Source organism: Kushneria sp. Sum13, assembly GCF_052692355.1.
Genome location: NZ_CP199847.1, coordinates 3,607,286 through 3,710,928, shown reverse-complemented (window position 1 = coordinate 3,710,928; position 103,643 = coordinate 3,607,286). Strand labels below are relative to the sequence as shown.

The 103,643-nt window shown below is 61.3% G+C and carries 89 protein-coding genes and 1 pseudogene; 50 read left to right on the top strand and 40 right to left on the bottom strand.

The features are described 5' to 3' along the window. Positions 1-5 precede the first annotated feature (5 nt). The 10 genes from ACUN8C_RS17085 to ACUN8C_RS17040 all read left to right on the top strand — a co-directional run bounded on the left by ACUN8C_RS17085 (position 6) and on the right by ACUN8C_RS17040 (position 12,154). A complete protein-coding gene (locus tag ACUN8C_RS17085; RefSeq protein ID WP_445620349.1) occupies positions 6-542 on the top strand; it encodes a F0F1 ATP synthase subunit delta in 537 nt (178 codons plus the stop codon). Positions 543-558: 16 nt separating this feature from the next. Continuing rightward, a complete protein-coding gene (gene atpA / locus ACUN8C_RS17080; protein WP_108841203.1) occupies positions 559-2,103 on the top strand; it encodes a F0F1 ATP synthase subunit alpha in 1,545 nt (514 codons plus the stop codon). Positions 2,104-2,161: 58 nt separating this feature from the next. Then, positions 2,162-3,049 carry a F0F1 ATP synthase subunit gamma gene (atpG, locus tag ACUN8C_RS17075; protein ID WP_445620348.1) on the top strand — a complete coding sequence of 296 codons (888 nt, stop codon included), beginning with the start codon at positions 2,162-2,164 and terminating at the stop codon, positions 3,047-3,049. Between the two features lie 44 nt (positions 3,050-3,093). After that, positions 3,094-4,467, top strand: coding sequence for a F0F1 ATP synthase subunit beta (gene atpD / locus ACUN8C_RS17070; protein WP_108841205.1), 1,374 nt, complete (start codon positions 3,094-3,096; stop codon positions 4,465-4,467). A 12-nt stretch (positions 4,468-4,479) separates the two neighbouring features. After that, positions 4,480-4,905: a F0F1 ATP synthase subunit epsilon gene (locus tag ACUN8C_RS17065; protein ID WP_108841206.1), complete on the top strand. Its 426-nt coding sequence runs from the start codon at positions 4,480-4,482 to the stop codon at positions 4,903-4,905. Positions 4,906-5,131: 226 nt separating this feature from the next. Further along, the gene (gene glmU, locus ACUN8C_RS17060; RefSeq protein WP_445620347.1) at positions 5,132-6,493 is read left to right on the top strand and encodes a bifunctional UDP-N-acetylglucosamine diphosphorylase/glucosamine-1-phosphate N-acetyltransferase GlmU; all 1,362 of its coding nucleotides are present in this window, start codon (positions 5,132-5,134) and stop codon (positions 6,491-6,493) included. A 228-nt stretch (positions 6,494-6,721) separates the two neighbouring features. Next, a complete protein-coding gene (locus ACUN8C_RS17055; protein WP_445620346.1) occupies positions 6,722-7,492 on the top strand; it encodes a DeoR/GlpR family DNA-binding transcription regulator in 771 nt (256 codons plus the stop codon). Positions 7,493-7,564: 72 nt separating this feature from the next. After that, entirely contained in the window at positions 7,565-9,400 is a 1,836-nt protein-coding gene (gene glmS, locus ACUN8C_RS17050; RefSeq protein WP_445620345.1) for a glutamine--fructose-6-phosphate transaminase (isomerizing), read from the top strand. A 334-nt stretch (positions 9,401-9,734) separates the two neighbouring features. Next, complete coding sequence (locus tag ACUN8C_RS17045; RefSeq protein WP_445620344.1) at positions 9,735-10,097, top strand: hypothetical protein; 363 nt, start codon at positions 9,735-9,737, stop codon at positions 10,095-10,097. An 11-nt stretch (positions 10,098-10,108) separates the two neighbouring features. Continuing rightward, a complete protein-coding gene (locus ACUN8C_RS17040; protein WP_445620343.1) occupies positions 10,109-12,154 on the top strand; it encodes a pyrroloquinoline quinone-dependent dehydrogenase in 2,046 nt (681 codons plus the stop codon). 155 nt (positions 12,155-12,309) lie between these two features. On the opposite strand, the gene ACUN8C_RS17035 is transcribed toward ACUN8C_RS17040, so the two are convergent. Continuing rightward, complete coding sequence (locus tag ACUN8C_RS17035; RefSeq protein ID WP_445620342.1) at positions 12,310-14,409, bottom strand: AsmA family protein; 2,100 nt, start codon at positions 14,407-14,409, stop codon at positions 12,310-12,312. 90 nt (positions 14,410-14,499) lie between these two features. Between ACUN8C_RS17035 and pdxY the strand changes: the two genes are divergently transcribed. The 5 genes from pdxY to ACUN8C_RS17010 all read left to right on the top strand — a co-directional run bounded on the left by pdxY (position 14,500) and on the right by ACUN8C_RS17010 (position 19,945). Beyond that, the gene (gene pdxY, locus ACUN8C_RS17030) at positions 14,500-15,378 is read left to right on the top strand and encodes a pyridoxal kinase PdxY (RefSeq protein ID WP_445620341.1); all 879 of its coding nucleotides are present in this window, start codon (positions 14,500-14,502) and stop codon (positions 15,376-15,378) included. A 2-nt stretch (positions 15,379-15,380) separates the two neighbouring features. Continuing rightward, on the top strand, positions 15,381-16,241 hold the full coding sequence (locus tag ACUN8C_RS17025; RefSeq protein ID WP_445620340.1) for a DUF72 domain-containing protein: 861 nt from the start codon (positions 15,381-15,383) through the stop codon (positions 16,239-16,241). A gap of 188 nt (positions 16,242-16,429) precedes the next feature. Next, complete coding sequence (locus ACUN8C_RS17020; protein WP_445620339.1) at positions 16,430-17,782, top strand: sodium-dependent transporter; 1,353 nt, start codon at positions 16,430-16,432, stop codon at positions 17,780-17,782. Between the two features lie 472 nt (positions 17,783-18,254). Then, positions 18,255-19,022: a motility protein A gene (locus ACUN8C_RS17015; protein ID WP_243409126.1), complete on the top strand. Its 768-nt coding sequence runs from the start codon at positions 18,255-18,257 to the stop codon at positions 19,020-19,022. Beyond that, positions 19,022-19,945, top strand: a complete 924-nt coding sequence (locus ACUN8C_RS17010; RefSeq protein ID WP_445620338.1) for an OmpA/MotB family protein — start codon at positions 19,022-19,024, stop codon at positions 19,943-19,945. Before ACUN8C_RS17015 ends, ACUN8C_RS17010 begins: the two co-directional genes overlap by 1 nt. An 85-nt stretch (positions 19,946-20,030) precedes the next feature. On the opposite strand, the gene ACUN8C_RS17005 is transcribed toward ACUN8C_RS17010, so the two are convergent. Continuing rightward, complete coding sequence (locus tag ACUN8C_RS17005; RefSeq protein WP_445620337.1) at positions 20,031-20,249, bottom strand: PA3496 family putative envelope integrity protein; 219 nt, start codon at positions 20,247-20,249, stop codon at positions 20,031-20,033. A gap of 176 nt (positions 20,250-20,425) precedes the next feature. Between ACUN8C_RS17005 and ACUN8C_RS17000 the strand changes: the two genes are divergently transcribed. The 5 genes from ACUN8C_RS17000 to ACUN8C_RS16980 all read left to right on the top strand — a co-directional run bounded on the left by ACUN8C_RS17000 (position 20,426) and on the right by ACUN8C_RS16980 (position 26,534). Beyond that, the gene (locus tag ACUN8C_RS17000; RefSeq protein WP_445620336.1) at positions 20,426-21,337 is read left to right on the top strand and encodes an SIS domain-containing protein; all 912 of its coding nucleotides are present in this window, start codon (positions 20,426-20,428) and stop codon (positions 21,335-21,337) included. A 125-nt stretch (positions 21,338-21,462) separates the two neighbouring features. Next, on the top strand, positions 21,463-23,661 hold the full coding sequence (gene uvrD, locus ACUN8C_RS16995; protein ID WP_445620335.1) for a DNA helicase II: 2,199 nt from the start codon (positions 21,463-21,465) through the stop codon (positions 23,659-23,661). A gap of 164 nt (positions 23,662-23,825) precedes the next feature. Beyond that, positions 23,826-24,551, top strand: coding sequence for a phosphate signaling complex protein PhoU (gene phoU, locus ACUN8C_RS16990; RefSeq protein ID WP_445620334.1), 726 nt, complete (start codon positions 23,826-23,828; stop codon positions 24,549-24,551). A 115-nt stretch (positions 24,552-24,666) separates the two neighbouring features. After that, positions 24,667-25,395 (top strand): sulfate transporter CysZ, encoded by a 729-nt coding sequence (gene cysZ / locus ACUN8C_RS16985; protein WP_086900431.1) that lies wholly within the window; start codon positions 24,667-24,669, stop codon positions 25,393-25,395. Between the two features lie 167 nt (positions 25,396-25,562). After that, entirely contained in the window at positions 25,563-26,534 is a 972-nt protein-coding gene (locus ACUN8C_RS16980; RefSeq protein WP_445620333.1) for an N-acetylmuramoyl-L-alanine amidase, read from the top strand. A 55-nt stretch (positions 26,535-26,589) separates the two neighbouring features. Here ACUN8C_RS16980 and phoR read toward each other — a convergent pair whose 3' ends face one another. From phoR to ACUN8C_RS16960, 4 genes are all read right to left on the bottom strand, one after another. Then, positions 26,590-27,888 carry a phosphate regulon sensor histidine kinase PhoR gene (gene phoR / locus ACUN8C_RS16975; RefSeq protein WP_445620332.1) on the bottom strand — a complete coding sequence of 433 codons (1,299 nt, stop codon included), beginning with the start codon at positions 27,886-27,888 and terminating at the stop codon, positions 26,590-26,592. Between the two features lie 6 nt (positions 27,889-27,894). After that, positions 27,895-28,578 carry a phosphate regulon transcriptional regulator PhoB gene (gene phoB, locus ACUN8C_RS16970; protein WP_445620331.1) on the bottom strand — a complete coding sequence of 228 codons (684 nt, stop codon included), beginning with the start codon at positions 28,576-28,578 and terminating at the stop codon, positions 27,895-27,897. A 156-nt stretch (positions 28,579-28,734) separates the two neighbouring features. Then, positions 28,735-29,601, bottom strand: a complete 867-nt coding sequence (gene ubiA, locus ACUN8C_RS16965) for a 4-hydroxybenzoate octaprenyltransferase (RefSeq protein ID WP_445620330.1) — start codon at positions 29,599-29,601, stop codon at positions 28,735-28,737. 52 nt (positions 29,602-29,653) lie between these two features. Beyond that, complete coding sequence (locus ACUN8C_RS16960) at positions 29,654-30,250, bottom strand: chorismate--pyruvate lyase family protein (protein WP_445620329.1); 597 nt, start codon at positions 30,248-30,250, stop codon at positions 29,654-29,656. Between the two features lie 250 nt (positions 30,251-30,500). Here ACUN8C_RS16960 and ACUN8C_RS16955 point away from each other — a divergent pair, with 250 nt between their 5' ends. Then, positions 30,501-30,824, top strand: a complete 324-nt coding sequence (locus ACUN8C_RS16955; RefSeq protein ID WP_189516418.1) for an HU family DNA-binding protein — start codon at positions 30,501-30,503, stop codon at positions 30,822-30,824. Between the two features lie 63 nt (positions 30,825-30,887). Here ACUN8C_RS16955 and trpA read toward each other — a convergent pair whose 3' ends face one another. Then, entirely contained in the window at positions 30,888-31,709 is an 822-nt protein-coding gene (gene trpA / locus ACUN8C_RS16950; protein ID WP_445620328.1) for a tryptophan synthase subunit alpha, read from the bottom strand. Then, positions 31,709-33,037 carry a tryptophan synthase subunit beta gene (gene trpB, locus ACUN8C_RS16945; RefSeq protein ID WP_445620327.1) on the bottom strand — a complete coding sequence of 443 codons (1,329 nt, stop codon included), beginning with the start codon at positions 33,035-33,037 and terminating at the stop codon, positions 31,709-31,711. Before trpB ends, trpA begins: the two co-directional genes overlap by 1 nt. Positions 33,038-33,194: 157 nt before the next feature. Here trpB and ACUN8C_RS16940 point away from each other — a divergent pair, with 157 nt between their 5' ends. The 3 genes from ACUN8C_RS16940 to ACUN8C_RS16930 all read left to right on the top strand — a co-directional run bounded on the left by ACUN8C_RS16940 (position 33,195) and on the right by ACUN8C_RS16930 (position 35,684). After that, the gene (locus tag ACUN8C_RS16940) at positions 33,195-34,094 is read left to right on the top strand and encodes a LysR family transcriptional regulator (protein ID WP_445620326.1); all 900 of its coding nucleotides are present in this window, start codon (positions 33,195-33,197) and stop codon (positions 34,092-34,094) included. A 129-nt stretch (positions 34,095-34,223) separates the two neighbouring features. Next, positions 34,224-35,057: a helix-turn-helix domain-containing protein gene (locus ACUN8C_RS16935; RefSeq protein ID WP_445620325.1), complete on the top strand. Its 834-nt coding sequence runs from the start codon at positions 34,224-34,226 to the stop codon at positions 35,055-35,057. 15 nt (positions 35,058-35,072) lie between these two features. Then, positions 35,073-35,684 (top strand): LysE family translocator, encoded by a 612-nt coding sequence (locus ACUN8C_RS16930; RefSeq protein WP_445620324.1) that lies wholly within the window; start codon positions 35,073-35,075, stop codon positions 35,682-35,684. Between the two features lie 18 nt (positions 35,685-35,702). On the opposite strand, the gene nanR is transcribed toward ACUN8C_RS16930, so the two are convergent. After that, positions 35,703-36,422, bottom strand: a complete 720-nt coding sequence (gene nanR / locus ACUN8C_RS16925) for a transcriptional regulator NanR (protein ID WP_445620323.1) — start codon at positions 36,420-36,422, stop codon at positions 35,703-35,705. 27 nt (positions 36,423-36,449) lie between these two features. After that, entirely contained in the window at positions 36,450-37,472 is a 1,023-nt protein-coding gene (locus tag ACUN8C_RS16920; protein ID WP_445620322.1) for a Gfo/Idh/MocA family protein, read from the bottom strand. Positions 37,473-37,646: 174 nt separating this feature from the next. Here ACUN8C_RS16920 and ACUN8C_RS16915 point away from each other — a divergent pair, with 174 nt between their 5' ends. The 5 genes from ACUN8C_RS16915 (at position 37,647) to ACUN8C_RS16895 (ending at position 42,733) form a co-directional block, all read left to right on the top strand. Then, the gene (locus tag ACUN8C_RS16915; protein WP_445620321.1) at positions 37,647-38,360 is read left to right on the top strand and encodes a hypothetical protein; all 714 of its coding nucleotides are present in this window, start codon (positions 37,647-37,649) and stop codon (positions 38,358-38,360) included. Then, positions 38,347-39,522, top strand: coding sequence for a hypothetical protein (locus ACUN8C_RS16910; RefSeq protein WP_445620320.1), 1,176 nt, complete (start codon positions 38,347-38,349; stop codon positions 39,520-39,522). Before ACUN8C_RS16915 ends, ACUN8C_RS16910 begins: the two co-directional genes overlap by 14 nt. A gap of 171 nt (positions 39,523-39,693) precedes the next feature. Continuing rightward, positions 39,694-41,046, top strand: a complete 1,353-nt coding sequence (locus ACUN8C_RS16905; RefSeq protein WP_445620319.1) for an MFS transporter — start codon at positions 39,694-39,696, stop codon at positions 41,044-41,046. Between the two features lie 21 nt (positions 41,047-41,067). Beyond that, positions 41,068-41,868, top strand: coding sequence for a sugar phosphate isomerase/epimerase family protein (locus ACUN8C_RS16900; protein WP_445620318.1), 801 nt, complete (start codon positions 41,068-41,070; stop codon positions 41,866-41,868). Continuing rightward, complete coding sequence (locus ACUN8C_RS16895; RefSeq protein ID WP_445620317.1) at positions 41,861-42,733, top strand: phosphogluconate dehydrogenase C-terminal domain-containing protein; 873 nt, start codon at positions 41,861-41,863, stop codon at positions 42,731-42,733. Before ACUN8C_RS16900 ends, ACUN8C_RS16895 begins: the two co-directional genes overlap by 8 nt. A 145-nt stretch (positions 42,734-42,878) precedes the next feature. On the opposite strand, the gene ACUN8C_RS16890 is transcribed toward ACUN8C_RS16895, so the two are convergent. From ACUN8C_RS16890 to ACUN8C_RS16875, 4 genes are all read right to left on the bottom strand, one after another. Next, positions 42,879-43,721 (bottom strand): oxygenase MpaB family protein, encoded by an 843-nt coding sequence (locus ACUN8C_RS16890; RefSeq protein WP_445620316.1) that lies wholly within the window; start codon positions 43,719-43,721, stop codon positions 42,879-42,881. Between the two features lie 357 nt (positions 43,722-44,078). After that, positions 44,079-46,676 (bottom strand): WG repeat-containing protein, encoded by a 2,598-nt coding sequence (locus ACUN8C_RS16885; RefSeq protein ID WP_445620315.1) that lies wholly within the window; start codon positions 46,674-46,676, stop codon positions 44,079-44,081. Positions 46,677-46,724: 48 nt separating this feature from the next. Next, the gene (gene recG, locus ACUN8C_RS16880) at positions 46,725-48,848 is read right to left on the bottom strand and encodes an ATP-dependent DNA helicase RecG (protein WP_445620314.1); all 2,124 of its coding nucleotides are present in this window, start codon (positions 48,846-48,848) and stop codon (positions 46,725-46,727) included. Then, positions 48,845-49,762: a hydrogen peroxide-inducible genes activator gene (locus ACUN8C_RS16875; protein WP_108841241.1), complete on the bottom strand. Its 918-nt coding sequence runs from the start codon at positions 49,760-49,762 to the stop codon at positions 48,845-48,847. Before ACUN8C_RS16875 ends, recG begins: the two co-directional genes overlap by 4 nt. 111 nt (positions 49,763-49,873) lie before the next feature. Between ACUN8C_RS16875 and ACUN8C_RS16870 the strand changes: the two genes are divergently transcribed. Then, on the top strand, positions 49,874-50,749 hold the full coding sequence (locus ACUN8C_RS16870; protein WP_445620313.1) for an SDR family oxidoreductase: 876 nt from the start codon (positions 49,874-49,876) through the stop codon (positions 50,747-50,749). A 117-nt stretch (positions 50,750-50,866) separates the two neighbouring features. Here the strand turns inward: ACUN8C_RS16870 and ACUN8C_RS16865 are convergent, their stop codons facing one another. The 9 genes from ACUN8C_RS16865 to ACUN8C_RS16825 form a co-directional block, all read right to left on the bottom strand. Continuing rightward, complete coding sequence (locus ACUN8C_RS16865) at positions 50,867-51,256, bottom strand: RidA family protein (RefSeq protein WP_445620312.1); 390 nt, start codon at positions 51,254-51,256, stop codon at positions 50,867-50,869. Between the two features lie 81 nt (positions 51,257-51,337). Next, positions 51,338-53,464 (bottom strand): RelA/SpoT family protein, encoded by a 2,127-nt coding sequence (locus tag ACUN8C_RS16860; RefSeq protein WP_445620311.1) that lies wholly within the window; start codon positions 53,462-53,464, stop codon positions 51,338-51,340. 24 nt (positions 53,465-53,488) lie between these two features. Next, positions 53,489-53,740 (bottom strand): DNA-directed RNA polymerase subunit omega, encoded by a 252-nt coding sequence (rpoZ, locus tag ACUN8C_RS16855; RefSeq protein ID WP_445620310.1) that lies wholly within the window; start codon positions 53,738-53,740, stop codon positions 53,489-53,491. Between the two features lie 91 nt (positions 53,741-53,831). Further along, positions 53,832-54,464, bottom strand: a complete 633-nt coding sequence (gmk, locus tag ACUN8C_RS16850) for a guanylate kinase (protein ID WP_445620309.1) — start codon at positions 54,462-54,464, stop codon at positions 53,832-53,834. A gap of 94 nt (positions 54,465-54,558) precedes the next feature. After that, positions 54,559-55,215 (bottom strand): glutaredoxin 2, encoded by a 657-nt coding sequence (grxB, locus tag ACUN8C_RS16845; protein WP_445620308.1) that lies wholly within the window; start codon positions 55,213-55,215, stop codon positions 54,559-54,561. Positions 55,216-55,305: 90 nt separating this feature from the next. After that, positions 55,306-57,405, bottom strand: a complete 2,100-nt coding sequence (locus ACUN8C_RS16840) for a TonB-dependent siderophore receptor (protein ID WP_445620307.1) — start codon at positions 57,403-57,405, stop codon at positions 55,306-55,308. A gap of 81 nt (positions 57,406-57,486) precedes the next feature. Beyond that, positions 57,487-58,641 (bottom strand): ABC transporter substrate-binding protein, encoded by a 1,155-nt coding sequence (locus tag ACUN8C_RS16835; RefSeq protein ID WP_445620306.1) that lies wholly within the window; start codon positions 58,639-58,641, stop codon positions 57,487-57,489. A 145-nt stretch (positions 58,642-58,786) separates the two neighbouring features. After that, entirely contained in the window at positions 58,787-59,524 is a 738-nt protein-coding gene (locus ACUN8C_RS16830) for a glutathione S-transferase (protein WP_445620305.1), read from the bottom strand. Between the two features lie 122 nt (positions 59,525-59,646). After that, a complete protein-coding gene (locus tag ACUN8C_RS16825) occupies positions 59,647-61,038 on the bottom strand; it encodes an aminotransferase-like domain-containing protein (protein ID WP_445620304.1) in 1,392 nt (463 codons plus the stop codon). A 113-nt stretch (positions 61,039-61,151) separates the two neighbouring features. Here ACUN8C_RS16825 and ACUN8C_RS16820 point away from each other — a divergent pair, with 113 nt between their 5' ends. Further along, positions 61,152-61,751 (top strand): LysE family translocator, encoded by a 600-nt coding sequence (locus ACUN8C_RS16820; protein WP_445621880.1) that lies wholly within the window; start codon positions 61,152-61,154, stop codon positions 61,749-61,751. Positions 61,752-61,787: 36 nt separating this feature from the next. Beyond that, entirely contained in the window at positions 61,788-62,357 is a 570-nt protein-coding gene (locus tag ACUN8C_RS16815; RefSeq protein ID WP_445620303.1) for a GNAT family N-acetyltransferase, read from the top strand. A 111-nt stretch (positions 62,358-62,468) separates the two neighbouring features. On the opposite strand, the gene ACUN8C_RS16810 is transcribed toward ACUN8C_RS16815, so the two are convergent. The 4 genes from ACUN8C_RS16810 to narH are packed head-to-tail and all read right to left on the bottom strand — an operon-like array spanning position 62,469 to position 66,278. After that, on the bottom strand, positions 62,469-63,284 hold the full coding sequence (locus ACUN8C_RS16810) for a peptidylprolyl isomerase (protein WP_445620302.1): 816 nt from the start codon (positions 63,282-63,284) through the stop codon (positions 62,469-62,471). 12 nt (positions 63,285-63,296) lie between these two features. Further along, the gene (gene narI / locus ACUN8C_RS16805) at positions 63,297-63,974 is read right to left on the bottom strand and encodes a respiratory nitrate reductase subunit gamma (protein ID WP_108841986.1); all 678 of its coding nucleotides are present in this window, start codon (positions 63,972-63,974) and stop codon (positions 63,297-63,299) included. Further along, on the bottom strand, positions 63,974-64,708 hold the full coding sequence (gene narJ, locus ACUN8C_RS16800) for a nitrate reductase molybdenum cofactor assembly chaperone (protein ID WP_445620301.1): 735 nt from the start codon (positions 64,706-64,708) through the stop codon (positions 63,974-63,976). Before narJ ends, narI begins: the two co-directional genes overlap by 1 nt. Next, positions 64,701-66,278, bottom strand: coding sequence for a nitrate reductase subunit beta (gene narH / locus ACUN8C_RS16795; protein ID WP_445620300.1), 1,578 nt, complete (start codon positions 66,276-66,278; stop codon positions 64,701-64,703). The genes narJ and narH overlap by 8 nt, the downstream gene beginning before the upstream one ends. 384 nt (positions 66,279-66,662) lie before the next feature. Between narH and ACUN8C_RS16790 the strand changes: the two genes are divergently transcribed. Next, positions 66,663-68,438 (top strand): hypothetical protein, encoded by a 1,776-nt coding sequence (locus tag ACUN8C_RS16790; RefSeq protein WP_445620299.1) that lies wholly within the window; start codon positions 66,663-66,665, stop codon positions 68,436-68,438. 102 nt (positions 68,439-68,540) lie between these two features. Here ACUN8C_RS16790 and ACUN8C_RS16785 read toward each other — a convergent pair whose 3' ends face one another. From ACUN8C_RS16785 to ACUN8C_RS16775, 3 genes are all read right to left on the bottom strand, one after another. Further along, complete coding sequence (locus tag ACUN8C_RS16785) at positions 68,541-69,218, bottom strand: RES family NAD+ phosphorylase (RefSeq protein WP_445620298.1); 678 nt, start codon at positions 69,216-69,218, stop codon at positions 68,541-68,543. After that, a complete protein-coding gene (locus tag ACUN8C_RS16780; protein WP_445620297.1) occupies positions 69,215-69,616 on the bottom strand; it encodes an MbcA/ParS/Xre antitoxin family protein in 402 nt (133 codons plus the stop codon). Before ACUN8C_RS16780 ends, ACUN8C_RS16785 begins: the two co-directional genes overlap by 4 nt. 96 nt (positions 69,617-69,712) lie before the next feature. Next, complete coding sequence (locus ACUN8C_RS16775; protein ID WP_445620296.1) at positions 69,713-70,933, bottom strand: MFS transporter; 1,221 nt, start codon at positions 70,931-70,933, stop codon at positions 69,713-69,715. Between the two features lie 177 nt (positions 70,934-71,110). Between ACUN8C_RS16775 and ACUN8C_RS16770 the strand changes: the two genes are divergently transcribed. After that, positions 71,111-71,728 carry a TetR/AcrR family transcriptional regulator gene (locus ACUN8C_RS16770; protein WP_445620295.1) on the top strand — a complete coding sequence of 206 codons (618 nt, stop codon included), beginning with the start codon at positions 71,111-71,113 and terminating at the stop codon, positions 71,726-71,728. 192 nt (positions 71,729-71,920) lie between these two features. Here the strand turns inward: ACUN8C_RS16770 and ACUN8C_RS16765 are convergent, their stop codons facing one another. The 3 genes from ACUN8C_RS16765 to ACUN8C_RS16755 all read right to left on the bottom strand — a co-directional run bounded on the left by ACUN8C_RS16765 (position 71,921) and on the right by ACUN8C_RS16755 (position 75,400). Continuing rightward, entirely contained in the window at positions 71,921-72,310 is a 390-nt protein-coding gene (locus tag ACUN8C_RS16765) for a hypothetical protein (RefSeq protein WP_445620294.1), read from the bottom strand. Between the two features lie 100 nt (positions 72,311-72,410). Beyond that, a complete protein-coding gene (locus ACUN8C_RS16760; protein WP_445620293.1) occupies positions 72,411-73,307 on the bottom strand; it encodes an alpha/beta hydrolase in 897 nt (298 codons plus the stop codon). A gap of 29 nt (positions 73,308-73,336) precedes the next feature. After that, a complete protein-coding gene (locus ACUN8C_RS16755) occupies positions 73,337-75,400 on the bottom strand; it encodes a TonB-dependent receptor family protein (RefSeq protein ID WP_445620292.1) in 2,064 nt (687 codons plus the stop codon). Positions 75,401-75,689: 289 nt separating this feature from the next. Between ACUN8C_RS16755 and ACUN8C_RS16750 the strand changes: the two genes are divergently transcribed. Both ACUN8C_RS16750 and ACUN8C_RS16745 read left to right on the top strand, forming a co-directional pair. Continuing rightward, positions 75,690-76,214 carry a TetR/AcrR family transcriptional regulator gene (locus tag ACUN8C_RS16750; RefSeq protein WP_445620291.1) on the top strand — a complete coding sequence of 175 codons (525 nt, stop codon included), beginning with the start codon at positions 75,690-75,692 and terminating at the stop codon, positions 76,212-76,214. Continuing rightward, the gene (locus ACUN8C_RS16745; protein ID WP_445620290.1) at positions 76,211-77,344 is read left to right on the top strand and encodes an MFS transporter; all 1,134 of its coding nucleotides are present in this window, start codon (positions 76,211-76,213) and stop codon (positions 77,342-77,344) included. The genes ACUN8C_RS16750 and ACUN8C_RS16745 overlap by 4 nt, the downstream gene beginning before the upstream one ends. An 8-nt stretch (positions 77,345-77,352) precedes the next feature. Here ACUN8C_RS16745 and ACUN8C_RS16740 read toward each other — a convergent pair whose 3' ends face one another. Beyond that, positions 77,353-77,709, bottom strand: coding sequence for a DUF488 domain-containing protein (locus ACUN8C_RS16740; RefSeq protein WP_445620289.1), 357 nt, complete (start codon positions 77,707-77,709; stop codon positions 77,353-77,355). Positions 77,710-77,909: 200 nt separating this feature from the next. Between ACUN8C_RS16740 and ACUN8C_RS16735 the strand changes: the two genes are divergently transcribed. Genes ACUN8C_RS16735 through ACUN8C_RS16720 form a run of 4 tightly spaced genes read left to right on the top strand, consistent with a single transcriptional unit; the run spans position 77,910 to position 82,901 of the window. Further along, positions 77,910-78,746, top strand: coding sequence for an ATP-binding cassette domain-containing protein (locus ACUN8C_RS16735; RefSeq protein ID WP_445620288.1), 837 nt, complete (start codon positions 77,910-77,912; stop codon positions 78,744-78,746). Continuing rightward, on the top strand, positions 78,734-79,591 hold the full coding sequence (locus ACUN8C_RS16730) for an ABC transporter ATP-binding protein (RefSeq protein WP_445620287.1): 858 nt from the start codon (positions 78,734-78,736) through the stop codon (positions 79,589-79,591). Before ACUN8C_RS16735 ends, ACUN8C_RS16730 begins: the two co-directional genes overlap by 13 nt. 24 nt (positions 79,592-79,615) lie before the next feature. Then, the gene (locus ACUN8C_RS16725; protein WP_445620286.1) at positions 79,616-81,130 is read left to right on the top strand and encodes an ABC transporter substrate-binding protein; all 1,515 of its coding nucleotides are present in this window, start codon (positions 79,616-79,618) and stop codon (positions 81,128-81,130) included. A gap of 10 nt (positions 81,131-81,140) precedes the next feature. Beyond that, positions 81,141-82,901: an ABC transporter permease subunit gene (locus ACUN8C_RS16720; RefSeq protein WP_445620285.1), complete on the top strand. Its 1,761-nt coding sequence runs from the start codon at positions 81,141-81,143 to the stop codon at positions 82,899-82,901. A gap of 98 nt (positions 82,902-82,999) precedes the next feature. Here ACUN8C_RS16720 and ACUN8C_RS16715 read toward each other — a convergent pair whose 3' ends face one another. Both ACUN8C_RS16715 and ACUN8C_RS16710 read right to left on the bottom strand, forming a co-directional pair. Continuing rightward, positions 83,000-86,782, bottom strand: a complete 3,783-nt coding sequence (locus ACUN8C_RS16715; protein ID WP_445620284.1) for a nitrate reductase subunit alpha — start codon at positions 86,780-86,782, stop codon at positions 83,000-83,002. A 22-nt stretch (positions 86,783-86,804) separates the two neighbouring features. Beyond that, on the bottom strand, positions 86,805-89,489 hold the full coding sequence (locus tag ACUN8C_RS16710; protein WP_445620283.1) for a nitrate/nitrite transporter: 2,685 nt from the start codon (positions 89,487-89,489) through the stop codon (positions 86,805-86,807). 222 nt (positions 89,490-89,711) lie between these two features. On the opposite strand from ACUN8C_RS16710, the gene ACUN8C_RS16705 reads away from it, so the two are divergent. The 4 genes and pseudogenes from ACUN8C_RS16705 to ACUN8C_RS16690 all read left to right on the top strand — a co-directional run bounded on the left by ACUN8C_RS16705 (position 89,712) and on the right by ACUN8C_RS16690 (position 93,648). After that, positions 89,712-91,427 (top strand): histidine kinase, encoded by a 1,716-nt coding sequence (locus ACUN8C_RS16705; protein WP_445620282.1) that lies wholly within the window; start codon positions 89,712-89,714, stop codon positions 91,425-91,427. Next, positions 91,424-92,107, top strand: a complete 684-nt coding sequence (narL, locus tag ACUN8C_RS16700) for a two-component system response regulator NarL (protein WP_299257523.1) — start codon at positions 91,424-91,426, stop codon at positions 92,105-92,107. The genes ACUN8C_RS16705 and narL overlap by 4 nt, the downstream gene beginning before the upstream one ends. A 71-nt stretch (positions 92,108-92,178) precedes the next feature. Then, the gene (locus ACUN8C_RS16695) at positions 92,179-92,745 is read left to right on the top strand and encodes a peptidylprolyl isomerase (protein ID WP_445620281.1); all 567 of its coding nucleotides are present in this window, start codon (positions 92,179-92,181) and stop codon (positions 92,743-92,745) included. A gap of 135 nt (positions 92,746-92,880) precedes the next feature. Beyond that, a pseudogene (locus ACUN8C_RS16690) lies at positions 92,881-93,648 on the top strand (SDR family oxidoreductase). 38 nt (positions 93,649-93,686) lie between these two features. Here ACUN8C_RS16690 and hmpA read toward each other — a convergent pair. Continuing rightward, positions 93,687-94,865: an NO-inducible flavohemoprotein gene (gene hmpA / locus ACUN8C_RS16685; protein ID WP_445620280.1), complete on the bottom strand. Its 1,179-nt coding sequence runs from the start codon at positions 94,863-94,865 to the stop codon at positions 93,687-93,689. Between the two features lie 233 nt (positions 94,866-95,098). On the opposite strand from hmpA, the gene norR reads away from it, so the two are divergent. Then, positions 95,099-96,661 carry a nitric oxide reductase transcriptional regulator NorR gene (gene norR / locus ACUN8C_RS16680; protein WP_445620279.1) on the top strand — a complete coding sequence of 521 codons (1,563 nt, stop codon included), beginning with the start codon at positions 95,099-95,101 and terminating at the stop codon, positions 96,659-96,661. Between the two features lie 135 nt (positions 96,662-96,796). On the opposite strand, the gene ACUN8C_RS16675 is transcribed toward norR, so the two are convergent. The 3 genes from ACUN8C_RS16675 to ACUN8C_RS16665 all read right to left on the bottom strand — a co-directional run bounded on the left by ACUN8C_RS16675 (position 96,797) and on the right by ACUN8C_RS16665 (position 98,793). Then, entirely contained in the window at positions 96,797-97,225 is a 429-nt protein-coding gene (locus tag ACUN8C_RS16675; RefSeq protein ID WP_445620278.1) for an organic hydroperoxide resistance protein, read from the bottom strand. Positions 97,226-97,290: 65 nt separating this feature from the next. Next, positions 97,291-97,752 carry a MarR family winged helix-turn-helix transcriptional regulator gene (locus ACUN8C_RS16670; protein WP_445620277.1) on the bottom strand — a complete coding sequence of 154 codons (462 nt, stop codon included), beginning with the start codon at positions 97,750-97,752 and terminating at the stop codon, positions 97,291-97,293. A gap of 207 nt (positions 97,753-97,959) precedes the next feature. After that, positions 97,960-98,793: an inositol monophosphatase family protein gene (locus ACUN8C_RS16665; protein WP_445620276.1), complete on the bottom strand. Its 834-nt coding sequence runs from the start codon at positions 98,791-98,793 to the stop codon at positions 97,960-97,962. 244 nt (positions 98,794-99,037) lie between these two features. On the opposite strand from ACUN8C_RS16665, the gene ACUN8C_RS16660 reads away from it, so the two are divergent. From ACUN8C_RS16660 to ACUN8C_RS16640, 5 genes are all read left to right on the top strand, one after another. Then, entirely contained in the window at positions 99,038-100,168 is a 1,131-nt protein-coding gene (locus ACUN8C_RS16660) for an NADH:flavin oxidoreductase (protein WP_445621879.1), read from the top strand. A 78-nt stretch (positions 100,169-100,246) separates the two neighbouring features. Further along, a complete protein-coding gene (locus ACUN8C_RS16655; RefSeq protein ID WP_445620275.1) occupies positions 100,247-100,555 on the top strand; it encodes an ArsR/SmtB family transcription factor in 309 nt (102 codons plus the stop codon). A gap of 96 nt (positions 100,556-100,651) precedes the next feature. Beyond that, positions 100,652-102,145, top strand: coding sequence for a Na+/H+ antiporter family protein (locus ACUN8C_RS16650; protein ID WP_445620274.1), 1,494 nt, complete (start codon positions 100,652-100,654; stop codon positions 102,143-102,145). Positions 102,146-102,393: 248 nt separating this feature from the next. Further along, positions 102,394-102,873 (top strand): MarR family winged helix-turn-helix transcriptional regulator, encoded by a 480-nt coding sequence (locus ACUN8C_RS16645; protein ID WP_445620273.1) that lies wholly within the window; start codon positions 102,394-102,396, stop codon positions 102,871-102,873. Continuing rightward, the gene (locus ACUN8C_RS16640) at positions 102,870-103,610 is read left to right on the top strand and encodes a siderophore-interacting protein (protein WP_445620272.1); all 741 of its coding nucleotides are present in this window, start codon (positions 102,870-102,872) and stop codon (positions 103,608-103,610) included. The genes ACUN8C_RS16645 and ACUN8C_RS16640 overlap by 4 nt, the downstream gene beginning before the upstream one ends. Positions 103,611-103,643 lie beyond the last annotated feature (33 nt).

Sequence of the window (103,643 nt, the reverse complement as noted above, 5' to 3'; positions counted from 1 at the left end):
GCCACATGTCCGACCACATCACGCAGGCACGTCCCTATGCAAGGGCCGCTTTTGAGCTGGCCAGAGAAGACAGCGCGCTGGACGCCTGGTCAGCGATGCTGGCCGAGGCAGCGCGTCTGACCGGTGACGAGCGCATTGAAAGACTGCTCGTTGACCCGCAGCGTACGCCGAGCGACAAGGGGCAGGTATTTGTCGAACTGCTTGACGAACTGCTCCCTGAACGTGGCGCCAATTTCCTGATGGTGCTGGCACGACAGCAGCGTTTGCCGGCTCTGGCATCGCTGAGTGATCTGTTCGAGGCTGAGCGCGCTGAATTTGAAAAGCGTGTCAGCGTAGAGATCACCTCGGCCTTTGCGCTGGACGAGGCACAAAAAGACAAGCTCGCACAGGCGCTCAAGCGGCGTCTGAATCGCGAAATCACGATCACCACTTCTGTGGATGAGACGCTGCTGGGCGGCGTTGTCATTCGTGCCGGCGATACCGTTATCGATGGATCGGCGCGTGGACGACTGGCACGGCTTTCCAGCGTCTTGAACCATTGAAGTCGAGGGACATGGCATGCAGCAACTGAATCCTTCCGAAATCAGCGACATCATCAAGGGCCGGATCGAGAACCTTGACCTTGATGCACAGGCGCGCAATGAAGGCACCATCGTCGGCGTCGCTGACGGCATCGTGCGCATCCACGGACTGGCCGATGCCATGTTCGGGGAAATGATTGAATTCCCCAATGACATCTTCGGCATGGTACTCAACCTCGAGCGCGACAGCGTCGGCGTTGTGGTACTGGGCGACTATCAGCACCTTCAGGAAGGCATGACGGGCAAGTGCACCGGCCGCATCCTGGAAGTACCGGTCGGTCGCGAACTGATTGGTCGCGTTGTTGATGCGCTGGGTAACGCCATTGATGGCAAGGGCGACATCAACACCACCGAGACGGACGCCGTTGAAAAGGTGGCGCCGGGTGTTATCTCTCGTCAGGGTGTTGATCAGCCGGTCCAGACCGGTCTCAAGTCGATCGATGCCATGGTGCCGATCGGTCGTGGTCAGCGTGAGCTGATCATCGGTGACCGTCAGATCGGCAAGTCAGCCATTGCCATCGATGCGATCATCAACCAGAAAGGCAAGGGCATCACCTGCGTCTATGTGGCCGTCGGTCAGAAGCAGTCGACCATTGCCAACGTGGTGAGAAAGCTTGAAGAGCACGGCGCGATGGAGCACACCATCATCGTTGCGGCCGGCGCTGCCGACCCCGCTGCCATGCAGTTTCTGGCGCCCTACTCCGGCTGCACCATGGGTGAATATTTCCGCGACCGCGGTGAAGACGCCCTGATCGTGTATGACGATCTGTCCAAGCAGGCCGTGGCCTATCGCCAGATCTCCCTGCTGCTGCGTCGTCCGCCGGGTCGTGAAGCCTATCCGGGTGACGTCTTCTACCTCCACTCCCGTCTGCTCGAACGTGCCTCGCGCGTGAACGCCGAATACGTGGAAAAGCTCACCAACGGTGAGGTGAAGGGCAAGACCGGTTCGCTGACGGCCCTGCCGATCATCGAGACCCAGGGCGGTGACGTCTCTGCGTTTGTTCCGACCAACGTGATTTCGATCACTGACGGTCAGATCTTTCTGGAAACCGGGCTTTTCAACTCGGGCGTTCGTCCGGCCATCAACGCAGGCCTTTCGGTCTCGCGTGTTGGCGGTGCGGCACAGACCAAGATCATCAAGAAACTGGGCGGCGGTGTGCGTCTGGCGCTGGCACAGTATCGTGAGCTGGCAGCCTTTTCGCAGTTTGCCTCCGATCTGGATGAAGCCACGCGCAAGCAGCTTGAGCACGGTCAGCGTGTGACCGAACTCATGAAGCAAAAGCAGTATTCACCGATGTCGATCGCTGAAATGGCTGTCTCGCTTTACGCTGCCAACGAGGGATATCTCTCCGACGTACCGGTCGACAAGGTGCTGAATTTCGAACGTGATCTGCTCGATTACATGCGCACCGAAAAGGGTGAGCTGATGGAGAAGATCAACAGCACCGGCGGTTACGACAACGATATTCAGCAGGGGCTGAAAAGCGGCGTTGAATCGTTCAAGTCAACGCAGAGCTATTGATGATCCGGACCCTTCGGGGTCCGGGCGCCCTGCGCTGATTGTTTAGGAGAATATCGCTATGGCAGCCGGAAAAGAGATCAAGTCCCAGATCGGGAGCATCAAGAATACCCAGAAGATCACCAGCGCCATGGAGATGGTGGCAGCATCCAAGATGCGCCGCGCTCAGGAGCGCATGGCGGCCAGTCAGCCCTATGCCAGCCAGATCCGTCGGGTAGTCAGCCATATCAGTCAGGCCAATCCGGAATATCGTCACGATTACCAGATCGAGCGTGAGGTCAAGCGCATCGGCTATATCGTGGTGACGTCGGATCGCGGACTGTGTGGTGGCCTGAACAGTAACCTGTTCCGGCGTGTACTGCGCGACGTGCGGCAATGGCGTGAAAAGGGCGTCAGCGTGGCCTTTTGCGCACTGGGGACCAAGGGCAGTGTCTTCTTTCGCAAATATGGCGGTGATCTGCTGGCAGCGACCCGCAACCTAGGGGATGCACCTGAAGCGAACGAGCTGATCGGCAGCATCAATGTCATGCTGGAAGCCTTCGACAAGGGCGAGATCGATCGACTGGATCTGGTGTACAACGAGTTCGTTAACACCATGAGCCAGAAGCCGACCGTGCGTCAGCTGTTGCCGCTGCCTGAAGAGATAGAGCAGGAATCTTCTTCAGGTGCGGAAAATGCCACCTCGAAAGGCGGCTGGGGCTATACCTACGAGCCGGACGCTCAAAGCCTGCTCGACAGGCTGCTGGTGCGCTACGTCGAGTCGCAGGTCTACCAGGCGGTGGTGGAAAACATTGCCAGCGAGCAGGCCGCTCGCATGATTGCGATGAAAAACGCCACTGATAACGCCGGTGACATCATTGATGACCTGCAGCTTCAGTACAACAAGGCGCGTCAGGCAGCCATCACCCAGGAAATTTCCGAGATTGTGGGTGGTGCCGCTGCGGTCTAGGTCGGCCCGTCGGACAGTTATTTACAGGTTCAAGAGGAATCAGGATGAGCGGACGTATCGTACAAATCATCGGTGCGGTGATTGACGTCGAGTTTGACCGCAGCGAGGTCCCCCACATTTATGAAGCCATCAATGTGGAAGAGACCGGCACCGTACTCGAAGTTCAGCAGCAGCTGGGGGATGGCATCGTGCGTGCCATCGCCATGGGCTCTACCGAAGGGCTCAAGCGCGGCATGACCGTCGCCGGCACTGGTGCACCCATTTCGGTACCGGTGGGTGAAAAGACCCTGGGCCGTATCATGAACGTGCTGGGGGAACCGATCGATGAGGCCGGCGACATCGGTGAAGACAAGCGCAGTCCGATTCACCGTGCTGCGCCGAGCTTTGCAGACCAGGCTGCCTCCAGCGAACTGCTGGAAACCGGCATCAAGGTCATCGACCTGATCTGCCCGTTTGCCAAGGGCGGCAAGGTCGGTCTGTTCGGCGGTGCCGGTGTCGGCAAGACCGTCAACATGATGGAGCTGATCCGTAACATCGCCACCGAGCACTCCGGTTATTCGGTCTTTACCGGTGTCGGCGAGCGTACGCGTGAAGGTAACGACTTCTACTATGAAATGAAGGAGTCCAACGTTCTCGACAAGGTATCGCTGGTTTACGGTCAGATGAACGAGCCGCCGGGCAACCGTCTGCGTGTGGCCCTGACCGGTCTGACGATTGCCGAGCAGTTCCGTGACGAAGGCCGTGACGTTCTGCTGTTTGTCGACAACATCTACCGCTACACGCTGGCAGGGACCGAGGTGTCGGCACTGCTGGGTCGTATGCCGTCAGCCGTAGGCTATCAGCCGACGCTGGCCGAAGAGATGGGCATGTTGCAGGAGCGCATCACCTCGACCAAGACCGGCTCGATCACGTCTGTCCAGGCCGTCTACGTCCCCGCGGATGACCTGACCGACCCGTCGCCGGCCACAACCTTCGCGCACCTGGATGCTACCGTGGTACTGGCGCGTTCCATCGCCGAGCTGGGGATTTACCCGGCCATCGATCCGCTGGACTCCACTTCGCGTCAGCTGGATCCGCTGGTCGTGGGTGAAGAGCACTACAACGTGGCTCGCGGCGTTCAGAACGTGCTGCAGCGCTACAAGGAACTCAAGGACATCATTGCCATTCTGGGCATGGATGAGCTTTCCGACGAAGACAAGCAGACCGTGTCACGAGCGCGCAAGATTCAGCGCTTTTTGTCACAGCCTTTCTTCGTGGCGGAAATCTTCACCGGCGCACCCGGCAAGTACGTGTCGCTCAAGGAAACCATCCGCGCCTTCCAGGGCATTCTCAACGGCGACTACGACCATATGCCTGAACAGGCGTTTTACATGGTCGGTACCATCGATGAAGCGATCGAGAAAGCCGAAAGCATGTAAGGAGGGGCGCTCATGGCGACCATGCAATGCAGTATCGTCAGCGCGGAGCGCAACATCTTCGCAGGCGAAGTAGAACGCGTTGTGGCGATCAGCGTGCTTGGCGAGATGGGAATTCTGCGCGGACATGAGCCGACGCTGACGGCCCTGAAGCCTGGCCCGGTCCGGATCGTTCATGAAGGCGGCGAAGAAGAAGTCTTCTACGTCTCCAGTGGCTTTCTGGAAGTGCAGCCGAACATGGTCATCGTGCTGGCCGACAGTGCCGATCGTGCCCGTGACCTGGACGCTGCCGAAGCCGAGAAGGCGCGCGATGAAGCACGTCGTGCCCTGCAGGGCAAAACGGGTGACATGGACTATCAGCAGGCGCTGGCCGAGATTGAAGCGGCGACGGCTCGACTGCGGACCCTGTCCCAGTTGCGCAATCGTCGCGGCCACCAGTAGCCTCAAGCAGGATTGTCGCATCATGGTCACAAGCCATGGATGCGTTTTGTTGGCGGCCTTCGGGCCGCCTTTTTTGTAACTGCCATGCGCATCTGGAGCAATCCGATGAAGGCATCCCCTGATACACTGTCAGCCACAGGAATGATCAGGCATGACAGAGCATGTCATCTGTTGGGTGCATGATCGGTTATCGTTTTTCATTCAGCGCGAGGGAGCGTCTTCTTTCATGTCCATTGATGTCGTGATTCTGGCTGCCGGTCAAGGCAGTCGCATGCGTTCGCAAAAGCCCAAGGTACTGCACGAACTGGCCGGCAAACCCATGGTGCGTCATGTCATCGAGTCAGCCATGAAGGCTTTCTCGTCACCTCGGCTGCATGTCGTGGTGGGACACGGTGCCGAGCAGGTACAGGATGCCCTGTCCGATTTGCCCATCAGCTTTGCCCATCAGCATGAGCAGCGCGGTACCGGCCACGCCGTGGCACAGACCCTCGAGGCACTGGGTGATGGCCCGGTGGTCGTGCTTTATGGCGATGTGCCGATGATCCAGGCGCAAACCCTGAGCGCTCTGGTGGAGCGGGTGGACGAGCAGCACATGGCATTGTTGACCGTAACCATGGCCAATCCGCACGGCTACGGGCGCATCGTGCGCAACGACCAGGGCCAGGCCGTGGCCATCGTCGAACAAAAGGATGCCACCTCCGAGCAGCTCGAGATCGGCGAGTGCAATACCGGCATTCTGGCCGCCACCGGCGATCAGCTGCGTCGCTGGCTGCCGGCACTGTCCAGCGACAATGCCCAGGGGGAATACTACCTGACCGACATCATCGCCATGGCGGCCGGTGAAGGGGTCGAAGTGGCCACGGCCGAGCCGGCGCAGGTCAGTGAAGTCCAGGGCGTCAATGACCGGGTTCAGCTGTCGGCACTGGAGCGCATTCATCAGTCCCGCGAGGCAGAGCGGCTCATGCGCGAAGGCGCAAGCCTTGCCGACCCGAAGCGGCTGGACGTGCGCGGCGAGCTGAGCGTGGGTCAGGACGTCTTCATCGACGTCGGCTGTATTTTTGAAGGACGGGTGCATCTGGGCGATGGCGTCCATGTCGGCCCTTACAGCATCATCCGTGATGCCCGTATCGGCGATGCAACGCGTATCGAGGCTCACAGCATGATCGAGGGCAGCGAAACGGCGGGCGAGAACGCCATTGGTCCCTTCGCGCGCCTGCGTCCGGGCACGCGCCTTGAAAGAAAGGCGCGCATCGGCAATTTTGTCGAAACCAAAAAGACGCATGTTGGCGAAGGCAGCAAGATCAACCATCTGAGCTATATCGGTGACGCAACGCTGGGTCAGGGCGTCAACATCGGTGCCGGTACCATCACCTGTAACTATGATGGCGTGAACAAGCACCGCACCGAGATCGGTCGCAACGTGTTCATTGGCTCCAATTCGGCGCTGGTGGCACCGGTCACGATTGGTGATGGCGCCACGGTGGCTGCCGGTTCCACCGTGACCGATACGGTCGAGGATCAGGCGCTTGCCATCGCCCGTGCTCGTCAGATCAACAAGCAGGGCTGGACTCCGCCGCATCGCCGGTAATGGTCATGAGGTGACGGGTGAACATCCTGTCGGGCGCCGCACCGTTGTGCGGCGCCCTTTTTTTGTTGCCACGATGTGCCCTTTTGTACGTATTCGACTTTAGACGCATATTTTTGTGCCAAAAGCGCTGCACTGACTTGACCCCGCTACCGTTATGGGTTTCCATCCGAAACATAAAATCTTTCATATCGAAAGCTATAGATTTCAATCCACGGATATCCTGCTTCCATGAGTCGACGTCAGACCCCTCAGCGCCGGGAGGCCATTCTTGATCTGCTGGCAGCGCGCGGTGAGGTGGCCGTCGAGACACTGGCGCGACATTTCGAGACCTCGAGTGTGACCATCCGCAAGGATCTGGCAACGCTTGAAGGCGCCGGCCATCTGATTCGTCGCCATGGGGGCGCCACCCTCGTGCCGCGCGAAGGGGATCAGGGTCGTCATCGCGTCTCCCCCGTCAAGCAGGCGCTGGCGCGGGCCGCAAGCGAGCGTATTGCGGATCATGCGCGGCTGATCATCGACAGTGGCAGTACCACCAGTGCGTTGATTCCGACGCTGGCACACCGTACCGGCATGGTCGTCATGACCAATTCACTGGGAGTGGCCGGCGCACTTCAGGCGCTGGACAATCCCCCTGCCCTGCTGATGACCGGCGGCACATGGGATCCCCATTCGGCCTCCTTTCAGGGGCAGGTGGCCGAGACCGTGCTGCGGGCCTACGACTTTGATCAGCTTTTTATCGGTGCCGATGGCATCGACCTGGCGCGGGGTACCACCACCTTCAACGAACTGACCGGCCTGTCACAGGTGATGGCCGAGGTGGCGCGCGAGGTAGTGGTGATGGCGGAGTCCGACAAGATTGGTCGGCGCATTCCCAACCTTGAACTGGGCTGGGCGCACATTGATGTATTGATTACCGACGACGGGCTGGATGACACCAGCCGTCAACAGATCCGTGACCAGGGCGTCGTGCTGATCTGTGTCAGCACGCAGGCGCCGTGATACCACCGAATGTCGGATGAATCCGGCGTCGGGGTGATATCGCAATTTTTGGCATTTCAGGAGAGACAACCTATGTGTGGCATTGTGGGCGCGGTCGCTGACCGTCAGGTGCAGAACATTTTGCTTGAGGGACTCAAGCGTCTTGAGTATCGCGGCTATGACAGCGCCGGCATGGCCGTGCTGTCGGCCGATGCTCGACTGTCACGCCAGCGGGCGGTCGGCAAGGTGGCCGCACTTGAAGAAAAGCTGCAGGCCAGCGGTCTGCGCGGTCATGTCGGCATCGCCCACACCCGCTGGGCCACCCACGGTCGTCCCACTGAAAACAATGCCCATCCCCATCAGTCCGGCGACAGCCTGGCGGTAGTACACAACGGCATCATCGAGAACTACGAAACCCTCAAGGCCGATCTTGAAGGTCAGGGCTACGTGTTTCTGTCCGAGACCGACACGGAAGTCATCGCGCATCTGATGTCGCGTGAAGTCTCGCGTCATGATGATCTGCTGTCTGCCTTCCAGCACGTGGTCGATATGCTCGACGGCGCCTACGCGCTGGCCGTGACCCATGCCGACTACCCCGACCAGATCGTGGGCGCGCGCAAGGGCAGCCCGCTGGTGGTCGGTGTTGGCATTGATGAGGCCTTTCTGGCCTCCGACCCGCTGGCACTGTTGCAGGTCACCGACCGCTTCATCTATCTGCAGGAAGGCGATGTCGCTCGCCTGACGGTCGGTGGCGGTATCGAGATCTTCAACGCCGGTCAGAGCGTTGAGCGTCCCAGCGCCATTTTTGAGCACGGTGACGGCGCCATCTCGCGCGGCGACTATCGCCACTTCATGCTCAAGGAAATCCATGAGCAGTCCCAGGTCATTGCCAATACTCTGGAAGGCCGTCTGGGCGACCGCCACGTGTTTACCCGCATTCTGGGTGCCGAAGCCGACGACCTGCTCGACCGCGTCAAGAACATCCAGATCATCGCCTGTGGTACCAGCTATCACGCCGGCATGGTGGCGCGTTACTGGCTCGAAAAGCTGGCGGGCGTGCCCACGCAGGTCGAAGTGGCCTCCGAGTATCGCTATCGTGAAGTGGTCGTGCCCGACGGTACGCTGTTTGTCACGCTGTCCCAGTCCGGTGAGACGGCCGATACGCTGGCAGCACTGCGCTACGCCTCGCAAAAGGGCGGCTATCTGGCAAGCCTTGCGATCTGCAACGTGCCCGGCAGCTCGCTGGTGCGTGAATCCGACCTGACCCTGATGACTCAGGCCGGCCCCGAAATCGGTGTGGCCTCCACCAAGGCGTTCACGACTCAGCTGGTGGCCCTGCTGCTGCTGACACTGGCCCTGCGCCATGTTCGTCAGGGTGACGATGACGTGCAGGCCCGCCTGGTGAACGCGCTGCGTGAACTGCCGCGTCTGATCACACGCGGTCTGGCACTCGACAGTGCCATCGAGACAATGTCGGCTGCCTTTGCCGAAAAGCATCATGCGCTGTTTCTGGGGCGTGGCACCATGTTCCCGATCGCGCTGGAAGGGGCGCTCAAGCTCAAGGAAATTTCCTATATCCACGCCGAAGCCTATCCGGCCGGTGAGCTCAAGCACGGTCCGCTGGCGCTGGTCGACAGTGATATGCCGGTCATCGCGGTAGCCCCCAACGACGAACTGCTGGAGAAGCTCAAGTCCAACCTGCAGGAAGTCCGTGCCCGCGGCGGTGAGCTGTTTGTCTTCGCCGATGAGCATGTCTCGATCAACGAAAGCGAAGGCGTTCATGTGCTACGCATGCCGGCCGTCGATGACGTGATTGCCCCGATCCTCTACACCCTGCCGCTGCAGCTGCTGTCCTACCACGTGGCCGTGCTCAAGGGCACCGATGTGGATCAGCCGCGCAATCTGGCCAAGAGTGTGACAGTGGAATAAAGGCTGTCCCTGCGGGGCGTCTGGCGTCCTGCTGCTGCGGGCATCGATCACGGGATCGGTGCCCGTTTTTTTGAAGAATCCCTTTCAAGAGCGCTGCCGGTGATGACAGTCCTTTGTCAGTCGCAGCGTTCTTTTTTGATTCAATTATGATTAAGTTAGTATATTTTTTTGTTATAAACGCTATCCTTGACGCTGGCTGATGCGCCTTTTGAAAAGCCATCATTCAGTGTCTGTCCATTCCCGTCCATGACCCTTGTTACTGCGCCCGCGGTAGCCGTCCCTGTCATGGCGGGCATTGGCACATAAAAATCTGTCCAAGGGAAGGGAACTCGTCATGTCTTCCATGCGATCCTCAAATCCAGGCGCCATGGTCGTGCTCATCGCTTCAGCGGTCGGTATCGCCATTGCGCTTTATGCCTATCTCACCCCACTGACCGGCGTGAACGGTACGCTTGGCGCTCTGGTGGTCATCGTGACCTGCGCCATTCTTGTTGCCCTCGGGCTCGGGCTTGCCCTGTGCCATGGGCGCGGTTTACACAACCTGCTTCGGGTCGTGGCCATCGCCTTCATTGTCGGTACTGCCTTTGCTGCCCTGCTGCTGCATCTGTGGTGGCTGGCCATTGCCATGGCCGTCGCCCTGGTCGGATTGTTGATCGATATTTTCCGCCCCTCGCCCGCTCACCGCACGACTTCATGAGGAGCCCCGATATGATGCGTCTTCGCACAGGATTCAGGCGCCTGAGTACGCTGACCGCGTTTTCTCTGGCGGCCTTCCCCACCCTGCTTCTGGCCGCCGACCAGCAGCCGTCCGAGCCTGATCAGCAGCCGGCAGCCTCTACCGAGCAGCCGGCAGCGTCTGGTGCACAGCCGGCCGCGCGCCCTAACATACCGCTGGTGCCGGACTCGCCGACCTGGAGCAGCTTCCATGGTCAGCTCAACGCGCAGAAATATAGCCCGCTGGATCAGATCAACGCCGATAACGTGGGTCAGCTCGAAAAGGTGTGGGAAGTTCACACCGGCGATATTTCCGATGGCAAGGGCGATACGCCGGCCACGGTCTGGTCGGCCACACCGGTGTTTGCCAATGACACGCTCTATATTGGCACCCCCTTTTACAAGCTGATCGCCTATGATCCCGCCACCGGCGAGGAAAAGTGGCGCTTTGATACCCAGTCTTCGAAGGAAGCGCTGACCCAGCCCGTGCTCAAGAACCGTGGCGTGGCCTACTGGGAAGCCGACAACCCGGTCGAGGGTGAGTCGTGCCAGAAGATCGTCTACATGGGCACCATGGACGCTCAGCTGTTTGCCATTGACGCTGACACCGGCAAGCCATGTCAGGGCTTTGCCGACAATGGTGTGCTCAATGTCGATCAGTGGAACACCGTTAATGCCAAGTTCCCGCTGTCGCTGTTGCAGCCGCCGACCATCGTGGGTGATCACGTCATCTTCGGCTGGGCCGGCAAGGACTGGGCCTATCAGGAAGCGCCTCCGGGCACCGTGTTCTCGGTCAATGCCCGCACCGGCGAGCGTGAGTGGGAATTTGAAGCGCTTTCGGATGAGATGCGCCGCAAAAGCGGCACCGCCAACGTCTGGACACAGATGTCGGCCGATGAACAAAACGGTCTGATCTATCTACCGGTCTCTTCGCCCTCTCCCAACTTCTGGGGCGGCAATCGCACTGAAAAGGCACCGCTGGCGACCTCGACAACGGCGCTCAACGTGGAAACCGGCGAAGTGGTCTGGTCGCGACAGTGGGTCCATCACGATATCTGGGACTATGACATCAACGCTGCGCCGACGCTGATGGACATTACCGTTGATGGCAAGGAAATCCCGGCGCTGGTGCAGGCCACCAAGATGGGCTTTCTGTTCGTGGTCAATCGCCTGACCGGCGAGGATGTCTGGCCGATCGAAGAGCGTCCGGTCCCCCAGGGAGACGGTAGCGTCGAGGGTGAAGTCTATTCACCGACCCAGCCCTTCCCGACCAAACCGGCACCGCTGCTGGATCAGTCCAAAAAGCCCAAAATCTGGGGATTGGCGGATGCTGTCGGTTTTGGTCAGTGTTCGCGCCTGTGGGATGAGCTGACCTATGAAGGCATGTACACGCCGCCCACCACTCGTGGTGAAGGGGCGCTGGCCTATCCGGACAGTGCCGGTGGCGTTCAGTGGGGGGGCGTGGCGTTTGATCCCGTCAGCCAGACCGCAATCGTTAATACCTCGCATATTGTCCAGACCGTCAAGCTCTATAACCGTGAAGACTATGAAAAGGCCGACAACGGTTCCGGCAACGAAAGCGGTTTTGCCCCGCAGGAAGGCGCGCCGTACGGCATGCGCCTGAATGTGGCGAGCAACTGGCTGGGCATGCCCTGCTGGGAGCCGCCGTTTGGCGAGATCGTGGCGATCGATATGCATACCGGTGACGTCAAGTGGCGCAAGCCGGTCGGCGCCTCGCAGCAGTTCGGCTTCTTCATGCCGGAACGCTGGGGTTCGCCCACCATTGGTGGCCCGGCCGTCACGGCGGGTGGCGTGGTCTTCATCGGTGCTTCGATGGATGCCAAGGCCCGTGCCTACTCGCTGGAGACCGGTGAAAAGCTCTGGGAAGATCAGACCCAGGCACCGGTGGTCGCCAACCCGTCCGTCTATGAATACAAGGGTCGCCAGTATGTGGCCTTTGTAGCGGGAGGCAACACCATCCTCAAGGACCAGGTCGGCGATCAGATCGCGGTCTACGCGCTGCCGGAAGACAAGCAGTAAGCGAGTACTACCTGAGCCGTTGATCACGGGGCGTCCTTTAAAGGGCGCCCCGTTTTTTTAAAGGCATGTTTTAAAAAGCCATGCCCCCGGTTAAACAGTCATGCCTTCGGGGCTCGACGGGTCTGGCGGACAGGGCGTATCGCAGTCAGCCCTGATCAGTCGGTTTTCATGCGCTGGATCAGGGCTCCGCACTGGCTTTTCTCACCGGCACTTGGCGAGATCAACGCCGCAAGGGCAGCCGCCGGCGCCGCCAGCGTGCCCAGTGCCACGGCAGCCGCGCCCCGGGCAATCAAGGGGGCAGCTTCCACGCCCGGAGAGGGGTTTTTGAACGTGCCGCTGACATAAAGCGGCGTGCGCAGGGTAAAGATGCGAAACCCCTTGCTGTCCGGTTTGATGGTCAGATCCATCTGTTCACTGGCCAGGTTCACCGCCCCTTCCACGTTGACGATGGCATTGTCTGTATCAATGGTGAACACGCGAGGGCGCACCATGCCGTCATTGAACTGCAGATCGGCCGCGGCGCAGTGAATGGCGACTTCCTCATCCCCAAAAAGCTTGCCGATCAGATAGTTGCCTACGTTGAGCCCTGCCAGCTCCATCAGGTTGCGGCTGATGCGACCCTGTTCGATCAGAAGCTGTAGTTCGCCGTCGCTGGATCCCAGCAGCGCGGCGACCGAGTTGCCTCGCCCCGAGAGTGTCGCATCCCCATTGATCTCGCCCAGCCCTTCGGTCAGATTGCTGTCACTGGGCAGGATTTGACCCAGTTGAAGTTTTCGAGCGTGCATGTCGATGCGCGCCCGCAGCGGCGATGCCTGTCCGCTCAAACGCAGCGTGGTATTAAGATGACCGCCGGCCACGCCAAAGCTCAGCGGGTCCATCAGGATCTCGCCGTTGTCCATGACCAGATGGGTATTGAGATTGCTCAGCGGCAGCGATTCACCGTGCACGATGTCACGGGCGCGAAAGCGCACGTCGGCGTCCATGGTGTTCCAGCGATCGGTATTGAACCGTGATACCGGCAGCACCCTGTCTTTGGGCTGATCGGGATTGACCGAATTGCCGGTCTCCTTGTTGTCAGCGCCCACCAGCGGGGCCAGATCGGCAAATCGGAGCTGTTTCGATACCAGCTCACCGGTCAGCTTCGGGCGCGGCGTGCCATCGGCGTAGCGCAGGCTGCCATGAATATCGCTGTCGCCGATCGTGCCATCAAAATCGCGGTACTCGTAGACGCCGCCTTCGGGGCGATCCAGCTCGGCCGTCAGACGGCCCTTCGTGGCATAGGGCGGGGTCTGGGGCAGAACCAGACCGGTCAGGGCGTAGAGATCGCCCAGATTGTCCCCGGCCACGCCGACCTGCAGGTCCAGACCGGCCAGTGTCATCGGATCGTTGAGCGTGCCGATCACATCAAGGCGGGAATTGCCCGAGGCCAGATGCACCTCCAGTGGGAAGCGTCCGCCTTCACGCAGCGCTGCCGGCCCGCCCAGGCGGCCCTTGCCATCCAGGGCGCTGCCGCGATAGGTGCCCTTGAGCTGCCAGGCAAAGCGGAAGCTGCGTTCGCCGCCGGTCGCGTTGTTTTCTGATGCGGGTGGACCATCGGCTGTTTTTTGATCATTGCTGTCCGTCTTTTGATCACTGCCGACCACCTCTTCCCAGCGCACCGGCTCGCCCAGCGTTTCAAGCGTGGCGGTGGCGTCCACATCAAGCACCTGATCAACAAGGGCGACCTGTACCCGATCCACATCGAGGCGGTCGATGGCAAACTGCCAGCCGCTGTCCTCGTTTTGATCGCTTTTGTCCTTGTCGCTGTCGGAAGCACTGGCGAGCTGCCAGTTGTTGTGGGTCTCATCGAGACGGCGCAGGGTGGCACTGGCATCACGTACGACCAGATCATGCAGCGCGATACGCTTTTGCAGCAGGGCGAACGGTCGCAGGCTGACCGCTACCTGGCCGATGCGGGCCGTGCGCGCCTCTTCGCTGCCGGCCTCTACGCTTCGCGCCTGATTCAGCTCGGGCGGGTCGCCCAGCACGATATCCTCGGCGCTGACGCGCGGCGAAAGGTGCCAGCTGTCCCATTGCCAGGACAGTCCGAGATCACCTTCAATGGCGAAGGGACGACCCAGAGTCTCGGAGACACGGTCATTGATCGTGGGTCTGAGCCAGTTCCAGCTCATCAGGGTCATCACAAGAGCCAGCAGTACCAGCAGGGCCACCAGGCCCCCCAGCGTCCAGCCGATGATGCGCATTGCACGCGACATGAGCGGTCCACCTCAACAGAATGTTATCTTTCCAAGCATAGACAGGCCCGCGCGTTCGTGGGTATTCCATGCGTATTATCGAGCGTTTTCATGACCCATATCATTTCCATTCAAAGCCACGTGGCCTATGGCTATGTTGGCAATCGCGCCGCCGTTCTGCCGCTGCAGCGTCTGGGCTGCGAGGTCACCGCCATCAATACGGTGCAGTTTTCCAACCACACCGGCTATGGCGCCTTTACCGGTGAGGTGTTTACGCCGGCGCATCTCAAGGAGGTGCTCGATGGCGTCGAGTCGCTGACCGGGCTTTGTGACGTGCAGGCCGTGCTGTCGGGCTACATGGGCGATCAGGGCATTGGCCGGGCCGTGCTTGAAAGCGTGACCCGCGTGCGCTCGGCCAGCCCCGGGGCGCTGTATTGCTGTGACCCGGTGATGGGGGATATCGGTCGCGGCTTTTTTGTGCGTGAGGATATTCCGGCCTGGATGCGCGACTGCGCCGTACCGGCGGCCGATATCATCACGCCCAATCAGTTCGAGCTGGCCTTTTTAAGCGATCAGTCCATTGCATCGCTTGATGACGTGCTGACGGCGGCAGCACGCCTGCGCGAGCAGGGCCCGAGCGTGGTGCTGGTGACCTCGCTGGATATCGATGACAGTACCCCTGACACCATCGAAATGCTGGTGGATACCGCAGTGGGCAGCTGGCGGATCGCCACGCCCCGCTTTGATTTTCCGGTGGCCCCCAACGGTGCCGGTGATTTTACTGCCGCCGTGTTTCTGGCCTGCTGCCTGCGTGATCAGGACGGAATTACCGGTGAAGGACCGGCGCGGGCGCTGGAAAGAACTGCCGAGGCCGTGCATGCCCTTTTCACCCATACCTTTGCGGCCGGCACCCGCGAGCTTGCCCTGATTCAGGCCCAGAACGAGATCGTCGCCCCCCGTCAGCGCTTTGATGCCGAACGGGTACGCTGACCATGGCGGGGACACTGCATCTGGGGCTGGCAATGTGGGCCAATGCCGAATGGCGCGGCACACTCTACGGGCGCTACGCCGAGCCGAGCGACTCGCTGCCGGACTATGCCGGCGTCTTTTCCAGCGTTGAGGGCAATACCACCTTCTACAGCGGCGCGCCGCGCGAGGACGTGGTGGCCACCTGGGCACGCCAGGCGCCCGAGCACTTTCGCTTTTGTTTCAAGCTGCCCTCCCTGCTGACCCATGACAAACGGCTGGTGGGCATCGAGGCCGAGATGGATCACTTTCTCGAGCGGCTGGCGCCACTGCATGATCGGCTGGGTCCGACCATGATTCAGCTGCCCCGGGATTTCGGCGCAGATGAATTGCCCATGCTCGAAGCCGTTTTGAAACGCTGGCCGAAGGCGCTGCCCCGTGCCGTGGAAGTGCGCCATAGTGAATTTTTCCACAAGGGGATGGCTGAGCAGTCCCTCAACCGGCTGTTGATAACTCATGAGACCGATCGGGTCATGCTGGACACGCGCGCGCTGTTTGCCACCCCGGCCGGTGACGATCTCCGGCTACAGCAGGCCCAGCGCGAGAAGCCACGTCGACCGCTGCATGTCCTGAGCACGGCGGCGCAGCCGGTGGTGCGCTTTATCGGACACTTTGATCACGAGATCAATCACGCGCGCTTCACGCCCTGGGTCGAGCAGCTGGCGCTGTGGATGGAACAGGGGAAAAGTCCTGTATTGTTTGTGCATACTCCGGATAACCGGGCAGCGCCGCTGCTGGCCCGTGAGTTCCACGGCCGGCTGTCCGAGCGTATTGCCCTGCCACCGCTGGCCGCCTTCGCCGGTGAGCGGCAGGAATCACTGTTTTAGCGCACACAGGGTGATGTTCAAAAATGCGCCTGTACAATGCACGTCATCAGGCGTTTTCGACAGGGGCCATTGAGGCACAATGGTTCAGGAAAATACCAACAACGAAGCACGGGCGTCGGTGCCGAGGCGGTTTACAGGCCTGAAACCGCACGCGCCCGCCGACTTACAGGGATACACAGGGTAGCCTCATGACCAACAAGCCCCATTCTCATGCGCAGTGGTCCTCGCGCATTGCCTTCATGCTCGCCGCGGTCGGCTCTTCCGTCGGGCTGGGCAATATCTGGAAATTCCCCTACATGACCGGGGAGAGCGGCGGCGGTGCCTTCGTTCTCGTTTATCTGGTCTGCATCCTGCTGATCGGCTTGCCCATTCTAATGAGCGAATGGCTTTTGGGCCGACTGGGACAGAAAAACCCCATTTCAACCATGAACCGCATCGCCGGGCGTCTCAAAAGGTCCCGGGCGTGGGTACTGATCGGGGTCGGCGGCATTCTGGCCGCCTGGCTGATTCTGTCATTTTACAGCGTGATCGGCGGCTGGGCGCTGGCCTATATCCGTTACAGTGCGACCGCGACCTTTACCGGTCTTGATGGCGCAAGCGTTGGTACGCTGTTTTCCGATCTGCTGGCAAGCCCGGGCACGCTGCTGGCCTGGCACAGCCTGTTCATGGTGCTGACCATTGCCATTGTGGCCGGTGGCGTGGCCGGCGGGCTCGAGCGGGCCTCCAAGATTCTCATGCCCGCGCTGGTGGTGCTGTTGGCGGTGCTGGTGGGCTACGCCGCTACGACCGGCAGCTTTGCCGAAGGGTTTGATTACCTCTTTCGGCCCGACTTTACGCGTCTGACCGGCGATGTGATTCTGGCCGCGATGGGACACGCCTTTTTCACCCTGAGTCTGGGCATGGGCATCATGATGGCCTATGGCTCCTATCTCAGTGATGACGTCAATATCGGCCGTACGGCCATGACGGTGGTCATTCTCGATACGGTGATCGCACTGGCCGCCGGCATGGCGATTTTCCCGATCGTCTTTGCCAACGGGATGGATCCGGCCTCGGGTCCGGGGCTGATCTTCCAGACCCTGCCGCTGGCCTTTGGCCACATGTCCGGCGGTGTCATCTTTGGCACCCTGTTTTTTGTGCTGCTGGTCTTCGCGGCCTGGACGTCGGCGATTTCACTGCTGGAGCCGATCGTTGAATGGCTCGAGGAGAAAACACCGCTCAACCGTCTGCAGTCGGCGCTGGTCGCTGGCGCCGCCACCTGGCTGCTGGGCATTGCCACGGTACTGTCGTTCAACGACTGGGCGGCGTTCATGCCCTTTGGCATGACCATCTTTGATCTGCTTGATTATGTGACCAGCAAGTTCATGCTGCCGCTGACCGGTCTTGCCACCATCGTGTTCGTGGGCTGGTTCATGGGACGCGACGAAGTGCGTGCCCAGCTCAACATGAGCGGCCTGGCCTTTGCCTGGTGGCGCTTCTCGGCGCGCTTTGTGGCGCCGCTCGGGGTGGCCATCGTGTTTGTCTTCGGTCTGCTGCAGTAAGGCATCCCACTGTTGTGCACGGGGCGGGCATCCTTGATGCCCGCCCTTTTTATTGGGGGGATGACTTTATTGAATCATGACGTTATCAGGGCATGACAACAGGGAGCAGCGCACGCCTGGTTGATCACAGGGATATCCACTGTCAATAAAAAATGTGGATAACTCTGTGGGAAAGGTGCACAACTCTTGTTCAAGCGAATGAATGCGCGTCAAAAATGGCGCTATTCGTGGCGTTTGACGCGAAAGTGCTCTGTCAGAATGGACCGGTCAATATCGGCAGCAGTGGCGCTGGCTGAAGGGAAACCCATCGGCCTTCGATGTCACGACGCTGCATGCACATGGATGTCCTTTCATGACCAGCAGTCAATCCGGCAGTACTGACCGTGCCTCTCAGGCCTCTTCCGGCCGCCCGGCCGGCGTTCCCGGCAATCCCTCAACCCTGATCGGCATTGTGGTCAGCATACTGTTGCTCATGGTCGTGGTGCTGTTTACCGCGCAGTCCCCCTTGAGCTTTTTCAATCTGGCCGGCCTTTTGATCGTGCTGACCGGGACGCTGGCCGCCACCATGATCAGCTACCCGATGCGCGAGATTCGCCGCGTAGTGGCGCTGGTGGGCAGTGTCTTTCGCCGTGAGCCCGATTTTATCCGTGAGGACATCGACGAGCTGGTGGCCCTGGCGCGGGAATGGATGCATGGCGATGCCCGTGCGGTAGAGCGCGCACTTGAAAATACCCGCAACCCGTTTCTGCGCACCGGCATCAGTCTGGTGATCGATAACGTGCGCGAAGAGGAGATTCTGGATCTTCTGCGCTGGCGCATCACGCGCCTGCGCGCCCGGGAGCTGGCCGAGGCGCAGATCTTTCGCACCATGGCCACCTACGCGCCGGCCTTCGGCATGCTGGGCACCCTGGTCGGGCTGATCAACATGCTGGAAGTGATTCAGAATGGCGATCTGGCCGTGATCGGCCCGCGCATGGGGGTCGCCCTGCTGTCGACCTTCTACGGCATCCTGCTGGCCAATCTGTTGTTCAGACCGATTGCGGTCAAGCTGGAGCGGCGCACCGAGGATCGACTGATCTCGATGAACATGGTGCTGGAAGGGGTCTCCATGATTTCGCGCCGCCGCCTGCCCTCCTTTATCGAGGCCACGCTCAACTCCTTTATCAGTGAGGCCCACGACGAGCTGGGCGAACGCCCCCTGTCACGCGAGTCGGAAGGTGGCGGAGGCAGCGCGTCGTGATGGAACACCGATCATCGGGATCCTCTGGACAGGCTCGCCAGGCCGCCCGCGAGCTGGTCCTGAATGTGGATCGCAGCGAGGAAAGCGATGGCTGGATGCTCAGCTATCTGGATCTTTTGACCCTGCTGCTGGTGCTGTTCGTGCTGCTGCTGGCCATGCGCGGTGTCGTGCCTCAAGAAGACGCCAGTGCGTCGACGTTGCCGGTGTCCTCAGCCACCGCCGCGGTGATGGTGTCGCCGCTGACGCTTGCGGCCATGGACCGACTCTCGCCGGTGCAGGCCGTGCCGGTCAGCACCATCGGTGTGTTTCCATGGCTTGCCGCTTCGCCGGCGCCGCCACCACCACCCTGGCAGATGCTGTCCACCCCGGCGGCCAGCGACAGTCGGACGCCGACCCGGGTCGATGTCCAGGCGGCACTGGCGGTGATGATTCCGCTGCAAAAAAGCGCCTTGCCGACAGAAGAAGAGACGCCCTCTGATGAGGTCATGGCCATGGACCATCGTCTGGCCGGTATAGAGGGCGTTCAGGTTACTCGCGAGCGTGAGCGCACCATCTTGCGCATCGAGGACCGGTTGCTCTTTCCCAGCGCCGATATCGACATCAGCGGACAGGGCAGCGTGTTGCTCGATCGACTGCTGCCGGCGCTCAAGGATTTTGACGGTGAAATTTCAGTCGAGGGGCATACCGACAGTCGAACCATTTCCAACGACCGGTTCCCATCAAACTGGGAGCTTTCCGTTGGGCGGGCCACGGCCGTGCTGCGCTACCTGAGCCGCGGCGGCGTCAAGGCCTCGCAGCTGCGGGCGATCGGCTACGGACCGACCCGGCCGCTGGCCGGCAACGACACCGAAACGGGGCGTGCCCAGAACCGTCGGGTCGAGCTGGTCCTGAGCCCTGGGGGGTCGCGCTCGGCCAGCCGGTAACTGCCTTTTTGCCGCTTTCGACCGTGACCGGCCCTGCCGGCCCTGCCGGCCACGGTCGTTTTACGCCCTCGCGAAACCACTCTGGCTAGCCAAAGTGGCGAAGGCGGTCCTCTTCCTCACTGAACTGGGCGGCAAGCCGTCGAAATTCGAAATGATCCTCGATACCGCGGCGGGCTCTCAGGGCACGCTCGGCGGCGCGCTGGCGGCGTTTCTCGCTTTCTCTGGCATCAAGATGCAGGGCGATATCGAGAATTTCGTTGCGAACGGCATTGAGTCGGGATTGATCAGCAGTCTGTTTTTGCATGAACGATGCACCCTTCGACATTGAAATGGATCAGGGACATGACACTGTGTCGACGTGACCATGAACGTGATAGTCAGCGTCGATCAGTGCTCGCACTCAGCGTATGATAGTGCTGTTGACAATTTCATGACGTACCGCAACAAAGGGCGTGCGTCAACCAGCACAGAGGATCCACCTTGAGCGTCACGCTTTTTGATGACCTGCGCGCACGGCTGCCGGCCTTTCGCCGTTCCGAACAGAAGGTGGCCCGTTTCGTGCTGCGCAACGCCGATGAAGTCATTCATTTGCCGCTGGCAGCGCTGGCGGCCCGGGTCGGGGTCAGCGAGCCCACGGTGATTCGCTTTTGTCGCGCCACGGACTGCACCGGCTATCAGGATTTCAAGCTCAAGCTGGCGCAGACACTGGCGACCGGCGAGCAGTTTTCCGAATTTTCGATGAACGAAACCGACAGCGTGGCCGAGTTCTCCCGCGGGATCTTTGATTCCACCGTGGGCACGCTTTTGGGTGTGCGCGACAGGATCGATGCCACCAGCATGACCCGCGCCATCAATGCCCTGTCGGATGCCAGCCGGGTCGAGTTCTATGGCTACGGTGCCTCGGGGGCAGTTGCCATCGATGCCCAGCACAAGTTCTTTCGCCTGCGCATTTCGACGGCCGCCTACTCTGACCCGCACATGCAGCACATGTCGGCGGTCACGCTGGGCGAGCATGATGTGGTGGTGGCCATTTCGCAGACCGGACGCTCCAGCTCACTGCTCTCGAGTGTCGATATTGCCCTGTCCCATGGGGCTACGGTCATCGGGCTGTGCCCGGCGGACTCGCCGCTGGCCGAGAAGTGCACCCTTGGGCTTTATATCGACGTGTTCGAGGACAGCGAGGTCTATCGGCCCATGAGCTCGCGCATCGCGCATCTGGTGGTGATTGATATTCTCGCCGTGGGCGTGGCCAAGACGCGCGGCCCACAGCTGGCCGAGCATCTGGTGGCAGTCAAGCGCAGCCTGGACCCGCTGCGCACGGCCCGCCCCGACCCCTTTGATCGTGCCCGTCAGGACAGTGCCCGCCACCGCGGCAAATCCGACGATCAATAAGCTTTTGGTGGTGCAGGGCGGACGCAGTGAGAAGGACCATTGGTGCCGGATATGCTAGGGTAGAGGCTTCTTTTTGATCTCTTCTCTCAGGCCCTTCCCGGCCGATTTCCTGGGTATCTGATTTCATGGACGCCTCTGCGCTACTCGATTCGCTCAATTCCGATCAGCGCGACGCGGTCGGCGCCCCGCAGGGCAACATGCTGGTGCTGGCGGGTGCCGGCTCCGGCAAGACCCGGGTGCTGGTGCATCGCATTGCCTGGCTGATGGAGGTCGATGGCCTGTCGCCCTGGTCGATTCTGGCCGTGACCTTCACCAACAAGGCCGCCCGCGAGATGCGCTCGCGGCTGGAGACGCTGTTGAAGGTCTCGCCGCGCGGCATGTGGGTCGGCACCTTTCACTCCATTGCCCATCGTCTGCTGCGCACCCACTGGCAGGATGCCGGGCTGCCCGAACATTTCCAGATCATCGACAGCGATGATCAGCTGCGGCTGGTCAAGCGGCTGCTGCGCGATCACAACATCGACGATGAGCGCTATCCACCCAAGCAGGTGCAGTACTTCATCGGCGGCTGCAAGGAAGAAGGCATGCGTCCGGGTGACATCGATGCCCACGGCGATGCCTACATGCAGCAGATGGTGGATCTCTACGAGCTCTATCACCTGGCCTGTGAGCGCGGTGGTCTGGTCGATTTCGGCGAGCTGCTGCTGCGGTCGCTGGAACTGTTGCGTGACAACCCGCGACTGTTGCAGCACTACCGCGAGCGCTTCCAGCACCTGCTGGTCGACGAGTTTCAGGACACCAACACGCTGCAGTATGCCTGGCTCAAGCTTCTGGCCGGCGATCGCGCCTGCCTGACCGCCGTGGGTGATGATGACCAGTCGATCTACGGCTGGCGCGGGGCGAAGGTCGAGAACCTGGCGCGCTTTCGTGATGAGTTTCACGACACCCGCCTGGTGCGCCTTGAGCGCAACTACCGTTCGACCAGTGCCATTCTGGAGGCGGCCAACGCGCTGATTCGTCACAACGCCGGGCGCATGGGCAAGGAGCTCTGGACCGATGTCGCAGAAGGCGAGCGCATCTCCCTCTATGGCGGTTTCAACGACCTGGACGAAGCGCGTTTTATTGTCGATACCATCAATGCTCAGGTGCGCGAGAAAAACCGTGCCCGTCGTGATATCGCCATTTTGTATCGCTCCAATGCCCAGTCGCGGGTGCTGGAGGAGGCGCTGATTCGCCAGAAGGTGCCCTATCGCATCTACGGCGGTCAGCGCTTTTATGAGCGTCTCGAGATCAAAAACGCGCTGGCCTACCTGCGCCTGATGGTGTCGCGTGACGATGATGCCTCGCTTGAGCGCGTGATCAATGTGCCGGCGCGTGGCATTGGCACCCGCAGCGTCGAGCTGCTGCGCGCCTATGCCCGCGACGAGGGAGTGTCGCTGTGGCAGGCGCTCAATGACGCGCCTTCAAAGGGCCTTTTAAAAGGCCGCGCGGCCTCGAGTGTGACCACCTTCAGCAATCTGATCGATCAGCTTGATAACGACACCGCAGGCCTGGCCCTGCATGAGATGATTGATCACGTGATCAGCCAGACCGGGCTGATCGAGCACCACCGCGCCGAGAAAGGCGAGAAGGGTCAGGCGCGGGTCGAAAACCTGGAAGAGCTGGTCAGCGCGGCGAAGGCCGCTACCCAGAGCAATCCCTTTGATCCAATGAGCGACCGTGAAGGCGACATGCTGGGCACTTTCCTGGCTGAGGCGGCGCTCAACTCCGGCGAGCACGAGGCCGATGAGTTCGAGGATGCGGTGCAGATGATGACCCTGCACTCGGCCAAGGGGCTGGAATTTCCGGTCGTGTTCGTGGCCGGTATGGAAGAGGGCCTCTTTCCGCACAAGATGTCGCTGGAAGAGCCGGGCCGCCTCGAGGAAGAGCGCAGGCTCTGCTACGTCGGGATCACGCGGGCGATGGAGAAGCTCTATCTCACCCATGCCGAATCGCGGCGCCTGCACGGCAAGGAGACCTTCCAGCGTCCGTCGCGCTTTCTGCGCGAGCTGCCGGAAAACCTGGTCGAGGAAGTGCGCCTGCGCGGGCAGATTTCGCGCCCGGTCACTTCACGCGAATCCAGCGTGCGCCAGGAACAGGTCGACGGTGGTGACGAGCTGCCAAGCCTGTCGCTGGGCCAGCGCGTCAGTCATCCGGTCTTCGGTGAAGGGGTGGTGATCAACGCCGAAGGTCAGGGCCAGCGCGCGCGCGTGCAGGTCAGTTTCGAGGAAGATGGCGACAAGTGGCTGGTGCTGGGCTTTGCCAAGCTGGTGCCGCTGGGCTGATCAGTGGCCGCCGGACTAATCAATGGCCGCCAGGCCAGGCAGGGGCCTGCGTCATGGCGGTGAGAAGGGCCGCCACGGTGTCATCAAATTGTCATTACCGTGCGCGATGCTGGTGGCAACATGGCGTTGCCAGGCAGCGCCTTTGATCCGTGAACGGAGTCTCCATGGACATTGCCAACGACCCTCACAGCCAGCACATTTCGCGTCAGTTCAATCAGGAGCTTGAGTCGTTGAAGACTCAGCTGCTGGCGATGGGGGGGCTGGTAGAGCGCCAGATCAATGAGGTCATCGCGGCCCTGCTCGAGGGCGATTTCGAAGCGGCCGAGCGCGTGCGTGATAACGACCGTGAGGTCAATGGCTTCCAGCTCGACATTGATGACGAGTGTGCCCATATTCTGGCCCGGCGCCAGCCCACGGCCTCCGATCTGCGGCTGGTGCTGGCCGTCACCCGTGCCACCTCCGATCTGGAGCGCATGGGGGATGAGGCCAACAAGATCGCCCGTCATGCCCTGAGTCTGATCGAGGAAGGGCTGACCAGCCGCGGCTTTACCGAAATTCGCCATATCAGCACCCGCGTACGGGACATGGTCCGTCAGGCCCTGACCGCCTTTGCCCGCATGGACGTGCCCCTGGCACGCGAGGTGCTGGGGGAAGACGAGATCGTCGATCAGGACTATCAGACCGCCATGCGCTCGCTGGTGACCTTCATGATGGAGGACCCGCGCTCGATCAGCTCGGTGCTCAACGTCATGTGGATCCTGCGTTCACTGGAACGCATCGGTGATCATGCCGACAATCTGGCGGAATCGGTGGTGTATCTGGTCGAGGGCGATGACATTCGCCACTCCAGCAATTCCTCGCCGTCGCCGGGCAGCACGCCAACACCCTGAGCACGACCCCTTCCTGAGCACGCCTCTTTCCTGACGCCTGCCGGCCCTCTCCGCGAGGGTCGGCGGGTATGATAATCTGCCTGCCCACCCTCTTTGATGACTGGATAATCCTTCAATGGTGTATGCCGTCTCTGCGCTGGGGCGCGGGTTTTCCATGGTGCTCTCGCCCGGGCTTCGACGTTATGTCGTGATTCCGCTGCTGGCCAATCTGGCCATTTATGCCGCGCTGTTCACGTTTGTGATCCAGCGCTTCTCCGGCTGGGTCAACTACTGGATGGCCAGCGTCCCGGGCTGGCTCGAGTGGCTTGAATGGTTGATCTGGCCGCTGGTCGTGCTGTGTCTGATCATCGTGCTGGCCTTTACCTTTACGGTCGTGGCCAACCTGATCGCCTCGCCCTTTTACGGGTTTCTGGCCGAGAACGTCGAAAAGCGCCTGTCCGGGCAGCAGGAAAGCATCGATGACCGCTCCCTCTGGCGTCAGGCCATCGACAGCTTAAAGCGCGAGCTGCAAAAGCTGGCCTGGATGGCCCCCCGCGTACTGCTGCTGCTGTTAATCGGGTTTGTGCCCGTACTGCATCTGGCGGCACCGCTGTGCTGGGCGCTGTTTTCGATCTGGAGCATGTCGATTCAGTATCTGGACTACCCCATGGACAACAACGGGGTGAGCTTTCCCGACATGAAAAAGCGCCTGAGCGCGCGCTGGTGGCCGACACTGACCTTTGGCGGCGTGGTCTCCGCCCTGATCTGGATTCCCATCGTCAATCTGCTGGTCATGCCGGCCGCGGTGGCCGCGGGCGTCATGATGTGGCGGCGTCATTACATGGCCCTGCCGGCGCCGCAATAGACCCTGTCTCGATGCAGGCAAGCGTGAACAACACTGCTATGATGCGACCCTGTCGTCGTAACATGATGTGACATGTCGCATGAAATGCCCGTCAGGGCCTGCACAGTGACTCGTGTCGTATGGCGTTTTGAAGCCCGGATCACCTCATCGTCCTGACGGAACACAACATGTCAAAATCCCTGCTCGCGGGGCTGGCGCTGGCCATGATGCTTGCCGGCTGTGCCGGTACGCCCGCACCCGCCCCGACGCCCATGGTCGATACCGACGCCATCGACCGTATCTTCAGTAATGTCCCGGTCATCGATGATCCTGCTCCGGCCCGGCGTTATGGCCCGGCACAGGGCGCTGCACTCGAGCGCCGCAGCGGCTATCGGGTGGATCACTCGGTGTCATCAAAGGGACAGAATCAGCGCATCCGGTTTCTGGTGCTGCACTATACCGGTGGCGATGACGCCGCCGCCTTCAGAGCGCTGACCGGGGGCAACGTCAGCGCCCATTATCTCGTCACGGCCTCGCCCGGTGAGTATCAGAATCAGCCGGTCGCGATGCAGCTGGTTGACGAGGACAAGCGGGCCTGGCACGCCGGCGTGAGCAGCTGGGGAGATCGCGTCAATCTCAACGATACCTCCATTGGCATCGAGATCGTCAATCGCGGCCACTACACCTCACCCGACGGCATGGTCTGGGACCCCTACTCCCGTGCCCAGATCGAGCTGGTCACGGCGCTGGCCCGCGACATCGTCGACCGCTACCACATCGCCCCGGAAAACGTACTGGGACACAGTGACATTGCCCCGGGTCGCAAGGTGGATCCGGGCCCGTTCTTTCCCTGGCAGCGTCTTTATGAGGCCGGAGTCGGCGCCTGGCCCGAGCGTCATGTCGTGACGCGCTATCAGCGCGAGCTTAGCGCTTCCCCCTTGTCCATGGCGCAGCTGCAGCGCGCGCTGGGTCTCTGGGGATATCCGGTGAGCGTCACCGGCACGTATGACGAGCCGACCCGCAAAGCGCTGGGTGCCTTTCAGATGCACTTTCGACCGGCCGATACGCACGGCAATGTTGATGTGGAAAGTCAGGCCATTCTGTTGGCACTGCTCGAGCGCTATCACGGTCTGACCGATGTCCGCGCCGTGCGTCAGTAACGCGTGATGCCCGCGGCTGTTGATGGCTGCGGCTGTTGATGACCACGCCCGTGCGTCAGTCCGTCATTCTTTCCAGACGGGTGACGGGAAAGATACAGCGAAAGCAGGCGCCCTCGCCGGGCCGGCTTTCGATATCGAGCCGGGCGTCGTGGCGCAGCAGCACGTGCTTGACGATGGCCAGTCCCAGCCCGGTGCCGCCGCTGGCCACCGAACGGCTCTTGTCGACCCGGTAGAAGCGCTCTGTCAGTCGCGGCAGATGTTCGGGGGCAATGCCCTCGCCGTCATCGATGACCTCGACAGCGGCACCGCCCTTGTCCCATCGGCGATAGACGAGGGTGATATGACAGCCGGGTGATGTGTAGCGCACGGCGTTATAGATCAGATTGGACAGGGCGCTTCGAAGCTCTTCGACATCGCCATAAAGCCGCCGGGTCTCCTCGAGCCGACAGGTGATCTCGTGGCTGCCGCCAGACAGCTCCTGGCCGTCCTCGGCAATCTGTTCGCACAGCGCGGCCATGTCGATCGAGCGCTCGTTGCGGTGACGCTCGCTGGTTTCCAGCCGCGACAGGGTCAGCAGGTCCTCGACCAGATGCTGCATGCGCACGGTCTGTTCCTGCATCCGACTCAGGCCGCGCTGATAGGCGACAGGGAGAGCGCCATCGTTGTCCTGCCAGGTCTCGACATAGCCGGTCAGCACCGTCAGTGGGGTGCGCAGTTCATGCGAGACGTTGGCCACGAAATCGCGTCGCGTCTGCTCCAGACGCTGCAGCCGGGTGACATCGCGAATGATCAAAAGGCGTTCGTCATCGCCAAAGCGGGTGATCTGGCACGACAGGGTGCGCGCCTCGTTGGTGGGCGCACCGATCGTGATCGGCTCGCTGTAATCCATTTTGCGAAAGTAGCGGATAAAGGCAGGATCGCGCAGGTAGTTGGTCAGGTGATGGCCGCGGTCGTGGCGACTGTCCAGTCCGACCAGGCGCTCGGCGGCGCTGTTCCACCAGTCCAGACAGCCGCGTGAATCGAGCATGACCACCCCTTCGCTCATCGACTCGGCTGATTCCTGAACGCGCTTTAACACCGAGCGCAGGCGATTTTGCAGATGCTGCTGGCCCTTTTGATAGCGATAGAGGCGGTCAAAAAGATCACCCCACACCCCTTCGCCGTCGGGCGGGCGCTGATCCACCGGCGCTTCCAGCCAGCGGTAGAGGCGTTTGAGGTGTCGAAGGGTAAAGGCGAGATGGATCCCCAGACCCAGGGCGATGCCCCACCCGGGATAGCCCAGCAGGGTGCCCAGAATGCCGAAGCAGGCGACCAGATAGGACAGCCGCCAGAGTTCATTGAGCCAGTAATGCATGCCCGACTACCGCGACGAGAAGCGGTAGCCGGTACCACGAACGGTCTGCACCAGATGCTGATGAGCGTCCCCCAGCACCTTTCGCAGTCGGCGGATATGCACATCCACCGTACGCTCCTCGACATAGACATTGCCGCCCCAGACCTGATCGAGCAGCTGGGTACGGGTATAGGCGCGCTCCTGATGGGTCATGAAAAACTGAAGCAGGCGATATTCGGTCGGCCCGATCTCAAGGGCCCGGCCATCGACGCTGACGCGATGGCTGACGGGGTCAAGCAGCAGCCCGTCTACCTCGACGTTCTCCTCGACGCCGGCCGGCGTGGTACGACGCAACACGGCCTTGAGGCGGGCAATCAGCTCGCGCGGGGAAAAGGGCTTGGTGATGTAGTCATCGGCGCCGCTTTCCAGACCCTGCACCTTGTTGTCTTCCTCGCAGCGCGCGGTCAACAGCACGATCGGGATGTCGCGGGTGATGGGTTCACGCTTGAGCCGTCGGGCCAGATCGATCCCGCTGACGCCGGGCAGCATCCAGTCCAGTAAAATCAGATCGGGACGTTCATCGACGACCAGCTCATGGGCGGTTCTGGCATCCTCGGCCTCGAGAATGCGAAAGTCCGCCATCTCGAGTGCCATGGCAATCATTTCGCGAATCGGCGCTTCGTCGTCGACGATTAAAACGGTTCTGGACATGAATGGCTTCCCCTGCCGGATAGCGATGGCGACTGCCGGGACGATGCGCGCAACGGCATTCGGCCACAGGCTTCGTCATGTGATCGTCATTCAAACGTCTTCATGTGACAACTTTATGACACCCTCGCCTGGCATAACGCCATCACTTTCGAAACATCAGGCCTGCCAGGTCGCCAGCGCGATACCGGCAAACAGCAGCACGCCCACCCAGTGATTGTTCAAAAAGGCCTGAAAGCAGCCCTCTCGGGTGCGCGTGCGACAAAGGCGTTGCTGGTGGACAAACACGGCGGCGATGGCAATCAGTGCTGCCCAGTAGAAGCCATCAAGTCCTGCAAGGCTGCCCACCACGGCCAGCAACAGCAGCATCAACACCTGCAGTGCGCCCTGAATGATCAGATCCATGCGGCCGAACAGCACGGCGGTCGACTTGATGCCGATTTTCAGATCATCGTCACGATCAACCATCGCATACCAGGTGTCATAGACCAGCGTCCAGACGATATTGGCGAAAAAGAGCCACCATGCCACGGCCGGGACATGGCCCTGCTCGGCGCCGAAGGCCATCGGAATGCTCCAGCCAAAGGCCGCCCCCAGCACCACCTGCGGCAGGTGGGTATAGCGCTTCATGAACGGATAGCTGGCGGCCAGCGCCGCGGCCCCGAACGACAGCATGATGGTAAAGGCATTGGTGAAGCACACCAGTACGAAGGCAATCGCCAGCAGGACACCAAACAGGATCAATGCCTCGCGCGCGCTGATGCGCCCGGTCGCCAGCGGTCGATCATGGGTGCGTTTGACGTGGGCATCGAAGTGACGATCGGCGTAGTCATTGATCACGCATCCCGCCGCCCGCATGACGTAGACCCCGGCAATGAAGATGATCAGGTTATGACGCGTGGGCAGGCCATCACCGGCCAGCCACAGCGCGGCCAGCGTCGGCCACATCAAAAGCCAGGTGCCGATGGGGCGATCAAGCCTGGTCAGGCGCATGAAGTCGGGGAGTCGAGCGAGGGGCGACGGCATCGTCGGGGCTCCAGTCAGCGTAAAACGAGAAGGTCAGCGTGAAAATATGAGTCTACCCGAAATGACGCGGCGTCGAGCCCTTCACGTGTGATGGTCGCTGACACCGGGTAAAGCGCTCGTGCACGAAATACTCCTGTACCAGCAGCGGCGCTCGCCCGACGCCCAGGGCAAACAGCGAGCGCCGCCCCCACGTTACGGGCAGGGCCAGAAATCCGGGAGCGGCCCGGATCATCTCGAGACTGGAACGCTGCACGATGGCCTTGCGCGGTGCGCGGGCGCTTCTGGCAAAAAGCTGATGCCCGAGGGCCTGGGTGCCAAGCCCGGTCATCCAGGGCGGGCAGGCCTTGAGCGCCATGACAGAACGTGCGGCCACCAGCACCTCGCCTTCGGCTTCCAGCGTGACTTCCCGTCGCCAGACCCGCTGCCCGGCCTTCTGGCCCAACGCCACCAGTTCGTCATGGCGGCCGCGCCCCGGCCCCTGCGCATGCAGACGCACCGTGATGGGCGCTCCCGCCCAATGGGCCAGCCGGGCCGTAAGCGAGTCACGCGAGTCCATCAGGGTTCTGAGCGGGTCTTCAAGATGGACACCGGAAAGCGCCACCGGCTGCCAGTGTGCAAAAGAGGGAGAAAACCGGGGAAATTCGGGCATGGGTGAAACATCCGAAAGGGGGCCATCGGGTATCTTTTTGTACCCGGAGGGTAAAAATATCATCCATTAGGCCCGATAAACGCCACAAAGTGCCATTTTGTGCAGTTTTGGCTGGCGTGAAGCAGGGAGGCGTTGCTAGTCTAGGCCGGTCGAACAGTGTTCGCCCTGCAAGGCCGGCCTCATGGCGCTGGTGCAGGGCAGTGAGCGACCCTTCGCGCACCCTCTTGCAGTGTGCGAATTCGATATAACAATGGGCGGCACCAAAAATCGCCATGTTATTGCCCAACCAGGAGGCGTTATGCGCAAACCAGAACTCGCCGCGGCCATTGCCGAGCAGGCGGATCTTTCAAAGGACAAGGCAGGTCAGGTACTCAACGTCGTACTCGACGAGATTACCCGCAGTGTTGCCAAGGGCGAAGATGTCACCCTGATCGGGTTTGGTACCTTCACCGTACGTGAGCGCGCCGCGCGTACCGGCAAGAACCCGCAGACCGGCAAGGAAATCCAGATTCCTGCCAGCAAGAACGTTGCGTTCAAGGCCGGCAAGGGTCTCAAGGACGCCGTTTCCAAGTAATCCCTTCAAAAGGGTTACGGCGTTGATATCACCGGCTGCCCCAGGGCAGCCGGTGTTGTTTTATCAGGCCGTGGCCAGACGCGCGGCCCTGACGCCGCGGGCCAGTTCACGCACCAGCGCATGAACGTCCCGGGTGCCGGCATCATCACTGTCGGCCTGCTCGATACACTGGATCAGCGCCGAGCCCACGACCACGGCATCGGCAAAACGACCGATGGCGGCCGCCTGTTCGGCGCTTCGAATGCCAAAGCCCACGGCAATCGGCAGGTCGGTATGGGCGCGAATGCGGGTAATCGAGCGCTCGACGCTTTCCGGCGTGGGCGCGGCAGCCCCGGTAACGCCGGCCACCGAGACGTAATAGATAAAGCCCGAGGTGTTTTCCAGCACCCGAGGCAGACGCTTGTCATCGGTCGTTGGCGTGGCCAGACGAATGAAGTCGATGCCGGCCCGCGCTGCCGGCAGACACAGTTCCCCGTCGTGCTCCGGCGGCAGATCGACCACGATCAGCCCGTCGATGCCGGCCTCACCGGCATCCTTCAAAAAGGCCTCGACGCCGTAGCGGTAGATGGGGTTGTAGTAGCCCATCAATACGATCGGCGTGTCCTGATCCTCGCGACGAAACTCGCGCACCATCTCGAGCGTTTTCTGCTGGGTGTGCTGACCCTTGAGCGCGCGCAGGGCGGCCTTCTGGATCGATGGGCCATCGGCCATCGGATCGGTGAACGGCATGCCCAGCTCAATGATGTCGGCGCCGGCACCCGGCAGGCCCTTGAGCGTGTCGAGCGAGGCCTGATAGTTCGGGTCGCCGGCCATGGTAAAGGTAACCAGTGCCGCACGGTCTTCTGCCTTCAAGGCCTCGAGGCGGCGAGTAATACGTGTGGCCATTATTCGGTCTCCCCGGTTTTTTTCGCCACGTCATGCGGCGGCTGCATGTCATCTATCCGGCCGGGTTCGGCGGCCTCAACCGTGGTGTTCGGCAGTTTTTCAGTGTCGCCGTGCTGCTCGAGCCAGTTGGCAACGCTTGCCATGTCCTTGTCGCCCCGTCCGCTCATGTTGAGCACGATCAGATGATCCTCGGGCAGGTCCGGGGCGATCTTTCTCAGATGCGCCAGCGAATGCGCTGATTCCAGCGCCGGAATAATGCCCTCCAGCTCGCAGCAGAGCTTGAAGGCCTGAATCGCCTCGTAATCGGTGATCGAGACGTACTCGACGCGCTTTTGGGTATGCAGCCAGGCGTGCTCGGGGCCGATGCCCGGATAGTCCAGACCCGCCGAGACCGAGTGAGCATCGGTGATCTGACCGTCAACGCTTTGCAGCAAAAAGGTGCGATTGCCGTGCAGCACGCCCGGCTCGCCGCCGTTGAGGCTTGCCGCATGCTCGCCGGTCTCGATGCCATGGCCGGCCGCTTCTACCCCGATCATGCGCACGCTTTCGTCATCGAGCATCGGATGGAAAAGGCCCATGGCGTTGGAACCGCCGCCGATGCAGGCCATCAGCGTGTCCGGCAGGCGCCCTTCCTTCTCCAGAATCTGCTCCCGGGTTTCCCGTCCGATCACGGACTGGAAATCACGTACCATCGCCGGATAGGGATGCGGCCCTGCCACGGTGCCGATCAGATAGAAGGTGGAGTCGACGTTGGTGACCCAGTCACGCAGCGCCTCGTTCATGGCGTCCTTGAGCGTGCCGGTGCCGGATTCAACCGGGATGACCTCGGCGCCCAGAAGCTTCATGCGAAAGACGTTGGGCTGCTGGCGCTCGATGTCGGTGGCGCCCATGTAGACCACGCATTCCATGCCAAAGCGTGCCGCTACCGTGGCGGTGGCCACGCCGTGCATGCCCGCACCGGTCTCGGCGATGATGCGCTTTTTGCCCATCTTGCGTGCCAGCAGGATCTGACCGATGCAGTTGTTGATCTTGTGCGCGCCGGTGTGGTTCAAATCCTCGCGCTTGAAGTAGATCTTCGCCCCGCCCAGATGTTCGGTCAGGCGCTCGGCGTAATACAGCGGCGTGGCGCGACCGATATAGTCGCGCTGGTAGCCCTCGAGCTCGCGGCGGAAGGCCTCATCGGTGCGTGACCACTCCCAGGCCTCCTCGAGTTCGAGAATCAGGGGCATCAGGGTTTCGGCCACGAAACGGCCGCCGAAATCGCCGTAGAAGCCGTTGGCGTCCGGGCCCCTTGAGAAGCGTGTGATGGAATCAGTAGCAGACGACATGGTGATCTCCCTGTCTGTCACAAAGGTCGGTCATGAAAGCCCGAGCTCGTAAAATGGGTATCGATGCGAACATCGATGATGCCCCTATCGTGACAGCTCCGGGCGCGGTATAACATCGATAAATTTGCCATAACCGTTGAGAAAAACTCACATCACCATGTCGGATTCACTGCCTCCCCTTAACGCTCTGAAAGCCTTTGAAGCCGCTGCACGTCTGGGCAGTGTTACGGCCGCCGCCCAGGAGCTGAGCGTTACCCACGGCGCCGTCAGTCGCCAGATTCGTGCGCTGGAGGCACACCTTGAGACCTCCCTTTTTGAGCGTGCCGGGCGCGGGCTGGTGCTGACCCGCCATGGTCACCAGCTCCACGCCGGTGTCAGCGAGGCCTTTGCCACGCTGCGTTCGAGCTGTCGTGCCCTGAGCCGCGAGATCGAAGGGGCGCCCTTTACGCTGGCCTGCCCGGGCAGCCTGCTGGCGCGCTGGTTGATTCCGCGGCTGGACCGGCTGCATCGCGAGCTGCCCGCACTCAGGCTCAACGTGCTGGCCAGTGACGGCGAGCCCGACCCCAGGCGCGGCGACATCAGCGCGGCGCTGGCCTTTATTGCCCCGCCCTGGCCTTCTGATATTCAGGTGATCGAGATCGCCGCCGAGCGTATCGGCGCGGTGGCAGCGCCCGACATTGCCAAACGCCTGACCCAGCGCCCGTTCGAGGCGCTGTTCGAGGAAACCATTCTGGAGACCACCTCGCGTCTTCAGGCCTGGCCACAGTGGGCGCAGGCCTGCGGGCTCGATGAGGCGGCGCTGGCCGGGGCACGCCAGACCGGCCAGCGCTTTGAGCATCTCTACTATCTGCTGGAGGCGGCGCTGGCGGGCCTGGGGGTGGCCATCGCGCCGCGGCTGGTGATCGAGGGCGATCTGCAAAGCGGTCGGCTGGTGGCGCCCTGGGGGTTTGTCGACACCGATGCACGGCTCTGTCTGCTGCTGGGGCGCGGTACGTCACATCAAAGCGGTGAGCAGCTGGCAGCGTGGCTGCGCCATGAGCTGACGGCGCCGGCATGAGCGTGCGATGTCATTGAGCAATAACGTTCAAGCCTTGTGAGGTCGATACCCTTTAAGCTTCGAGTCTGACGCTTCGAGTCTGACGTTTTGGGACTGACGTTTTGAGAGTGACGCCCCGGGAGAGCCACCATGAGCCGCGCGTTCGAGTTTCAGTTTTCCAGTAGTCGACATGTACCGACGCTCAAGGTCCTCAGTGCCTCGATCGAGGATTTTCGCTACGACCGCCATGCGCATACGGAGTATGCCTTCGGCGTGACGCTGGCCGGGCGACAGGATTTTTTCAGCGCCGGCGCCTATCACCGTAACCCGCCGGGCAGCGTCATCTTTTTCAATCCCGAGCAGCCCCATGACGGCGAGTCCGGCGGCGCCCACCGGCTGGATTACGTCATGGCCTATATGGCCCCCGAGGCACTGGCAACGCTGTTTGCCGAGGCCGCTGGCAACGAGCACGCCGGCAGGCTTTTAAGCCCTCATACCCTGATCACGGACCCGGTGTTGCGCGATGCCATTCTGGCGCTGGCGCGGCTGGTCCGGGAAGGCATTGGCAGTCGGATCGATCAGGAGCATCTGCTCCAGCAGATTGCCGTGCGAATGGTGCAGCGTGCCGGGCGCTATCAGCCGTCGTTGCCTGCCAGCGGGCGGCCTGATCGCCTGTTGATGCTCGCCTGCGACTACATTCGTGCCCATCTTGATCAGGAGCTGTCGCTGGAGCGCATCAGTGCGGCCGCGAACCTGTCCCGCTACCACTTCCTGCGCCTTTTCCGGGCCCGGTTCGGCATGACCCCCCATCAGTACGTGATCAGCTGTCGCATCGATGCCGCGCGCGGCGCGCTGGAAGCGGGTGTCACGCCCGGCGAGGTGGCCCTGCGCTACGGATTTGCCGATCACAGCCACTTCAATCGGCGCTTCAAACGCATCCACGGCGTCACGCCCTTTCAATACCAGCAAAGCCTCGCCCACTGATTCGGAATTCCCCTCATGCTTGCGATCATCGTTTATGCCCTGGGCATCATGTATTCGCCCGGGCCCGTGAATCTGCTCGGCCTCAACATGGGTCTGCATGGTCAGGCCCGGCGTGCCATCGGCTATTACCTGGGCGTGGGGCTGGCCATGCTGCTGCTTTTTCTGCTGTTCGGACTCGCCGGCGCGGCCTGGGTTAAACCCGGCGTGCTGGCCCTGTTCGGCGCGCTGGGCTGCGGCTATATCCTCTACCTTGCCGTTAAAATGGCGCGTTCCAGCATCGACCCCAACGCACCTGGTAAAGCGCCGCGCGCGATGACCTTCCGCGATGGTCTGCTCATGCAGCTGGGCAATCCCAAGGGCGTGGTGGCCACGCTGCCGATCGCGGCGCTGCAGTTTCCGGCTGCCGGCATTCACGGTGTGGGGCTGGTCGTCTGGTCGCTTGGACTTGCCGCACTCGCTGTGGGCGCGCCGAGCAGCTATGCCGCCCTTGGGGCGCTGCTGGGCCGGCGACTGGAAAGTGCACGACTGCTCAAGGGCATCAATCTGGTGATGGCGGCGCTGCTGGTCGGCGTGGCGATTTCCATGGGATGGAAGCATGTCTGGTTGCCGATGGCGGCGCAGGCATGAGCCGCCAGACAGTGCACGTCAGCGCTCAGCGGTGCGCTGTCGATAGAGGTCGCTGGCCCGGGTCAGGTGATTGCCCATGGCCCGGGCGGCGCCTTCAACGTCATGAAGGGAGAGATAGTGCACGATGTCACGATGCTCTCTGAGCGTGACGTCCTCGGCGCCCTGAAAGCTGACGATCGCGGCGTGATAGTCCTTGAGCCAGTGCAGCATGCCCCGCGACGTTGCCGCGAAGATGGGGTTGCCGGTCATGTCGGCAATCGCATGATGAAAGGCCATGTCGCAATCGATGAAGGCGGCCCCGGTCGGCTGTTTTTCCATCTCATCGATCAATGATTCGAGATGAGCGATGTCCTCGGGCGTGGCCCGGGCCGCGGCCATGCGCACCATGCCGGTTTCGAAAAAAAGTCGCGCCTGAATGAGATGGTCGATGTTCTCCTCGGAGTTCGACAGCAACAGTCGCGCGGTGGTGTCGAACTGATCGATCATCGAGGAGACGCTGAACTCGCTGACACGTGCCCGCTCCCCGTGGGAAATGGTGATCAATCCCCTTGAGGCCAGGCTCTGCATCGCCTCGCGAACGGCCGGACGCCCGACGCCGAAGCGGGCCATCAACTCACGTTCGGGCGGCAGCTGATCACCCGGGCTCAGCGACCCGCCGCGAATCTCTTCCAGCAGCCTGTCCAGCACTTCATCAGAAAGCTTGCGCCGTCGAATCGGCTCATCGGAGGTTGGAAACATCAAAGCGATTTCCTTGTATGAAACAGGTCATGACCAGCGTTTTGGCGTCATGACCGTATGATGGGCAGCCGCCTCGTAGGCGGCGTCTACCAGTGCCAGCGTGTTGTAATTGTCCCTGCCCGAGGTATCGGCTTCAACGCCTGCGTGATGGCATTCAAGCCAGTGGGTCTGAAAGGCCACCACACTTTCCTGAATGATCGTCCAGGGCGGCGTGCTCCAGTCCGGGGCGTCAACAATTACCTCGTGGCTCTTGCAGCCATCACGAGTGTGAATATGAATCTTTTCATCTGCCGTCAGCCGCAGCGAGCCACGGGTGCCGTCGATGTCGATCAGCGTCTGCGGAAAAGGGTTGGGCGTGAGATGGGTGGCATAGCTGCAGTCGACGATCGAGGTGGCGCCGCCGTCATGACGCAGCATCATGGTCGCGACGTCCTCGCCCTGGATGTCGGGATTGATGCGGTTCGTCTCGCAGCTTAAACGGCTGACATCACCAAGGAGCGCGCGGGCAATATCTAGCACGTGAATGCCTAGATCCTCGATGATAAAACGCTCGGCCTGGGCCAGATATGGCTGGCTTTTGTAGACATCAAAGCCGTTGCGATAGCTGATGCGCCCGAAAAAGGGCATGCCGATTTCATTGTTGCGCAGATGTCGGATCACCTCGCGCACGGCGTACTGCCAGCGAAAATTCTCGTGAATGCTCAGGGGCACGCCCTTTTCCAGACAGTACTGGATCAGGGTATGGGCCCGCTCGGGTGATCCGGCAAAGGGTTTCTGGCAGATAATGGCCACGCCGTGGTCGGCGGCCAGTCTGATCAGCGATTCATGGGCCGGGGTGGGGGCCGCAATATCGACAAAATCGAGCGCACACTGCTTAAAAAGGATTTGCGCTTCGGCAAAGGTGCGCGCCACGCCAAAATGGGTCTGAAAGTGCTTGCGCCGTGCCGGGTCCGGATCGCAGACCGCCACGACCTCGACTTCCGACAGTGACTGCCACGCCTTCATCTGATTTTCGGCAAAAAAACCGCAGCCGATCAGTGCCCCTTTCATGCTGTTTCTCCCTTCATGTTGATTCTCCCGCGCTGTTACCGGCGGCCGATAGGGCACGCGTCTGTCGATTAAGGTCCTTGATGATGATGATGTCATCATACCAATGGTCGAATATCAGCCGGTCTGCCCTGCCTAATATGCTCGACGCCAGTCATCCTGTTCGGGAGCAAGGGCATGAACGACCGCCACTGGCGAGAACGACATTACGGCACAACGCTGACCGAATCGCCGGTCACGCACCATGAGACAGGGGCGCTGTCGTTTGATCGTCAGGACGGCGCCCTGCACATGCTTTGTTACCGCGGTATCGAGTGTGTTCGTGGTATCCACCCGGTTATTCGTGACGATCAGTGGGGCACGCATGCCCTGGTAACCACCGCCGAAAGTGTCGAGGTCGACGTGACAGGCATTGAGCTGATCCATGAATTTAAAGCGGCCGAAGGGGCGCTGTCGGGCCGGTTTAAAACGCGCCTTGATGATCGCGGGGTAGACGTGTCGCTGACCCTGACCGCGGCCAGAACGATGCTGACCTGTCGCAGTGGGCTGATTGTGCTGTTGCCTCTCAAGGGTGTGGTCGGCCGCCCGGTAGAGATCACGCACGGCGATGATTCCCGGGCTTTATCCCGCTTTCCCGAACTGATCAGCCCCGGCCAGCCCTTTTTCGATATCAAGGGGCTGAACTACACGGTGCGACATGGCCCCACCGTTCGACTGTTATTTGAAGGCGAGGTGTTCGAGATGGAGGATCAGCGCAACTGGTCGGACGCCTCCTTCAAGATCTATAGCCGCCCGCTGGCCTGGCCCATACCTTATGTCATCGAAGCCGGTGAGACGGTCGTGCAGGGGTTTTCAATGCAGCTTGAAGAGCATGGCCATGACGTCTCCTGATATTTACCCGTGCACGCCTGTCCTGCTGGCCGATCATCGTTTGCCTGCCATCGGCTGCGGGCTGTGGCTGGATCGTGCGCTGGATGCCTCCCATCTGGAGCGCTACCTGAGCGCCCTGCAACCGCATCATCTCGACATCGTGCTGGATGTGGCCGTGCCGGAGAGTCACACAAGGCTGGAGGTCGTCATGGCGCAGTGTGCTGTCTGTGACGTCGCGCCCTGGCTTTATGTGATCTGTGACAACGAGCAATTTGAAGACGACCTGGCGCGACTGGCCCGTTGGTGTGATGACAGCGATTTCTCGCCTGCCGGAATGCTGGTCACACCGCGCGCCTATCTCAAGAGCTACCAGCCCGATGGTGACTGGCCTGATGGTGCCTCGCCGGCCCGGGTGCTGGCATTTGCCCGGCAGCTGTGGCCTGAAACACCGCTGGGTGGCGGTTTTCCCATTTACTTCACTGAACTCAACCGCTGCCGGCCCGACCCGGAGCGCATCGATTTCATCACCCACGCCCTTTCTCCGATCGTGCATGCTGCCGATGACGGTTCGGTGATGGAAACGCTTGAAAGCCTGCCCCATATCTTCAAAAGCGCTCGGGCGCTGGCGCCGGAAGCTCCCTATCGAGTGACCACCACGGCCATCGGGGCCTGGACCAATCCCTATGGCGAGCGGCTGACGGCCAATGAGGGCATGGCGCGGGTCACGCTCAACGATAACGACCCTCGCCAGCGAGGGCTTTTTGGCGCGACCTGGTCAACCGGGGTGGTCGCTCGTGCCGCGCAAGGGGGAGTAGAAGCGCTGACGCTCTCCTCACTGGGCCCGCCATTTGATGTTGCAGGTGACACGCCGTATCCGATTTTTCACGTGCTGCGTGGGCTGATTCGCGGTGGCGGCCGGCCGCTGCTGGTCTGGCCGCAGGCGCCTGATCATGTGGCCGCGATCGGCTGGCAGGCGCCTGACGGGGCGTGTGACGAGCTGTGGCTGGCCAATCTTTCGACCGAGCCGGTCACTCTGGCCCTTCACGGCGTCAAAGTATGTGGTGCGGCCCTGCTGGACGCGCATACCCCGCTTGAAGACGTACAGTGGATGGCGCATCTACAGCCGGTTTCCTCACCGATCACGCTGCCGGCCTTCGGGGTTTTGCGGCTGTTGCTTGAGTAGGCATCGACGTGCATGTGCGACCTGAGTCGTATTGCACAAGTGGTATGATGAGATGATGATCACCTCGCGCCTGGCCAAGCCCTGATTAAAGTCAGTTGCGACAAGACGACCGACTTTTGCCCATTCATACCGGTTCACTGCCGTTGAAACGGCAGCGGGAGTGAAGTGATCATGTCTCACGCGTCCAATGATGCCGTGGCGGCGTCTGCCATTCGAAAGGTTGCCATGCGTCTGGTGCCTTTCGTGGCGCTCATGTTTTTCATCAACTATCTCGACCGTACCGCGATCTCGTTTGCCGCCCCCAACGGCATGAACAGTGATCTGGCTCTGAGCGCGGCTCAGTTCGGTTTTGCCTCCGGTATCTTCTTTCTGGGCTATATCCTGCTGGAAGTCCCCAGCAACATGGCCCTGCATCGCTTTGGTGCCCGCAAGTGGCTGGCCCGCATCATGGTGAGCTGGGGTGTGGTTGCCCTGCTTTTTACCTGGGTCGATAGTGCCAATGGGCTTTACGCCCTGCGCTTTGCCCTCGGGGTGGCCGAAGCCGGCTTCTTCCCCGGTGCAATTCTCTTTTTGAGCCTGTGGGTGCCGTCGCGCTATCGCAGCCGCATTCTGGCGCTTTTCTATCTGGCCCAGCCGCTGACCACCGTAATCGGGGCGCCGCTGGCGGCCTCGCTGATTCAGCATGACGGTGTCTTTTTCGGCCTGGCGGGCTGGCGTTTCATGTTCTTTGGCGTGGCCATCCCCGCGATTGTCATGGGGATCGTGGCCTGGTTTTATCTGGTGGACCGCCCGGCCGATGCGCGCTGGCTAAGCGTTGAGGAAAAGCGCTGGCTGACCGAGGAGCTGGCCCGCGAATCCCGCGAGAAAAGCGGCGGTGATCACGGCCGTCACGGTCTGAAAATTGCCTTTACCAATGGTCGGGTCTGGACGCTGGCGCTGATCTATTTCGGCTTCATTTACGGCCTTTATGCGCTGGCCTTCTTTTTGCCCACCATCATCGGCGGCTTTGAGGCGCAGTTCGGCACTCGATTTGATCTGATGCAAAAGGGGCTGATCACCGCGATCCCTTACCTGCCGGCCGCGATCGTGCTCTATCTCTGGTCGCGCGATGCTACCCGGCGTGGCGTGCGCAGCTGGCATGTGGCCCTGCCGGCCTTTACCGGTGCGATCAGCGTGCCGCTGGCGCTTTATATGGATTCCCCGGCGGCGACCGTGGCCGTGATTACCGTGACGGCCTGCTCGATCTTTGCGGCCCTGCCCAACTTCTGGACGCTGCCAACCCGCTTTCTGGATGGCGCCGCAGCCGCTGCAGGCGTGGCACTGATCAACACCGTGGGGAACATGGCCGGCTTTTCGTCGAGCTATCTCACCGGCGCCCTGCATGACCTGACCGGCAGCTATACCGTACCGATGTTCGTGGTTGGCGGTTTCATGCTGATGTCGGGCATTTTGATGCTGGCGATCAGCCGCGTGCCCCGGCCCGACTCGGGAACGCGCATGCCCGGCGGCGTCCATGCCCACTGATCCTTTTACCCCGGAGACCCCATGGCTACTGGATTGAGTACCTACGCCTTTTTCTGGCGCGGCTCGGAGCAGGTCGAAACGCCCATGACGCTGGAGGCGATGCTGGAAGAGACCGCCGAGCTGGGAGGGAAGGTCTTTCAGATCTGTGACTATCCGGCCATCGAGACCTTTGATGAGCCACGACTCACGGCGCTGCGCGATCGGGCCCACGCCCTGGGCATCGTGCTGGAGCTGGGCACCCGCGGGATCGCCACCGAGCATCTTGAGCGCTATCTGACACTGGCCCATGTGCTGGGCGTGCGTTTGATTCGCAGCATGCTGTATGCCGGTGAGGATCGTCCGACGCTGGATCAGGCCATACAGCGGCTCGAACAGATCCTGCCGGCACTTAGACAGCAACAGGTCACGCTGGCGCTGGAGACCTACGAGCAGGTCAGCGTCGAGACTTTGATGCAGGTGATCGAGGTCATCGATGACGACCGCATTGGGATCTGTCTGGACCCGGGCAACTGCGTGGCGGCACTCGAGCTGCCTGAGGCCGTCATCGCCCGCACGGCGGGTCGAGTGGTCAATCTGCACATCAAGGATTTTGCCTTTTCCCGCGCGCCGGGCTGGGTCGGCTTTCAACTGACCGGCTGCCCGCTCGGCGAAGGACTTTTACCGCTGAAGGCGATGCGCGAGGCCGTCAATCCCGAGGCGCGTGGCATCAACGAGATCATCGAGCACTGGCTGCCCTGGCAGCAGGACGAGGCCACCACCTGTGCGCTGGAAGCACAGTGGACCCGTCACAACATGACATTTTTAAGGAGTCATCATGGATAACGTTTATCAGCACATCGCGATGGTCGGTGCCGGCGGCAAGATGGGCATGCGCATCTCGGCCAATCTCGAAGGCAGCAGCAGCCACATCTATTACTGCGAAAATGCCCCCGCCGCGCAGGAAAAAATGCGTGAGGCCGGTCGTGAGGTCAGCGATATCGAACAGGTCATCGAACAGTGTGATCTGGTGATTCTGGCCGTGCCCGACATCGTGCTTGGCAAGGTCTCCGAGGCTCTGGTCCCGCGCATGAAGGCCGGGGCCACGGTGCTTACGCTCGACCCGGCCGCAGCCTATGCCAATCTGCTGCATCAGCGTGATGAGATTCACTACGCGGTCGCCCACCCCTGCCACCCGTCGGTCTTTCTGGAACGTCGCAGCGATGAAGAATGGGCCGACGCCTTTGGCGGCAGTGCCGCCACACAGTCGGTGGCGGCTGCCTTTGAGCAGGGCAGCGACGCAGAACGCGCCTCGCTTGAAACGGTGATCTGTCAAATGTATGGCCCGGTCGACAAGGTGCACTGGATGACCGTGACACAGCTGGCCTATCTTGAGCCAACGCTGGTGGAGACCGTGGCCTGCATGGTCGGCACCTTCATGAAGGAAGCGCTGGATGAGACGGTCGAGCGCACTGGTGTGGCCCGTGAGGCGGCCGAGGCGATGCTCTACGGCCATATCCAGATTGCACTTGCCGTGGCGTTTCGCAGCACCAATCCGTTCTCGGATGCCTGCATGATCGCCATCGATTACGGGCGTGAAAACATCCTGAAGGATGACTGGAAGAAAATATTTGAGCAGGAAGAGCTCGACAAGGTCATCGCGCGGATGCTCAAGATCGACCAGGTGCGTCGCGACCCGCAGATCTCTTAAGCGCTCGCCAGATCCTGGCCGGTCAGGCATCGCCCTGCGCCAGCCATGAGATCACTCCGGGGCCGGACATCTGTTGTCCGGCCCCGTCTATTTTTGTGCGCCCTTTTATTTCTGCCTGATTGGCAAGACGTCCATTTAGACAACGCTACTTCTGCTGCAAGCGCTCCAGCGTGCGTCGATAGGCACCGCTTCGCACCGCCTTGCTGATCATCGGCATCGCGCCTTTGATGCCGGTACGCACCGCCTGTCGCTGCAGGCGCGACATTCGCAGCTCAAGCATCTCACCGGCCCAGTCGGGCAACAGATCGATCCCCGCACGCATGAACAGCGCTCCGGCCGGACGCAGGACGAGATTGCGCGGCGGGGCATCCAGCAGCACCTCAATGACCTCTTTGGTACGCTCATCGCATACCAGCTCACGCCGTATTCGCGCAAGATAGTCCTCTACCGCCGCACGGCTGTCCGGAACATTGCGCGCCCCCAGCGCCTCGGCAATGCAGGCGGTCTCGAAGAAGTAGAGATCCTGTTGGGCGTGGCTCAGGTGTGGATTGCGATAGCGCAGATGCGCCGCCAGGAAGCGGCTCATTTCGGCCACATGCACCCACACCAGCAGGTCGGGATCATCGGCGGCGTAGGCGCGTCCATCTGCGGCGTGGCCCTTCACGTATTCGTGCACCCGGCGCACGCGGGCGATCGCGGCTTCGGCCTGCTCAAACGTGCCAAAGCTGGTCGTGGCAATGAAGTCGCTGGTGCGCCTGAGTCGCCCGATCATGTCCTCGCGAAAGCGCGAATGATCCCAGATGCCGGCCAGTGCCAGTGGGTGCAGCATCTGCAGCAGCAGCGCGCTGATGCCGCCGCACATCATGGGCGTGAAATCGCCGTGAAGGTTTCTGACCAGGCCGTCGCGGGGAAAGGGACCGGGATTTTGATCGGTACGTGCCTGCCCCAGACGTTGAACCATGGCATCACGCAGAAAGGTCGAGGTCATGGGCGTGTGGCTCGCGTGCCTGGCCAAAACGGCCATGAAAGAGGGTCGTCAGGACGTGCCTGATCTGTCTTGAGTGTAGGACAGTATGCGCGGGGCATGACGTGTCACCTCTCACCGCCCCGCCTCCTGAGATGATGGAGTCGGGTCCGGTCCGGTCATCGGCATCGTTCTGGGCCGGCAGATGCGGAGACAGCTTCCCGGCCAAGGGGACTGCCAGAGATCAGACCTGGCGCAGCGTTTGAACAGTACAGAAACATGGTGGAGAAGCCGTATCAAAATGCTTCAGTGCTGCCACCTGGCATTCGCTGGCAGGCCGTGTTAACGCTTCTATCTCCACCATGTATGACGATGCTTCGCTCAAGGCGATGAGGGTACGTCTTCCCTAACGGATGTTGGCGTATCGGCGCGCGATGCGTCGTGGCCAGTTTCTTTGATCCATTGCATCGCCACTGCAAGATCGCGTGAGATACCGGTCAATCGCAGATGATCGCCGCTCTTGGCAAACAGTGCATAGGGGTAGACTCCGCGTTCAAATGTCCCGTCATTTGGTAGTGCATAGTTGAGCCCCGCCGGGCGGTCATCGCCATTGGCTATCGCGTCTTCCAGCTCCGGCAGACGCAGATACCAGACCTGCTGGCATTTTTTCTGGTATTGAGATTGGGTTTCGGGAAAGAGGCCCCCATAGCCGGCCGGTTCGGCTTGCGCGAAGGTAGCCAACAGCGTCTCGAGGTCAGGGGCCACAGGCGAATCCAAATGGCCGGCGGATTTCATAAGGCCGCGGGCGACGTTGTGAGGAGCGCGAGTCTCCATATCGATGCTGGCGCGCATGATTCGCGAGAAATCGGCGTCGTCGATCCGATTGTTGTTTTCCTCAAAAGCCTTCTTGAGGTCCGAAACGTTGGAAGAGAAGCGTTGACGCCAATCTTTATAAAGTTGATCAATACCGGGTGAGTCTTCAAATGCAGTTTCACAGTGGTCGGGTACTTCAGGCTCCGATCCACGCTTTGTCCATTCGGTTGGAATGCCTTTGGCCGCGCAAGCCTCGCAGTGCAACGAGTCGTCGCTTTCGCGAGTAAAGTGCAGCCGTTTATCTGAATCGAACAGCGCGCAGTTAGCACTCGCATAGCGAGGCGATATCAGCAGAATATCGAAACCATCTTCGGTGGGGCAGACTGGCAGGGCACCGTTTAACGGCTGATCCATGCCCTTGAATGTGTTGAAGAACGCGTAGGCCTTATCATCGGAAGATAGCTGCAGGCTGGGATAGACGAGCTGGCGCAAGTCACCGTCGCGTACACCACTCACAATGGCCTCGGCGTTGAGGTAATCCGCCGGCAGGTAGCGGGCAGTGATGATTGGCTGGTCATGATGAGCATTAAATTGCCCGTCGTATGCGCCTCCCCTCAAGGCGTCTTCCGTAGATAGCTCGACGGGCGACAGATGCCATTGGGTAGTGTTCTCATTGTATTCCAGCATCTTGCCGTGCAAGCCCTTGTCATCCACAACGGCAGCGCGAATGCTGGCGGCCTTTACGTCGGTAGATACCTTTCGAATTGCGCCGGCTTCGACCGGAATCAGCGTTTCACCTGATTGTGTAATCAGTCCGTGCCGGCCATTCTTTGTGACCTCGAAAAGCATCTGTCGGTAGCTATCCTCGAAGACATTGACCGAATCAAAGCTTGGCTCTACCGGACACTCACCCGAAAGCAGACTGCACATGCCCGTTTTGTTGTCGCGGGTGACCCGATATATCTGCCCGCTATTCGACAGCCGGCGTGCTGAATCGAAATTTGCAGGAAGAATCGTGTCGCCGTTCGTGTCGATGCTACCAAAATGCTGGTTTTTTCGGACGTAGAAAAAGTGCCGGGTTGGGTCACCCTCCCAGCGTTTGACGGTGATCAGGTCGAGTCCGTCCCATTCTGCGGAAACGATTTCATGACCATCAGTGTCTGCCACGCCGACTTTGCCATTGCCGCCATCCGGCCAGGTATCAGGGGCAACACGTAGATAGATCTCGGCTTGCTTGTCTTCGTTGAGCGGGTAGATCAGGGCATAAGTTGGTGCGATGCGCTCGCTTCCATCGGCACCGATTAACCCCATCTTGTCGCCGAGTTTCACGATGGCGGCATCGCTCCCGTAGATCGGGTTGATTTCATCGTAGCGCCCGCTGAGTGATATGTCTTCGCCGCTAAATGGATCAAGAACGCGTTGGTTCACGACCAGCAGCTTCGGCTCACGCCATATCCTGACGTCGGAAACCTGATCAAGATTAGCGACAATACTGCCGTCAGAGTCGTATACGGTGGTGCGTCCATGATCTCGATCCGGCTCGAAGGTTGAGGCAAGTGCCAGTCCTTCCCATAGTTCGATGTCGTCATACTCGGTCGGTACTATGACATCGCCGCTGTGAGGGTTAATGACACCAGCTTTCCCTTCGCGCTTTGCAATCCACTGGTCATTGCTAGAGAACAGATCCGGCAGGCGGTCATATTCAATGGGCGTCCGTTGCTTGCCATCCAACCCGAATACGCCATGCTTACCCTCCCGCTCGACAATAAACGCGCCGCTATCGCGTCTCAGATCAATCCCATCGTATTCTGGAGCGAGAATCCATTGCCCATCAGAGGATAGAACCCCCTTTTTGGCTGTGTAAGGGGTATCACGGTTATCACCGGTGTAAACAAGTACTTCATCATCGAGCCGTCTCGTTCCCAACACATGATCGGCGATGACCTCGCCTGTTTTGGTGTCGATAATCTGAGCATGGTTATCCAAACTCCGAACCGTCAGCGCTTCGTTATCGTATAAATATTGAGGTGAGTCAGCAGCTTCGGAATCGATGGAAACGAGCATCGAACCAATGGACATTAGCAATACAATGAACACGCAGTTGAAAGAGGCGCTGAGATACCACGCTTTTTCAGGAATCTTGCGAATAGAGTGCATAAAAATCATCACCAATCATTTCAGCTAATTGGAAGTACGCCGACTGCCCCCGACTGCCTACACTTGACCGTACTGGCCGGCGGCGTCGCCCAGCCAGCGGCGAATCAGCGGTTCGATCGACTCGGGCGCCTGGTCGAGCATGGCACGGGTCAGCTGGCGGACCGAGTCGAGCAGGTCACGGTCGCGGGTGAGATCGGCAATCTTCATGCCGACCAGGCCGGTCTGACGGGTGCCGAGCACTTCGCCGGGGCCGCGCAGCTCCAGATCCCGTTCGGCAATGCGAAAGCCGTCATTGGATTCGCGCAGCACCGCCAGGCGCTCGCGGGAAGTGTCCGACAGCGGCGGGTGGTAGAGCAGCACGCAGAAGCTCTCCACCTTGCCACGACCGACCCGGCCTCTGAGCTGGTGCAGCTGGGCCAGGCCCAGACGCTCGGGATTTTCGATGATCATCAGACTGGCGTTGGGGACATCCACGCCCACCTCGATGACTGTGGTGGCGACCAGCAGGTCCAGCTCGCCGTCGCGAAAGGCGTTCATCACCTCGGCCTTCTCGGCGGCCTTCATGCGACCGTGCACCAGCCCCACCTGAAATTCCGGCAGCGCCTCGGTCAGGGTGTCGCGGGTGACCTCGGCGGCCTGACAGGTCAGCGCTTCGGACTCCTCGATCAGGGTGCAGACCCAGTAGGCCTGACGACCGGCCAGACAGGCGTTGCGAATGCGCTCGGTCACTTCACCGCGACGCTCATCGGACACTGCCACTGTCTTTACCGGCGTACGCCCGGGCGGCAGCTCATCGATCACCGAGACGTCCAGATCGGCGTAGGCGCTCATCGCCAGCGTTCGGGGAATGGGTGTGGCGGTCATGATCAACTGATGCGGCGTGGTGGTGCTGCCACCGTCCGTGCCGACCTCGCCCTTCTGGCGCAGGGCCAGGCGCTGGTGGACGCCGAAACGGTGCTGTTCATCGATCACGGCCAGGCCCAGCCGTTGAAAATGCACATCGTCCTGAAAGAGTGCGTGGGTGCCGGCCACGACCCGGGCACGCCCTTCACTGATCATCGCCTTGGCTTCAAGTCTGGCCTTGCCCTTGAGCTTGCCGGAGAGCCACGCCACTTCGATGCCCAGCGGCTCGAACCAGCGCTTGAGGCTCTTGTAGTGCTGCTCGGCGAGCAGTTCGGTCGGCGCCATGAGCGCGGCCTGATAACCACCGGCCACGGCCTGAAGCATGGCCATGGCGGCCACCACCGTCTTGCCGGAACCGACATCGCCCTGCACCAGTCGCAGCATGGGCGTGGTCTGACTAATGTCGGCGCTGATCTCGCTCAAGACCCGGCGCTGGGCGCCGGTCAGCGAAAATGGCAGCTGGGTCAGAAATCGAGTGGCCAGCCCGCCGCTGGCGGGCAGGGCCGGCGCCGCATCGTCCTGAATGCGCAGTCGAATGCGATAAAGGCTCAGCTGGTGGGCCAGCAGCTCCTCGATCGCCAGTCGGCGCTGGGTGGGGTGATGGCCATCGGCCAGGGTCTCCAGCGGCGCATTCGGCGGCGGAAAATGCAGGTAATCCAGCGATTCGCGCAGCGCCGGCAATCGAAAGCGGGTCCGGATGGTGTCGGGAATCAGCTCCTCGAGCGTGAGGCTGCCCTGGTCGAGGTGTTCAAAGGCCTGGCGGATCAGGGCGCGCAGCCGCGGCTGGGCCAGCCCTTCGGTAGTGGGATAGATCGGCGTGAGGGTCTCTTCGACTTCCTCTCCGGTATCGTCCTTTAAAAGACGATATTCGGGGTGATACATCTCAAGGCCGGTACTGCCGGAGCGCGCCTCGCCAAACAGGCGTATTCGGGTGCCGCGGGCAAACTGCCCGACCTGAGCCTGGGAGAAGTGGAAAAAGCGCAGCGACATGATGCCCGAGCCGTCACGCAGGCGGACCAGCAGGCTGCGCTTGCGGCCCTGGATCACGTCAGAAGCGGTAACCTCGCCTTCCACTACCGCTTCGCTTCCGGCGCGCAGACCCGCAATCGGGGTGACCCGGGTACGGTCCTGATAGCGCAGCGGCAGATGAAAGAGCAGATCTTCTACCACCTGCAGCCCGAGGCGCTCCAGGCGCTCTCGCATCGCCGGCCCCACGCCCTTGAGCGTATCGAGATCCGTCGTGCCGCTGACCGGGGCGTGCGAGGGTGCGGCGCTCATTGCGGATTGATGGTCCGGTGGCAGGCCTTGATGGCGCGCGTAATGGCGTCAATCGCCTTGGGCCGTGGAAAGCTGGCCCGCCAGGCCAGTGCCACGGTGCGATACGGCGCCGGGTCCTTGAACGGACGCGTTTCCAGCAGCCCACTGGCATAATGGACGCTGCCGGTAGCGGACTGAGGCACCACGGTAATGCCGAGCCCCGAGGCCACCATGTGACGAATGGTTTCCAGCGAACCGCCTTCGGCGATCAGGGTGTTGCCGGGCTGGTGCACGTGATCCTTGATGGTCGGGCAGGCTTCCAGCACCTGGTCACGAAAGCAGTGGCCCTCGCCCAGCATCAGCATCTTTTCGTCGTACAATACGTCCCGGTCGATCTCCTTGCGAGAGAGCCAGGCATGGCCGGCCGGCAGCAGTACCTCAAAGGGCTCTTCATAGAGCGATTTGGTCAGTACGTCGGGCTCGGCAAAGGGCAGCGCCACGATAATCACGTCCAGCTCGCCGGAGCGCAGCTTGCGCCGCAGTTCGCCGGTCAGATTCTCTTCGATGTAAAGCGGCATCTGCGGCGCTTCCTCGGAGAGCGTGGGGATCAGATGCGGGAAGAGATAGGGCCCAATGGTATGAATGGCCCCGACCCGCAGCGGACTGGAGAGCTGGTCCTTGCCTTCATTGGCCAGCTCCTTGATGGCGCTGGCCTGTTCGAGCACGCGACTGGCCTGCTCGACGATCCTTTCGCCCAGCGGGGTGACCTGGACGGTGGACTTGCTGCGCTCAAACAGCGCCACGCCAAGTTCTTCCTCCAGTTTCTTGACCGCCACCGACAGGGTCGGCTGGGAGACGAAGCAACGCTCGGCGGCGCGTCCGAAATGACGCTCCTGGGCCAAGGTTACGATGTAACGAAGTTCTGTTAGAGTCATGTAGCAGACCGAGCCAGCACGTGGAACAGGGAGTTGTCGCATGAAGCGACCGTTCAACTCAGGGCCTTATAGTCAAACCTTATCGGCCCTATCAAGCAAGGAGCTTAGCGGGTGAATAAAACAATTCTTATCCTTGGATGCGGTGATGTCGGTACCGCACTGGGGCAGCGCAAGCTCGCGCAGGGATACCGCGTGGTCGGTGTACGTCGTCATGCAGCAGGGCTCCAGTCGTATGGCATTGATCCATTGTCGATGGATATCAACGATGAATCCGCGCTCGAAGCGCTGCCTGATGCCGACATTGTAGTCTATGCGCTCAGCGCTGACCGCTTCGAAGAGAGTGCCTATCAGGCCGCCTACGTGGATGGACTTGATCGAGTCCTCAATGACTTCGAGCAGCGGGCTCAGCCCCCGAAGCATGTCATCTTTGTTTCCTCGACCTCGGTCTACGGTCAGCAGGACGGCGAGACGGTCGACGAAGACAGCGAACTCGATCCCAAAAGCTTTTCCGGACGTCTTCTGGTTGAAGCCGAGCAGCGTCTGGCTGCCAGCGCCCTGCCGGGCACGTCCGTGCGCTTTTCAGGCATCTATGGGCCGGGGCGCGAGCGACTGATCGCTCAGGTGCAGGAAGGCCGCATTGCCCCCAAAAGCCCGCCGATGTACTCCAACCGCATTCACCGCGATGACTGTGCCGGCGTGCTGGACTTTCTTGTCGAGCGTGCCATGAACAATGAACCGCTCGAGTCGGTCTATCTGGGCAGCGATACCGAGTCCACACCGCTGCATGATGTGATGATGTGGCTGGCCGCCCGGCTCAATGTCGAACCCAGCAGCACCATCCAGTCACCGCTGCGTCGGCGCGCCAGCAAGCGCTGCGACAGCCGTCGGCTGGTCGAGGCCGGTTATCAGTTCCAGTATCCGACCTTCCGTGAAGGCTACGCCCAGGTGCTCAGAGCAGCAGGCATCAAGGTCAGCGAGCAGGCCTGACGCTTTTGTAACGTATGTTTCTGACCGTTGGATCACATGAAAGGGGGCGATGGCTGATGCCATCGCCCCCTTTCACGATGGCCCCGAACGGTTCGGTCGGGGCGCTGCAGTCGGGCCTTAGTCGCCCAGCACCATGACGCCTTCGGCTTCAAACTGGCTGCCCCTGGGCAGTTCCTTCACGCCTACCGCGGCACGCGCCGGATAGGGCGGCTGGAAATACTGTTCCATGACGGCGTTGACCAGCGCAAAGTGCGACAGATCCGTCAGATAGAGGTTGAGCTTGACGACGTCGGCCAGCGTGCCGGCGGCTTCTTCACACACGGCCTTCATGTTCTTGAAGACCTGATGCGCCTGCTGCTCGATATCGTCGCTGACGATCTCCATGCTGACCGGGTCGAGCGGAATCTGACCGGACAGGTATACGGTATTGCCCGCCTTGATGGCCTGCGAATACGGGCCGATGGCCTTTGGCGCCTGGTCGGTATGGATGGCGGCACGATTGCTCATGAACACTCCCTGCGTTGTTGTTGAAAGTACTCTGTCAAAATTGTTGAAAGCGCGCTTTAAAAACGATGATGCGTGGAATTGTCAGCTGCCGGTACGCGAGACGCGACCCACATAGGTCAGATTGCGCATGCGCTTGATGATCCGCGCCAGATGGACGCGATTGCGCACCGACAGGGTCAGGTGAACGATCGATAGACGCTCATCGCGTTCTTCAATATTGATCCGCTCGATATTGGCTTCGGCGTCATTGATCAGGCTGGCAAGCTCGGCCACCAGACCTCGGCGCGTTTCAATCTCAAGGCGCAGGCCCACCGGGAAGTCATCCTCCACGGTCTCCGACCACTGCAGCGGGAAGCACTTCTCCGGGTCCTCGCGGCAGTCTTCCAGATTACCGCACTCGCTGCGGTGCACCACAATGCCGCGACCGGCACTGAGATTGCCCACGATGGTATCGCCCGGCAGCGGATAACAGCAGCGGGCAAAGCTGAGCACCATGTTGCGGGCGCCACTGATGGCCATGGCGCCCTGCTGGTCGTCGCCATGAGCCTGAATCTCTTCGGGCTCACTGTCGGCCAGACGCCGCGCCACGCTGTAGGCCACGCGGCTGCCCAGCCCAATCTCTTCGAGCAGGTCATCCAGCGCGTTCAGCGACAGTGCCGCCAGCAGCGCATCGATATGGTTCTGCGCCAGCGTCTCCAGCGTCAGGCCAAACGAGCTGAGCGCCTGATTGAGCAGGCGTCGGCCCAGTGCCACCGAGTCGTTGCGCTGCTGATGCTTGAGGGCGTGACGTACCGCCGAGCGGGCCTTGGCGGTGATCGTGAACGACAGCCACGCCAGATTGGGCTGAGCGCCTGGCGCGGTGATGATCTCGACGGTCTGGCCGCTTTCAAGGCGCGATGACAGCGGGGCCAGATGACGGTCGATGCGACAGGCGATACAGCTGTTGCCGATGTCGGTGTGCACCGCGTAGGCAAAATCGATCGCCGTGGCCCCGCGCGGCAGCTCCATGATGTCGCCCTTGGGGGTGAACACGTAGGCATCATCGGGGAACAGGTCGTTTTTGACGTGTTCGATGAACTCGAGCGAATTACCGGCGTGGCGCTGCATCTCCAGAAGGCCGCGCACCCATTCACGGGCACGGGCATGGCTGCCCATGGCAATCGGGCGATCGGTCTGGCCGGCCTTGTAGAGCCAGTGAGCGGCAATACCGTTGTTGGCCATCGCTTCCATCTCGCGGGTGCGAATCTGCACCTCGATGGGGATGCCGTTGGGGCCAAAGAGCGTGGTATGCAGGCTCTGATAGCCGTTGGCCTTGGGGATGGCGATGTAGTCCTTGAAGCGCCCCGGCACCGGCTTGTAGAGGTTGTGCACCGCGCCCAGGATGCGATAGCAGGTATCGACCCGGTCGGTGACGATGCGAAAACCGAACACGTCCATCAGCTCGTTGAAGGGCTTTCGCTGATCGCGCATCTTGCGATAGATCGACAGCAGATGCTTCTGGCGCCCCATCACCGCACCGGGCAGCTCGTCGCCCTCCAGCGTGGTCTGCAGGGTGCTCTGAACGTGGCGCACCATCGAGCGGCGATTGCCGCGTGCCTTGACCACCGCACGCTGAATTCGCTCGGCGCGCATCGGGTGAATGGCCTGAAAGGAGAGATCTTCCAGCTCCACCCGAATGGTGTTGATGCCCAGTCGCCCGGCAATGCGCGAATAGATCTCGAGCGTTTCGCGGGCAATGCGACGCTTCTTGTCCGGGCGCAGGGCACCCAGCGTTCGCATGTTGTGCAGCCGGTCGGCCAGTTTGACAATGATGACGCGAATGTCGCGCGACATCGCCAGCACCATCTTCTGGAAGTTCTCCGCCTGGGCGACGGCCTTGTCCTCGAAGGTGATCTGGGTCAGCTTCGAAACCCCATCGACCAGCTCTGCGACTTCCTCGCCGAACTGGCGCGACAGCGCCTCCTTGGTGATGCCGGTATCCTCGATCACGTCATGGAGCATCGCCGCCATCAGGCTCTGATAGTCCATGTGCATGTTGGCCAGAATATTGGCCACGGCCAGCGGATGGGTCACATAAGGCTCGCCGGAGCGGCGATGCTGGCCGTCGTGGGCCTGTTCGGCGTAATAGAAGGCGCGTCTGACCTGCGCGATCTCATCGACGGTCAGGTAGCCGTCCAGGCGGTCGGAGAGATCATCGATCGTGAACATGGCAGGTCAGTATGGGCAGTAGGCTTATTCGCTTTCAGGTTCGTAGCGGGGACGCTGGGGCACCATGGCTTCCAGCGGCTCGTTAAGGACGGTGCGATCGACCTTTTGCGCCGCGATTTCGCGCAGGGCCATGACGGTGCACTTGTCATTTTCCCAGGGGAGTTCGGCGTTGCGCGAGCCGCGGGCCAGCTGACGGGCGCGGTGGGTCGCGACCATGACCAGCTGAAAGCGGTTATCCATGTATTGGAGACAATCTTCAACCGTTACTCGTGCCATGATGCTGGCTCCTGAATGCGTGTGATCTGAGTGAAGGCGCCCGGCGTGTCACATGCCAGACGTTAATCGTGTTCGGAAGGGGGAACCGAGTCTACCGGAGCCCTTCCACTTCTGACAAGAGTTCGCCGATCAGCCCCCGGTTTGCCGCCTGTACCCGCGCCATTCGAAGACGTTCGGCACTGATCAGTCCCTTGAGTTCGTCCACGGCGGTGGCGAAATCATCATTGATGATCAGGTAGTCGTATTCGTTGAAATGTGACATCTCGCTGACGGCGTCACGCATGCGCCGATCGATGGTGGCGGCGTCATCCTGGCCGCGGTTGGACAGGCGCTCGCGCAATGCTTCGCGTGAAGGGGGCAGAATGAAGATCGAGACCGCCTGTGGCATCTGAGCGCGGACCTGGCGGGCGCCCTGCCAGTCGATTTCAAGAATGACATCCTCGCCGTGCGACAGGCGCTTTTCCACCTCAAGGCGTGACGTGCCGTAGTGACGATCAAAGACCCAGGCGTGTTCAAAGAACTCATTGCGCTGAATCATCGCCTCGAAGGCGGGCTCGTCCACGAAGTGATAGTTGATGCCATCGGTTTCACCGGCACGTTTCTGGCGGGTCGTGTGGGAGACCGAAACGCCGATGTGATCGGTCGCGGCAATAAGTTCGCGCACCAGGCTGGTCTTGCCGGCGCCCGATGGGGCGGAAACGATGTAGAGCGTGCCCTGAGACATGAAAGCGGTCCGAATGAATGGCTGCAAGGCGCCCCATTATGGCACAGCCCTGCAGACTTCGGTGACCCTATATGTTGTGGCGGCGCCATCGCGCTCAGGCCGCTATGGCGATCTCGTCATGCAGGGGCACATCGGCACGCCTGGATATCGCCTGACGGTAGGCCTCGACCCGCTCGGGGTATTGCACCCCTGCCACCAGCGACAGCTGACGCAGCACCGGGAAAAGCTCGATGTCATCCAGCGACAGCACGCCGTTGACCGCTTCCGGCGACTGGATCAGGGCGTCCAGCTCGTTGAGCCAGCGCTGGGTGTCCACCAGAAGCTCGGGCGTCTGATCCAGCAGGGTTTCGAAATCGCCAAACATGGCCTGTTTGTTGTGTGTGAAATGCTCGGCGGCCTCGGGCGTTGCAAATTCCCCCAGCGGCGCTTTGGGCACCCGAGGAATGAAAAGTTTTGCCACGGTCTCGGAGGCGGCGCTGACCCAGCGAGCAATCTCCGGATTGCGTGGACCGTCCATGACCTTGACGCCTTCGGCTTCGCTGTCGATGCACGTCACGATGGCCAGACTCTCGTCCAGGGTGTAGCCATCCTCGAACTCAAGAATCGGCACCTTCTTCTCCCCGACCAGTTGCGTGGGGGTCTCGGCGTCATCGTTGAGTAACGTCTTCAGGGTCACTGGCACCTCGCGCAGGCCAAAAATCATGCGTGCCTTGACGCAAAACGGGCAGTGATCATAGATATAAAGGTGCATGCCAACTCCCTGGCGTTTTGATGTCATACTTTCAGTCTGGGTCAGGCATGCGTAGACCGCCACCTTCGACGTGCCGGCGCGTGAAAAACATTAAAAACGCACGCTGGCACCCAGCCTGATTTCCAGTGGATCACCGATCACAATGCGGGTGTCGCCGCCGCTTGAGGGGTAGTAGGTAGTATCAAACAGATTGTTGACACGCAGGGTCAGATCGGTGTTGTCCAGGCCGCGCGGGGTCCAGCGAGCGAACACATCGGCGACCGTGTAGTCGTCCAGGGTGAAGCTGTTGTCGCTGTCGCCAGCACGTTGGCCCACGTAGCGCACGCCCCCACCAACACGCCAGCGGCCGTATTCGGGCGCCAGGGCCAGCTCCTGGGCCAGCAGCAGCGAGGCGGTGTGATGGGCCACGTTGGGCAGATCGTTGCCTTTGGTCTCACCGCTGCCATCCTTTCGAACCTCGGCATCGGTCCAGGCGTAGCTGGCCTGCAGCGAGAGCCGGTCGGTCAGTTCCCCGGTCATCGACAGCTCAATGCCCCGGGCACGGCTTTCGCCGATTGCGCGTGAAACGCCGTTGTCCGACACCACCACGTTTTCCTTGTCGATGTGATAGAAAGCCAGCGAGGCGGCCAGGCGATCGTCCATTAACTGACGGCGAATGCCCGTTTCCCAGCCGCGGCCCGTTTCGGGATCAAAGCGCTGGCCGGTATCGCTGTCAGGATCGTTGGGAACAAAGGATTCGCTGACGCTGGCATAGAGCGAGGTATCCGCGTCCAGGTGATAGAGCAGGCTGGCATGGGGCAGGAAGATATTGTCGCTGGTGTCGGTGCTTTTCACGAAGGGGCGACCCTGCCCCCCGTACTGCGCATAATGCTGCATCCGCCCGCCAAGCCCCAGTAACCACCGCTCGCCCAGATGAATGTTGTCATCGAGATAGGCCGAGGTGGTGTTGATCTCGTCCAGTCGATTGCTGGTGCTGTCCTGGTAATCGGCCCCTTCCAGGGTCAGATCGCCATAGGAGGGTGAGTAGATCGACATCTCGTCGGTAGCGCCACGATAGCGATCGGCCAGAGTGTCACGGCGGCGCTCGTGATCGGCGCCCAGGGTCAGCTCATGGCGCAGGCCAGCAAGGTGGATATCCCCCAGCAGCTCGGCGGACGTGTAGATCACCCGGCGATCGAAACCCTGGTTGGCATCGGCGCGCCGCCGGGCGTTGCCGTTGTCGTCAACGCTGAGCACCCGCGGCTGACCATCATCGTACTGGCGCCGGTTCCAGCCCCAGTTCAGTCGGCTGGTCCAGTGACGATCAAGGTCCTGCTCCCAGCGCGCGGTCAGCGACTGATCATGGCCGCTGACGCGGGACCAGTTTTCATCCAGGCGACGTGTGCGCGGTATGCCGGCAATCTGGCCATCGACCAGAGCAGTGCCGCGATCCAGCGTCTGGTCGTAGTCGCGGTACTCGTAAGACAGCCATAGCCGGGTCGTGTCATCGCTCCAGGCGATCGATGGCGCCACCACTGTCTGACGGTTAACACCAAAATCGCGCCAGTAGTGCTCATCCTGATGGCCCACGATAAAGCGAAAGGCGGCGCCCGTGTCGCCCAGTGGCCCGGTGACATCCAGATGGGTGCGTCCGCCGCCAAAGGAGGAACCCTCGACCTCCAGCAGTCGCTGCGCCTCATAAAGCGGCTTTTTGCTGACCAGATTGATCACCCCGCCGGGCTCTTGAACCCCGTAGCGAAACGATCCCGGCCCCTTTAATACCTCGATGCGTTCGGTGGTGAAGGTGGCAAAGGTATTGCGGGGCTGACGAATGCCATCACGCAGGATCGAGCCATCACTGTTGCTGCCAAAGCCGCGCTTGATAAAGCCGGCCTCGGTGCCGCCCATGGTGTTGCCCTGGGTCACGCCGGGCACATGGGCCATGGCCTCGGTCAGTGAGTGGGCGCCAATATCTTCGAGCTGCTGCCGGGAGATCTGATCCACGGTACGTACGTTGGACAGAAAGTCCGTCTCACGCCCTGTCGCCATGTTGGAAGCCTCGGGCAGATAGCCGCCCGGGGTGGCCAGGCGCCCGGCCGTAATGACCATGGGATCAAGCGTGGCGTCGTCTGCCTGGGCCATGGCGGGGGCGGTCAGCAGAGTCGTGCCGGCCAGAACGGCAGGGCCTGCCAGCCGATAATAAAAGGACATGAAATTCCCTTGTTGATATACGCCCTTCATGGGGGCTGTTCTGTTTTTAAGGTGAGGTGCCATTTTCAAGGTGAAGTGCGATCAGGGATTTGGCGGGGTGGCCTCATCGCCCCGCCAGGTGGCCTGAAAGGTGCCGTGGCTTTTGATCGGCATGAACGTCTGATACAGCGAGGCCATGGTCTGATCCGGGTCCAGGGCGCTGCACTGCTGTGGATGCAGCCAGCGGGCGATGGCCTCCAGCGCCACGATGCCAAAGGGCCCCTGATGGTGACCGTGCCAGAGGGCGTGAAAACGCCCTTCTCGTACGGCGCCCAGATCGGCCCAGCCGGGTCGTCGTGCCACGACATTGGCCATGTCATGGCGGGTCTCTTCGGGCGTGACACCAAAGCCTGCGCGAATGGACTCGCCGCCGGGCCACTGTGCTGCGGTGGCAATGATGACATCGGGCTCATTGGCCAGAATATATTCAGGATTGATCAGGTTCTCGCGACCCGGGCTCAGGCCCGCGGCCAAATTGTCACCGCCGGCCCGGTCAACCAGATCAGCAATGCCCGAGTCGAAGTTGCTGCGACAGCAGCCGGTCTTGAGCCCGGGAGCAATGTCGATCAGAACGCGCGGTTTGACGTCATGCGTGCCGACGCAGTGGTCCACGGCCTGCTCATGCTGCGTGATCGTCTGCTCAAGGGCGTCAGCGCGCTCGCGGGCGTTCAAAACGCGGCCCAGCAGATCCAGCGAGGCAGGGGTATTGGTCAGCGGGTGCTGTTTGAAATCGATGACCAGCACTGGAATGTCCAGCGCCGACAGTTGCGACATCAGTGACGACTGCGCCATGTCCGGATAGCGGGCCAGATCGACCAGCACCAGATCAGGATGGAGCGTAATCAGGGCCTCGCCGCTGATCTGGCCATTACCCTGCCCGCCCGGGCCGGGCAGATTTTTGAGCGCCGGGAAAGCCGTTTCGAAGTCTGCCTGCGCCTGGCGATCAAATCCGGTCAGCGTGCCGCGCCAGCCGCTCAGGCGTTCCACGGGCTTTTCAAGCAAAGCTGCGAGGGCGAAAAAATGGCGTGGATCATCCAGGAAAATGCGCTCGGGCGCGTGGTCAATCGTGACCTGACGTTCAGCAATGTCAGTCAGTGTGACGGGGAAATCAGTGGCCAGGGCGGGTGCGGCCTGCGCACCGGGAACGACCAGAAGCACGGCCAGGAGCCATCGCCGGGCGAAGGAAAGGAGGGTCATGATCGTCTGCATTAATTTTAATGATATTGATTATCATTTTTATTAATGACGGCGTCAATCAGGTCAGGCTGACGAAAGCGCCGTGCTGCAAGACAGCACAGCGCTTTTGGTTCAGACGGGTGCCGGCGCGCGCGCCGTCCACCAACTACGCCTGAGCCGGACGGTCCAGCTCGGGATAATGGCGAAAAAGCCCTTTTTCGGAGAACGGCAGGCGACGTTCGGAGGCGAGATACTCGCTGATCAGCGGCATGTCCAGCACGTGATCGTGCAGGGTAATGACCTTCGGAATCTCGCTTTCCAGCGCCGCCATGGCGTTCGGGAAGGCGTAGCGTAGCCCCTGCACCATGTGAAAGAGCGACAGGTCGACATAAGAGAGGCGTTTGCCGACCAGATACATCGAGCTGTCAGGATTTTTGTCGATGATGCGCTCGAAATAGTGGAAGAACTTCGGCAGGCGGTTGTCGATGAAATTGCGCGCCCGTCGAAGGGCCACGTTCTGCTGGTCCTCGAAATAAAGCTCCGGGCCGAGCGGATGATGAACATCGTGGGCCTCGGCGACAAAGTCGGTGATGGTCAGCTGCAGGCTGTGGGCCCAGTACTGATAGACCTTGTCGTCGTTGATCAGCTTGAGCCGTGGCGCCAGGTACAACAGGATATTGGCCACATGCGAGATCACCTCCTTGCCCGCCTTTAAAAAGGGCGGCGCCAGGGGCGGATAGTCGGTCATGCTGCCATCCATCCAGTGAGTGACGGCCTCGACCCCGTAGCCGGGCTCGGTGCTGTTGCCCACATCGATATAGTCGGCCCCGGCGGCTTCCAGTGCCAGACGAATGAATTCGCCCCGGCCGGGAATCTCCGGCCAGTAATAGAGCTCGTAACGCATGATGTTCTCTCCGTACCGACGTCGTGGTGTGTCTTATATTGGCAGTTCAGGGCCGCCGGGATGAAGACCCCCCTGCTACCGGGCATCAAACGGCATAGTGGCCGGTATCGATGCCCCTTTTATCAGACCGTCTGCCAGCGCGGCGGCGTGTTCTGTGACAGGGTCTCCACAATGATATTCAGCGCCTGTGCCAGTGCCGCCCGATCCGGCGCCGCGCTCAGACAGATCCGGATCGCCTGCGGTGCGGCGGTGCTGCCGACACAAAAGGCCTCTGCCGGCGCCACGCGCACCCCTTTTTGCTCCAGCGTCTCGACCAGCCGCGCGGCGCGATGCTCTCCGGGCAGCACCAGCCAGGCGTAGAAGCCGCCGCAGCGCATATGCATGTCAAGATCCTTCAGCGACTCGCGCACCATGGCCTGGCGGGCCTCAAGCTCCTCGAACTGCCACGACAGCAGCCGGTCGGCTTCACCACTGGCCAGCCAGCGCCCGGCAATGTCGCTCATCAGCGCCGGCGGCGCCCAGCACTGATTGCGCAGGCTGGTGCGCAGCCGCTCCATCAGCGCCACAGGCGCACGCAGGACGCCCGAGCGAAGGCCGCCGCCCAGAATCTTGGCCACCGAGAACACAAATATCGTGCGCTCCGGGGCCAGCTGATACAGCGGCGTACCGCGGGCCTTTTGAGGCAGGTGCATGACGCCATCCTCGATCAGCCAGAAATCGCGCTCGCGCGCCAGCGCCACCAGCGCCTCGCGGCGCTTCTCGGAAAGCTGCACCGTGGTGGGGTTGTGGTGTTCAGGCATGAGATAGAGCGCCCTGAAAGGCGTGCGCTCATGGCGAGCGGCCAGCGCCGCCACATCGATGCCCTCGTCATCAAAGGGCACGGCCACCATTTTCAGCGACTGCTGACGCGCCGTGCTGATCACGCCCGGATAGCTCAGTGCCTCGGCGGCCAGACGGTCATTGGGCGAGAGCAGCGCCGACAGCGCCAGCGCAATGCCGTTCGTGCCGCCCTGAGTCACCAGAAGCTCATCCGGGTCGACAGCCAGCCCCTGATGGCTCAGCCAGTCGGCGTAGCGCTGGCGATGCGTTGCCATGGTGTCATCAAGCGGATAGTGGATGGCCTGCTCAAGTGCGGCGGGGTCTGCGCTGATCTCACTCAGGAGGCGCCCCAGGGTGGCCTGACGTTCCGGATGCAGCGGCGGCAGCGACATGCCCAGATCCACCAGCCCATCATGCGGGGCGCCGATGACCCGAGAAAATCCTTCGGCGGTCTGTTCAGCCTTGACGTAGGTACCGCTGCCCACCTGGGCGCTCACCCGTCCGCTCTGCTCTACCAGCGCATAGGCGCGGGTGACGGTGCCGACCGTCACCTTGAGTGCGTCTGCCAGTCGGCGCTGCGGGGGCAGCTTTTCTCCTGGCGGCAGTTCGCCGTTATCGATGGCACGCTCGATGGCGTGGGCCAGGGCGCGATAGCGCGGTCCATCCTCTGAAAGTTCGGGTATCCATATTGTCATGGTGACAATAAATCCATTGACGGTGACATTGGAAAACGTATGCTCGAATTGTCACCCATAAGCGGGTAACGCTTCCACAATTGTATTCATACAATGATTGAGGGGCCATCATGATGTCCGTCAGCTGGTGGGTCTCCGTGACCCTGTTCGCCATTACCATGACCGGTACACCCGGCCCCAATAACGTCATGCTGACGGCCTCCGGCGCCATGTACGGTTTTCGCCGCACCCTGCCCCACATCATGGGCATTCTGCTCGGCGGGATGACGCTCTTTACGCTGATCGCACTGGGGCTGGGCGCGCTCTTTCAGCGCTATCCGCTGATCCAGCAGGGGCTACAGATTGTGGGGGCGCTCTATCTGCTGTATCTGGCCTGGCGCATCGCCAGTGCGCCGCCGCCGCAGTTTGATGCTACAGGTGACGCCCGCCCCCTGACACTGTGGCAGGCGGCCACCTTTCAGTTCGTCAATCCCAAGGTCTGGGTGATGGGACTGACCCTGATGGCCAGCTTTCTACCCGCCCAGGGCACGCTCTGGGCCAATGCGCTGGGGCTTGCCGTGTTCATGGAGCTTATCGCCCTGCCCTGCATCTCACTGTGGGCGGGCTTTGGCATGGTGATTGCGCGCTTTTTGAAGACCCCGCGGGCGTGGCGCCTCTTTAACGTCACCATGGGGCTGATGACTGCCGCCTGCGTGGTGTTCATTGTAAAGTGACACCCATTTTCAACGATCAGCAGGGGCAGCCGCCGCATGAGTGACAGACCCGAAAAACCCGGTGTGACCGTACGTGAGGTGATGGATCAGGATCTTGCCGCCATCCATGCCATCTATGACCACCACGTCCGCCACGGGCTGGGCTCGTTTGAAGAAGTGCCGCCAACGCTTGAAGAGATGACCCGCCGCTGCACGGCCACGCGCGAGGCGGGGCTGCCGTATCTGGTCGCGACACTGGAGGATGAGGTGGTGGGCTACGCCTACGCCGGCTTTTTCCACCCGCGCAGCGCCTACCGCTTCTGTCTGGAGGACTCGGTCTACGTCAGCCACGCTGCCCACGGCCGCGGCGTGGGCAGCGCGCTGTTGAGCGAGCTGCTCACGCGCTGTGAAGCCGGCCCCTGGCGCCAGATGATTGCGCTGGTCGGTGACAGTGACAATCAGGGCTCGATCGCCCTGCACAGGCGCTTTGGCTTTACCCATCAGGGCGTGATCGAGGCGTGTGGCTTCAAGTTCGGCCGCTGGGTCGATGCGGTGATCATGCAGCGCGCGCTCAACGAGGGTGACACGACATTGCCGGACGCCGGCCAGCTGCAAACACCGGGCTAAAGGCGCCTTGCCGAGCCGGACATGACAACGCCATCGACCCTTCAGGTCGATGGCGTTGTTGTTTGATGGCATTGTTGATGGATGCTGTTGTTGATGGATGCGGCGGGCCAGCTACTGCATCAGCGCCCCGCCGGCCTCATCATCAAGCGTAATGCCGGTGACGCCGATCTCCTCTGCCAGTGCCAGCAGATAGTGGCGCAGGGCGCGGCGGGTGGCCTGCTCGCGCAGGGTATGGCGCACCCGATCGACCACCGCCTCCAGCGGCAGTGCCTCGCCCTCGATCTTCTGATCGATCTGCACCAGATGCCAGCCGTAGCGCGAGGCCAGCGGCTGGTCATGCAGCCCCTCGGGCAGGTGTTTGAGGGCATCATCCAGCTCCTTCACGGTCTGCCCGGGTGCCAGTTCCCCCAGCGCCCCGCCGCTCTCCTTCGACGGACAGGCCGAATGGCGCAGGGCGAACTCGTCAAAGCGCTCCGGGTGCTCAAAAAGCTCGTTGAGCAGGGATTCTCCCAGCGTTTTCATCTCGTCACGCGCGGTCTGGTCATCCGGTGCTGCCGGCAGCAGCACATGACGCACGCGGTAGCGCGGTGGCGTGCAAAAGCGGTCGCGATGCGCCTGAAAGTAGCGTTCGCAGGCGGCGTCATCGGGTTCGGGCGTGCTCAGGGCCTGATCCAGCAGCGTGGTCATAGCATCCTGCTCATCCATGGCCACATCGCGCCCCAGCGTGTGCTCGGCCTCCTGACGCAGCAGCTCGCGAATGACCAGCGCCCGCGCCGCCGCCAGCTGCGCGCTTTCCGGCGAATCGGCGCCGTGATACTGCATCTCGGCGGCAATTTCTGCTGGATCGATCGGCGTGTCGCCAACAACGATGGGCGGCAGGGCCAGAGTTGGCGCCTCCGGCAGCGTTTGCGTGTCGATCATCTGCATGGCGGTATCTCCTCAGGCGCGTCGGCGGACCAGCTGATAGCGACGGCCGATATAGCCAAACGGCGCGCTCCAGGCGTGGACCAGACGGGTGAAGGGAAAAATCAGCACGATGGTCAGGCCCACCACGATATGCAGCTTGTAGATCAGCCCCACCTCCATCAGATGGCTGGCGGCATCGGCGCGAAAGAACACGATCGACTGTGCCCACTCGGCCAGCGGCAGCATGACGCTGCCATCCAGGTGATGACGCGCTGCCACGATGGTCAAAAGCCCCAGCGTTACCTGCACCATCAGAAGCGCCAGAATCACGATGTCGGCAGTGCTCGAACTGGCCCTCACGCGTGGATCAAACAGGCGTCGGTGGAGCAGGATCATCCCGCCGATCAGACACAGCACGCCGGCAATGCCGCCGACAATGATCGCCATGATCTGTTTGTTGCCGGGCGTGATCGCCCACTCATAGGCCCAGTGCGGGGTCAAAAGTCCGACCAGATGACCGAAGAAGATCACGATGATGCCAATGTGGAACAAATTGCTGCCCACGCGCATGCGGGCCTTGCTGAGCATCTGGCTTGATCCGGTCTTCCAGGTGTACTGACCGTGATCAAAGCGCAAAAGGCTGCCCAGCAGAAAGACCGTGCCGGCAAGATACGGGTAGAAGCCAAAGAGCAGGGTATGGGTGTAATCCATCATGAGAGATCTCCCGAGACAGGATCGATGACACGTACGGGGTGGGCCTCATCGCGTGCGTTCTGGCGCTGCTGCGCGCGGCGCTGGCCGGCGGCGGACTGCACCGCGCAGTCCTGATCGGAGCTTGCAGAAAAGCGCACGGCCTCCTCTTCCCACACCGCATCGAGTGCCGCCGGCGTGTCGTCGCGTGTTTCCGCGCGCACCTTGTCCTGATGCTCGGTGATCTCGTCCTCGGCCCCGATCAGCGCCAGCAGCGTGGCCGTGGCCAGGGCCTGATCGGCCTCGCGCTCCTCCAGGCGTGCGGTCAGTCGCGCCAGAATATGGGCGATCTCGCCGAGGTGACCGGCGATGCCGGCCTCATCCCGGGTCGAGAGATACTCCAGAAACAGCGGCAGGTAGTCGGGCAGCTCGCGGGCATCGAGCTCAAAGCCCGCCTCGAGGTACTGGGCCAGCAGATCGACCATCGCCTGACCGCGATCGCGCGACTCACCATGGACGTGTTCAAACAGCAGCAGCGAGGTCGCCCGCCCCTTGTCAAAAAGCGCTACATAGTCGGCCTGCAGATCGAGCAGATCGCCCTGGGCGATGCGGCGAATCCATGCCACGAGCGTTTCCCGCCGCAGGGGCGTGAGCCGCGTCTCTGCCTTGATCACCGCCACCATCTCGGGGGCGGCCTGTTGCAGGGCCCTGGTGGGGTAATCCAGCAGCCGTGCCAGAACAATCAGACTACGCATGGCGATCCTCCTCGAACTCAAAGCGCGAGACTTCCGGTTCGTAGTGCGACACCACGGGCTTGACCAGCGTCGAGGTCTGGCGGCGCCCGCCAAAGAGGCTGCCGGGGCTGTCGCCGCCGTTGCAGCCCTGGCCGAAGGTAAAGCCACAGCCGCCGCGCTCCGGGAAGGCGTCGCGGGCCTGCTCGCGGTGGGTCGAGGGAATCACGAAGCGGTCGTCGAAATCGGCCAGCGCCAGGTAGCGATACATCTCCTCGATCTGGGCCTTGGTCAGGCCCACGGCGTCCAGCACCTCGGTGGCTTCACGCCCGTCCACCTGCTGGGCACGCTTGTACAGGCGCATCGCCATCAGCCGCTTGAGGGCACGCACCACGGGCGCCTCTTCACCGGCGGTCAACAGATTGGCCAGATAGCGCACCGGGATGCGCAGCGATTCGATGTCCGGCAGCACGCCATCACTCGGCACGTTGCCCTGATCGAAGGCGGACTGGATCGGCGAGAGCGGCGGCACGTACCAGACCATCGGCAGGGTGCGGTACTCCGGATGCAGCGGCAGGGCCAGCTGCCAGTCGATGGCGAGCTTGTAGACGGGCGAGGCCTGAGCGGCCTTGATAACGTTGTCTTCCACCCCGTCGCGGCGTGCCTGGGCGATCACCTCGGGGTCGTGCGGGTCGAGAAAGATCTCGCACTGGCGATGGTAGAGATCCTGCTCATCGGCACTGGCGGCCACTTCCTCGATACGGTCGGCATCATAGAGCAGTACGCCGAGTGAGCGGATGCGGCCCACGCAGGTCTCCGAGCAGATGGTCGGCTGACCGGACTCGATGCGCGGATAGCAGAAGATGCACTTCTCGGATTTACCGCTTTTCCAGTTGTAGTAGATCTTCTTGTAGGGGCAGCCGGACACGCACATGCGCCAGCCGCGGCACTTGTCCTGATCGATCAGCACAATGCCGTCTTCCTCGCGCTTGTAGATTGCCCCGCTCGGGCAGGACGCCACGCACGCCGGGTTCAGGCAGTGCTCGCAGAGCCTGGGCAGATACATCATGAAGGTGTTTTCAAACTCGCCGTAGATGTCGGCCTGGATGCGATCGAAGTTCTTGTCCTTGCGGCGCTTTTCAAACTCGGTGCCCAGAATCTCCTCCCAGTTCGGGCCCCACTCGATCTTTTGCATGCGTTTGCCGCTGATCAGCGAACGCGGGCGCGCCACTGGCTGATGCTTGCCCTCTCCCGCGCGGTGCAGGTGCTGGTAGTCAAAATCAAACGGCTCGTAGTAGTCATCGATCGCCGGCAGCTCCGGATTGGCAAAGAGTTTCGCCAGCACGCGAAAGCGCCCGCCGATGCGAGGTTCAATGCGGCCATCCTCCCGGCGCAGCCAGCCGCCCTTCCACTTCTGCTGGTTCTCCCACTCCTTTGGGTACCCGATGCCGGGCTTGGTTTCGACGTTATTGAACCAGGCATATTCCATGCCCTCACGACTGGTCCAGACGTTTTTACAGGTCACGGAACAGGTATGACACCCGATACATTTATCGAGATTGAGCACCATGCCCACCTGCGAGCGAATTCTCATAATCACGGCCTCCACGACGATCGCGCATGGACTGCCCGCCACCGGCAGGATGCGCAGTTATGGGGCCAAGCGTGCGCGTGGTGGGCGGTGTTGGTTTTGATGCAGGTCAAGGTGGGTGGGAGCGAGGAAAGAGGCTACCTCTTTGGGGGTAGCGACTATCTATTGAATAAAAAGCTTATAATTCAATAGCTTGCCATGTAATGTAGTATCTAGGGCGTAATTTTTTTTTGAACAGTAGGTTCTTTAGAGATAGCAATTACGCAGATACATAAAAGACTGTTTTTAATCTTAGGAGTACCTAAAGGAATTAAATTTGTGCATCCGTTTGCCGATCTACATTAATCTAAATTAATGTAATAGCCATTAATGTTTGAGGTCGGTGGCATGAAAATAGAAATAGATGATCTTTGCGTAAGCAAAAACGCACAGTTTTATAAACTAAAAAAATCTCTGAGCGTAAGCGCGTTAAAAGCATTGTTTAAAGAAGTATCCCAAAATCGTTCTGGGAACTATCTGTGTAATAAAGTTCGGTCAAGTTATACATCTAATAATAATGTAGTCGTTAAGTATTCACTTCTTTCTTACAAAACAGTAGCAGAACCATCATTCCTTAAGGGTACACAGATTAAAGAGTATAAAGTTGCTTACTTGTTGTTAGTAGAGTTAGATGATGCTGTAGCCGTAATGAAAAAACACGTAGAACCCTTTGCAAACTTTTTTGATGATTTTTTAGAAGAGTTTGACTACGACAATTTTTGTCATTTTTATGGCGATAAGAGTCCTGAGTATGAAAAAATCGCCATGAAAAACATGAGCATTTCTAATGCGGTTATTAGATCGCGATCTTTAGAAGCAAAAAATTTGGACGGGATCATGTCATCAAATTCTTCTAGTAGATCTGTACCTACCAGCTTCAGGATGAAGATTGCCCAAGATGTATATACGCTGACTCCAAATACATCTAGAGTTAGCCATCGGGATAAAAAAGCTGGTTTCGATGAATTAGTTGATTGGCTATCTTTGACCAAGGAAGAAATAAAAATTGTTAATGGTAAGAGTGAATTTTTAAATAATTTCGCAGTTCCTGTTTGTTTAGAAGATATACTAAAGATTCCTCATTCGATCACTGCTATTTTTTTAGATTTGGGAGAGGTCGAAAGAAAGATAGAGAGCGGAGAAGCAAAATTAAAAAAACAAAACGGTGATTACCTGAATCAAAATGAAATCTATAGATTTTTTGATACTTTGAAGTCTCCATTAAAAATTAATAGTAAATCAATTTTTGTGAAAGGAAAGAAAGTAAAAGGAAAAATCCAGTGTTCAAAAAGTTCGATTGCTATTAAAAATACGATTTTGAATGATTTAGTGATAGAAGAGGATGGGGTATCTGAATATAAGCTGTCTAAATTGGTTAATGAGGAAAAGCCGTTTTCTGCTGTTTTTGATAGTCCAAATTACTCATATTATTCTCGCTCTTGCTTTGAAGATAAATCTCTTCTTAATAACATTGACTCTATGCTTACTATTTTCGATGACACCTTTGATTTTTCCAAAGTTAAAAGTGAGAAAGAAAAGAAACATAAAGCTTCGCTCGCAAGATTCCCAGAAAAATCGCTTTTTAGAGCGATCGAGGATGAATATTGTGCTGAGTCTAATGTCGTTTTCTGCGATGACATGAATGATGAATGGGCTGATCATATATCTTTTAATATCAATAGATCAGTGCCAGAAGTTTCCTTTGTGCATTCGAAGTTTGTTATTAAAGACACCTATGGTGCTAGCGCTTTCCACGAAGTTGTTGCCCAAGCATTAAAAAACATTGGACGCACTCAGTCAGATAAAAAATCTTTTAAAGAAAAATACGATAAGAAGTGGTCCAAAATGTATGAGTCTACTCAGATACCTAGGACTATAGGAGCAAATAACTGGAAAGATGTTGAAAATGTGATAGATGTTGTGCAAAAAAATCCAAATGCTATAAAAAAGGTGGTTTTAGCGACGCCATTTTTAAGCAAGTCAAAATTGAGTGATGAAATCGGCCAGTTAAATACAAGGGGGAGATGTAAGCCGCATTATGTTCAGTTGATATGGCTGATAAATACTTTTATAAGTTCTTGTAAGGAGTATGGTGCTCAAGCTTATATTCTTTGTAAAAAGTAGTTATGCCTACTAAAAGGGCGCCTAGCGTTTTTTAACGCCCTTTCATGGTTTTCTATTGAAAGTACTACTTGCCAAAAAGCAGCCAATAAAGCTTGAACCTCTTCACTCAACCCATATCAGCTCCAGCACATGACGAATTCGCTCGCCGTCCCACTCGTAGCCCAGGTGCCGGCCCTGCCGAGTCGCGCTCATAACGGGCGGACGTAGTGCCGCTGCGCACTCACCGCCCAAATCTCTTACGCTGGGATAAACAATGCCATCGGCCCCCTCTTCCCTAAGACGCAAACCAAAGGCCTGCCCTGCCTGCCAGCTTTTGGGTGTCAAAAGAGGCGCGGCTTCCGGGTTATTGCGTAGATCAAACAGCTCGCCCTGCAGATCGGACAGATAGACGCGCTGCTGAAGCTGCATCGGCGGCTCACTGGACTCTCTCATGAACCGTTCCATGTGATAGCGCGTCTCGGCAATGGCGGTGGCCTCGGATAGCGCACAGTAATAGACGCCGAAGCTGCCATCGCTGAAGCGGGAACCCTGTCCGCTGAAGTGGCAGAAGGCCGCCATGACGGGTGTCCAGCCCGGGCCGTAACGCCGATCTTCTTCCGGCACCATATGAATGGCGCCGGCTTCTTCTCTCAGGCGCGCAGACGTCTCGCCCTCCAGCTGATTAAGCAGTGCCCAGTCGTCGGGCTCGGCCACGCGTTCGAACAGATCAATGGGAGGAAAGCGTGAGGGCACCACCCGATAACTGGGCTGCCAGTGCAACGGCGTGCGGGGAAAGCTCATGCGTGACCGCCGCCTCGTGCGCCGTCCAGGTGCTGTCTTACCACATAAAGATCCGACACCAGACCGCTGCGCAGTCGGTCCAGCGGCGCCTGCCCAGAGAACAGCGGATTACGGTTGGCGCGTCGCAGCCAGCTGTCGGCGGCATCACTGCGCGGCAATAAAATCTGCAGGGCCTTGTAGATGCCCAGAATCAGAGACATTCGCTCCATCTGACTCTGGTCCAGATTCGCCTTTTCAGGCGCGCGTTTCCAGCGACGGTAGGTGGCATCAGGCACGCCCAACAGCAGGGCAGCTTCCTGCTCCTTCAGCGCCCAGTCCCTGACAATATTGGGATAGGTGCGCATGACCGCGGCACTCATGTTCTGGCGCTCTTCCGCTGACATTGTCGTAATGGCCATGCGGCTCTCCTTCGATCATATGGCGTTTAATTTGTATTTTACGCCATATGATCGTTTTGTCACTGTGATGCTTCTTCAGCCGGCATCATCTCTGCCTCAATGACCAACAGCCTGAATTTCATTATTCCGGTGTCCCGGTTTGAAAGCATGCGAACCGGTTTTCCAGACCGTGATGAAAGCCACGACAAGCAGGGCCACCAGTACGACAGGGAAGGCGCCTACGCCCCAGGAATCGAGAATTATGCCGCCGATGATCCCACCACCTGCAATCGCGGAGTTCCATGTCACGACATTCATGGAGAGCGCCACATCAGCGCCGCTCCCGGCAGCATCAGCCAGGGCAGTCTGCAGCAATGTGGCAGCACCTCCGAACGTGATGCCCCATACCATCACGCCGATGTAGATGATCGACGGGTTTTGTGTGCTCAAGCCGAATGTAAAAGCGGTGATGGCAAATGCGGCAAGGCTTGTCAGTACTGTGGCCCGCAAATGGCTGTCCACAAGCCTTCCAGCGATCCAGATGCCTGCAAGCGATGCAACGCCAAAGGCAAATAGCGCCAGATCAACCCGCTCGCCGATTCCCGCCTGCTTCACAAAAGGCGCCACATAGGTATAAAGAATGTTATGAGCCAGCATCCACGTTAAAACCACTGCCAGCACTGGCCGCACACCGGGTGTCATGAAGACTTTCCGCAATGGCATGCGATCCGTGGAGGACTGCCCGGGGTAGTCTGGAACCTTGACGATTACCCACACGCTCAACGCAAGGGTCAGGGCGGACATGATCCAGAAAGCTGTACGCCAGCCGAGTGCTGATCCCAGCAAGGTGCCAAGAGGAACCCCCAGGGATAACGCCACGGGAACGCCTACCATCGCGACTGCCATTGCGCGTCCCTGTTGATGTGGCGCCACCATGCGTCTGGCGTAACCAGCAAGAAGACTCCAGGCAAGCCCAGCAGCAACCCCTGCCAAAAATCGGGCCACCAGCGTCAGGACATGGTTGCCGGAGAGCGCCGTCGCCGAGTTGAAAACGAAAAATCCAATGATGGTGAGCAGCAAAACGTTACGCCGCCGCCATCCGCGCGTAGCAATCGTCAGGGGAATCGCTGCCAGCAACGAACCCAGCGCATACACCGTCACCATTTGACCTGCCATGGCCTGGCTGATTCCGAGACCTTCACTGATTTGAGGTAACAGGCCAGCAGGCAGGGTTTCTGTCACGATGCAGATAAAACCTGTCATGGCCAGGGCCAGCAACGCGGCCAATGGAAGCTTGTCGGTCTTCGCCGATGGCGCCTGTGTGGAGAGATTGTTCACGGAAAATATCCTTGTCGAAGTCGGAATCTGGCGCCGGGAGTAAACCCCGGAAAGCTCCATACGATTTATGTATCGATCGGTATATATATTTAGAGCGCCTGTCAGACAGTCGTCAAGGACTTTTATATCAACTAGTATGTAAGTCGCTTTGTGCGCAGAAACGACACGGAGGTGGAAATGGCACGGATGGGACGCCCGAGAGCGTTTGATCGCCAGCAGGCCATCGAGCAAGCGATGCATCTTTTCTGGGAGCAGGGTTATGAAACAACGTCGCTGAGCCAGCTAAAAGCGCAGCTGGGCGGGGGTATCTCTGCACCGAGTTTTTATGCGGCCTTCGGGTCAAAGGAGGCATTGTTCAGGGAAGCTGTTCAGTGCTATCTGGAGAGCTATGCCGGTGTGACAGAGTGCCTGTGGGACGATGCAATACCTCCCAGAGAAGCGGTCGAACTTGCCCTGCGGCGTTCAACGACAATGCAGTGCGATTCCGGACATCCCAGAGGCTGCATGGTTGCCCTGGGCACCATGAGCGCGCCAGGGCCTGAGCATGCTCATGTTGCAGAGCCATTGGCCATTTCACGTGCGCGTACACATGCCGGGTTTGTACGATGCGTGGAGCGTGGAATCGCGACAGGCGAGCTTGCCGAGAATACGGATGCTCATGCCATGGGGACGGCGTTCAATAGTTTCCTGCTGGGTGTATCCATATCAGCGAGAGACGGCATTGATGTGTCGGTCCTGAGTGCCTCTATCACGGGACTCATGAAGCTGTGGGACGTTGCAAGCAATGAGCAGTAGAAACCTTGGATAAATGATCTGCATGCCTTTGCCGTCTTCCATGGCATCCCGACACCCTGCATCGGCGCGACAAGCTGCTGCTCGAGCATCTGTTTCCGGGGCGTCGACCCGGGCCAGGAGTGGTGGGTGGTGGCATGACGCATCAAAAAGCCCCGCCATCGGCGGGGCTTTTCAGGCGTCAGCCACAGGCCGTTATCGATAATAATCGATGATGGCCTGCCCTCGCTCATCGCTTTCTACCTGCACGATAAAGGGGGCATCGGTGGCACCGAGCATATTGCTATCCAGCGTCATGCCCTGATCTTCACCGCCAAATTGAATCGACATCGGATCACCGACGTGGGTGTCGGTAAATTCCTTGAGGGCACCGCTGCACTCGGAAGACTGAACCAGCTCCACCATGACCATGGGCTTTGACGCATCGTCATGATCCAGAGTGAGGTTGCTCACACATTCCTTTTGGATGGGGAGCGTATAGCTGCCGGATTTGAGAACCAGCCCGTCATCGGAGCGGTCGGGCGCTTCACTGGTACAGCCTGACAGCGCAATGACCATGGCGAACATACAAAAACCGGCTTTCATGTGGAGGCACTCTTTTGGCAGGTGAAACGAGGGTTGTACTTCACACTGTAGCCTTGAAAAGCATCGACAGGAGTGACGGGATCATCAATGACCCGAAGGCCTACGGCGTGTAGGGCGACTCAAAAACCTCTTTCATGACGCGAGAAACAATTTTGAAAGGTACGGTGACGTGATCGACCCCGGCAACAAGGGTAAAACTTGATCGCATGCCATGGGCCGATAGCGGCTGCAATCGCTCGTCAAGGCTGCGCGCGTCACGAATCTGCTGGGGCATGTCGCCCTCGGCCAGAATCAGCACCAGGCTGGGCGGATGTTCTGGTGTCTTTCGCATTGCCTTTCGAAACTCGGGTTCCAGCGGCAGCAGGTACTGATCACGCCACCACAGCGACGGACTTGCCGCGACGATGTGAGTAAAAAGAGCGGGCCGCCTGAACATCGTGTAGATCGCGAACATGCCGCCAAACGAGTGACCGAACAGGCTCTGCCGCCGCGAATCGACCGGTAGTTCAGAAGTGACGCGCGGCAGCAGGCGCTGCTCGAGAAAGGCCAGCAGTTCATCCTGCCCGCCCTGAGGGGGCTCGTTGTGTCCGGCGGGCGCCGGCGGCGTGAAATCGTAGGAACGCCGCTGGAAATTGAGCGCCTGCGCCTGCGGATAGCCGACCCCGACGATGATCGTGTCGTGATAGCGCGCGACGGTGTCGCGAGCCGCATGGAAGGCTGGAAAGTAGGCGTTGCCATCGAGCACATAGAGCACCGGATAACCTCCTTGCGGAGGTTCGCCGTCGGGCAGGCTGATCATGATGCGATACGCCCTGCCCTGCGCGTTATGCATCTCCCACTGTTGGGTATGGTCCAGCGTCACCGGGCCAGCGTCGCCGGTTGCGGTATCTGCTCGGACCACGTGGCCCGGGACAGGCGTCATCAGCCAAAGCATGATCAGAATCGTGCTCGTTAAAGCGATACGCATCCGTTCTCGAAATGCAGAGACAATATGCATGAGTCTCTTTTCTCCCCTATTGCCCCTTTCTAAAACCCGAACTCGACCCCGGCATAGAAGGTCCGCCCCGGGGCCGGCTCAAAATAGCGGTCGTTGCTGGCGTTGATGCGGGTGTTGGCAAAATGCTCGCGGTCGAACAGGTTGCGAATGCCGGCGTAGAGATTGAGGCTCGTATCATTGCCAAGCTGCCAGCCTTCACCCGCGCGCAGGTTGATCAGCCAGTAGCTGTCGACGTCCACATCGTTGGCATTGTCGGCCACCATGTCGCCAATGTACTGGGTTTCCAGCGTGGCAAAGCGCTGATCAGTGCCTTCCCACGTCAGCCAGTTGACCCAGGTCTGCTCCGGCAGGCCGGGAATGCGGTTGCTGTCATGGCGCTCGCCTTCATTGTCTTCGAAGCTGTCAAAGCGGTAGTGGGCCAGCGTCAGGGCGCTATCGAGCCGCCAGGCATCAAGGAACTGCCAGCCCAGCGCCACTTCCAGCCCATCGCGGTCGGTGTCGCCAGCGTTCTGGTAGAAATCTCGTCCATCTACTGTGTAAGGCACCAACTCGTCGCGTACCCGCACCGAGAACAGTGCCACATCGTAGTTCAGGCCGTTGTTGAAATGGCCGCGCAGACCGACTTCCCGGTTCCACGCCTTCTGTGGCTCGACGCTAGCGTTGAAGCCGCCGCCTCCGGCGGGGTTGGCAAACTCGGAGAAGGTCGGTGTCTCAAATGAAGTGCCGGTATTCACGTAGGCCTGATGGGTGGGCAGGTAGCGATAGCTCAGCCCCGCCGAGCCGCTCCACTCGTTGAATTCGCGGTCGCCGCTGTCATCGCCGCTGTCGTTGAAGTCATCGTCAATCTTGAGCCTGACGCGGTCATAGCGCGCCCCCAGCGAGGCGGTCCACTGATCGGTAAGGTCGAGATCACCCTGCACAAAAAACCCGGTCGAGGTGGCGGTCTGGGTCTCGTCTTCAGATTTAGCCGACCGATTGCCGTCTACGTCTGAGCCATAGCGGTAGCGATCATCTTCCTGACGTGCTACTTCGATGCCTGCTGCATAGCGCAGTGGCATCTCTGATAGATGAACGGAATCGTGATATTCAGCGCTGGCACCGTAATAGTCACGATCGTAACCAAGCAAATTATCGTCACCGACATAAGGAAGCTGCTGCTCAAAGTTCCGCCAGCTGTAGAAACCCTTCACATAGAGCTCGCCGGGGCCGGCGGAAAGATCCTCGTACTGAAGCCCCACCACCTGCTGATCGACTTCCTGCCCGGAATCTATACGCGTTGGGGAGTAAAAGTTTGAGTTTGCTGTACCACGACGATTTTCACCTACCTGCTCGCGGGTCAGCCCGCCCGGGTCCTCGGAGCGCGGGTTGTCGAGCAGATTGACGATGGCGGTCAGCGCGCGGTCCTCACTCAGCTCGCGGCGCAGTTTGGCATTGAGCAGGTACTTTTCGACCGAGCTGTGGTCACGATAGCCGTCCTGGTTCAACGCCGAGAGGCTGACGTGGTGCGACCAGTCGCCATCGCTGCCACCGGTCTGCAGGGAGGCCTTTTTGTAGCCGTCGCTGCCGCCTTCCACACGCAGGCGGGTGCCCGGGTCCTCGCGGCCGTCGGCGGTGGTCACCGAGATCACCCCGCCGGCGGCGTTGCCGTAGAGCACCGAGGCGGGTCCGCGGATCACCTCAATGCTCTCGGCGCTGTCGAGATCGATCGCATCGATCTGGGCCTGGCCGTCCGGCAGCGTATAGGGAATGCCGTCCATCAGGATGGTGATGCCGCGCACGCCGAAGGGGGCGCGAGCGCCAAAACCGCGGATCGCGATGCGCTGGCCCTGGGCGAAGTTGTCGCGGTTCTGGATGAACACGCCCGGCACCTGGCCGAGCGATTCATCCAGGCGCACCCGCTGCTGGCCGCGCTGAATGCTGTCACGCTCGACGGTCGACACGGCCGCCGGCGTGTCGTAGAGCTCGCGGGCCAGACGCGGGGCGCTGATCACCATGGTCTCCACGGCCTCGGTCGTCTCGATCTCCTCGCCGTGGGCACTCCCCGCCGTCATGGCGCCCGCCAGCGCCAGCAGCAGCGTTCTGCGTGATGTCATGTTGTTCCCTTGAAACCGGTTCTGGTCTTGACGCCGGTTGTGGTCTTGAAACCGATTGTGGTCTTGAAACCGATTGTGGTTTTGAAACCGAGAATGGTGGTGTTGTCGTTATGTTATTGGCTATGGCGCCGAGTCTAGCATCCGACACGGCCAGGCCTCCTTGCGGTTGAGCAAGACTTTTCAATAAGCCGAACAATTCAATTGACGATGTAAAATGATCGTTTTACATTAGGTGTGTAAACAGATCGTTTTACACAAGAGTGTGGTTTCACTCCAGGGAGACGTCATCATGACCATCATGGACAAGCTCGTGACAGCCTCGGAAGCGCTCTTCGACCGCCACGGCTTCACCGCCACCGGTATGGACAAGCTCACTCAGGGTGCGGGCATCTCGAGTCGCACGCTCTACAAACATGCCGGCAGCAAGAACGCACTGATTGCCCGGGTACTCGGCGAACGCGACAAGCGTTTTGCGCGGCGCCTGGAGGTGGAGAGCATCGATGCGCTGTTCAAGGGGCTGGAGGACTGGGTGCGGTTGGAAGGTCGGCGCGGCTGTCTTTTTCTGCGTGCGCTCGGCGAGACCGGCGGCGATACGCCGGAAATCGTGGACGCGGTGCTGGCGCACAAGGCGCGGATCGCAGAGCGTATCGCCGTGCTGGTCGAGCATGACACCGGCCACGCCGATGCGATGTTGACCGAGCAGGTCATCGTGCTTTTCGAGGGGGCCACGGCTGCGGCAGTCTATCGCGGTGAGCAGGCTGTCGCCGCTGCTCGGCAGTCGGCGGCCACGCTGATGGCCGAGGCACGCTCATGAGTCCGGCCATCTATCTGGGAGGCGTCGGGTTCGGGTTGATCGCCGTATGCTACGGCTTTGCCCGCTTCGCCTTCGGGCTCTTTCTACCGCAGATCGATGCCGAGCTCTCGCTGTCTTCAAGCCTGAGCGGGCTGATCTCCGGCGGTGCCTTTCTGGGCTACTGTGTCGCGATTATCCTGTCGGCGTGGCTGACCGAGCGGCTCAGCGCTCGCGTTGTGGCCGTCGGCGCGGCGCTGGTGGCAGCGGTGGGCATGGCCGGCATGGCGATGGCGCCATCGGCACTCTGGCTGGCCGCGGCGGTCATGCTGGCCGGTTCCAGTACGGGGCTGGCCTCTCCACCCATGGCTGCAGCGGTGTCAGCCGCGGTACGTTCCGAGCGACAGGGCGCGACCAACACGGTCATCAATGCCGGCACCGGGGCAGGCGTGGTGATGTCCGGCCTTGTAGCGCTGATGATGGGCGATCAGTGGCGCCTGGCGTTTGCCGCCTTTACCGTCGTTGCCATCGTACTGGCCGTTGCTGTGGCCTTTTGCGTGCCGGCAAAGGCCGGTCGTGACCGCAAAACCGCCGGTGGCCTGCCCGTTCTCGACGGCCCGCTTCGCCGGCTGATGGCGGCCGCCTTTTTAATGGGAGCGGCCAGCACGGCGCTGTGGTCCTTCGGCGGGCAGCTGGTGTCGCTGCGCCTTGACTGGGGAGGCACCGGTGCCGCCCTGCTCTGGCTCACCATCGGCGCGGCCGGGATAGTGGGCGCCGCCGCCGGCACGCTGGTCACCCGGTTTGGGATTGATCGCGTCCATCGGGTCTTTCTGATCGCCCTTGCCGGTGGCATCGTGATGGTGGGCATGGAGGGCACCACGCCGGCCCTGACGCTGGGCGGCGGCCTGTTGTTCGGTCTGGCCTACATCATGATCACCGGGGTCTATCTGGTCTGGGGTGTCTCGGCCCTTCCCGAGCGACCCGCCACCGGACTGATGATCGGCTTTCTGACCATTGCCATCGGCCAGACTGTAGGGGCCCCGATCTTCGGGACGCTGATGGACGCCCTCCCCCCTCATTACGCCGTGCTCATCTTTGCAGCACTGGCCCTGACTGCTGCACTGGCGCGGGCGGGCAAATTACCTGCCACCTGATTCGATGCTCAATGATGCGTACGCTTCAAAAAATCCCTGAGCACCACGGCGTTGTTGCACGCCTCATCCCTTGCGGCGAACAGCAGCGTCAGCCCTTCGTTTTGAGCGTGCTCGCGCAGCGATTGGGCAAGCGTTGAATCCCCTTCGCGCAGCTCCTGGCGATAGGCCGTGTAGAAGTCATCCCAGCGGTCGCGGTCGTGGCCGAACCACTTGACCAGGTCCTTTGACGGGGCGATATCGCGACACCATTCATCAATATGGGCCTCTTCCTTTGCCACGCCGCGGGGCCACATGCCATCCACCAGCACACGATAGCCGTCCTCCCTGTCACGCTCGGCATAAATCCGCTTGAGCTGAATCTGCATGTCGCCTCCTGACGGTGTTGTCATGAATGTGTTGAAACATTAGTCGTCATGAATTCAATCTGCAGGGTGCCTTTTGTCGCACCCGGTGAGGCCGACAACCCCAGAAGGAAACTTAAGAAAAGCACAATACAGGCTTCTTATTGTTATGATATAACTTTGCGATAAAGGACCATCACAACAGCCGGGGGCGTGCGGTCATCATGGCGGCGAATGCGGTATTAAGGGTCGATGAGCTGTGTATCCATGTGGATGGCCAGCCGGTCGTGAGTGATCTCTGCTTTCATGTGGCGGCCGGTGAGCGGGTCTGCCTGCTGGGACCATCGGGGTCGGGCAAGTCGCTGACGGCCAGCGCCATTCTTGGGCTGTCGCCGCGCTCGGTGCAGGTCGATGGCAGCGTGTGCATCAATGGCGTGGAGGTGGCCGACATTCGCGCCACCCGTCGCCCGATGCAGTCACGCTCGGGCATGGTCTTTCAGGACACCCATTCGGCGCTCAACCCGCTGGTCAGCGTCGGTGCGCAGCTGCGCGAGCCCTTCATGCGCTTTCACGGCCTCTCGCGCAAAAGCGCCATGGAAGCGGCCATGGCGATGCTGCGTGGCATGAACATCGAAAGGGCCGAAGAGGCCATGCAGCGCTCGCCGGCCGAGCTTTCCGGCGGGCAGCGCCAGCGTATCTGCATGGCGCTGGCACTGGCCTGCAAGCCGGCGCTGATCGTGGCTGATGAGCCCACCACAGCACTGGATGTGCTCACTCAGCAGGAGGTGTTAAAGCTTCTGCGCGAGTGTACCGGCACGCAGGACACGCCGGCGCTGCTGTTCATCTCCCACGATATCGGCGCGGCCTGCCGCCTGTGTGAGCGTGCCGTCATCATTGATGACGGCCGCCTGGTCGAAAGCAACACGCTGACCCACATCATCGCCAATCCGCAGCATCACTTCTCGCGCCAGTTGGTGCGGGCGCTGCGGGAAAGCGCCCCCGGCATGCCGCCTTATGCCGCCGACTTTGATGCTCTCGAGGGGCTGCTGTGCACGGCGTAGCGTCAGGTGAGGCCCCGCTGCTGTGTGCCACCGGTCTCTACAAGCACCTGCATTCGCCGAGCCTGGCGTTCTGGCGTACGCGCCGGCCGCTCACGATTCTGCGTGACATCCATCTTTCGATTCAGCCCGGCGAGCGCATCGGGCTTGCCGGCGTGTCCGGTGCGGGCAAAACGACGCTTTTGAACCTGCTGCTGGCGCTCAAGGGCGCCGATGCCGGCACCATCACCTGTCAGGGTCGAGTGGTGCGCCCGGCCTCCGTGCGGGCGCTGCGCTGGTATCGCCGTCAGGTGCAGTACATCCCTCAGGATCCGGCCTCTTCACTCGACCCGCGCATGAGCGTGCGCGACCTGATCCGTGAGCCGCTGGTCCGCCTGAACGTGGTCGATAACCACACCCGGCGCATCGATGAGGCGCTGGACCGGGTAGGGCTGGATCAGACGTTGCTGCGCGCCCTCCCCGGGGCGCTCTCCGGCGGGCAGGCGCAGCGCGTGGCCATTGCCCGCGCCGTGGCCCTGCGCCCGCGACTGCTGCTCGCCGATGAGCCGCTCAGCGGGCTGGACCTGCCGGTGCGCGCCCGGGTCATGCAGCTGTTTGACGACATGAGCTGCCTGGATGGCACGGCCTTTTTGATCATCTCTCATGATCTCTCGGTCATGCCCCGGCTCTGCGAGCGCACCCTGATTCTGCATGACGGCGCCATCATCGAGGACCGGCCCACGACGGCCCTGTTTGACGCCCCCGAGCATGACCATACCCGGGCGCTGGTGCGGGCGGCGTATCAGGATCACGCCATCACCGCGATGGTGCCCGCGCCGGCTGCCACGTCCCTTTACCCCGTGCCCTGATACCGATTGTCCAGGAGATCCGTTTTGACCCTTCGTCGCGCGTTTTATCTATCCTTCGGCGCCCTGTCACTGGCCCTGCTGGCCGGCTGCCAGCAGGAAGAACCCACCCGGGAAGATTCGGCCAGCGCCGACAGCAAGCGCCTGCGGGTCGCCATGTTGCAGCCGCCGCGCTCGGGGTTGAACCCGCTCACCGATGACGCCTTCAAGCTCTCGCGCTGGCGCACCGCCGAGACGCTGGTGCGGCTGGATGACGACAATGATCCGCAGCCGTTTCTCGCCACCGACTGGGCGCAGCTCGATGAGCGCACCTGGCGCTTTGAAATTCGCGACAACGTCACCTTCCACGATGGCACGCCCCTGACGGCCGAACAGGTTGTGCGCGCGCTGACGGCGGCCACCCACGCCACGCCCCGACCGCGCATCCTCGATGGCGTGACAATGACCATCGAGGCCGACGGTGACCATGCCGTGCGGGTACGCACCGAAACGCCTGACCCGTTGGTGCCCAATCGCCTCTCCAGCCCACAGCTGGCGATCATGGCGGCGAAGGCCTACGGCGAGGATGGCCGGGTCAACCCGATCGAAGCCGGTACCGGGCCGTTTGTACTCAAGGAAATCAATGGCACCCAGAGTGCCCGGCTCGATCGTTATGACGACTACTGGGGCGAACGTGCCGAACTGGCCGGCATCGACGCCGACTACGTGCCTGATGGCACTGCCCGCGCGGCGGCCCTGCGCACCGGCACCGCCGATGTGGCCGAGGCCGTGCCGGTCTCCCAGGTCGCGCTGATTGACCCGGAGCTGGTCCATGAGGTGCCGATGCCGCGCACCAACACGCTCTATCTCAACACCGAGCGCGGCGTGTTCAGCGACCCGACGATGCGCGCCGCGGCCCGTGAAGCACTCGACCAGGCAGCGATCGTCAGAACGGTCTATGAAGGGCGCGCCGATGAGGCGAAGGGCCTGCTGGGGCCGGCACTGGCCTGGGCTGATGGCCTGCGCTCGCCGATCGAGGGCCGCACGGATGCCGCTGACCCGAATGGCGCCAGTATCACGCTGGGGACCTTTACCGACCGCGCCGAGCTGCCGGAAGTGGCGGTGCTGCTGGAGCAGCAGCTCGAAGCCGCCGGTTTTGACGTGCACCAGGAGGTGCGCCAGTACGCCCACATCGAATCCGACATGCTCTCCGGTCAATTCGACGCCTTTATCCTGTCGCGCGCCACCATGCTCGACTCCGGTGATCCGGTCGCCTACATGTACAGCGACTTTGCCTGTGAAGGCTCCTTCAACATCGCCCAGCTTTGCGACCCGGCGGTGGATGAAGCGCTGGCCCGTGCCGCTGACCTGCCCACCGGCCCCGAGCGTCGCCAGGCGATCATCGACGCCGAGGCCGCCATTTTGAAAACGGACGCCGCCGTGCCGATGCTGCATGAGCGCGTGATCCAGGGTGAAGCCGCGCGAGTGGCAAATACTGTGCGCGACCCACGCGAGCGCGAACTGATCACCGAGCACACGCGCCTTGATGGCGCCTCTCGTTAAGGCGGCGGTCATGAGCACGTCAGGTGTGACTACTGCCCCCTTTTATGCCCTGGTGCCAAGCCTGCGCATTCTGGTGCCTACCCTCTCGCGGCTGGTGACGCTGTCTGCCGTGGTGGTACTGGTGGGGCTGCTGCCTTGGCTTTCCGGGCGTGATCCGGCGTTGAGCATCCTGCGTGCCCGCGCCGGCGATCAAAATCCGACGCCGGAAGCGCTGGACGCCATTCGTGTCCAGCTGGGGCTTGATATGGGCCCGTGGGAGAAGCTCGGCCACTGGCTCTGGGGCCTTGTGCACGGTGACGCCGGGATCTCGTGGATTTCGGGCGGGCCGGTGCTGCCCGGCATGCTGTCGGCCACCGGGGTCTCGCTGGTGCTGATGCTCGGGGCCCTGCTGGTGGCGCTGGTGACCACCGTGGCGCTGTGCGTGAGCGCCGTTCGCCGCGGGCTGATCGGCGAGCCGGTGCCCACCTCCGGGGCCGTGGGCGCCACGCTCACCGCCCTGCCGGAGTTTCTGCTCGCCGCGATCCTGTTGGTGGTCTTTGCTGCCGGGCTCAACTGGCTGCCGCCCTATGGCTGGGGCGAGTGGCGCCATATGGTGCTGCCTTCGCTGGCGCTCGGGCTGCCGGCCGGCGGGCTTTTGGGGCGACTGTTCAGTGACGGTCTGACGGCGAGTTTTTCCGAGCGCTGGGTCGCGACCTGGCATGTGGCGGGTTTTGGCCGGCGGCGCATTGCGCTGGCCGTGCTCAAGCGCACCCTGCCCAGTCTCATGCCGCAGGTGGGGCTGGTGGTCGTCGGGCTGACCGGCGGGGCGATTGCCGTTGAACAGGTGTTCTCGATTCCCGGTCTGGGGCGGGCCACCCTGGGGGCCGCCTCGGCGCAGGACATGCCGGCGCTGCAGACCGGTATCGTGCTACTGCTGGCGATTGCCGTGGTGCTCGGCGGCGCGGCGGGGCTTGTCCGCACGCTGATGCTTGGGCAGACCCTGCGCGCCGGCGCCATTCCCGTGACCCGCCATGAGTCTCACCGCGGGCGCTGGCAGTGGCTGGTGCCGGCGGTGGTGGCGCTCGCGCTGGTGATCATTATTGTCGCCGGCATGGGGCGCGACCCGCTCACCTCCAGCTACCTGCGTCTGCAGACGCCGAGTCTGGCCCTGCCGCTGGGCGCCGATGGCACCGGGCGCGATATTCTTGCCCGCGTCAGCCACGGGGCGCTGTCGACCATGGGCATGGCGCTGGTCGTGGTCACCATCACCTTTGTGCTGGGTCTGTTGATCGGGCTGGCGCCGCGGCTGGCGGCCGGGCCCATCGAGGTCACCAACGCCGCCCCGCCGGTGATTGCCGGTCTGATCGTGGCCGGTGTGATGGGCCCCAGCACCAGCGGCGCCATCATTGCGGTCACGCTGGTGAGCTGGGCGCCGCTGGCGGCGCACACGGCAGCGCTGGTGAGCGAAGTGCAGGGCCAGGCGCACGTGCGCATCACGCCCATGCTTGGGGTGGGGCGTCTGCGGCTTCTCACCCGCTATGTGCTGCCGGCGGTGATCGGCCCGGTCTTTCGTCACGCCATGCTGCGCCTGCCCGGGATTGCGCTGGCCCTTGCCGCGCTTGGGTTTCTGGGCCTCGGCCCCCGTCCGCCGGCACCAGAGTGGGGGTTACTACTCGCCGAAGGCATTCCCTATCTGGAGCGCGCCCCCTGGGCGGTGCTGGTCCCGGCGCTGGCACTGGTACTGATGTCGATTCTGGCGGTGTCGCTGTCGAGCCTCTGGCGGCGCGGCTGAGCGCCCGGGTTGAGACAGGCTGAAAAGAAAGGCGCCCCTGCTGCGAGGGGCGCCTTTTTGCCGGGGGATGGAAGCTGCCGGTTTATGACCCTGCCCGACTACCCCTTTACCGGTGCCTGCACGCTGTCGGTGCCTTCGCCATCCAGCCAGTTGATGTGGTGCATGCGCCGCACCACCACGAACTCGTCGCGGTTGGAGCCGACGGTGCCGTAGTAGTTGAAGCTGTACGAGAGCTGGGCGTAGCCGCCGATCATGTGCGTGGGCTTGGGACACACGCGGGTGACCGAGTTGTGAATGCCGCCGCGGGTGCCACTGATCTCCGAGCCCGGCACGTTCACGATCCGCTCCTGGGCGTGATACATCATCGCAAGGCCCGGCTTGACGCGCTGGCTGACCACCGCCCGTGCGGCAATCGAGCCGTTGGCGTTGTAGAGCTCGATCCAGTCGTTGTCCTCCACACCGAGCGACTTCGCATCGTCTTCGGAGAGCCAGACGATTGGCCCGCCGCGCGACAGCGTGAGCATCAACAGGTTGTCCGAATAGGTGGAGTGAATGCCCCACTTCTGGTGCGGGGTAATCCAGTTGAGCACCCGCTCGGGGTTCTGGTTGCCATCGGGACACTTGATACCGGCCATCGCGGCGCGGGTATCGATCGGCGGGCGATAGGTCAGAAGGCTCTCGCCAAAGGCACGCATCCAGGCGTGATCCTGATAGAACTGCTGGCGACCGCTCAGGGTGCGCCACGGGATCAGTTCGTGGACGTTGGTGTAGCCGGCGTTATAGGAGACGTGCTCATCTTCAAGGCCCGACCAGGTGGGGCTCGAGATGATCTTGCGCGGCTGGGCCACCACATCACGAAAGCGGATTTTCTCCTCATGCTTGGGCAACGCCAGGTGGGCGTGTTCACGCCCGGTGATTTTCGAGAGTGCCTCCCAGGCGCGCACCGCCACCTTGCCGTTGGTTTCCGGGGCCAGGGTCAGAATCATTTCGGCGGCATCAATGGCGCTGTCGATGATCGGGCGCCCCTTTGCCGGGCCTTCGGCCTTGCAGCGGTTGAGCTGACCCAAAAGCTCGATCTCGGGGCCGGTGGGCCAGCTGATGCCCTTGCCGCCGTTGCCCAGCGTGTCCAGCAGTGGTCCGACCGAGGTGAAACGTTCATAAGTGGCCGGGTAGTCGCGCTTGACCGCAATCAGATGCGGCATGGTGTGGCCGGGAATGGGCTCGCACTCGCCGCGCTTCCAGTCGCGCACCTCGACCTGGGCCAGCTCGCCGGGGGAGTCATGCTGCATGGGCTGGGTGACCAGATCGGTCTCCTCGCCCAGATGCCCCACGCACACCCTTGAAAAGGCCTTTGCGATGCCCTTGTAGATCTCCCAGTCGCTGCGGGATTCCCACGCCGGATCGGTGGCCGCCGTCAGCGGGTGAATGAAGGGATGCATGTCGGAGGTGTTGAGGTCGTCCTTCTCGTACCAGGTGGCCGTAGGCAGCACCACGTCGGAGTAGAGACAGGTGGTCGACATGCGAAAATCGAGCGTCACCAGCAGGTCGAGCTTGCCCTCGGGGGCGTCATCACGCCATTCGACTTCTTCCGGCAGCGCCCCGCCCATCTCGCCAAGGTCCTTGCCCTGCAGGCCGTGGGTAGTGCCGAGCAGATACTTGAGCATGTACTCGTGGCCCTTGCCGGAGCTGCCCAGCAGGTTCGAGCGCCACACGAACAGGTTGCGGGGGAAATTCTGCGGGCTGTCCGGGTCTTCCGAGGCAAAGCGCAGATCGCCGCTTTTGAGCTGGCTGATCACATAGTCGTTGAGCGGTTGCCCGGCGGCCTCTGCAGCACCGGACAGGTGCAGCGGATTGGTGTCCAGCTGTGGCGCAGACGGCAGCCAGCCCATGCGCTCGGCGCGCACGTTGAAATCAATCAGGCTGCCGGAGTACTCCTCGCGCCGGGCCAGCGGCGAAAGCAGGTCCTTGATCTCGACCTTCTCAAAGCGCCACTGGCTTGAGTGGTTGTAGAAAAACGAGGTGCCGTTCATGTGGCGCGGCGGGCGGTTCCAGTCCAGTCCGAACGCCAGCGGTGTCCAGCCGGTCTGCGGGCGCAGCTTCTCCTGGCCCACGTAGTGCGCCCAGCCGCCGCCGGTCTGACCGATACAGCCGCACAGGATCAGCATGTTGATCAGGCCGCGGTACTGCATGTCCATGTGGTACCAGTGGTTGAGCCCGGCACCGACGATGATCATTGAGCGACCGCGGGTTTTATCCGCGTTGTCGGCAAACTCGCGCGCCAGTCGGGAGATCTGCGCTGCCGGCACGCCGGTGATCGCCTCCTGCCAGACCGGAGTATAGGGGCGCATCTGATCCAGTGAGGTGGCGCCGTCGTCTTCGCCGGTCTCGCCATCGCTGAGTCTGAGGCCCTGGTCAATGCCGTAGTTGGCCACCATCAGATCAAATACCGTGACCGCCAGCACCTGGCGCCCGTCCGCCAGGGTCAGCTGTTTGGCCGGCAGATGATGGTAAAGCACGTCGTTGCCATCGACGTGGTTGAAGTAGTCATGGCGGATGTGGCCAAAGTAGGGGAAGCCGACCCGCACGACCCGATCATGGGCGGGGACCAGCGACAGGCGCAGGTGAATGTCATCGCCGTCCGCGTCGCGCTGCTCCAGATTCCAGCGGCCCTGGCCCGCCTCTGCCTCACCCCAGCGAAAGCCGATCGAGCCACGCGGCACCACCAGCTGGTCGCGCGTCTCATCCCAGGCGACTGTCTTCCATTCGGGATTGTTGTCCTGACCGAGTGCGGCATCAAAATCGGCGGCGCGCAGCTGGCGGCCGGGCACGAAGCTGCCATCCTCGCGCGCTTCCAGCTCGACCAGCATCGGCATATCGGTATAGCGGCGCACGTAGTCGGTGAAGTACTCGCTTTGTCGGTCGAGGTAAAACTCCTTCAGGATCACGTGGCCCATTGCCATGCCCAGTGCCGAGTCGGTGCCCTGGGTGGGGCTGATCCACTCATCACACAGCTTGGCAACTTCGGCGTAGTCCGGCGTGATCGCGACCGTCTTGGTGCCCTTGTAGCGCACTTCGGTGAAAAAGTGCGCATCCGGCGTGCGCGTCTGCGGCACGTTGGAGCCCCAGGCGATGATGTAGTTCGAGTTGTACCAGTCGGCGGATTCCGGCACGTCGGTCTGCTCGCCCCAGGTCTGCGGGCTGGCCGGCGGCAGGTCGCAGTACCAGTCATAAAACGACAGGCACACCCCGCCAATCAGCGACAGATAGCGCGCGCCGGCGGCGTAGGAGACCATCGACATGGCCGGGATCGGCGAGAATCCGATGATGCGGTCCGGCCCGTACTGTTTGGCGGTGTAGACGTTGGAGGCCGCCACCAGGGTTTCCATCTCCTGCCAGTCGGCGCGCACGAAGCCGCCCATGCCGCGCAGGCGCTTGTACTGCGCGGTCCTGGTTGGGTCCTCCACGATCGAGGCCCAGGCATCGACCGGGTCCGGGTGCTGTTCGAGCGCTTCGCGCCACAGCCGGATCAGCGCCTTGCGTACCAGCGGATACTTGAGCCGGTTGGCGCTGTAGAGATACCAGGAGTAGCTCGCCCCGCGCGGGCAGCCCCGGGGTTCATGGTTGGGCAGGTCCGGGCGGGTACGCGGATAGTCGGTCTGCTGGGTCTCCCAGGTGACCAGGCCGTTCTTGACGTAGATCTTCCAGCTGCACGAGCCGGTGCAGTTCACCCCGTGGGTGGAGCGCACCACCTTGTCATGCTGCCAGCGGGCGCGATAGCCGTTCTCCCACTCGCGGCTCTCTTCGCGCACTTCGCCGTGGCCGCCCGCAAATGAGGTGCGGATCTTTTTCATGTACTGCAGTCGGTCGAGAAAATAGCTCATGGGTCAGTCTCCTTGGGCGTGCCTAGCAGGGGGCCGGGGCGTTACGACGGGCATAAAACCACCAGGTCAGCGCCATGCAGCTGAGATAGAAGAAAATAAAACCGTAAAGGGCCGGCGCCACGCTGCCGGACAGCGCCATCGCGGTGCCATAGGATTTGGGAATGAAGAAACCGCCGTAAGCAGCCATCGCCGAGATGAACCCCAGAACGGCGGCAGATTCGCGATTGGCCTCGGTGCGCACCTGCTCCAGGTGGTCATCACCCAGTGCCTGGCGACGCTGGTTGAAGAAGATGACCGGCACCATGCGATAGGTAGAGCCGTTGCCGATGCCGGTGGCGATGAACAGGATCAGAAACATCAGGAAAAAGCCTACAAAGCTGCCGCTCTGGCCCGGGTCCTGAGACAGGGAAGCGCCGGGGAGAAAGAGCAGTACCCCCAAAACGCCTGCCACCATCAGAGCGAAGTTCCAGAGCGTGACTCGTGCCCCGCCCAGTCGGTCGGCCAGCCAGCCGCCCAGCGGCCGGGCGAGTGCGCCGACCAGCGGCCCCAGAAAGGCGTAGCGGGTCGGATCAACATCGGGGAACTGCATGCCGGAGAGCAACGGGAAACCGGCGGCAAAGCCGATGAAGCTGCCAAAGGTGCCCAGATACAGCCAGCTCATCAGCCAGTTGTGTTGGCGCTTGAAGATCACCGCCTGATCGCGAAACGAGGACTTGGCCGAGGCGATGTCATTCATGCCAAACCAGGCGGCCAGTGCGGCAATGACAATCAGCGGCACCCAGATGAAGGCAAGGTTTTGCAGCCAGACCGACTCGCCGGCATGTACGCCCTGAGTGACGGTCAGCGGGCCACCGGCCATCGGCCCCAGCACGCTGGTAGCAATCACCAGTGGACCGATCAGCTGCAGGGCGGAGACCCCCAGATTGCCAAGACCTGCGTTCAGGCCCATGGCGGTGCCCTTTTGTGCCTGCGGATAGAAAAAGCTGATGTTGGCCATGCTGGAGGCGAAGTTGCCGCCGCCAAAGCCGCACAGCAGGGCCAGAATCAGCATCACGCTGTAGGGCGTGTCGGGATGCTGTACCGCCACACCGATCCACAGACACGGCAGCAACAGCGAGGCGGTTGAAATCGCCGTCCAGCGCCGACCGCCAAAAATCGGCACCATGAAGCTGTAGAAGATGCGAAGCGTGGCACCGGACAGGGACGGCAGCGCGGCCAGCCAGAAGAGCTGATTGGGGCTGTAGCCAAAACCGAGCTGCGGCAGGCGCACCACCAGGATGCTCCAGATCGACCACACCGCAAAGGCCAGCAGCAGGTTGGGAATCGAGATCCACAGGTTGCGCCGGGCAATGCGCGCTCCGGTGGTCTGCCAGAATGTGGCGTCTTCGGGGTGCCACTCGGTCAGTACCAGCGAACGGGGGGCGGCAAGCTCCGGCAGGTCCGTGCTGCGCGGGGCCTTGCCCCAGCTCTGGTTGTCGGCGCGGGTAATGGCGTAATGCATCCACGCAAGGGCGGCAATCACCACCACAAACAGCAGCATGAAGCAGCTCTGCCAGATGCCTACCACATCGTTGAGCATGCCAAACGTCAGTGGCAGCAGGAAGCCGCCCAGTCCGCCGACCATGCCGACCACGCCGCCGACCGCACCCACATGGTCGGGGTAATAGACCGGAATGTGCTTGAACACGGCGGCCTTGCCCAGCGACATGAAAAAGCCCAGCACAAAGATCAGCACGATGAACAGCGGCAGTGTGATGACCAGCGAGAAGCTGACCTCACCGCGCACGCCCTCGATCATGAATCGGCTCGGCGGATAGCTCAGCACCAGCAGACACAGCGCCGAGATGCCAAGCGTCCAGTACATGACGCGTCGGGCGCCGATGCGGTCTGAAAGTACGCCGCCCAGAATGCGAAACAGCGAGGCCGGCAACGAATAGAGCGCCGCCACCATGCCGGCGGCAGCAATGCCCAGTCCGTAGACCTCCATCAGATAGTGGGGCAGCCACAGGGCGAGTGCCACGAAGCCGCCAAAGACAAAGAAGTAATACAGCGAGAAGCGCCAGACCCGCAGCTCGGAAAGCGGCGCCAGCTGCACCTTTAGAGGCACCGGCGCCCGACGCTCGGCATGGGCCGGATCCTCTTTCGCCAGCACCCAGAACGCGATACCGGCCAGCGCCAGCACGGTGGCATAGACCAGCGCCGTGCCCTGCCATCCCATCGCCAGCAGCAGGAAGGGGGCAGCGAAGTTGGTGATGGCGGCCCCCACGTTGCCGGCACCAAAAATGCCCAGTGCCGTGCCCTGTTGGCCGGCGCCATACCAGGTCGAGGTGTAGGCCACCCCGACGATGAATCCGCCCCCGGCCAGCCCCACACCCAGGGCGGCCAGCAGCAGCATGGCGTAGCTTGTCGCGAAGGTGAGCAGGTAAACGCAGGCCGCGCTGACCAGCATCAACAGGCTAAAGACCCGACGTCCGCCGAAGCGGTCGGTCCAGAGACCCAGCAACAGCCGGCTGACGGAGCCCGTGAGGACGGGCGTGGCCATCAAGAGCCCGAGCTGGGTATCGGACAGGCCGAATTCCTGCTTGAGGCGGACCCCGAGGATCGAAAAGATCGTCCAGACCGCAAAGCACAGCGTGAAGGCCAGCGTCGAGAGACCCAGCGCACGCCGCTGCTGTGATCGTGGTGGGGATGCGGTATCTGCGCTCATGATGGTGCCCTCGTAGCCGGGATGATGGCGTCAGGACTACTGTGCGCGAGATGGCGCGAGCGCTTTTGACCGTCGTCAAAATAGACCGGCTGAAAATAGCGTTAAATCAGCGTGTTATCTCATTGGCGATAGCGAGCGTCACGCCCGTAGATCGCTGAAAGCAAAGCCCTTTATGGGGTTGATTACCTCCTTGGAGGTAGCTGGCCCTCGCAGGAGGACACCATGGGGGTAGTCAAACGCTTTGTGCCCTCGCACTACGCGCTCTCCCTGACGCTTGCCCTGATTCTTTCGGGGGTGTCCCTGCTGGCGCTGGGGGGCATGTTGGCCAGCGGCTGGCTGGCCGATACTGCCCGGCTGGATGCCCGGGTGATCAATCAGGCCGGCTCGCTGCGCATGCAGACCTGGCGGCTGGCAGCGCAGGCGCCCACTGCGGATGCCGAGCGTTGGCAAACGTTACTGAAGGGGGTGGATGATACCTGGCAACGTCTGGCGACAGCGGTGGCCCTTGAGTATGAGCCAGACGTTGTGGCGCGGCTGGCGGACGTACGTCTTGAGTGGCGTGAAGCGTTGCGCCCGGACATGCGTACCCCTGCGCAGGCGGTGAGCGTGGAGACCCGGCGCATCGTTGACCATGTCCGTGCGCTGGATAACCTGACCGAGGCACTTCAGACACTGGCCGAGGCACGCATCAGCCGGCTTTGCACCCTGCAGGTGGTATTGCTGTTGCTCACCCTGCCGCTGATCGCCTGGGGCGCATATCAGCTTCATTGTCACGTGCGTCGCCCGCTGGGGCGGCTTTTGAACGTGATCGAGGCACTGCGCGCCGGTGAACTCAAGGCGCGCAGTGGCTACTGGCGCAACGACGAAATCGGGCTGCTGGCGGCCACCATCGATGACATGGCCGGTCAGCTCGACGCGTTTTGTCAGCATCTCAACGATCAGGTCGAAGAGCGCGGCCATCGACTGGAGCAGAGTCATCTGGCGCTGACGCTTCTATACGACAATGCACGCTATCTGGCCACGACCGCCCCCGAGGCGATCGACCCCGAACAGGCGCTGCGCCCCTTCGAGACGCTGATGGCCCCGGCCGAACTGAGGCTGGTCTCTCCCGGGGATCGCAGTGACGATGACGCCTACTACATTCCTCTCAAGGGCGATGCACAGACGCCTCTGATATTGACGGCCCGCCTGCCGGGCGGGGCGCCGTTGCCGGCCTGGAAGTGTCGACTCTGCGAGACGCTGGCCGACCAGCTGGGGGCGGCGCTGGCCCTGCGCGCTCAGGGGCGGCACAAGCGGCGACTGGCGCTGATGGACGAGCGCGCCGTGATCGCCCGTGAGCTGCATGACTCACTGGCGCAGTCGCTGAGCTATCTCAACATTCAGGCCCTGCGACTGGGCCGCGCCCTGCCGGAGACCACCGACAGCGACGCACCGGCCATTCTCGCCGAGCTGCGCGAGGGCATCAATCAGGCCTACCGACAGCTGCGTGAACTGCTGGTCACCTTTCGTCTGCGTTTGACCGAGGATGGCATCAACGCGGCGGTACAGGCCACGGTGGGCGAGTTTGCCGAGCGGGGCGGGCTCGACATCGATATGAGGCTCGCCCTTGCCGATGACGTCCTCTCCCCCGATCAGGAGCTGCATCTGGTCCAGATTCTGCGGGAGGCGCTGGCCAACGTGGTACAGCATGCTCGAGCGAAAAAGGTCGCGGTGACCCTGACCGGCCAGGCCGGTAGCATTGAACTGATCGTTGAGGATGACGGCGTGGGCCTGCCCGAGCACCCAACGCGCACGCATCACTATGGCACCATCATCATGGCCGAGCGCGCCCGCAGTCTGGGCACCACGCTGGAACTGGCCCGCCGTGACACGGGCGGCACGCGGGTGGCGCTGAACTTCATCAACGATCCCCACATCCCGGGAGACACCACAGCATGAGCTCTCATGACACAAGCCCTCATGACATGAACCACCAGCCGCCACCACGTGGCGTACTGGTGGTGGACGATCACCCGCTCTTTCGACGCGGGGTGCAGCAGCTATTGGCGATGAGCACCTCGCTGAGTCTGGCAGGCGAGGCCGACAGCGGCGCCCGGGCGCTGGAGTACTGCACGCACCATGTGCCGGATCTGATTCTGCTGGACATGAAGATGGCGGGCATGGACGGCATCGAGACGCTGACCCGGCTGCGTGAAGCAGGCGTGGCCGTGCCGATCGTGATGCTCACCGTCTCTGAAGAGCAGGACGACGTGCTCGCCGCGATTCGCGCCGGGGCCAGCGGCTATCTGCTCAAGGACACCGACCCCGAGGCGCTGTTGGCGGCCATCGAGGCACTCGATGAGCAGGGCGATGCCTTTGATCCGCGCCTCATGGGCCTTTTGACCCGGGCCCTGCGTGAACCCGCGCCCGGTCCCGAGGCGCTGGTGGCCCGGCTGACCCGACGCGAGCGCGACATTCTGCGTCTGATCGCCCAGAGTCAGTCGAACAAGGAGGTCGGCCGGCGCCTCGACATCAGCGAAGGGACGGTCAAGGTCCACGTACGGCATCTGTTAAAAAAGATGGGCATGCGCACCCGTACCGAAGCGGCAGTCTGGGCCGCCCGGGAAGGATGGAAATAAGCAGGGGGCTGGTCAGCCCCGGCACACCCGGCTAGGCTTTCTGGCCCTATCGTATGACTGGAGCGCTTTTCATGCTGAAACCGTTACTGCGCGGGTGCCTGCTGGCGCTACCGCTTTGCTCGCCTCTGGCACTGGCCGATGCCGACCACCCGCATGTCGAAATCCGGACCACCCAGGGCAGTATCGAGCTGGAACTCGACGCCGCGGCGGCGCCCCATACGGTGGACAACTTCCTGCGCTATACCAGGGAAAACTTCTATCAGGGCACCGTGTTCCACCGTGTCATTGACGGGTTCATGATTCAGGGCGGTGGCATGACGGCCGACATGACGTCCAAAAAGACCCATGACCCCATCGCGCTGGAAGAAAGCAAGCTCAAGAATACCCGCGGCACCATTGCCATGGCGCGCACCGGCCAGCCGGATTCGGCCACCAGCCAGTTCTTCATCAATCTGGTCGACAACCAGGCGCTCGACTACCGCAACCTTTACGAGCCCGGCTACACCGTCTTCGGTCACGTGGTGTCCGGCATGGACGTGGTCGATGCCATTGCCGGGGCGCCGACCGGCCGTCGTGGGCCTTACGCCGATGTGCCCAGCAACCCGATCACCATTTTGTCGGTCGAACGACTGGATTGATGTGCCCCTGACATGACGGCCCGGAATGCCTGCCCAGGGGTTCCGGGCCGTTTTTTGTGGCTCATCACAAGGGCGTGTACGCGGTTTGCCCCGAAGCTGCGATGATGATCACTCGAATCATCACGAGGGCGGTACATGAGACTTCAGGGACAGCGGGCCGTGGTGACCGGGGCTGCCAGCGGCATCGGGCTTGCCACGGTCGAGCGTTTTCTCATTGAAGGGGCAAGCGTGGCACTGCTGGATCAGGACGCGCCTGCCCTGATCCGAGAGGGCACCCGGCTGGGGCGGGCGTATCCCGGCAGGGTTCATGTCGAGACGGTGGACGTGGCCGATCATGATGCCGTCAGAGGCGTCATGGCCTCTTCGCTCGACGCTCTGGGCAAGATCGATATCCTGGTCAACGCCGCCGGCGTCAACGTTTTCTCCGACCCGTTGGCGGTGGATGCCGAGCTCTGGCAGCGCTGTCTTTCGATCAATCTGGAAGGCGCCTGGCACTGCATTCAGGCGCTGTTGCCGTCGATGCTTGCGCAGTCGCGCGGCCATGTGGTCAACATCGCCTCAGTCCATGGGCATCGGATCATTCCCGGGGCCTTTCCCTATCCGGTGGCCAAGCATGGCCTGATCGGGCTGACCCGTTCGCTGGGCATTGAATACGCGGCCCGGGGCATTCGAGTCAATTCGATTTCGCCTGGGCTGATTGCAACGCCCTCCGCGTAGGCCTGGCTTGACGGATTGAGCGAGGCAGAGCGGTTGCAACAGATCGAGCTTTTGCCCTGCAAGCGCTTTGGCGACGCCAAAGAGGTGGCCGCCACGGCGCTGTTTCTGGCCGGTGACGAGGCGCGTTTTATCAATGCCACCGACATTCTCATCGACGGCGGGCGTAGCCAGGTCTATCACCTCTAAATCTCACCCCGCCGTCGATCGGTCTTCCCTTTGGGCCGTCAGTGCAGCTGACCGGAGGGGCCGAAGTATTCGAAATGGCGATAGGGCGTGTCGATGCCCAGTGCTGCCAGGGCGCTGTCCACATCGCGCATGAAGCCGGTCGGGCCTGTGAAATAGCAGCTCGGTGTGGCGTCGCGCGGCAGATAGTCCGCCAGCAGGGCGTGGTCGATCACGCCGCGATGGGGCAGCTCATCGGGGGTGGTGGGGTCACTGTAGACATAACGGTAGGTGAGCTGGCTGCCGTACTGCTCGGCCATGGCCTTTAGATGCTCGTGGAAGGCATGAACGCGGGCGTTGCGCGCGCCATGCAGATAGATCACCTGGCGCCCGGCATCCAGCGCCTGAGCCATCAGCGAGAGCATCGGGGTCTGGCCGACACCGGCGCTGATCAGCATGACCGGTGCTTCGCGATCATCGAGCACCATGTCACCGACCGGCGCCAGCAGGCGGACATGATCACCGACCTTCACATGATCATGCAGGTGGCGGCTGGCCCGTCCCTGACCTTCACGCTTGACCGAAATTCGGTAGAAATCGTCTCCCGGCCGCGAGGTCAGGCTGTACTGGCGCAGGGCCTGTTCGCCGTCGATGTCGAGCGCCACGCCCAGATACTGCCCCGGCTGGAAGGTGCGCACCGGGTGCTGATCCAGCGGCTTGAAGTAAAACGACACGATTTCCTCGCTTTCCGCCACGCGATCGGCGAGATAGAAGTCCCGCTCGCCGCGCCAGCCGCCGGGCGCCTCCTCGAGTGCCTGATAAGTGGACTCTTCGGCGGCGATCAGTCGATCGGCAAACTCCCAGTAGAGTCCGCTCCAGGCATCGGCAATCTCGGGGGTGACGGCATCACCCAGCACTTCCCCGATCGCGGCCATCAGACACTCGGCGACGATGGCATACTGATCAGGCTGCAGATTGATCGCCACATGCTTGTTGACGATCGGGTACATGAGTCGTTCAAGCGCTTTTGGATCGTTGCGGTTGAGCGCGTAGGCGACCACCGAGCGGGCAAGTGCCCGGGGCTGTTCGCCGGTCTCCTGATGTCGCATGTTGAACATCGAGCGCACGTGCGGATAGCGCTCAAACATCAGCGGATAAAAGGTTTTGGCGATGGTTTCAGCGTTGTCGGCGACGACCGGGGCCGTGGCATTGATGACATCAAGCTGCTTTTCGTTAAGCATGACGCGCTCCTGGCGACAGGTGGGCAGAACGGAACACTTCTGTTATCGCAAGACCCGTGCCAGGTCAGCCTGCGTGCGACAGGGCGCCACGCCTGCACCGCGTCCGGCCCCGTGTGAAGCGGTGTATGCAGGTTATTGGCAAAAGGCCGGGCTGGCGTCAGAACAAGAGCCGTAGTCATAATGACGCCAATACATAATGTCAAAATGACAACATGGCAGGTTGAGGTGTCGATATGACCATCTTTTCCAGAGCGCTGCGGGATCTACTGGCTGCCCTGAGTGACGGCAAGCGTTTTGATGCCCTGCATCCGCAGTGGTCGCGGCTGCTGGCCGCGCTGGTGGGCAACTATCCGGCCGATGCCAGCACGCTGATGGTCAGCGTCGAGGGCGGATTGCAGCCGGTAGCGGTACTGGGCATGGGCAACGAAGTCTGCGGTCGGCGCTTCCAGCTGGAGGCCCACCCAAGGCTTGCCGCCATTGCCGCCCATCCTCATGTCTGTCGGTTTCCGCGTGACTGCGCCCTGCCGGACCCCTTTGACGGCCTGCTCGATGCTGACCTGACCCATGTGCATGACTGCATGGGGGTGGCCCTGCGCGACGGTGATCGGCTGTTGGGCATGCTGACGCTGGACGCTCTTGTCCCTCAGCAGATGGACGGCATCGATGACGATGAGTTGATGGCGGCTGCGGAGCTTTTGGCCACCTGCCTGCGCCTGACCGGGCAGCTCGAGGACACCCGCTCGCGGCTCAATCAGGTACTGTCCCCGGAGCAGGGGGCGCCACTGGGGTCGCCCGGCTGGCACAGTCCGGCTATGGCGCGCCTGTATGAAAGCATGGCACTGGTGGCGCCCACCGATCTGAGCGTGCTGATGCACGGCGAAACCGGCGTGGGCAAGGAGCACCTGACGCGCCATCTGCACGAGCGCTCGCGGCGCAGCAACGGGCCGCTGGTTCGGGTCAATTGCGCCACGCTGCCGGAGTCGCTGATCGAAAGCGCGCTCTTTGGCCATCGACGCGGCGCCTTTTCCGGCGCCAATCGTGACCATCAGGGCCATTTTGTCATGGCCGATGGTGGTACCCTGATGCTCGATGAAATCGGCGAACTACCGCTGTGCCAGCAGCCGCGACTGCTGCGCGTACTGCAGGAAGGCGAGATTCAGCCGCTGGGCAGCGATCAGTCGGTAAAGGTGGATGTACGACTGGTGGCCGTCACCAATCGCGATCTGGCCGAGGAGGTGGCCGCCGGTCGCTTTCGCGAAGATCTCTATCACCGCCTGAGCGTTTTCCCCCTGCGCATTCCGCCGCTGCGCGAGCGCCGTGAAGATATTTTGCTGCTGGCCGGACATTTTCTGGAAGACAACCGGGTGCGTCTGGGCCTGGCCAACCTCCGGCTGGACATTCGCGCCGAACAGGCGCTACTCGCCTGGCACTGGCCCGGCAACGTTCGCGAACTCGAGCACACCCTGAGCCGCGCTGCCCTGCGGGCCATGGGCGCGGCGCATCCGGCCTCCCGTCGGTCGGCCGTGGTCTGTATCGGGATCCAGCATCTGGACCTGCCGGCAGAGAAGGCCTCAAGCGATGTCGAGCCTGAGGTGGATCACTTATCCACACCCGCTTGCCCGCAAACAGCTGTGGATAACACGCTGTCCCTGCGCGAGGCCACTGACACCTTCCAGCGTTACCACATTAAACAGGTGCTGGCCGCCCACGATCACAACTGGGCGGCCAGCGCTCGAGCACTCGATATGGACAGCGCCAATCTGCATCGGCTCGGGCGGCGACTGGGGCTTAAATAGACGGTATTCGAAGACGTGAAACGACAATGTTTCACGTGAAACATGTCGACGATCACTCCTGATGTCGCCACATGAAAACGCCCGCCTGTGTCACCGGCGGGCGTTTTTTTGATTCAGGGTTTTTGCGGACGCTGTTCAGACTTCAACGTTGAGCGTTACGTCGATGTTGCCGCGGGTGGCATTGGAGTAGGGGCACACCACGTGGGCCTTTTCGACCAGGGCATTGGCCTGGTGTTCATCCATGTCGGGCAGGCGAATATTCAGCGCCACTTCGATGCCAAAACCGGTGGCGATCGGCCCGATGCCTACTTCTGCTCCTACCCAGGCGTTATCGGGCAGTTTGACCTTCTCCTGAGCGGCCACATGCTTGAGCGCGCCCATGAAACAGGCCGAGTAACCGGCAGCAAAAAGCTGCTCCGGGTTGGTGCCATCGCCGCCGTTGCCGCCCAGTTCCTTCGGGGTGCTCAAAACGACATCGAGCTTTTCGTCAGAGGAGACGGCGCGGCCTTCACGGCCACCGGTGGCTTGGGCGCTGGCGCGGTAAAGTACCTTTTCAATCGACATGATCATGTTTCCTGTATCAAATGCGCACTATTAGGTCGTGCACGATGTAAATGGATAAAAAAAGGCTAAATACTGTCCAGCTGGTGTCTTAGGGCGTTGAGCTGATCGCGCAGCGCCTTCATTTCCGATGTCGAGCAGCCGGATGCGCGTTCGACTTCTGCGGGCAGGGTGCGGGCCCTTTCCCGCAGTGCGCTACCCCGATCGGTCAACGATACCTCGACCTGGCGTTCATCTTCACGGCTGCGCTGACGCCTGACCAGTTCAGCGCTTTCCAGCCGCTTGAGCAGCGGTGTGAGCGTGGCGGAATCCAGTGACAGCCGCTCGCCGATGCCGGACACGGTCAAATGGTCTTCCTGCCATAGCACCTGCATGACCAGATACTGGGGATAGGTCAGTTCCAGCTGCTTGAGCAGCCGTCTGTAAAGCTTGCTCATGGAAAGCTGGGTGGCATAGAGAGCAAAACAGAGTTGCGATTCCAGTGCCATCATCTCCCCATGCTGTTCGGGATTATCGTTGTTATCGGTCATGAACATAACTTATATAGCGCGCGATTTAATGGCCAGCTATTTAAAGCTATCAGCATCATAGCGCCGGCCGCGAAGGGACTTGTTCATTAGCAAGGGATCATGTCAGCGCCTATCGTGACGGTTAACGGCCATGATTAACAATAACCTGGGTCAGCCATCGGGCGCCGGCGCGTCACCACAGGGCACGCGCCGGGCAGAAGCGGCAGGTCAGTCGATCAGAAAGTCGAACTTTTCGCGCAGGGCTTCCCAGCTGTCTTTTGAGTTGGCAGCGATCATGCGGCCCTGATGAATCGTCGGGTTATACGGCGTGCCGTCGAGCAGCGCGGCGTAACCGCCGGCTTCCTGCACGATCATGATGCCGGCGGCGTGGTCCCAGGGCATCAGTTTGGCGGTCAGCATGAAATCCACAAAGCCAAAGGCCATGGTGCGGTATTCGTGACAGGCGCAGCCAAAGGACATCATGCGGTCAAAGTCAGGGAAAAGTCCGGCCAGATCGTACTGGGTCTCCTTCGGGAAGCGGCGAATGGAGGTGGAGCCGGTCATGCTGGAGAGCTTTGAGGTGCTGGACATGTGCAGTCGCCGCTCGGTGCCGTCCGGGCGGCCATACCAGGCGCCCTCCCCCTTGCGGGCCATGACCCAGTCATCGACCAGCGGGTCATACAACAGCCCGAACACGGTCTCACCGCGGCTGACCACGGCCAAAATCACGCCGAACTGATTGAGATTGCGGGCAAAGTTCCAGGTGCCATCGATCGGGTCGATGATCACCGCCATCTCGGCATCAGCGATGGTATTCAAAAGCGAGGCGTCTTCGGCCACGGCTTCCTCACCCACGATGGTGGCCTCGGGAAAGGCCCTGGCGACCCCCTGGGTGATTACCTTCTCGGCGCCCTTGTCAGCAATGGTGACCAGATCATCCGGACCGCTCTTGGTGTCGATGGTGTCGGGATCGAGCATGCGAAAGCGCGGCAGAATCTCGGTTTTCGCGGCGTGGCGAACAATGTCGATAAGCGTCTGGGTGGCAGCCTGATCCAGGGTCATGACGGGGCTCCTTGGTAAGGGGGCAGTGGGAGGTTCAACCGCTGCTGCGACAGACGCGGCGGTGACACGAGTGGTCTATAGCATGGCGGTCATCCGGGACGATCACCAGCACCAATGGCACAACGCGCAAAGCTCACACCCTGTGACACTACGCCACCCTTCGTCGGTGCCGGGGAGATTGTCACAATGGTCTCGCTCTGTTTAATATATTGATATATTTCTATATCAGTAGGTAGACGACATGATGACTTCCGCACAAACGCTGGCCGCCCCGCTGTTTGAACCCCTCTCGCTGGGGCCGATCACGATCCCCAACCGGATTGTCATGGCGCCCATGACGCGCAATCAGTCGCCGGGCGGTGTGCCGGGCGCCGAGGTGGCCGCCTACTACAAAAGCCGCGCCGAAGGCGGTGTCGGCCTGATCATTACCGAAGGCACCTATATCGATCATCCGGGCGCCAACGGCTACCCACAGGTACCGGCCTTTCACGGTGAGGCGGCGCTGGCCGGCTGGCAGAACGTCGTTGAAGGCGTCCACGCCGCCGGCGGCAGGATCGTGCCGCAGCTGTGGCACGTGGGTCGCGAGCGTCGCCCGGGTGTCGAGCCGGACATGAGCGTACCGGGCTTCGGGCCGATGTCGATCGTCGAAGACGGTGTAGAAGTCGTGAAGGCGATGAACGAACAGGACATCCAGGACGTGGTGGCCTCCTTTGCCCGCGCCGCGCGCGATGCGAAAACGATCGGCTTTGACGGTATCGAGCTGCACGGTGCTCACGGCTATCTGATCGATCAGTTTTTGTGGCCCGAGAGCAACCAGCGTGATGATGACTACGGCGGCAGTGTCGAGAACCGACTGCGCTTCCCGCGCCTGATCGTCCGCGCGGTTCGTGAGGCGGTTGGCCCGGAGTTCCCGATCATCTTTCGCTTCTCGCAGTGGAAGCTTTCCGACTACGAAGCGATCATCGCCGAGACGCCCGAAGCCCTGGGCGAGCTGCTCAAGCCGTTGGCCGAGGACGGTGTGGACATCTTTCATGCCAGCACGCGCCGCGTATGGGAGCCGGGCTTTGAGGGCAGCAGCAAGTCGCTGGCCACCTGGACACGCGAGCTGACCGGCTGCCCGGTGATTGCCGTGGGCAGCGTGGGTCTGGACAAGACCTTCCGCACCGGGCACTTCACCCGCACCGAAGACCCGAGCTCCAAAAGCCGGGTCAATGTCGAGGAGCTGGCCATGTGGCGCGCCCGAGGCGATTTCGATCTGATCGCCATCGGTCGTGCCCTGCTCTCCGACCCGCAGTGGGCCCGCAAGGTGCGTGACGGTCGTCTTGACGAGCTGAGTGACTTCGATACCAGCGCGCTGGACACGCTGGTTCGTTAAAACGCATCGGCCGGGCTGTCTCGGCAGTCCGGCCGTGAGTGCGTATACTGAACCGGCCCCCAACGCATGGCCCTGATCATGGATATCAATACGGTTTTAAGCGCACTGGCCAATCCGGTGCGTCTGGACATTGTGTGCTGGCTCAAGGAGCCGGAGCGCCATTTTCAGCCCCAGAAAGAGATGGCCCCGCCCGGGGGCATCTGTGTCAGCCATATTCGCGAGAAAACCGGGCTTTCTCAGCCGACCATCTCGCTGTATCTGTCGACGCTGTCACGCGCGGGGCTTGTCTCATCACAGCGCGTGGGCCAGTGGACCTATTATCGCTACGAGCACGACGTCGCCGAGGCGTTTTTGAGCGCCCTCGGTGAGCTTCTGTCACGCCGCTGATTCGGCGTGATGAACAGCGCGTCATGACGCCTGCATTGATATGATCGCGCCACGCCCGGTTGGGCGGATAATAACAACCGTTCACAAGGCAGGATCATGTCCCCAACCCTCTCTCATGATGCGTTTCCCGGCCGGGATCGCTTTGCCCGTCGTCGCGTGTTGCCGGTGCTGGGCCTTCTGGCATTGCTCTATCTGACTGCGCAGGCCGTGGGCTATCACATCAATGCCGTGGTGCTCACGATCGTGTTGATGGTGACGCTGTGTCTTTTGCAGGTTCCGGTGGCGATTGCCCTGATTGCGGCGGCGCTGCTGGGCGGGCTGCATGCGGGGCTCTCGATGGAGGCCTCACTGGCGGCATTCAACGACAATCTGCTGGTCGGCGCGCAGGTCGGGCTGACCTACGTCATGATCGGCGCCCTGGCGGTCGCGCTGGGGCGCAGTGGCCTGCTGGAGCTGCTGGCCCAAAAGCTCTCCACCGCGCTGGACAGCAACATCAACACCACCGATCGCAGTATCAAGGCGCTGCTGTTCGGGATTCTGATCACCGCCTCGCTGCTCTCCCAGAACCTGGTGCCGGTCCACATCGCCTTTATCCCGATTCTGATTCCACCGCTGCTGGGGCTGATGAACCGGCTGCGGCTGGACCGCCGGGCGATCGCCTGCATTCTGGCCTGCGCCATGAGTGCCACCTACCTGCTGCTGCCGACCGGCTTTGGCGCGATCTATCTCAACGAAATCCTGCTGGCCAACGTCAATCAGGTGGGCGCGCCGCTGGGGCTGACCGCCACGGCGTCCATGGCACCGAAAGCGATGGCCCTGCCGGTGTTGGGGATCATCCTTGGCATGCTGGTGGCGGTGCTGGTCACCTATCGCCGCCCGCGCGACTATGCATCTTCAACGTCTGACACGCCTGCCCCACAGGCCTTCAGTGCCGCGACACCTCAGTCGCCAGCGCAGGCGCCGGTGACGCTCAACGTCGGGCAGCTGGTGATGACGATGATCGCACTGGGCGTGGCGCTGTGGTGTCAGATCGTTTTTGATTCGCTGCTGCTGGGCGCCCTGATCGGCTTCATGATCATCAGCGTGACCGGCATCTTCCGCTGGCGCGAGCAGGATGATGTCTTCACCCAGGGGCTTCGCATGATGGCGCAGATCGCCGTCATCATTACCGTCGCCTCCGGCTTTGCCGGCGTGCTGGGTGCTACCGGCGAGATCGCGCCGCTGGTGAGCGCCGCGGCGGATCTGATCGGTGACAACCGGGCGCTGGGTGCCTTGATCATGCTGGTGGTAGGGCTTTTCATTACCATCGGCTTTGGCGATTCCTTCGCCAGCGTGCCGATTCTGGCGCCGATCTATATTCCGCTCTCGCTGGCACTGGGATTTTCGCCGCTGGCCACCGTCGCCCTGCTAGGCGCCTCGGCAGCCCTCGGTGATGCCGGCTCGCCGGCCTCCACCATTACGCTGGGTGCCACCGCCGGACTCAATGCCGACGGCCAGCATGACCATATCAGAGACAGCGTGATCCCGACCTTTTTGCATGCCAACCTGGGCATGCTGGTGCTGGCCTGGGTGGCCGCGATGGTATTGTAGCGGCCCCTGGTATCGTCTGTTTCAAACAGGACGCCCGCCCTCCATTCGAGGGCGGGCGTCTTGCATTGATGGCACTGCCTGCCGGAATTTCATTGACCATCAAAAAGGTCTGCGGTGCATTCTCGGGATGGGCAGTCGCCGCCGGGCCCCGATGGCCCGAGCCGGCAGTGAAGTAGCCAACGCAGTGGTGGTGAGCAGGTCTGCGGCAAAGCCGCACGCCGCGCCATATGGTTGACAATGTCAACCATATGGCGGATCGTATCGCGCATCACTTTAATTACGGTCATGACCTGATGCCTACTGCCGGCAACGCTCTTTTCGGGCTTTTGCACGTCTACAAGCGCGCCCTGCGCGAACGCTACATGGCCGCCGGCATTACCCTGCCGCTGTCGCATCTGCGCGTGCTCGGCGAGATCGGTCGCCATGACGGCGTGATGGCCCGCGAGCTGGCCGAGGCACTGTTGCAGGACAAGGGGTTGATCACCCGCGTCACCCGCGAGCTGGAGCGCGATGGCCTGATCGAGCGTTACCCTCACCCCACCGACAGCCGCGCCGCGCATCTGCGTCTCAGCACTGATGGCCTTGTACTCAATGAACGAATCGAGACCATCGAGCAAACGCTGGAGACGCAGATGGCCGCCGGGTTAAGTCCTGCCCGGACCAGTGATTTCATCGAGACCGTCAACGCCATGACCGAACAGCTTGATCGCGACCAGGAGAGCCCATGAGCCGCCCCGCCCCCCGTCGTTTTACCGTGCTGAACAAGACCCTGATCACTCCTCATATGCTACGCGTCACACTTGGCGGTGAGGGCATGGCGACCTTCCCCGAGGACCAGGCCGGCACCTACATCAAGCTGATGTTCACCCGCGAGGGCGGCACGCCGTTCATGCGCACCTACACCGTGCGCGCCCAGCGCGACGACGCCATCGATGTGGACTTTGTACTGCACGAGGACGGCGGCCCGGCGGCGCAGTGGGCCGACAGTGCCGCGCCCGGTGACACCATCGAGATCGGCGGCCCCGGTCCGCGCAAGCGTGTGGATACAACCGCCGACTGGTTTCTGCTCGCCGGTGACATGACCGCCCTGCCGGCGATCAGCGACAACCTCGAACACCTGCCCGCCCACGCCCGCGGTCACGCCGTGATCGAGGTGCTGGGCGAGGCCGAGATTCAGCCGCTTGATAAGCCCGAAGGCATCACACTGCACTGGGTGATCAATGAGCACCCGGGCGAGAACAGCGACGTACTGCCTGATGCGGTACGGGCGATCGACTGGGAAGATGGCCGCCCGGCGGTGTGGGCGGCGTGCGAGTTCTCTGCCATGCGCAAGCTGCGCCACTACTTCAAGACCGAGCGCGAGGTGGCCAAAAGCGATCTCTACGTGTCGAGCTACTGGAAGCTGGGCCTGAACGAGGAGCGCCACAAGAGCGCCAAGCAGGAAGACGCCGAACGCAGCGGCTGAGCTACAGCTGACGCCACGCCTGCCGTCAATACA

Excerpts from the sequence above, each read along its gene's own strand:
- ACUN8C_RS16920 (WP_445620322.1), bottom strand. The coding sequence starts at position 37,472 with ATGAAAGGGGCACTGATCGGCTGCGGTTTTTTTGCCGAAAATCAGATG.
- ACUN8C_RS16785 (WP_445620298.1), bottom strand. The coding sequence starts at position 69,218 with ATGAGCTTTCCCCGCACGCCGTTGCACTGGCAGCCCAGTTATCGGGTG.
- ACUN8C_RS16755 (WP_445620292.1), bottom strand. The coding sequence starts at position 75,400 with ATGACATCACGCAGAACGCTGCTGCTGGCGCTGGCGGGCGCCATGACG.
- ACUN8C_RS16715 (WP_445620284.1), bottom strand. The coding sequence starts at position 86,782 with ATGAGCTATTTTCTCGACCGACTGCAGTACATGAAAAAGATCCGCACC.
- ACUN8C_RS17015 (WP_243409126.1), top strand. The coding sequence starts at position 18,255 with ATGGTCGTGGTGCTGTTTACCGCGCAGTCCCCCTTGAGCTTTTTCAAT.
- ACUN8C_RS16660 (WP_445621879.1), top strand. The coding sequence starts at position 99,038 with ATGACTTCCGCACAAACGCTGGCCGCCCCGCTGTTTGAACCCCTCTCG.
- ACUN8C_RS16930 (WP_445620324.1), top strand. The coding sequence starts at position 35,073 with ATGCTTGCGATCATCGTTTATGCCCTGGGCATCATGTATTCGCCCGGG.
- ACUN8C_RS16640 (WP_445620272.1), top strand. The coding sequence starts at position 102,870 with ATGAGCCGCCCCGCCCCCCGTCGTTTTACCGTGCTGAACAAGACCCTG.
- phoR (WP_445620332.1), bottom strand. The coding sequence starts at position 27,888 with ATGCATTACTGGCTCAATGAACTCTGGCGGCTGTCCTATCTGGTCGCC.
- atpD (WP_108841205.1), top strand. The coding sequence starts at position 3,094 with ATGAGCGGACGTATCGTACAAATCATCGGTGCGGTGATTGACGTCGAG.
- ACUN8C_RS16695 (WP_445620281.1), top strand. The coding sequence starts at position 92,179 with ATGCTGAAACCGTTACTGCGCGGGTGCCTGCTGGCGCTACCGCTTTGC.
- ACUN8C_RS16830 (WP_445620305.1), bottom strand. The coding sequence starts at position 59,524 with ATGCGTTACGAGCTCTATTACTGGCCGGAGATTCCCGGCCGGGGCGAA.
- ACUN8C_RS16960 (WP_445620329.1), bottom strand. The coding sequence starts at position 30,250 with ATGCCCGAATTTCCCCGGTTTTCTCCCTCTTTTGCACACTGGCAGCCG.
- uvrD (WP_445620335.1), top strand. The coding sequence starts at position 21,463 with ATGGACGCCTCTGCGCTACTCGATTCGCTCAATTCCGATCAGCGCGAC.
- ACUN8C_RS17035 (WP_445620342.1), bottom strand. The coding sequence starts at position 14,409 with ATGTCGCGTGCAATGCGCATCATCGGCTGGACGCTGGGGGGCCTGGTG.
- recG (WP_445620314.1), bottom strand. The coding sequence starts at position 48,848 with ATGAGCGCCGCACCCTCGCACGCCCCGGTCAGCGGCACGACGGATCTC.
- ACUN8C_RS16750 (WP_445620291.1), top strand. The coding sequence starts at position 75,690 with ATGACCATCATGGACAAGCTCGTGACAGCCTCGGAAGCGCTCTTCGAC.
- ACUN8C_RS16825 (WP_445620304.1), bottom strand. The coding sequence starts at position 61,038 with ATGACAATATGGATACCCGAACTTTCAGAGGATGGACCGCGCTATCGC.
- atpA (WP_108841203.1), top strand. The coding sequence starts at position 559 with ATGCAGCAACTGAATCCTTCCGAAATCAGCGACATCATCAAGGGCCGG.
- ubiA (WP_445620330.1), bottom strand. The coding sequence starts at position 29,601 with ATGCCGTCGCCCCTCGCTCGACTCCCCGACTTCATGCGCCTGACCAGG.
- gmk (WP_445620309.1), bottom strand. The coding sequence starts at position 54,464 with ATGTCTCAGGGCACGCTCTACATCGTTTCCGCCCCATCGGGCGCCGGC.
- ACUN8C_RS17045 (WP_445620344.1), top strand. The coding sequence starts at position 9,735 with ATGTCTTCCATGCGATCCTCAAATCCAGGCGCCATGGTCGTGCTCATC.
- ACUN8C_RS16655 (WP_445620275.1), top strand. The coding sequence starts at position 100,247 with ATGGATATCAATACGGTTTTAAGCGCACTGGCCAATCCGGTGCGTCTG.
- ACUN8C_RS16780 (WP_445620297.1), bottom strand. The coding sequence starts at position 69,616 with ATGGCCATTACGACAATGTCAGCGGAAGAGCGCCAGAACATGAGTGCC.
- trpB (WP_445620327.1), bottom strand. The coding sequence starts at position 33,037 with ATGTCGTCTGCTACTGATTCCATCACACGCTTCTCAAGGGGCCCGGAC.
- atpG (WP_445620348.1), top strand. The coding sequence starts at position 2,162 with ATGGCAGCCGGAAAAGAGATCAAGTCCCAGATCGGGAGCATCAAGAAT.
- trpA (WP_445620328.1), bottom strand. The coding sequence starts at position 31,709 with ATGGCCACACGTATTACTCGCCGCCTCGAGGCCTTGAAGGCAGAAGAC.
- ACUN8C_RS16815 (WP_445620303.1), top strand. The coding sequence starts at position 61,788 with ATGAGTGACAGACCCGAAAAACCCGGTGTGACCGTACGTGAGGTGATG.
- ACUN8C_RS16710 (WP_445620283.1), bottom strand. The coding sequence starts at position 89,489 with ATGAGCGCAGATACCGCATCCCCACCACGATCACAGCAGCGGCGTGCG.
- ACUN8C_RS16860 (WP_445620311.1), bottom strand. The coding sequence starts at position 53,464 with ATGTTCACGATCGATGATCTCTCCGACCGCCTGGACGGCTACCTGACC.
- ACUN8C_RS16820 (WP_445621880.1), top strand. The coding sequence starts at position 61,152 with ATGTCCGTCAGCTGGTGGGTCTCCGTGACCCTGTTCGCCATTACCATG.
- ACUN8C_RS16910 (WP_445620320.1), top strand. The coding sequence starts at position 38,347 with ATGACGTCTCCTGATATTTACCCGTGCACGCCTGTCCTGCTGGCCGAT.
- ACUN8C_RS17020 (WP_445620339.1), top strand. The coding sequence starts at position 16,430 with ATGACCAACAAGCCCCATTCTCATGCGCAGTGGTCCTCGCGCATTGCC.
- ACUN8C_RS17025 (WP_445620340.1), top strand. The coding sequence starts at position 15,381 with ATGGCGGGGACACTGCATCTGGGGCTGGCAATGTGGGCCAATGCCGAA.
- ACUN8C_RS16905 (WP_445620319.1), top strand. The coding sequence starts at position 39,694 with ATGTCTCACGCGTCCAATGATGCCGTGGCGGCGTCTGCCATTCGAAAG.
- rpoZ (WP_445620310.1), bottom strand. The coding sequence starts at position 53,740 with ATGGCACGAGTAACGGTTGAAGATTGTCTCCAATACATGGATAACCGC.
- phoB (WP_445620331.1), bottom strand. The coding sequence starts at position 28,578 with ATGTCCAGAACCGTTTTAATCGTCGACGACGAAGCGCCGATTCGCGAA.
- nanR (WP_445620323.1), bottom strand. The coding sequence starts at position 36,422 with ATGTTTCCAACCTCCGATGAGCCGATTCGACGGCGCAAGCTTTCTGAT.
- grxB (WP_445620308.1), bottom strand. The coding sequence starts at position 55,215 with ATGCACCTTTATATCTATGATCACTGCCCGTTTTGCGTCAAGGCACGC.
- ACUN8C_RS16865 (WP_445620312.1), bottom strand. The coding sequence starts at position 51,256 with ATGAGCAATCGTGCCGCCATCCATACCGACCAGGCGCCAAAGGCCATC.
- narL (WP_299257523.1), top strand. The coding sequence starts at position 91,424 with ATGAGCTCTCATGACACAAGCCCTCATGACATGAACCACCAGCCGCCA.
- ACUN8C_RS16645 (WP_445620273.1), top strand. The coding sequence starts at position 102,394 with ATGGCGGATCGTATCGCGCATCACTTTAATTACGGTCATGACCTGATG.
- ACUN8C_RS16980 (WP_445620333.1), top strand. The coding sequence starts at position 25,563 with ATGTCAAAATCCCTGCTCGCGGGGCTGGCGCTGGCCATGATGCTTGCC.
- hmpA (WP_445620280.1), bottom strand. The coding sequence starts at position 94,865 with ATGCTTAACGAAAAGCAGCTTGATGTCATCAATGCCACGGCCCCGGTC.
- ACUN8C_RS16720 (WP_445620285.1), top strand. The coding sequence starts at position 81,141 with ATGAGCACGTCAGGTGTGACTACTGCCCCCTTTTATGCCCTGGTGCCA.
- norR (WP_445620279.1), top strand. The coding sequence starts at position 95,099 with ATGACCATCTTTTCCAGAGCGCTGCGGGATCTACTGGCTGCCCTGAGT.
- narI (WP_108841986.1), bottom strand. The coding sequence starts at position 63,974 with ATGGATTACACCCATACCCTGCTCTTTGGCTTCTACCCGTATCTTGCC.
- ACUN8C_RS16940 (WP_445620326.1), top strand. The coding sequence starts at position 33,195 with ATGTCGGATTCACTGCCTCCCCTTAACGCTCTGAAAGCCTTTGAAGCC.
- ACUN8C_RS17010 (WP_445620338.1), top strand. The coding sequence starts at position 19,022 with ATGGAACACCGATCATCGGGATCCTCTGGACAGGCTCGCCAGGCCGCC.
- ACUN8C_RS16670 (WP_445620277.1), bottom strand. The coding sequence starts at position 97,752 with ATGACCGATAACAACGATAATCCCGAACAGCATGGGGAGATGATGGCA.
- cysZ (WP_086900431.1), top strand. The coding sequence starts at position 24,667 with ATGGTGTATGCCGTCTCTGCGCTGGGGCGCGGGTTTTCCATGGTGCTC.
- ACUN8C_RS16790 (WP_445620299.1), top strand. The coding sequence starts at position 66,663 with ATGAAAATAGAAATAGATGATCTTTGCGTAAGCAAAAACGCACAGTTT.
- ACUN8C_RS16650 (WP_445620274.1), top strand. The coding sequence starts at position 100,652 with ATGTCCCCAACCCTCTCTCATGATGCGTTTCCCGGCCGGGATCGCTTT.
- ACUN8C_RS16740 (WP_445620289.1), bottom strand. The coding sequence starts at position 77,709 with ATGCAGATTCAGCTCAAGCGGATTTATGCCGAGCGTGACAGGGAGGAC.
- glmU (WP_445620347.1), top strand. The coding sequence starts at position 5,132 with ATGTCCATTGATGTCGTGATTCTGGCTGCCGGTCAAGGCAGTCGCATG.
- ACUN8C_RS16745 (WP_445620290.1), top strand. The coding sequence starts at position 76,211 with ATGAGTCCGGCCATCTATCTGGGAGGCGTCGGGTTCGGGTTGATCGCC.
- narJ (WP_445620301.1), bottom strand. The coding sequence starts at position 64,708 with ATGCGTAGTCTGATTGTTCTGGCACGGCTGCTGGATTACCCCACCAGG.
- ACUN8C_RS16665 (WP_445620276.1), bottom strand. The coding sequence starts at position 98,793 with ATGACCCTGGATCAGGCTGCCACCCAGACGCTTATCGACATTGTTCGC.
- ACUN8C_RS16885 (WP_445620315.1), bottom strand. The coding sequence starts at position 46,676 with ATGATTTTTATGCACTCTATTCGCAAGATTCCTGAAAAAGCGTGGTAT.
- ACUN8C_RS16705 (WP_445620282.1), top strand. The coding sequence starts at position 89,712 with ATGGGGGTAGTCAAACGCTTTGTGCCCTCGCACTACGCGCTCTCCCTG.
- ACUN8C_RS17085 (WP_445620349.1), top strand. The coding sequence starts at position 6 with ATGTCCGACCACATCACGCAGGCACGTCCCTATGCAAGGGCCGCTTTT.
- narH (WP_445620300.1), bottom strand. The coding sequence starts at position 66,278 with ATGAGAATTCGCTCGCAGGTGGGCATGGTGCTCAATCTCGATAAATGT.
- ACUN8C_RS16900 (WP_445620318.1), top strand. The coding sequence starts at position 41,068 with ATGGCTACTGGATTGAGTACCTACGCCTTTTTCTGGCGCGGCTCGGAG.
- ACUN8C_RS16890 (WP_445620316.1), bottom strand. The coding sequence starts at position 43,721 with ATGACCTCGACCTTTCTGCGTGATGCCATGGTTCAACGTCTGGGGCAG.
- ACUN8C_RS17040 (WP_445620343.1), top strand. The coding sequence starts at position 10,109 with ATGATGCGTCTTCGCACAGGATTCAGGCGCCTGAGTACGCTGACCGCG.
- ACUN8C_RS17055 (WP_445620346.1), top strand. The coding sequence starts at position 6,722 with ATGAGTCGACGTCAGACCCCTCAGCGCCGGGAGGCCATTCTTGATCTG.
- ACUN8C_RS17005 (WP_445620337.1), bottom strand. The coding sequence starts at position 20,249 with ATGCAAAAACAGACTGCTGATCAATCCCGACTCAATGCCGTTCGCAAC.
- ACUN8C_RS16840 (WP_445620307.1), bottom strand. The coding sequence starts at position 57,405 with ATGTCCTTTTATTATCGGCTGGCAGGCCCTGCCGTTCTGGCCGGCACG.
- ACUN8C_RS16955 (WP_189516418.1), top strand. The coding sequence starts at position 30,501 with ATGGGCGGCACCAAAAATCGCCATGTTATTGCCCAACCAGGAGGCGTT.
- ACUN8C_RS16765 (WP_445620294.1), bottom strand. The coding sequence starts at position 72,310 with ATGAAAGCCGGTTTTTGTATGTTCGCCATGGTCATTGCGCTGTCAGGC.
- glmS (WP_445620345.1), top strand. The coding sequence starts at position 7,565 with ATGTGTGGCATTGTGGGCGCGGTCGCTGACCGTCAGGTGCAGAACATT.
- ACUN8C_RS16675 (WP_445620278.1), bottom strand. The coding sequence starts at position 97,225 with ATGTCGATTGAAAAGGTACTTTACCGCGCCAGCGCCCAAGCCACCGGT.
- pdxY (WP_445620341.1), top strand. The coding sequence starts at position 14,500 with ATGACCCATATCATTTCCATTCAAAGCCACGTGGCCTATGGCTATGTT.
- ACUN8C_RS16935 (WP_445620325.1), top strand. The coding sequence starts at position 34,224 with ATGAGCCGCGCGTTCGAGTTTCAGTTTTCCAGTAGTCGACATGTACCG.
- ACUN8C_RS17065 (WP_108841206.1), top strand. The coding sequence starts at position 4,480 with ATGGCGACCATGCAATGCAGTATCGTCAGCGCGGAGCGCAACATCTTC.
- ACUN8C_RS16835 (WP_445620306.1), bottom strand. The coding sequence starts at position 58,641 with ATGACCCTCCTTTCCTTCGCCCGGCGATGGCTCCTGGCCGTGCTTCTG.
- ACUN8C_RS16895 (WP_445620317.1), top strand. The coding sequence starts at position 41,861 with ATGGATAACGTTTATCAGCACATCGCGATGGTCGGTGCCGGCGGCAAG.
- ACUN8C_RS16760 (WP_445620293.1), bottom strand. The coding sequence starts at position 73,307 with ATGCATATTGTCTCTGCATTTCGAGAACGGATGCGTATCGCTTTAACG.
- ACUN8C_RS16875 (WP_108841241.1), bottom strand. The coding sequence starts at position 49,762 with ATGACTCTAACAGAACTTCGTTACATCGTAACCTTGGCCCAGGAGCGT.
- ACUN8C_RS16770 (WP_445620295.1), top strand. The coding sequence starts at position 71,111 with ATGGCACGGATGGGACGCCCGAGAGCGTTTGATCGCCAGCAGGCCATC.
- ACUN8C_RS16915 (WP_445620321.1), top strand. The coding sequence starts at position 37,647 with ATGAACGACCGCCACTGGCGAGAACGACATTACGGCACAACGCTGACC.
- phoU (WP_445620334.1), top strand. The coding sequence starts at position 23,826 with ATGGACATTGCCAACGACCCTCACAGCCAGCACATTTCGCGTCAGTTC.
- ACUN8C_RS16810 (WP_445620302.1), bottom strand. The coding sequence starts at position 63,284 with ATGCAGATGATCGACACGCAAACGCTGCCGGAGGCGCCAACTCTGGCC.
- ACUN8C_RS16735 (WP_445620288.1), top strand. The coding sequence starts at position 77,910 with ATGGCGGCGAATGCGGTATTAAGGGTCGATGAGCTGTGTATCCATGTG.